This is a genomic window from Streptomyces erythrochromogenes (genome assembly GCF_036170895.1).
In the GTDB taxonomy this organism is placed as follows: Bacteria; Actinomycetota; Actinomycetes; order Streptomycetales; family Streptomycetaceae; genus Streptomyces; species Streptomyces erythrochromogenes.
In genome coordinates this window covers 6,918,376-7,033,718 of record NZ_CP108036.1, presented here as the reverse complement: position 1 = coordinate 7,033,718, position 115,343 = coordinate 6,918,376, and the positions used below count along the sequence as shown (strand labels likewise).

General features: G+C 73.3%; 87 protein-coding genes, 1 pseudogene and 1 riboswitch (2 of these 89 only partly in view). Of the genes and pseudogenes, 40 read left to right on the top strand and 48 right to left on the bottom strand.

What is annotated here, in order from left to right:
- From OHA91_RS32195 to OHA91_RS32175, 5 genes are all read left to right on the top strand, one after another.
- A protein-coding gene (locus OHA91_RS32195) for a cytochrome c biogenesis CcdA family protein (RefSeq protein ID WP_031156484.1) crosses the window boundary here: on the top strand, positions 1-271 show its 3' portion. The gene continues 512 nt to the left of window position 1, outside the view; the window shows 271 of its 783 coding nt (coding positions 513-783); the start codon falls outside the window, past its left edge; the stop codon is at positions 269-271.
- A gap of 72 nt (positions 272-343) precedes the next feature.
- Positions 344-922, top strand: coding sequence for a hypothetical protein (locus tag OHA91_RS32190; protein ID WP_031156482.1), 579 nt, complete (start codon positions 344-346; stop codon positions 920-922).
- A 150-nt stretch (positions 923-1,072) separates the two neighbouring features.
- Entirely contained in the window at positions 1,073-1,633 is a 561-nt protein-coding gene (locus OHA91_RS32185) for an HPP family protein (protein WP_051893645.1), read from the top strand.
- A 31-nt stretch (positions 1,634-1,664) separates the two neighbouring features.
- Positions 1,665-2,390, top strand: a complete 726-nt coding sequence (locus OHA91_RS32180; RefSeq protein ID WP_031156480.1) for a response regulator transcription factor — start codon at positions 1,665-1,667, stop codon at positions 2,388-2,390.
- Entirely contained in the window at positions 2,387-3,814 is a 1,428-nt protein-coding gene (locus OHA91_RS32175) for a HAMP domain-containing sensor histidine kinase (RefSeq protein ID WP_328740508.1), read from the top strand. Before OHA91_RS32180 ends, OHA91_RS32175 begins: the two co-directional genes overlap by 4 nt.
- 84 nt (positions 3,815-3,898) lie before the next feature.
- On the opposite strand, the gene OHA91_RS32170 is transcribed toward OHA91_RS32175, so the two are convergent.
- The 3 genes from OHA91_RS32170 to OHA91_RS32160 form a co-directional block, all read right to left on the bottom strand.
- The gene (locus tag OHA91_RS32170) at positions 3,899-6,016 is read right to left on the bottom strand and encodes a tetratricopeptide repeat protein (RefSeq protein WP_266503476.1); all 2,118 of its coding nucleotides are present in this window, start codon (positions 6,014-6,016) and stop codon (positions 3,899-3,901) included.
- A gap of 260 nt (positions 6,017-6,276) precedes the next feature.
- Positions 6,277-6,753, bottom strand: coding sequence for a hypothetical protein (locus OHA91_RS32165; RefSeq protein WP_266503475.1), 477 nt, complete (start codon positions 6,751-6,753; stop codon positions 6,277-6,279).
- A gap of 89 nt (positions 6,754-6,842) precedes the next feature.
- Entirely contained in the window at positions 6,843-7,307 is a 465-nt protein-coding gene (locus OHA91_RS32160) for a MarR family winged helix-turn-helix transcriptional regulator (RefSeq protein WP_328740507.1), read from the bottom strand.
- Between the two features lie 87 nt (positions 7,308-7,394).
- Here OHA91_RS32160 and OHA91_RS32155 point away from each other — a divergent pair, with 87 nt between their 5' ends.
- Both OHA91_RS32155 and OHA91_RS32150 read left to right on the top strand, forming a co-directional pair.
- Positions 7,395-8,279, top strand: a complete 885-nt coding sequence (locus OHA91_RS32155) for an SDR family NAD(P)-dependent oxidoreductase (RefSeq protein ID WP_051893641.1) — start codon at positions 7,395-7,397, stop codon at positions 8,277-8,279.
- A gap of 565 nt (positions 8,280-8,844) precedes the next feature.
- Positions 8,845-9,612, top strand: coding sequence for an NPP1 family protein (locus OHA91_RS32150; RefSeq protein WP_328740506.1), 768 nt, complete (start codon positions 8,845-8,847; stop codon positions 9,610-9,612).
- 45 nt (positions 9,613-9,657) lie between these two features.
- On the opposite strand, the gene OHA91_RS32145 is transcribed toward OHA91_RS32150, so the two are convergent.
- Both OHA91_RS32145 and OHA91_RS32140 read right to left on the bottom strand, forming a co-directional pair.
- Positions 9,658-11,802 carry a SpoIIE family protein phosphatase gene (locus OHA91_RS32145; protein ID WP_408059200.1) on the bottom strand — a complete coding sequence of 715 codons (2,145 nt, stop codon included), beginning with the start codon at positions 11,800-11,802 and terminating at the stop codon, positions 9,658-9,660.
- A gap of 58 nt (positions 11,803-11,860) precedes the next feature.
- The gene (locus OHA91_RS32140) at positions 11,861-12,409 is read right to left on the bottom strand and encodes a type 1 glutamine amidotransferase domain-containing protein (RefSeq protein ID WP_031156470.1); all 549 of its coding nucleotides are present in this window, start codon (positions 12,407-12,409) and stop codon (positions 11,861-11,863) included.
- 156 nt (positions 12,410-12,565) lie between these two features.
- On the opposite strand from OHA91_RS32140, the gene galT reads away from it, so the two are divergent.
- The 3 genes from galT (at position 12,566) to OHA91_RS32125 (ending at position 15,709) form a co-directional block, all read left to right on the top strand.
- Positions 12,566-13,594 carry a galactose-1-phosphate uridylyltransferase gene (gene galT / locus OHA91_RS32135; protein ID WP_031156468.1) on the top strand — a complete coding sequence of 343 codons (1,029 nt, stop codon included), beginning with the start codon at positions 12,566-12,568 and terminating at the stop codon, positions 13,592-13,594.
- Entirely contained in the window at positions 13,591-14,778 is a 1,188-nt protein-coding gene (galK, locus tag OHA91_RS32130; protein WP_408059199.1) for a galactokinase, read from the top strand. The genes galT and galK overlap by 4 nt, the downstream gene beginning before the upstream one ends.
- A 193-nt stretch (positions 14,779-14,971) precedes the next feature.
- Positions 14,972-15,709, top strand: coding sequence for a VOC family protein (locus OHA91_RS32125; RefSeq protein ID WP_031156466.1), 738 nt, complete (start codon positions 14,972-14,974; stop codon positions 15,707-15,709).
- On the opposite strand, the gene OHA91_RS32120 is transcribed toward OHA91_RS32125, so the two are convergent.
- On the bottom strand, positions 15,696-16,928 hold the full coding sequence (locus OHA91_RS32120; protein ID WP_328740505.1) for a molybdopterin molybdotransferase MoeA: 1,233 nt from the start codon (positions 16,926-16,928) through the stop codon (positions 15,696-15,698). The genes OHA91_RS32125 and OHA91_RS32120 overlap by 14 nt on opposite strands.
- A gap of 352 nt (positions 16,929-17,280) precedes the next feature.
- Entirely contained in the window at positions 17,281-18,696 is a 1,416-nt protein-coding gene (locus OHA91_RS32115) for an amidase (protein ID WP_328740504.1), read from the bottom strand.
- 131 nt (positions 18,697-18,827) lie between these two features.
- Between OHA91_RS32115 and OHA91_RS32110 the strand changes: the two genes are divergently transcribed.
- Positions 18,828-19,442 carry a TetR/AcrR family transcriptional regulator gene (locus tag OHA91_RS32110; RefSeq protein WP_328740503.1) on the top strand — a complete coding sequence of 205 codons (615 nt, stop codon included), beginning with the start codon at positions 18,828-18,830 and terminating at the stop codon, positions 19,440-19,442.
- Positions 19,443-19,574: 132 nt separating this feature from the next.
- Here OHA91_RS32110 and OHA91_RS32105 read toward each other — a convergent pair whose 3' ends face one another.
- Positions 19,575-20,804 (bottom strand): MFS transporter, encoded by a 1,230-nt coding sequence (locus OHA91_RS32105; RefSeq protein WP_031156460.1) that lies wholly within the window; start codon positions 20,802-20,804, stop codon positions 19,575-19,577.
- 99 nt (positions 20,805-20,903) lie between these two features.
- Between OHA91_RS32105 and OHA91_RS32100 the strand changes: the two genes are divergently transcribed.
- The 3 genes from OHA91_RS32100 to OHA91_RS32090 all read left to right on the top strand — a co-directional run bounded on the left by OHA91_RS32100 (position 20,904) and on the right by OHA91_RS32090 (position 24,154).
- Positions 20,904-21,989 carry a helix-turn-helix domain-containing protein gene (locus OHA91_RS32100; protein ID WP_328740502.1) on the top strand — a complete coding sequence of 362 codons (1,086 nt, stop codon included), beginning with the start codon at positions 20,904-20,906 and terminating at the stop codon, positions 21,987-21,989.
- 129 nt (positions 21,990-22,118) lie between these two features.
- Positions 22,119-23,336 (top strand): NAD(P)/FAD-dependent oxidoreductase, encoded by a 1,218-nt coding sequence (locus OHA91_RS32095; protein ID WP_328740501.1) that lies wholly within the window; start codon positions 22,119-22,121, stop codon positions 23,334-23,336.
- Positions 23,333-24,154: a hypothetical protein gene (locus OHA91_RS32090; protein WP_209441555.1), complete on the top strand. Its 822-nt coding sequence runs from the start codon at positions 23,333-23,335 to the stop codon at positions 24,152-24,154. Before OHA91_RS32095 ends, OHA91_RS32090 begins: the two co-directional genes overlap by 4 nt.
- A 37-nt stretch (positions 24,155-24,191) precedes the next feature.
- On the opposite strand, the gene OHA91_RS32085 is transcribed toward OHA91_RS32090, so the two are convergent.
- On the bottom strand, positions 24,192-24,437 hold the full coding sequence (locus OHA91_RS32085) for a hypothetical protein (protein ID WP_031156456.1): 246 nt from the start codon (positions 24,435-24,437) through the stop codon (positions 24,192-24,194).
- Between the two features lie 314 nt (positions 24,438-24,751).
- Here OHA91_RS32085 and OHA91_RS32080 point away from each other — a divergent pair, with 314 nt between their 5' ends.
- The 4 genes from OHA91_RS32080 (at position 24,752) to OHA91_RS32065 (ending at position 35,028) form a co-directional block, all read left to right on the top strand.
- Positions 24,752-27,109 (top strand): MMPL family transporter, encoded by a 2,358-nt coding sequence (locus OHA91_RS32080; protein ID WP_328740500.1) that lies wholly within the window; start codon positions 24,752-24,754, stop codon positions 27,107-27,109.
- Positions 27,106-31,755 carry a type I polyketide synthase gene (locus OHA91_RS32075; RefSeq protein ID WP_328740499.1) on the top strand — a complete coding sequence of 1,550 codons (4,650 nt, stop codon included), beginning with the start codon at positions 27,106-27,108 and terminating at the stop codon, positions 31,753-31,755. The genes OHA91_RS32080 and OHA91_RS32075 overlap by 4 nt, the downstream gene beginning before the upstream one ends.
- Positions 31,752-32,441, top strand: a complete 690-nt coding sequence (locus tag OHA91_RS32070) for a 4'-phosphopantetheinyl transferase family protein (protein WP_328740498.1) — start codon at positions 31,752-31,754, stop codon at positions 32,439-32,441. Before OHA91_RS32075 ends, OHA91_RS32070 begins: the two co-directional genes overlap by 4 nt.
- 145 nt (positions 32,442-32,586) lie before the next feature.
- Complete coding sequence (locus OHA91_RS32065; RefSeq protein WP_328740497.1) at positions 32,587-35,028, top strand: SpoIIE family protein phosphatase; 2,442 nt, start codon at positions 32,587-32,589, stop codon at positions 35,026-35,028.
- A 74-nt stretch (positions 35,029-35,102) separates the two neighbouring features.
- Here OHA91_RS32065 and OHA91_RS32060 read toward each other — a convergent pair whose 3' ends face one another.
- Positions 35,103-36,095, bottom strand: coding sequence for a serine/threonine-protein kinase (locus OHA91_RS32060; RefSeq protein ID WP_031156449.1), 993 nt, complete (start codon positions 36,093-36,095; stop codon positions 35,103-35,105).
- 477 nt (positions 36,096-36,572) lie between these two features.
- On the opposite strand from OHA91_RS32060, the gene OHA91_RS32055 reads away from it, so the two are divergent.
- Positions 36,573-39,107, top strand: coding sequence for a class III lanthionine synthetase LanKC N-terminal domain-containing protein (locus OHA91_RS32055; protein ID WP_031156448.1), 2,535 nt, complete (start codon positions 36,573-36,575; stop codon positions 39,105-39,107).
- Positions 39,108-39,130: 23 nt separating this feature from the next.
- Here OHA91_RS32055 and OHA91_RS32050 read toward each other — a convergent pair whose 3' ends face one another.
- From OHA91_RS32050 to OHA91_RS32035, 4 genes are all read right to left on the bottom strand, one after another.
- A complete protein-coding gene (locus OHA91_RS32050) occupies positions 39,131-41,983 on the bottom strand; it encodes a helix-turn-helix transcriptional regulator (RefSeq protein WP_328740496.1) in 2,853 nt (950 codons plus the stop codon).
- 215 nt (positions 41,984-42,198) lie between these two features.
- Complete coding sequence (locus OHA91_RS32045; protein ID WP_031156446.1) at positions 42,199-42,873, bottom strand: response regulator; 675 nt, start codon at positions 42,871-42,873, stop codon at positions 42,199-42,201.
- Positions 42,861-44,042: a sensor histidine kinase gene (locus OHA91_RS32040; protein WP_266503446.1), complete on the bottom strand. Its 1,182-nt coding sequence runs from the start codon at positions 44,040-44,042 to the stop codon at positions 42,861-42,863. The genes OHA91_RS32045 and OHA91_RS32040 overlap by 13 nt, the downstream gene beginning before the upstream one ends.
- Before the next feature lie 201 nt (positions 44,043-44,243).
- Complete coding sequence (locus tag OHA91_RS32035; RefSeq protein WP_031156444.1) at positions 44,244-45,191, bottom strand: helix-turn-helix domain-containing protein; 948 nt, start codon at positions 45,189-45,191, stop codon at positions 44,244-44,246.
- A gap of 98 nt (positions 45,192-45,289) precedes the next feature.
- Between OHA91_RS32035 and OHA91_RS32030 the strand changes: the two genes are divergently transcribed.
- From OHA91_RS32030 to OHA91_RS32015, 4 genes are all read left to right on the top strand, one after another.
- Positions 45,290-46,318, top strand: a complete 1,029-nt coding sequence (locus OHA91_RS32030; protein WP_031156443.1) for a saccharopine dehydrogenase NADP-binding domain-containing protein — start codon at positions 45,290-45,292, stop codon at positions 46,316-46,318.
- 95 nt (positions 46,319-46,413) lie between these two features.
- Positions 46,414-48,081 (top strand): alpha/beta fold hydrolase, encoded by a 1,668-nt coding sequence (locus OHA91_RS32025; RefSeq protein WP_328740495.1) that lies wholly within the window; start codon positions 46,414-46,416, stop codon positions 48,079-48,081.
- 77 nt (positions 48,082-48,158) lie between these two features.
- On the top strand, positions 48,159-50,408 hold the full coding sequence (locus OHA91_RS32020; RefSeq protein WP_328740494.1) for an MMPL family transporter: 2,250 nt from the start codon (positions 48,159-48,161) through the stop codon (positions 50,406-50,408).
- Positions 50,409-50,416: 8 nt separating this feature from the next.
- Positions 50,417-51,163 (top strand): LmeA family phospholipid-binding protein, encoded by a 747-nt coding sequence (locus tag OHA91_RS32015; protein WP_051893630.1) that lies wholly within the window; start codon positions 50,417-50,419, stop codon positions 51,161-51,163.
- Positions 51,164-51,186: 23 nt separating this feature from the next.
- On the opposite strand, the gene OHA91_RS32010 is transcribed toward OHA91_RS32015, so the two are convergent.
- Both OHA91_RS32010 and OHA91_RS32005 read right to left on the bottom strand, forming a co-directional pair.
- Positions 51,187-51,846 carry a TetR/AcrR family transcriptional regulator gene (locus tag OHA91_RS32010; protein WP_063835664.1) on the bottom strand — a complete coding sequence of 220 codons (660 nt, stop codon included), beginning with the start codon at positions 51,844-51,846 and terminating at the stop codon, positions 51,187-51,189.
- A 29-nt stretch (positions 51,847-51,875) separates the two neighbouring features.
- Positions 51,876-52,496, bottom strand: a complete 621-nt coding sequence (locus tag OHA91_RS32005; RefSeq protein ID WP_051893627.1) for a sigma-70 family RNA polymerase sigma factor — start codon at positions 52,494-52,496, stop codon at positions 51,876-51,878.
- A 149-nt stretch (positions 52,497-52,645) separates the two neighbouring features.
- Between OHA91_RS32005 and OHA91_RS32000 the strand changes: the two genes are divergently transcribed.
- Positions 52,646-53,692, top strand: a complete 1,047-nt coding sequence (locus tag OHA91_RS32000) for a MerR family transcriptional regulator (protein ID WP_037633733.1) — start codon at positions 52,646-52,648, stop codon at positions 53,690-53,692.
- Here OHA91_RS32000 and OHA91_RS31995 read toward each other — a convergent pair.
- From OHA91_RS31995 to OHA91_RS31985, 3 genes are all read right to left on the bottom strand, one after another.
- Positions 53,683-55,059, bottom strand: coding sequence for a cryptochrome/photolyase family protein (locus tag OHA91_RS31995; protein ID WP_031156433.1), 1,377 nt, complete (start codon positions 55,057-55,059; stop codon positions 53,683-53,685). The two genes, OHA91_RS32000 and OHA91_RS31995, sit on opposite strands and share 10 nt — an antisense overlap.
- Entirely contained in the window at positions 55,056-56,636 is a 1,581-nt protein-coding gene (locus OHA91_RS31990; protein WP_328740493.1) for an SDR family oxidoreductase, read from the bottom strand. Before OHA91_RS31990 ends, OHA91_RS31995 begins: the two co-directional genes overlap by 4 nt.
- Before the next feature lie 115 nt (positions 56,637-56,751).
- Positions 56,752-57,741: a GlxA family transcriptional regulator gene (locus OHA91_RS31985; protein WP_266503432.1), complete on the bottom strand. Its 990-nt coding sequence runs from the start codon at positions 57,739-57,741 to the stop codon at positions 56,752-56,754.
- A gap of 171 nt (positions 57,742-57,912) precedes the next feature.
- Between OHA91_RS31985 and OHA91_RS31980 the strand changes: the two genes are divergently transcribed.
- Positions 57,913-58,506 carry a cysteine hydrolase family protein gene (locus OHA91_RS31980; RefSeq protein ID WP_031156430.1) on the top strand — a complete coding sequence of 198 codons (594 nt, stop codon included), beginning with the start codon at positions 57,913-57,915 and terminating at the stop codon, positions 58,504-58,506.
- A 49-nt stretch (positions 58,507-58,555) separates the two neighbouring features.
- On the opposite strand, the gene OHA91_RS31975 is transcribed toward OHA91_RS31980, so the two are convergent.
- Complete coding sequence (locus OHA91_RS31975; protein WP_408059248.1) at positions 58,556-64,417, bottom strand: WD40 domain-containing protein; 5,862 nt, start codon at positions 64,415-64,417, stop codon at positions 58,556-58,558.
- 163 nt (positions 64,418-64,580) lie between these two features.
- On the opposite strand from OHA91_RS31975, the gene OHA91_RS31970 reads away from it, so the two are divergent.
- Entirely contained in the window at positions 64,581-65,771 is a 1,191-nt protein-coding gene (locus tag OHA91_RS31970) for an SLC13 family permease (RefSeq protein WP_266503429.1), read from the top strand.
- A gap of 15 nt (positions 65,772-65,786) precedes the next feature.
- Here OHA91_RS31970 and OHA91_RS31965 read toward each other — a convergent pair whose 3' ends face one another.
- The 8 genes from OHA91_RS31965 to OHA91_RS31930 form a co-directional block, all read right to left on the bottom strand.
- Complete coding sequence (locus OHA91_RS31965; protein WP_031156426.1) at positions 65,787-66,608, bottom strand: inositol monophosphatase family protein; 822 nt, start codon at positions 66,606-66,608, stop codon at positions 65,787-65,789.
- The gene (locus OHA91_RS31960) at positions 66,589-67,212 is read right to left on the bottom strand and encodes a hypothetical protein (RefSeq protein ID WP_037633730.1); all 624 of its coding nucleotides are present in this window, start codon (positions 67,210-67,212) and stop codon (positions 66,589-66,591) included. Before OHA91_RS31960 ends, OHA91_RS31965 begins: the two co-directional genes overlap by 20 nt.
- An 18-nt stretch (positions 67,213-67,230) precedes the next feature.
- Entirely contained in the window at positions 67,231-68,175 is a 945-nt protein-coding gene (locus tag OHA91_RS31955; RefSeq protein WP_031156424.1) for a hypothetical protein, read from the bottom strand.
- 126 nt (positions 68,176-68,301) lie between these two features.
- Complete coding sequence (locus OHA91_RS31950) at positions 68,302-69,039, bottom strand: tyrosine-protein phosphatase (RefSeq protein ID WP_266503423.1); 738 nt, start codon at positions 69,037-69,039, stop codon at positions 68,302-68,304.
- Between the two features lie 127 nt (positions 69,040-69,166).
- Positions 69,167-70,132, bottom strand: a complete 966-nt coding sequence (locus OHA91_RS31945; RefSeq protein WP_266503421.1) for an MsnO8 family LLM class oxidoreductase — start codon at positions 70,130-70,132, stop codon at positions 69,167-69,169.
- 13 nt (positions 70,133-70,145) lie between these two features.
- Positions 70,146-70,664, bottom strand: a complete 519-nt coding sequence (locus tag OHA91_RS31940) for a hypothetical protein (RefSeq protein ID WP_266503419.1) — start codon at positions 70,662-70,664, stop codon at positions 70,146-70,148.
- A 48-nt stretch (positions 70,665-70,712) separates the two neighbouring features.
- Entirely contained in the window at positions 70,713-71,594 is an 882-nt protein-coding gene (locus tag OHA91_RS31935) for an alpha/beta hydrolase (protein ID WP_051893621.1), read from the bottom strand.
- Positions 71,595-71,666: 72 nt separating this feature from the next.
- On the bottom strand, positions 71,667-73,082 hold the full coding sequence (locus tag OHA91_RS31930) for an MFS transporter (protein WP_328740491.1): 1,416 nt from the start codon (positions 73,080-73,082) through the stop codon (positions 71,667-71,669).
- Positions 73,083-73,248: 166 nt separating this feature from the next.
- On the opposite strand from OHA91_RS31930, the gene OHA91_RS31925 reads away from it, so the two are divergent.
- Positions 73,249-74,166 (top strand): helix-turn-helix domain-containing protein, encoded by a 918-nt coding sequence (locus OHA91_RS31925; protein ID WP_051893503.1) that lies wholly within the window; start codon positions 73,249-73,251, stop codon positions 74,164-74,166.
- Between the two features lie 17 nt (positions 74,167-74,183).
- Here OHA91_RS31925 and OHA91_RS31920 read toward each other — a convergent pair whose 3' ends face one another.
- The 11 genes from OHA91_RS31920 to OHA91_RS31870 all read right to left on the bottom strand — a co-directional run bounded on the left by OHA91_RS31920 (position 74,184) and on the right by OHA91_RS31870 (position 87,358).
- Entirely contained in the window at positions 74,184-75,407 is a 1,224-nt protein-coding gene (locus OHA91_RS31920; protein ID WP_266503411.1) for an acyltransferase family protein, read from the bottom strand.
- Between the two features lie 196 nt (positions 75,408-75,603).
- The gene (locus OHA91_RS31915; protein ID WP_031155386.1) at positions 75,604-76,851 is read right to left on the bottom strand and encodes an FG-GAP repeat domain-containing protein; all 1,248 of its coding nucleotides are present in this window, start codon (positions 76,849-76,851) and stop codon (positions 75,604-75,606) included.
- The gene (locus OHA91_RS31910; protein WP_051893506.1) at positions 76,848-77,630 is read right to left on the bottom strand and encodes a hypothetical protein; all 783 of its coding nucleotides are present in this window, start codon (positions 77,628-77,630) and stop codon (positions 76,848-76,850) included. The genes OHA91_RS31915 and OHA91_RS31910 overlap by 4 nt, the downstream gene beginning before the upstream one ends.
- A 75-nt stretch (positions 77,631-77,705) precedes the next feature.
- Positions 77,706-78,902 (bottom strand): non-hydrolyzing UDP-N-acetylglucosamine 2-epimerase, encoded by a 1,197-nt coding sequence (gene wecB / locus OHA91_RS31905; protein WP_031155390.1) that lies wholly within the window; start codon positions 78,900-78,902, stop codon positions 77,706-77,708.
- 370 nt (positions 78,903-79,272) lie between these two features.
- Positions 79,273-80,958 (bottom strand): FAD-dependent oxidoreductase, encoded by a 1,686-nt coding sequence (locus OHA91_RS31900; RefSeq protein ID WP_266503408.1) that lies wholly within the window; start codon positions 80,956-80,958, stop codon positions 79,273-79,275.
- A gap of 4 nt (positions 80,959-80,962) precedes the next feature.
- On the bottom strand, positions 80,963-82,225 hold the full coding sequence (locus OHA91_RS31895) for an MFS transporter (RefSeq protein WP_051893508.1): 1,263 nt from the start codon (positions 82,223-82,225) through the stop codon (positions 80,963-80,965).
- An 8-nt stretch (positions 82,226-82,233) separates the two neighbouring features.
- The gene (locus OHA91_RS31890; protein WP_031155396.1) at positions 82,234-83,019 is read right to left on the bottom strand and encodes an SDR family NAD(P)-dependent oxidoreductase; all 786 of its coding nucleotides are present in this window, start codon (positions 83,017-83,019) and stop codon (positions 82,234-82,236) included.
- 108 nt (positions 83,020-83,127) lie between these two features.
- On the bottom strand, positions 83,128-84,558 hold the full coding sequence (locus OHA91_RS31885) for an MFS transporter (protein WP_266503404.1): 1,431 nt from the start codon (positions 84,556-84,558) through the stop codon (positions 83,128-83,130).
- 78 nt (positions 84,559-84,636) lie between these two features.
- The gene (locus OHA91_RS31880; RefSeq protein WP_408059198.1) at positions 84,637-85,614 is read right to left on the bottom strand and encodes a ParB/RepB/Spo0J family partition protein; all 978 of its coding nucleotides are present in this window, start codon (positions 85,612-85,614) and stop codon (positions 84,637-84,639) included.
- 193 nt (positions 85,615-85,807) lie between these two features.
- Entirely contained in the window at positions 85,808-86,716 is a 909-nt protein-coding gene (galU, locus tag OHA91_RS31875; protein ID WP_328740490.1) for a UTP--glucose-1-phosphate uridylyltransferase GalU, read from the bottom strand.
- A 57-nt stretch (positions 86,717-86,773) separates the two neighbouring features.
- Entirely contained in the window at positions 86,774-87,358 is a 585-nt protein-coding gene (locus OHA91_RS31870; RefSeq protein ID WP_266503401.1) for a TetR/AcrR family transcriptional regulator, read from the bottom strand.
- Positions 87,359-87,667: 309 nt separating this feature from the next.
- Between OHA91_RS31870 and OHA91_RS31865 the strand changes: the two genes are divergently transcribed.
- Positions 87,668-88,966 (top strand): IS701 family transposase, encoded by a 1,299-nt coding sequence (locus OHA91_RS31865; RefSeq protein WP_063835626.1) that lies wholly within the window; start codon positions 87,668-87,670, stop codon positions 88,964-88,966.
- A gap of 178 nt (positions 88,967-89,144) precedes the next feature.
- Here the strand turns inward: OHA91_RS31865 and OHA91_RS31860 are convergent, their stop codons facing one another.
- From OHA91_RS31860 to OHA91_RS31850, 3 genes are all read right to left on the bottom strand, one after another.
- Entirely contained in the window at positions 89,145-90,515 is a 1,371-nt protein-coding gene (locus OHA91_RS31860; protein WP_266503397.1) for a phosphomannomutase/phosphoglucomutase, read from the bottom strand.
- A 120-nt stretch (positions 90,516-90,635) separates the two neighbouring features.
- On the bottom strand, positions 90,636-91,595 hold the full coding sequence (locus tag OHA91_RS31855; RefSeq protein WP_328740488.1) for an NAD-dependent epimerase/dehydratase family protein: 960 nt from the start codon (positions 91,593-91,595) through the stop codon (positions 90,636-90,638).
- Positions 91,592-92,239 (bottom strand): ScbR family autoregulator-binding transcription factor, encoded by a 648-nt coding sequence (locus tag OHA91_RS31850; protein WP_030855796.1) that lies wholly within the window; start codon positions 92,237-92,239, stop codon positions 91,592-91,594. The genes OHA91_RS31855 and OHA91_RS31850 overlap by 4 nt, the downstream gene beginning before the upstream one ends.
- Before the next feature lie 103 nt (positions 92,240-92,342).
- On the opposite strand from OHA91_RS31850, the gene OHA91_RS31845 reads away from it, so the two are divergent.
- Positions 92,343-93,323 (top strand): ScbA/BarX family gamma-butyrolactone biosynthesis protein, encoded by a 981-nt coding sequence (locus OHA91_RS31845; RefSeq protein ID WP_031150119.1) that lies wholly within the window; start codon positions 92,343-92,345, stop codon positions 93,321-93,323.
- A gap of 120 nt (positions 93,324-93,443) precedes the next feature.
- On the opposite strand, the gene OHA91_RS31840 is transcribed toward OHA91_RS31845, so the two are convergent.
- Positions 93,444-93,800, bottom strand: a complete 357-nt coding sequence (locus tag OHA91_RS31840; protein WP_031150117.1) for a zinc ribbon domain-containing protein YjdM — start codon at positions 93,798-93,800, stop codon at positions 93,444-93,446.
- A gap of 110 nt (positions 93,801-93,910) precedes the next feature.
- Between OHA91_RS31840 and OHA91_RS31835 the strand changes: the two genes are divergently transcribed.
- Entirely contained in the window at positions 93,911-95,539 is a 1,629-nt protein-coding gene (locus OHA91_RS31835; RefSeq protein ID WP_328740487.1) for an AMP-binding protein, read from the top strand.
- 155 nt (positions 95,540-95,694) lie between these two features.
- Positions 95,695-96,891: a serine hydrolase domain-containing protein gene (locus tag OHA91_RS31830; RefSeq protein WP_408059197.1), complete on the top strand. Its 1,197-nt coding sequence runs from the start codon at positions 95,695-95,697 to the stop codon at positions 96,889-96,891.
- A gap of 41 nt (positions 96,892-96,932) precedes the next feature.
- Here the strand turns inward: OHA91_RS31830 and OHA91_RS31825 are convergent, their stop codons facing one another.
- Positions 96,933-97,217 (bottom strand): hypothetical protein, encoded by a 285-nt coding sequence (locus OHA91_RS31825; RefSeq protein WP_031150110.1) that lies wholly within the window; start codon positions 97,215-97,217, stop codon positions 96,933-96,935.
- A 257-nt stretch (positions 97,218-97,474) separates the two neighbouring features.
- Here OHA91_RS31825 and OHA91_RS31820 point away from each other — a divergent pair, with 257 nt between their 5' ends.
- Together OHA91_RS31820 and OHA91_RS31815 are read left to right on the top strand one after the other, a co-directional pair.
- Complete coding sequence (locus tag OHA91_RS31820; protein ID WP_328740486.1) at positions 97,475-99,541, top strand: galactose-binding domain-containing protein; 2,067 nt, start codon at positions 97,475-97,477, stop codon at positions 99,539-99,541.
- Between the two features lie 114 nt (positions 99,542-99,655).
- A complete protein-coding gene (locus tag OHA91_RS31815) occupies positions 99,656-100,315 on the top strand; it encodes a TetR/AcrR family transcriptional regulator (protein WP_078959250.1) in 660 nt (219 codons plus the stop codon).
- Between the two features lie 13 nt (positions 100,316-100,328).
- On the opposite strand, the gene metE is transcribed toward OHA91_RS31815, so the two are convergent.
- Positions 100,329-102,671, bottom strand: a complete 2,343-nt coding sequence (gene metE / locus OHA91_RS31810) for a 5-methyltetrahydropteroyltriglutamate--homocysteine S-methyltransferase (protein ID WP_031150104.1) — start codon at positions 102,669-102,671, stop codon at positions 100,329-100,331.
- 183 nt (positions 102,672-102,854) lie between these two features.
- Positions 102,855-103,080, bottom strand: a riboswitch (cobalamin riboswitch).
- A 325-nt stretch (positions 103,081-103,405) separates the two neighbouring features.
- On the opposite strand from metE, the pseudogene OHA91_RS31805 reads away from it, so the two are divergent.
- The 3 genes and pseudogenes from OHA91_RS31805 to OHA91_RS31795 all read left to right on the top strand — a co-directional run.
- Positions 103,406-105,172, top strand: a pseudogene (locus OHA91_RS31805) (DNRLRE domain-containing protein); the annotation flags it as partial.
- A 321-nt stretch (positions 105,173-105,493) separates the two neighbouring features.
- Complete coding sequence (locus tag OHA91_RS31800; RefSeq protein WP_245240084.1) at positions 105,494-107,371, top strand: amidase domain-containing protein; 1,878 nt, start codon at positions 105,494-105,496, stop codon at positions 107,369-107,371.
- Positions 107,372-107,385: 14 nt separating this feature from the next.
- On the top strand, positions 107,386-107,901 hold the full coding sequence (locus tag OHA91_RS31795) for a hypothetical protein (protein ID WP_031150100.1): 516 nt from the start codon (positions 107,386-107,388) through the stop codon (positions 107,899-107,901).
- Positions 107,902-108,265: 364 nt separating this feature from the next.
- On the opposite strand, the gene OHA91_RS31790 is transcribed toward OHA91_RS31795, so the two are convergent.
- Complete coding sequence (locus OHA91_RS31790) at positions 108,266-109,981, bottom strand: FAD-dependent oxidoreductase (protein WP_456293589.1); 1,716 nt, start codon at positions 109,979-109,981, stop codon at positions 108,266-108,268.
- 102 nt (positions 109,982-110,083) lie between these two features.
- Here OHA91_RS31790 and OHA91_RS31785 point away from each other — a divergent pair, with 102 nt between their 5' ends.
- Both OHA91_RS31785 and OHA91_RS31780 read left to right on the top strand, forming a co-directional pair.
- Positions 110,084-111,268, top strand: a complete 1,185-nt coding sequence (locus OHA91_RS31785; protein WP_328740484.1) for a SchA/CurD-like domain-containing protein — start codon at positions 110,084-110,086, stop codon at positions 111,266-111,268.
- Between the two features lie 13 nt (positions 111,269-111,281).
- Entirely contained in the window at positions 111,282-111,539 is a 258-nt protein-coding gene (locus OHA91_RS31780) for an acyl carrier protein (protein ID WP_031150094.1), read from the top strand.
- A 99-nt stretch (positions 111,540-111,638) separates the two neighbouring features.
- On the opposite strand, the gene OHA91_RS31775 is transcribed toward OHA91_RS31780, so the two are convergent.
- Both OHA91_RS31775 and OHA91_RS31770 read right to left on the bottom strand, forming a co-directional pair.
- Positions 111,639-112,727, bottom strand: coding sequence for a methyltransferase (locus OHA91_RS31775; protein WP_266503379.1), 1,089 nt, complete (start codon positions 112,725-112,727; stop codon positions 111,639-111,641).
- A 35-nt stretch (positions 112,728-112,762) separates the two neighbouring features.
- Positions 112,763-113,806, bottom strand: coding sequence for a right-handed parallel beta-helix repeat-containing protein (locus tag OHA91_RS31770; protein WP_037632225.1), 1,044 nt, complete (start codon positions 113,804-113,806; stop codon positions 112,763-112,765).
- A gap of 323 nt (positions 113,807-114,129) precedes the next feature.
- On the opposite strand from OHA91_RS31770, the gene OHA91_RS31765 reads away from it, so the two are divergent.
- Together OHA91_RS31765 and OHA91_RS31760 are read left to right on the top strand one after the other, a co-directional pair.
- The gene (locus tag OHA91_RS31765; protein ID WP_328740483.1) at positions 114,130-114,492 is read left to right on the top strand and encodes a hypothetical protein; all 363 of its coding nucleotides are present in this window, start codon (positions 114,130-114,132) and stop codon (positions 114,490-114,492) included.
- Between the two features lie 147 nt (positions 114,493-114,639).
- Positions 114,640-115,343 carry the 5' portion of an nSTAND1 domain-containing NTPase gene (locus OHA91_RS31760; RefSeq protein ID WP_328740482.1) on the top strand. 3,109 nt of this gene lie beyond the right edge of the window, so 704 of the gene's 3,813 nt are visible here — the first part of the coding sequence; it begins with the start codon at positions 114,640-114,642; the stop codon falls past the right edge of the window.

The following is a 115,343-nucleotide window of genomic DNA, read 5'->3' as shown; positions in this document are numbered from 1 at the left end:
GGCGCTCGCCTGGACCGAGGCGAGCGCGGTCCGCGGGGCCCTGCTGATGGCCGCCTACTGTCTGGGGCTGGGGTTGCCGTTCGTCCTGGCCGCGCTGGCCTTCCGCCGGGCGCTGGGCGCCTTCGGACTGGTCAAGCGCCACTACCCGTGGGTCCTGCGGACCGGCGGGGGGATGCTCGTACTCGTCGGCGGGCTGCTGGCCACCGGCGTGTGGAACGACATCGTGTACAGCATGCAGTTGTGGAGCGCGAACTTCACCACGGCCCTCTGAGACCCGCCGAACCGATCCGACCCGATCCACGCAACGCCACGCAACGCCACGCAACCCAACACAGAGGCACAGATGAACGTTTCCACGCAGGTGAGGCACTCCCGCACGGTCCGCCTCGCGGCCGCCCTCCTCTCCTTGGCCGCGGTGTCGGCCTGCGGCGGGCAGCCCGCCGCGGACGCCGTGGGCGCAGCCGACGCCGCCGCCCCCACGACGCGCTTCTCCGAGAACGGGGTCACCGTCACGCTGTCCGTCTCCGACTGGAAGGCCTCGGAGGGCACCCTCACCGCGGTGTTCACGCCGGAGAAGAAGGGCTTCCACCTCTACAGCACCGAACTGCCGGCCACCGGCATCGAGGGGGTCGGCCGGCCGACCGCCGTGGCGGTCACCGGGGCCCTCAAGGCGCAGGGCGGCCTGAAGGCCGCCGCGGAGGTACGGTCGATCAGCGTGCCCGGCGTGGACGCCCAGGTCCCGGTCTACCCCGACGGCCCGGTCACCACGACGCTGCCCGTCCGCGCCGACGGGAACGGGGACGCGACGGTGCTGGTCGGCTATGCGAGCTGCAGCACGCGGGACGGGTGCACCATTCCGGTGTCCGACCGCCCCGTGCGGCTGCGCATCACCGGTGACGGCCCGACGTTCGAGGCTTCCTGACGGCAGTCCCCGGCGGGGAGCGGACCCGGCGGGCGCCCGGTTCGGGCGGCTTCGTATGATCCTGGGGGTTCGCGGCCGCCCCCGCCCGCACTGCCGTTCACCGCCGGACGGACGCATGCCCGCCGGCCCTGCCCCGAAGACGTCATCTCCTTGAGCACCGACCAGATCGCCCCCGAGCAGGCGCGTCCGCGCCCGTGCTCGGCCCCGCGCGGCCGAATACTGTCGCGCCTCGTGGGACGCGCCCCCGCTCCGGCGCCGGGTACCGTCCTGCACAGCGTCAGCGGTGCCACCGCCGTCATGCTGGTCCTGGTGGCCATCGGCGCCGCCATCCACGAACCGGTCCTCATACCCCCGCTGGCCGCGTCGGCGGCGATCGTGCACAGCGTGCCCGGTCTGCCGCTGGCCCAGCCCCGCAGCGTGATCGCGGGCCACCTGCTGTGCGCCGCCGTCGGATACGCGGGGCTCAGCGCCTTCGGCAGCTCGCCCTGGGTGGCGGCCGTAGCGGCGGGGCTCTCCCTCGCCGTGATGACCGTGGCCCGGACCCCGCACTCCCCTGCCTGCGCCACCGCCGTCGTCATCGTCCTGCGGACGCCGGACCCGCGTACCTTCGTCCCCCTGCTGGCCGGGGCGGCCCTGCTCGTCGTCCTCGCGGGCTGCGCCCTCTCGCGCGCCCGCCGTACCGGAACCCGCTACCCGCAGTACTGGTGGTGAGCCCCGGCGGCCCTGCCCCTAAGGTGTCCGCATGCCGAGCGTCCTGGTCGTGGAAGACGACCCCAGCATCCGCCAGTCACTGATCGAGGTCCTGTCGGAACACGGGTATGCCGTACGCAGCGCCGCCGACGGGTTCAGTGCCCTGCGCGAGGTCACCCAGACGCCGGTCGACGCCGTGGTCCTCGACCTGGGGCTGCCGGATCTGGACGGAGGGGACGCACTGCGCATGATCCGGGGCATATCCTCCGTGCCCGTACTGGTGGCCACCGCCCGTGACGACGAGTCGGAGATCATCAAGATCCTCAACGCCGGCGCGGACGACTACCTGGTCAAGCCCTTCTCCGGGGGGCAGCTCGTCGCGCGCCTGTCCGCCGTCCTGCGGCGCACCAGCCACGTCCCGCCCGCCGGCGCCGGCGCCGCGGGCGCACCCGTCGCGGCGGCGGCCGAACCGCTGCGGGCCACCGTCGTGGGCGAGCTGGCGGTGGACCCGGGTGCGCGCACCGCGTACCTGGCAGGGCGGGAGCTGCGCCTCACCCGCCGCGAGTTCGACCTGCTGGCCTTCCTCGCCCACCACTCGGGCCAGGTCGTCTCCAAACGCCGTCTGCTGACCGAGGTCTGGCGGGAGCCGTACGTGGACGACCAGACCGTCGACGTCCACCTGTCGTCCTTGCGGCGCAAGCTCGGCGAGCGCGCGGCGGCCCCGCGCTACCTGCTGACCGTCCGCGGCGTGGGCATCAAACTGGTGGCCCCGCGGTGAGGCGCTCACTGGCCGGAGTGGCCCTCGCCGTGACCTCCATGGTCGCCCTCTCCTTCCTCATACCGCTGGCCGCGCTGGTGATGTCGCTGGTCAAGGAGCAGGGCGTCAACGCCGCCGAGCAGCGCGCCGCCGCCCTGGCCCCCGTCCTCACCCTGACCACGGACCCGAACGCGCTGCGGGAGTCCGCGGCGAGCCTGGACGCGGCCGACTACCTGGTCGTGCACCTGCCGGGCTCCGGGCCCCTCGGCACCTCCAAGGCCCCGGCAGCCCTGCTCGAACGGGCCCAGCAGGGACGCGAGTCCATCTCCCAGGAGATCCCGGACGGCTGGATCTGCCTCCAGCCGGTGGTGCTCCCCGGCGACCAGGTCGCCGTCATCGAGAACTTCGTCCCCGAGGCGGAACTCACCCGCGGGGTAAAGGAATCGTGGGCGGTCATGCTCTTCCTCGCGGTGGGGCTGGTCGGCGGTTCCGTCCTGGTCGCCGACCGCCTCGGGGCGAAGGTCGTCCGGTCCTCGAAGCGGCTGGCGCAGGCGTCCCACGCGCTCGGCCAGGGCGACCTGGACACCCGTGTGGACCCGATGGGCCCCAAGGAGCTGCGCGACGCGGGCGTCGCCTTCAACGCCATGGCCCACCGGATGACCGAGCTGCTCGCCGTCGAACGCGAACTCGTCGCCGACCTGTCGCACCGGCTGCGGACCCCGCTGACCGCCCTGCACCTCGCGTCGGAGCGGATGGCCGGCACGCCGGAGTCGGCCAGGGTCGAGGCGGCGGTCGGCGAGCTGGAGACGGAGCTCCAGGCCATCATCGCCGCGGCGCGCACCCCTCTCGCCGTGGGCCCCATGGGCCAGGGCCTGCTCGGTACGGAACCGGCCGCGGGCCACGCCGCTGCCGGTGCGGGGGCGTCCGGTCCGCGCTGCGAGGCGGCCGAGGTCGTACGCCGCCGCACCGCCTTCTGGACGGTCCTGGCGGAACAGCAGAACCGGTCCTGCACCCTCGACCTGACCCAGGAGCCGACGGCCGTCAGCCTCTCCGACGACGACATCGCCGCCGTGGTGGACGCGCTGATCGGCAACATCTTCCGGCACACCGCGCCGGGGACCCCGTTCGGCGTCCAGGTCGTCCGCACCGCCCAGGCCGTGGAGCTGGTCGTGGAGGACGGCGGCCCCGGCATCCCCGAACCGGACCGGGCCCTGTCCCGCGGGAGCAGCACCGGATCCACCGGACTGGGTCTCGACATCGCGCAGCGGGCGGCGACCGCCACGGGCGGCTCCATGCGCATCACGCGCGGCCCGCTGGGCGGCGCGCACATCACCGTGTCGTTCGCGCTGGCCGCGGCGGCCCCGTCCGGCCGCAGGCTGCGCCGTCCCCGTACGTCCCGCCGCCGCCCGGCCTGGGCACGCGGCCGCCAGGCGCGGAGGCAGTGAAGAGACGCCCGGAGTGCGAGGGCGACCGTGCGGGGTTCTGAAGGCAGGGCAGCCGGCCGGATGACGACGGCGGCCGCGTGACCGTCAGTCGTCGCGGGCCACGGACCTGATCCTGTTGGTGATCAGCCGCCACGGTCGGCGCCCCCGCCAGTAGGCGAAGCCGTCCCGCGTGCCGAGAACGTCGGGATGATCGGGCCCCAGTACGCGTTCCAGATCCGCGAGCAGGTCTTCGAAGGCCTGAGAGGCCGCCGCCGGGTCGCCCGCCCTCCCCTGCCAGTACGCGAGGTTGCCCCGGGTGGAGAGCGCGGCGGGGTGGTCGGGCCCCAGTACGCGCTCCAGGTCCGTCAGCAGCTCCTCGAACGCGGTGGCCGCTCCCGCAGCGTCCCCTGCCTCCCCTCGCCACGAGGCGATGCTGCTCCGGGTGCAGAGGGTGTCGGCATGGTCGGGCCCCAGTACGCGCTCCAGGTCCGTCAGCAGCTCCTCGAACGCGGTGGCCGCTCCCGCAGCGTCCCCTGCCTCCCCTCGCCACGAGGCGAGGTTGCCACGGGTGCAGAGGGTGTCGGGGTGATCGGGCCCCAGCACCCGCATCCGGTCCGCGAGCAACTCCTCGAACGCCGTGGCCGCTCCCGCAGCGTCCCCCGCCTCCCCCCGCAAGAAGGCGAGGTTGCCCCTGGTGATCAGGGTGTCGGGGTCATCAGGTCCCAGCACCCGCATCCGGTCCGCGAGCAACTCCTCGAACGCCGCGGCGGCGCCCGCCGCGTCACCGGCCTCTCCCCGCCAGTAGGCGAGCTTGCCCCGAGCCACCAGGGTGTCGGGGTGGTCGGGCCCTACCGCGCGCTCCAGGTCTTCGTGCAGCTCCTCGAATGACGCAGCGGCCTCCGCCGCCTCCCCGGCCGCCCCCCGCCACGAGCCGAGGTGGCTCCGGGCGGCGAGGGCGTCGAGGTGGTCGGGGCCCAGCTTGTCCCGGGCGGCATCGGCCACACGGCGGATGTGGTGGAGCGCGGCCGCGACCTGGCCGGCCTCACCGAGGCTCAAACCGTTGCGGAGGAGGACGGGGTGGGCATCGGGCCGGTAGAGGGCGTCCTCGGCGTGGAGGGTGAGCGCCTCGGAGCCGGCGCGCAGGGCCTGGACGAGGGTGGTGTCGCGTTCGATGTCGGGCCAGGCGGCGATCAGGGCGTCGGCGGCCGTTCGTGCGAGCCGGTCGTGCTGCTCCGCGGGCAGGAGGTCGCGGATGGCACGTTGGAGGAGCTGGTGCACGCGGACCGTGTGGTGCGCGCTGTCGGGGGCGTGGTCGATCAGGCTGAGGCGGTGCAGCGCACGCAGTGCCCGGGTCGCGTCCCAGACCGTGACCTCTGGGGCGTCCGTCCGCCCCGGAACGGCACCCCGGCACCGGGCGAGGTGGTCCAGGGCCGGCGGGCTGGTCAGGACGGCGCCGGGGATGCCGTTGGGGTCGAGCATCGAGGCGAGCTGCAGCATGGGCCGGGCGAGCCGGGCCGGTGGGAGGCGGTCGGCGCACTCGATGGACAGGGACCAAGCGGCGGCGACTGTGGTGGCCTGGTCGTCGGGCAGCCCGGACGGGTCGGGCAGCGCGTCGGACAGGGTGCGCGCACGGTCGGACAGCCGGTGCCGATAGGTGGCACAGTCCACGTGGCCGTCGGTGAGGTAGGCGACTGCCTGAGAAAGCGCCAGGGGCAGGTGGCCGAGGTCCTCGGCGAGGCCGAGGAGTTCGTCGGCGGGCTCGTGGCGGTCGTGCGCGGCGAGGGCCGTGGTGAGGTAGGCGACGGCCTCTTCCTCTGTGAACAGCCCCATCGGTACCAGTCGTCGGCCGTGCCCGATCAGCGCGGCGTCGCGGCGGCGGGTGGTGATCAGGGTGCGCCCGTGGGGGCTGGCGGGGGGCCACAGGTTCCGCAGGTCGGCGGGATCTGCAAGGTCGTCCAACACGACCAGCCAACGGCGCACCGCGGTGGGTTTGGGCTCCAACCAGGCCAGGAACGAGCACGCGGCGGACTCCGGGCTGGCGGGGTCCGCGCCGAGGATCTCGGCCGCGGCCTGGGCGTAGCCGGTGACGACCGCGTCGCGGGTGGCTGCAGTGACCCATACCAGCAGGTCCAGCCGAGCCGTCTGCCACAGAGTGCGGGCATGGTGGGCAGCGAGCTGGGTCTTGCCGACTCCACCGAGGCCGACCAACACCTGGTAGGGCACCTCGGCTCCGTCGGTCCCGCTCCCGCCCGCCGTCCCTGCGCCCAGTTTTCCAGCGGTGGCACGGTCCTGGAAGCACTCGGCTTCCCTGGGCAGGACGCCGACCTGGTGCGGCCAGGTGACAGGGGGACGCGGTGCGGCGTGGAACTCGACCCTGCCGGCCCGGCCGACGGCCAGACTGTGGTCGCTGGCCGCGATGCCCCCTGGTGCGCAAAGGGAGTTCGGCGCCGGGTGGGAGAGCCGGCCGGAGCTCTCCGATCCGCCTACTCCGCGGGCGGATCCGGCGTCGGAGGGGGGCCGACGGACGCACCCCCGTCGATGACACCGGCCGCGATGGACCCGTGCTCGGCACGGATGTCCACGTTGCCGCCGGCGGCCAGCCCGCCCGACGCCGCCGTCACCCGGACGTCCGGAGTGTGATCGGCCAGCAGGGCGCGCAGCCGGTCGGCCGCCTCGCCGCGTTCTTCCTCGTCCAGGTTCTCCAGCACGGCCCCGATCCGGGCCTGCCAGGACGCTTCCTGGCTGATGCGCGCACGCTCGGCCTGGGCCGGATCCGCTGTTCGCAGCGCCGTTGCGGTCTGATCCAGCCGCTCCAGCTCTGCCCGCTCCCGGGCGGCGTCACCACGCCCGAACCAGCGCGCGACCGCCTGCCGGAACCCGGCCCACGCCTCGGTGCCCGCAGCCTGCACCACGGCCGTACCGCCCGCCATTGCCAGGGCAGCCAGCGTGTCCACCAGCATTTTCGGCCTCCTCACCTGGACGGCCTCCCTTGAAAACCGTAACGCCGTACCGGGTGCCTCGCAGGGGTGCACACCCCGAGGAAAGCGGTCTAGGGAGCGGCCTTGGCGGCGGCCTTGAGTTTGCGCCAGACCGTGCCGAGGGTCTCCAGGTCCTCCGCGTCGAGGAGGTCCGTGAAGACCGGCGCCAGGGCCTCGCGCCGGGTGGCGTCCGCCGCGGCGAAGACGGTGCGTCCGGCCGGTGTGAGCGAGACCTCCACGGAGCGGGCGTCGCGCGCCGACGGCGTACGGGTCACCAGGCCCCGGCTCTGCAGGGCGTCCACGACCCGGGAGACCTGGCTGCGGCTGAGCAGGGTGCTGTTCCCGAGGACGGAGGCGGGCACCGGCTCGGGGCTGGACGCCAGCCACAGCATGACCTCGAACCAGGACACGGGCAGGTCGTGCGCCTTGACCAGGGCCTTGTCCACGCGGTCCGTCATCGTCGTGCCGGCCCAGACCAGCCCGTAGAAGGCGTAGTCGGCCGCCGGCATCTCGGCTTCTGTGAGCTTCTTCGGCATGCCGCACAGTCTAGAGGTTGCGTGTGCACGCACATAACTTTAAAGTGTGTGTGCACGCACATAAATCCGATCTCTCCGAGGTACGCCATGTCCACGCTCCCCACCGCTCCCGCCGCGACCACCGCCGACACCTCCCTCCGTACCGTCCTGATCACCGGCACCTCCTCCGGCATCGGGCTGGCCGCGGCCGTCGCCGCGGCCCGCGCCGGATGGCGCACGGTGGCCACGCTGCGCGACACCGGCCGGGCCGCCGCCCTGCGCAAGGCCGCCGCCGAGGCCGGCGTCGAGATCGACATCCGCCGCCTCGACGTCGTCGACGAGGAGTCCGTCACCGCCGCCGTGGACGGCGTGATCGCCGACTACGGCCGACTGGACGCCGTCGTGAACAACGCAGGCGCCGGACACCTCGGCACCCTGGAGCTGGAATCCGTGGCCGACGTCCGCGAGGTCATGGAGGTCAACTTCTTCGGCGTGCTCAACGTCTCCAAGGCGGCACTCCCCCACCTCCGGGCCACCGGCGGCCGCCTGATCACCGTCACGAGCGTCGGCGGCGTCATCGGCCAGCCCTTCAACGAGGCCTACTGCGCCGCGAAGTTCGCGGTGGAGGGGTACATGGAGAGCCTGGCGCCCGTCGCGAGCACCCTGGGCGTGAGCGTGTCCGTCATCGAGCCGGGCGCGGTGGCGACCGAGTTCGTCAACAACATCGGGCTGGACCTCGGCGCCCGGATCGCCGCGGCCGGACCGTACGCCGACGCGCTGCGCACCTACATCGACCGCACGGTCAGCCAGTTCACGGAAGGTGCGGCCCAGACCCCGGCCGGCGCGGCCGAGGCCGTCATGGAGGCACTGACCGCCGACCGCCCCGCCTTCCGCATCCAGACCTCGCAGTGGGCCCGCGACTTCACCGCGACCAAGCTGACGGACCAGGACGGCTCGGCCGTGCTCGGCATGACGGGCACCTGGGTGGGCTGACCGCGCTTCGCCGGCCCCGGCAGGACCGGGGCGGGGGGCCGACCTGCGCTCCGCGCGCGGCGGGGTCAGCATGGGAGGAAGCCGGGCGGGGTGCCGTCCGGCCGCCGGACCGCCGCGCCGCGGCGCGTCCCCCGTCGGGAGGTGACCCGCGCCCATGGACGAATCACGCAAGGCCTGGATCGCGATCGGCATCGTCGTCACCGTCATCCTCCTGAACCTCGCGGCCATCATCCTCATGAACACGGTCGGCCTGTGACCGTGTGACGGCGCCCGGCCGAAGTCCCGGTCCGCCCCCGGCTCCCGGGGGCGGACCTTGTCTGCGCGCGGGAGCCGCCCGCCGCCCCGCCCGCCGCCCCACCCCCGCCCCGGCACCCGTGCCGCCATTTCTGACATCTCCTCAACTCTCCTGTTCTGACGTGTAGTTCGGCCTCCCTGCGGATGAAGCAGAGGCTGCCCGGACCCTTGCCGCGACGACCCGGTTCGCGAATGATGCTCCGGGCGTGTCGGTCGACGGTGGCCGTCATCGGCCCGCCACCCTCGAACCCGTCAGGCCAGGAGGCCAGTTGTGCGGACCAACCGTCGCATCCGCAGATCCCTCGTCGTCGTCGGCGCCGCCCTCGCGCTCGTCGTCGGCGTCCCCCAGGTGGCCTTCGCGGCTCCACCCCCGGCGCTGCCCGGCCAGGCCGAGGCGATCGAGCTGACCTTCCAGCCCGCCTACGACTACGACACCGACGGCTGCTACCCGACACCCGCCATAGGCCCGACCGGGGTCCTGAACGGCGGGCTCAAGCCCACCGGAGCGCTCGACGGCAACTGCCGGGACGCCTCGGACCTCGCCAACACCAACGGATACTCGCGCTGGAAGTGCAACAACGGCTGGTGCGCCGTGGTCTACGCGCTCTACTTCGAGAAGGACCAGGCGATCCCCGGCATCAGCCTCGGCGGCCACCGCCACGACTGGGAACACGTGGTGGTGTGGGTCCAGAACAACGAGGCCAAGTACGTCGCCACCTCCGCGCACGGCGACTTCGTGATCCACGCGCGCGACCGGATCCGCTGGGACGGCACCCATCCCAAGATCGTCTACCACAAGGACGGCGTCGGAACGCACTGCTTCCGCGCGGCGAACACCAACGACGAACCGCCGGAGAACCACCGCGGCACCTGGCAGTACCCCACGCTCGTCGGCTGGTCGGGATACCCGGCGACGCTCCGGGACAAGCTCAGCCAGGCCGACTTCGGCAGCGCGCACTTCGGTCTGAAGGACGGCTCCTTCACGTCCCACCTGGCGGAGGCCAAGCCGGCGGGCATCCCGTTCGACCCGTACCTGTAGCCGGCGGCCGCCGGGGCGCCGGGCGCCCCGCGCTGCTCCTCCCCGTCACACGCGCAGGAGGAGCAGCGCGATGTCGTCCGTGTGGCTCGAGGCCGCGCCGGTACCGCGCAGCAGGGCCTCGATGAGGTCGTCCAGGTCCGCCCCGTCGTGGTCGGCGAGGATCGCGGCGAGGTCGTCGGTGCCGCGCTCGGCGTCGATGCCGGCCGCGGTGGGCTTCTCGACCAGCCCGTCGGTGTAGAGGGTCAGGAGGGTCCCCGGCTCCAGCTCCAGGCGGGTGACGGGGCAGGGAGTGTCGAGGCCGACCCCGAGGAGCGGCCAGGGGTCGAGCTCCACTCGGTGCGGCGGGCACCCGGGGACGTGCACCAGCGGTGGCGGATGCCCGGCGCTGGCCAGCGTCGCACACCTGCTCGTCAGGTCGATGTGGACGTAGAGGCAGGACACGAGCAGATCGGTGTCCAGGCCCGCCAGGAGCCGCCCGGTGCGGGCCAGGACCGCGCCGGGCGGGGCGCCCGCGGCGGCGCGGATGGCGGTACGGACCTGGCCCATGAGAGCAGCGGCGGCGACGTTGTGCCCCTGGACGTCGCCGATGACGGCCGCGACGGTGGTGTCGTCCAGCACGACGACGTCGTAGAAGTCCCCTCCGATGTCCATCCCGTGGCTCGCGGGCAGGTAGCGGGCGGCGGTCTCCAGGCCCGGCACCGTGGGCAGGGTGTGCGGGAGGAGCGCCTGCTGGAGTCCGTGGGCGAGCTCGTGCGCCGCGTCGTGCAGGCGGGCCCGGTCGAGGGCCTGGGCGATGAGCCCGGCCAGGGAGGTGAGGACGGCGCGCTCGTCGGCGGTGAAGGCGTGCGGCCGCTCGTAGGAGAGGATGCAGCAGCCCACCGGGCGGCCGGAGACGGTCAACGGGAGGAACGCCCAAGCCTGTTTGCCGCTGATCTTCGGTGCGCCGGGATGCAGGTGGGCCATCGCTGCGGCGTCCTCGAAGAAGGCGGGAAGGCCGGTGGCCATGACCTGTCCCGCGGGAGTCAGCCCGGTGTCCAGGGGCAGACCGTCGAGCCGCTCGACGACCGCCGGGTCGTACCCGTGGTGGCCGGTGATCTTCAGGCGGCCCGCGTCGGCGGCGGACAGGACGAGGGCGTCGGCCCCGAACGCGGGCAGGACCTGGTGGGCGACCAGTTCGACGACGTCACGGACGGTGACCGGCTCCGTCATGGCGGCGGCGAGGTGCAGGAGCTGGTGGACCCGGCCGGTCTGCGGGACGGCGGCGCCCGCGGGCGCGCCGGACGGGGCCCTCTCCGCGTGCCGGGCGGGGCGGGTGATGCGGACGCTGATGCCGCTGGAGTCCGGATAGAGCTGGAAGCCCAGCGGGATGTCCGGCGGGCGCAGGGCGGTGAACTCCACCGGCTCGCGGCTGAGGACTGCCGCGCGGTAGCGGTCCTCGACCACGGGTGCGTCCAGCCAGGGCAGGGACTGCCAGGGCCAGGTGCCCAGCAACTGGCCGGACGCTCGGCCCAGCAGGGCCTCGGCGGTGCCGTCCACGAAGGTGATCCGGCCCTCCAGGTCCAGGGCCAGGGCTCCCTCGGGCAGGCGTTCCGCCCAGTCGGCGGCAGCCAGCGGGGGCCGGCCGCCGTACGTGCGGGGCGGTGTGGCCGGGATGACGCGGGGCAGTTCGGACACCGCCGGTACCCCGTCGGCCTGGTCCAGCATCCGGGCGATGCGGCGGGCGGCCGAGGTGATGTGGTGCTGTTCGCGCAGGCTCGCCGTACGGGCGTGGCCGGCGGGCCACAGCAGGAACAGGGCGCCGTGGGAGCCCCGGCGGCCCCTCAGGGGTGCCGCGGCCAGGCAGAACTCGTAGGGCAGGCTGACGGCGGCCTGCGGGTAGTCGTGGGCGAGCTCTTCCTGCGAGCCGATCCAGACCAGCCGGTCCTCGCGGACGGCGTCGCTCACGGGGGTGGAGGCGGCGGGGGAGATCCGGTGCCACGGCCGCGCGACCTCGGCCGGGACGCCGCACAGCACGACGAGCGCCAACAGACCGTGCGCCGGCCCGTCCCAGAGGTGGAACCCGCCGGCGGACGCCCCGGTCCGCCGGATCGTCTCGGTCAGCGCCTCGTCCAGCAGCCAGGAGCCGGCCCGGCCCGCGTCCGCGCCCGCACCCACGCCCGCATCCGCAAGGTCCTCACCGCCGCCGCTCACGACCCACCTCCCGTCACGCCCCGCCGGCCGTCGTACCGTTCCGCGCGCCGGCCGTCCGTCAGCGTCCGGCCGAGGCGGCACCGAACTCGTCGACGAGGGTGGTGCAGAAGGCGTCGAGGTCGTCGGGCCTGCGGCTGGTGATCAGCGTGCCGGGCGCCGCACGGCAGACCCGTACCTCCTCGTCGACCCAGGTGGCGCCCGCGTTGCGCAGGTCGGTCGCGAGGCTGGGCCAGGACGTCACGGTCCTGCCCCCGACCGTGCCGGCCTCGACGAGCGTCCAGGGGGCGTGGCAGATCGCCGCCACCGGCCGGCCGGCGCGGAAGAAGCCCTGGACGAAGGCGACCGCGCGCGCGTCCATGCGCAGGGCGTCGGGGTTGGCGACGCCACCCGGCAGCACCAGGGCGTCGTACGCGTCCGCTTCGGCGGCGCCGACCACGTCGTCGACGGGGAAGGTGTCCGCCTTGTCGAGGTGGTGGAACGCCTGGACCTCCCCGGTCTCGGTCGACACCAGGCGCGGCTGCCAGCCCTGGTCCTTCACGGCCTGCCACGGCTTCTCCAGCTCGACCTGCTCGACGCCCTCCGGCGCCACGAGAAACGCCACCCTCATCGTCGTCACGTCCCTTCCACGGTGGTACCGCCCGTCGGACGCCCGCTCCGCCCGCGTACGGCGCCTGCCCCTTCGGGAGCAGGGCAAACAGCCGTATGATCGAGGACGCGTCGGCCCCGGCCGTCACCCCCTGACGAGACAGGCGAGGACGTGCACGTGCACAGGACCGTCACCGAACTCGCGGACGGCCGCGAGCTCATCTACTACGACAGCGAGCCCGGCCGGGACCGCGGGGCCGAGGACCCGCGCCCGCTGGACCGGGTCGAGAGCACCCCGGAGCTCCGCCGGGACCCTGCCACCGGCGACTGGGTCACCATCGCCGCCCACCGGCAGTCCCGCACCTACCACCCGCCGGCGGACGCCTGCCCGCTCTGCCCCTCACGGGACGGCCGGCAGAGCGAGATCCCGGCCGCCGACTACGAGGTGGCCGTCTTCGAGAACCGCTTCCCGTCCCTCGCCGGCGGGGCCGGCCGCTGCGAGGTGGTGTGCTTCACCCCCGAGCACGACGCCGGCTTCGCCGATCTCACGCCCGAGCGGGCCCGGCTGGTCCTGGACGCCTGGACCGACCGCACCGCCGAACTGTCCGCCCGCCCCGGCGTGCGGCAGGTGTACTGCTTCGAGAACCGCGGCGCGGAGATCGGCGTGACGCTGGCCCACCCGCACGGCCAGATCTACGCCTTCTCCACCACCACCCCGCGCACCGCCAAGCACCTCGCCGCCGCGTCCGCGCACCGCGCCCGCACCGGGCGCAACCTCTTCGAGGACATCCTCGCCGAGGCCCGCGCGGCCACCGAACGCGTGGTCCTCGCCGGGGAGCACTGGACGGCCTTCGTCCCGTACGCCGCGCGCTGGCCGTACGAGGTCCACCTCCACCCGCACCGCAGGGTCCCCGATCTGACCCGGCTCAGCGAGGCGGAGCGCGCCGAGTTCCCCGGCCTGTACCTGGACCTGCTGCGCCGCTTCGACCGGCTCTTCGGGCTGGCCGCGCCCACCCCCTACATCGCGGCCTGGCACCAGGCCCCGCGCACCGGGGGCGAGGAACTCGCCCTGCACCTGGAGCTGTTCACCGTCCGGCGGACCGCCGACAAGCTCAAGTACACGGCGGGGACCGAAGCCGGCATGGACGCCTTCATGAACGACGTGACGCCCGAGGCGGCGGCGCGGCGGCTGCGGGAGGTCCTGTGACCGGGAACGGGACCGCGGCGGCGGCCGCGGCCGCGAGGCAAGCAGCCTCCGTGCGCCGGGAGTTCGAGCGGATCCACGGCCACGCCCCCGAAGGGGTGTGGGCCGCCCCGGGCCGGGTCAACCTCATCGGCGAGCACACCGACTACAACGACGGCTTCGCGCTCCCGATGGCGCTGCCGCAGGCCACCGTGCTGGCGGCCCGCCGCCGCGGCGACGGGCTGCTGCGGCTGCACAGCGCCCAGGGCGACGGCCGGATCACCGAGCTCGCGGTGGCGGACCTCTCCCCCGGCGCGGTCGGCGGCTGGGCCCGCTACCCCGCCGGGGTGGTCTGGGCGCTGCGGGAGCGGGGCCTGCCCGTGGGCGGCGCCGACGTGCACCTGGACAGCACCGTGCCCACGGGCGCGGGCCTGTCCTCCTCCGCGGCCCTGGAGTGCGCGGTGGCCGTCGCCTACGACGAGCTGTACGCGCTGGGGCTCTCGCGGCCCGAGCTGGCGCGCGTGGCCCAGTACGCCGAGAACGCCTTCGCCGGCGTGCCGTGCGGGGTCATGGACCAGATGGCCTCGGTCTGCTGCGCCGAGGGCAGCGCCCTGCACCTCGACAGCCGCAGCCTGGAGGTCCGCCAGGTCCCCTTCGACCTCACCGGGCACGGACTGCGCCTGCTGGTGCTCGACACCCGGGTGGCACACGACCTCGCCGACGGGGCGTACGCGGCGCTGCGCGCGGGGTGCGAGCGGGCGGCGGGGCTGCTGGGCCTGACCGCCCTGCGGGACCTCTCCGAGGCGGAGCTGCCGGGCGCCCTGGCGGGGCTGCCCGACGCCCTCGCGCCGCTGGTCCGGCACGTGGTCACCGAGAACGCCCGGGTCGGGCGGGCCGTCGACCGGCTGACGGCGGGCGAACCGGAGGCGCTGGGGCCGCTGCTGACGGCCGGGCACGCCTCCCTGCGGGACGACTACCGGGTCTCCTGCCCGGAGACCGACCTCGCGGTGGAGGCCGCGGTCGGAGCGGGCGCCCTGGGCGCCCGGATGACCGGCGGCGGTTTCGGCGGCTCCGTGATCGCGCTGGTCCCGGCCGCGGCGGCCGGGACCGTGGCCGGGACCGTGACGGCGGCCTTCGCCGCGGCGGGCTTCGGGGCCCCGGCCGTGCTGGAGGCCGTACCGTCGGCGGGAGCCCGCCGCATCGGCTGACCGGCGGGTCAGGCGCCGCCCGACGTCACGCACAGCGGCTGGGTGCCCTTGATGTAGCTGCCGCCGACGTCGGTCCAGAAGACCGCGCACCAGCGGTCGCCGTTCGCACCGTCCCTGGTACCCGGACCGGCGCAGGGGGCCGCGGGTGGTTGCCGCGGGGCGCGGGCTTCAATACCCCTCTAGGATCTGCGACATGGCGACAAGACTTGTGCAGGTCAACATGAAGGCCCAGGACGACTCCGCGCTCGGGCGGTTCTGGGCGGAGGCACTCGGGTGGGGTGTCGACAGCGAGGGACCCGGCGTGACGAACCTCGAGCCCGTGGGTTTCTCCTACCCCGATCCCTCGGCCGTCTGCATCGACCTCATCGCCCGCCCGGAGCCCAAGACGGTGAAGAACCGGGTGCACCTCGATCTGGCCACCACCTCGGCCGCCCATCAGGTGGAACTGGTGGCGCGTCTGCGGGACTTGGGTGCGACGCTCGCCGACGTCGGCCAGGGCGACGTCCCCTGGACGGTCATGGCCGACCCGGAGGGGAACGAGTTCTGCGTCCTGGAGCCCCGTCCGATCTACCGGGACACCGGGCCGATCGCCGCGGTGGTGGTCGATTGCACCGATCCGCGGGCGATGGCCCGGTTCTGGGACGAGGCGATGGACTGGAAGCTCCACGAGGTCGGCGACGACCAGGCGAGCATGCGGTCCGCCCAAGGCGTGGGCCCCTACCTGGAGTTCGTCCGCACCCCCGACACCAAGACCGTGTGGAACCGCGTCCACCTCGACATCAGCCCCTACCGCGGTGACGACCCGGCGGCGGAGGGGGCGCGACTGCGCGCCTTGGGCGCCACCGATCCCGGTATCGACCAGTCCGGGATCTCCTGGACGATCCTGGCCGACCCGGAGGGCAACGAGTTCTGCCTCCTCAGCCCGCGCTGAGCAGGGGGGCCGGGCCGCCCTCCGTCCAATCCGGGGGGAGGGCGGCGAGTGCGTCGCCGGCGGCGGCGCCCCGCAGGAAGGCGGAGCCGTGGCCCGCGGTGATGCGGACGCCTGTGCCGTACCAGGTGACGGGTACCAGCCGGGTCAGTCCGGGGGCGGGCCGCACGGAACCCGTCACGGGTACGCGCGGCAGCGGGTCGAGGGCCCGGCCGCAGAGGCCGGCGATGAGCGGGCCGAGCAGGGTGTGGGCGGCGACCAGGGCCGCGTACGGGTTCCCGGGCAGCCCCACCACCCAGCGGCCGGAGGGGAGTTCGGCGAGCAGCATCGGGTGGCCGGGGCGGCAGGCGACCGTGTCGACGACCATCCGGGCCCCGGCCTCGGCGAGCAGTCCGCGCAGCTGGTCGGTGGCGCCGGCCGAGGTGGAGCCGGTGACCGCCACGACCTCGGTGTCCCGCGCGCCGTGCACGGCCGCGGCCAGTGACCCCGCCGGACGGTCGCGGACGTGCCGTACCCCGCGGCTCTCGCCGCCCAGTGCGGCGACCAGGGCGGGCAGGGCCGGTCCGAGGGCGTCGCGCACCCGTCCCGGACCGGGCGGGCCCGCGTGGTCCAGTTCGTCACCGGTGACCAGGACCCGGACCCGGGGCGCGGGCCGCACCGGCAGGGTGTCGTGGCCGCAGGACGCGGCGAGCCCGAGCAGCGCCGGGCCGATCCGGGTGCCGGCGGGGACGAGACCGGTGCCGGCCGGGGCGTCCTCACCCGCCCGCCGGATGTGCCGGCCCGGCGGCGGCACGGGTCCGGCGACCATGCCGTCGGCGCCGGCCAGGGCCGCTTCCACCGGCAGTACGGCGCGCGTTCCCGCCGGAACCTGCGCTCCGGTGGAGATCTCCACGCACTCCCCCGCGCCGAGCGCGCCCTCCCATACCGTGCCCGCCCGGACGGCTCCGCGGATCCGCCAGGGGCCGGTGCCCGCCACCGCGTAGCCGTCCATGGCGGCCGTGTCGAAGGCCGGCAGCGGCTGCGGGGTGCGCAGGGCCTCTGCCAGCGTGAGCCCGACGGCGTCCGCGAGCGGCACCGTACGGGCGGCCGACGGCCGCGGCGCCCCCTGGGCGAGCGTCCGGGCCTGCTCCCAGGGCAGTTCCCGGTGCCGCGGCGGTGCGGCCGGTACGGGCAGGGGCACGGGCAGGGTGGGCGTGGCGGTGGCGGCGGTCGCGGGAGGCATGGGACGACTGTCGTCGCGCGGCGTTTCGGGGCGCCGCCGGGAGGGTTGCCACGGCGCACCGAACCGCTCACGGCACGGGTGGCGCCCGTGTGAGTCCAGGTAGCGGTGGAGGGCCTCGCCCCGGGAGAGGAATGCACACTCCTTGCAGCACGAGCAAGGATCTTGCGAACTTTCACTTGCATGCGCTAGCCATTATGGCAGTTTCACCTATCGGATGATTCACCATGGCCACGCAGGTCACTCCGGTCTGCTTCCGACCCCCGGTGGTCGAGCGGCTCTCACCGTTTCGGGGACCACCGGCAGGAGGCCCCCGCACGCCGATCACGGTGTTCGGCGCGCAGGGGCCCGCGCCTCACATGCGCGGGTCGATGGGTGTGAGGACTCCGAGCCGGTTTTCGACCGCCTGGGCCGCGTCCAGGCACAGGTCCTCCCGGAACGCCCGCCCGACGATCTGCACGCCGCAGGGGAGCCCGTCGACCAGGCCGGTCGGCACGGCCACACCGGGCACACCCACGAAGCTGGTCACACTGCACAGGCGCATGGCCGACGCGACCCGGTCCCGGCCCGCCCCGTCCCGCGACTCCAGCCCCGGCTCGACCGGCGGCTCGGTGAACGACGGGCCGAGCAACAGCGGGTACGCGTCGAGGAATTCGGCCCATGAGCGGCGGATGTTCATCCAGGTGCCCATCAGCCGGACGAGCTCGCCGGCGCTCGCCGGCGGGGTCCGCTCCATCGCCATCTCGATGTAGCGGTCCCCGCCCTTGCCGAGCAGTCCCCGCACCACCGGCCAGGACGGGGCGAACTCGGTCACGGTGATCCGGCCGTACGCTTCGAGCGCCTCGTCCATCCGCGGTACGTCCGGCACCTCGCGCACGTCGTATCCGGCGTCGCGGAGCGCGTCGGCCGCGGCCTCGACGGCCCCGCGAACCGTGGGGTGGACACCGTGCCCGCCGGGGTCGGCCACCACCGCGACCTTCACCGGCCCGGGAAGCGATGCACCGTACGCGGGCACCGGCACGGCCCGCGGATCCCGCGGATCCGTCCCGGCCAGCACCTCGTAGGCCAGCCGCAGGTCGCCCACGCTCCGGGCCAGCGGGCCGTCGGTGACCAGGATCTGGGACGCCGGGCCCGGGTCGTCCGGGCCGAGAAAGCGATGGTCCGCCGGGAACCGGCCCGTGGACGGTTTCAGCCCGGCCACGCCGCAGAACTGCGCCGGGACGCGCACCGATCCCCCGGAGTCGTTGCCGAGCCCGAGCGCCGCCATGCCCGTGGCCACGGCCACCGCGTCGCCCCCGCTGGAGCCGCCCGGGGTCCGGCTGCCGTCCCAAGGGTTGACCGTGTCGCCGAACAGTTCGCTGCGGGTGTGCATCCCCGCCAGGATCAGGGTGGGAACGTTGCTGTGCCCGATGGGAACCGCCCCCGCCGCGCGCAGCCGCGCCACCGGGGGCGCATCGGTCGCCGCCACCAGATCACGGAAGCGCTCCGCGCCGAACGTGGTCGGCACGCCTTCGACGGCGGTGCTCTCCTTGACCGTGAACGGCACGCCCGCCAGCGGCCCCAGCGCTTCACCGGCGGCCCGCCGGCGGTCCGTCCGCGCCGCGGCCTCGCGCGCCCGCTCCGCCAGGAGCTGCGTGACGGCGTTCACTCGCGGGTTGACCTCGGCGATCCGGTCGAGGTGGCTGTCGACCAGTTCGGCGGCCGAGACGGTTCCGCCGCGCACGGCCTCCGCCTGGGCGCGTGCCGACATCGTCCACAGGGCGTTCTGCATGGCCCTTCCTTCCTCCCCAATGTACCGATGCGCCTGCATCGGAACCGCAACCGTACACTCGTACCGATACGAGCGCAACGCAAGTGGTGCGCCGCACAGCGGAGCACCGCGGAACAGGGAGGCGGCCGGGCATGCCCAGGCAGGTGGATCACGTGGGCCGACGCCGTCTCATCGCCGAGGCCGTCTGCCGTCTCGCCGACGAACGCGGCTTGGAGGGCGTGACCCTTCGCGACGTCGCCGCCCGCGCGGAGGTGTCCATGGGCGCCGTGCAGCGGTGCTTCCGGACCAAGGAGGAGATGCTCGTCTTCGCCCTCGGGTACATCGGCGAGCGGATCGGCGAGCGCGTTCAGGCCCGCCTCGTCCGGAGCCCTGCCCAGTCGGCCGGCACCGCCCTGGGCCACGCGGCCACCGAGATCTCACTCCTCGCGGAAGAGCACCGCGCCGAGGCCAGGGTCTGGCTCGCCTTCGTCGCGCAGGCGGCCGTCAGCCCGGCGCTCGCCGGGACGCTGAAGGCGAACTACGCGGCCCTGCAGGATGCGTTCGCCCGCCTCATCGCGGAAGTCGGCGAGGAGGCCGAGCCCGTCGGGCCCCTCGATCCGCGGCGCGAGGCCCGCACCCTCCTCGCCCTTGCGGACGGCCTGACCACGCACGTACTCATCGGCCACCTCACCCCACAGGATGCGCACGACGTCCTCCACGCACACCTGGCCGGCCTCTGGGAGCGGCGGGTCCGGCCCCCTCACTGATCCCACAACGCGGAGACGGTCCGGCATATGCGGCCTTGACTACGTGGTCGTGTAACCGAACAACAGGTACGTGCATGGTGCGGCCATGAGACGGACTCTCCCTGCATGTGCCACCACGAATACCCGCTCAACCTAGCGGATGCGAGGCGAAGTTGCGGCTCCGTCCTTCTCGGTGGCGACGGCGGAGGCGGAGAGCAGGGTCGCACCGGCGAGGCTGCCCCAGAGGGCGGCCGGGCCGTGGGGTGCGAGAACGGTGATGACCGCCGGGGAGACCGCGAGGCCGAAGCCCGTGGAGAGCTCGAAGCGGGCGAGGACGCGGCCGAGGGCGTGGGCCGGGGCGAGGGCGGTGACCAGCGCCGTGGCACTGCCGGCATAGATGATCTCGCCGATGGTGCAGACCACGGACACCGCGGCGACGGCCGGGGCGCCCCAGCCGCCCCCCAGCGAGGCGGCCGCGAGGAACCCGAGGTAGGACGCGGCGAGCACCACGCCGCCGAGGGCCAGGACGGTCCGCCGGGGGAAGCGGGACATCCACACGGTGACCGGTACCTGAAGGGTGACCACGAGCACCGTGTTGGCCACGAAGACGGCCGCCGACCACACCGGGGAGGCGTGCAGTTGCGTCACCAGCACCAGGGGGAGCGCGATCTCCGGGACGTTGAGGCAGAAGACGTAGACCACGTTGGCGGCCAGCAGCGCGCGCATCCGGGGGGCGGGCGCCTCGGCCGCGCCCTCGTCCACGCCATCGGCCGGGGCGGCGGGACGCGCGTGCAGGTGGACCGACCACGCCAGGGCCGCCGCGGCGAGGTAGGCGATCCCGGTGACGGCCGCCATCGCCTGGAGCGCCGTGGCGCCGCCGGCCAGGCAGGCGGTGGCGAGGAGCGCTCCCGCGCCCAGTCCCGCGTTGCGCAGGGCGCGGCCCGCCGCGAGCGCGGTGTCGCGTTCCCGGCCGTGGGCGACCGTGGCGACCAGGGCCGCGTGGGCGGCCGGCCAGGCCTGGTTGCCGATGCCGAGGAACAGCGCCGCCGTCGCGAACGGCCAGACGTGCCCGGCCGGGGTGGCCAGCAGCAGCGCCACGCCCAGGGCCCGCACCAGCATCGACGCCGCCACGACCGTGCTGCGTGCGCCCCGGTCCAGCCACCGGCCCACCGCGGGCATGCACACCAGGCCGACGACGATGCCGGCCGTCATGGCGATGCCGGTCGCCGGAGCGGACAGCCGCAGCACCATCACCCCGTAGAGCAGCAGGAAGGGCCGCAGCAGGCCGGTGCCGAGCGCGTCCACGACCAGGGCGACGGCGTAGCGGGGGCCTCCGGAGGCCCGGACCAGGGCGCGGGGCCGGATCTTGGTGGTGGTTTCCATGGCGCCACCCTGCGTTCGGCCGCCGGGCCGGGCACGCGGGTTGACGGACATCGTCAACCCGGTGACGAGGGGGGCCGTCCGGTCGGAGATCCTGGGCGGGTGACGTTGAGGATCGACATCGGCGGCCTGCCGTCCGGACGGCTGCGGTTCGCCGCGTCCCCGCTCGCCGAACTGACCGCGATGCTGCACGTGCTGGCTGAGCCGGGGCACCATCCGCAGCTCGCCGGCTGGGCCGGTGAGGTGTGGGCCGGGATGCCGCCGGAGCTGGCGGAGCGCCTGCGGGAGGCGGATTTCCTCTGGCGTTCCTCACAGGCCGACTTCCTGCTCCCCGCCCGGCCCCGGCCGACCCTCGCCGAGGAGTTGGACGATGTGGACCGGATCGACGACGAGAGGTACGTGACGGCGGCGCTCGTCACCACGTGCGGCAGCAACCGGGTCCGCTTCGGCGCGCCTTCGCCGCTGACCGACCGGGCCGCACGGGAGCGCGCCCTGGACCTGGCGCAGGCCCGCGGGGTACGGCAGGAGGCCTTCGCGGCACGGCTGCTCGCGGATCCGGCCGCCGTACGGGCACGCGTGCGCGACACCCTCGAACAGTGCGCCGAGGTCTTCTTCGACGGCGCCTGGGCGGATGTCGCCGTACGCCTGGCCACCGACCTGCGCGTGAAGAACGACCTGCTCAGGCGGCACGGCATGGGGGCGGCCCTCGCGGCGGTCTCCGGCGCGGTCTCCCTGGCACCGGGCGGCGACCAGATCGTCGTGGACAAGCTCCCGGACAAGGCGACCGCCGCCCACGGCACCGGAGTCACCTTCATACCCAGCGCCTTCGGCGGCCCGCACCTGGCGGTGGTGCACGCCCCCGGCTGGCAGCCGGTGGTGCAGTACCCGGTGGCGGAGCCGGATCCGTCGGAGCCGGTATCGCTGGAGACGGTCACGCTCCGGCTGGAGGCACTCGCGCATCCGGTACGTCTTCGGCTGCTGCGCACCCTGGCCCGCGGCCCGCACACCACCCGGGAGCTGGCCCACGCCTGGGAGCTCTCACCGCCGGAGGTGTCCCGCCACCTCGCCGTCCTGCGCCGCGCCGGCCTGCTCACGGCCCGGCGGCGCGGTCGTTACGTCCGCTACACGCTCAACCTGCCCGATCTGACGGCGCTGGGCGCCGACCTGCTGGCGGCCGTACTGCGCTGAGCCGTACCGCGCCGTGCGCATGCGGACCCCGGCTGCGTGGCGCAGGTCACACGACTCCCCCTGTCACAACGGTGGCGGCACCGGTGTCTTGTGCCCGGAAGCCGACAACGAGAGAACGGGGAGCCCACCATGACCGAGAACACCGAAGTCATCGTGATCGGCGGCGGATACGCCGGCGTCATGGCCGCCAACCGCCTGACGCAGCGCGCCGACGTGAGCGTGACGCTGGTCAACCCGCGCCCGTCCTTCGTCGAGCGGATCCGCCTGCACCAGCTGGTCGGCGGCTCCTGCGACGCGGTCGTCGAGTACGCGGACGTCCTGGGCCGGGGCGTCCGCCTCCTGGTCGACACCGTGACGGGGATCGACGCCGCCGCGCGCCGCGTGACGCTGGCGTCGGGCGACACGGCCGCCTACGACTACCTGGTGTACGCCGTGGGCAGCGGCAGCGCCGACCCGGGGGTGCCGGGGGCCGCGGACTTCTCCTACCCGATCAACAGCCTGGAAGAGGCGCAGCGGCTGCGGCCCGTGCTCGTGGCCGCGCCCGCGACGGCGCCGGTGACGGTGGTCGGGGCCGGTCCGACCGGTATCGAGACGGCCGCCGAACTGGCGGAGCAGGGACGGGCGGTGACCCTGGTCTGCGGAGGGGTGCTCGGCCCGTACCTGCACGCCCGGGGCCGGCGCTCGGTCGCCCGGCGGCTGACCGGGCTCGGTGTGACCGTACTGGAAGGCCCGGGGGCGAAGGTGACGGCCGTGACCCGTCACGCCGTGCGTCTGGACGACGGCCGCGAACTGCCCAGCGAAGTGACCGTCTGGACGGCCCGCTTCGGTGTGCCGGACCTGGCCGTACGCAGCGGGCTGAGCACCGACGCCGTGGGTCGCCTGCTCACGGACGAGTCGCTGACCAGCGTGGACGACGACCGCATCGTCGCGGCCGGCGACTCGGCGGCCCCCTCGGGCCTGCCCCTGCGCATGAGCTGCCAGGCGGCGATCCCGCTGGGCGCGCGGGCTGCCGACACGGTGCTCAGCCGGATCGCTGGCGAGCGGCCCGCGCCCCTCAACGCGGTGTTCGCGGGCCAGTGCATCAGCCTCGGCCGCCGCGCGGGCATCTTCCAGTTCGCCCGCCGTCACGACGTGGCGGTCTGGTTCCACATCGCCGGCCGCCCCGGCGCGAAGCTCAAGGAGTTCATCTGCCAGGGCATCGCCAAGCACCTTGCCGGCGAGGCCCGCAAGCCCGGCTCGTACGGACTCCACCGCGTCTCGGGCGGCACCAAGCGGCGTGAACTCCTCGCCGCCGCCCCGGAAACCACTGGCACGGACGGCCTCCGGACGGCAAAACTGCTCCGGTGAACAGCGTGCCCCCGACGCCCGACCCGCTCCCCCTGCCCGCACCGGACCTGCAGGTGCCGGACCTGCCGACACCGGACCCCCGCAGCTGGGGCACCGCTGCGGACTTCGCGGCGATGCGGGCACTGGTCGCCGGGCTGGTCGTTCCCGGCAACGCCTCGATGTACGTCATGAGCGCACTGGAGACCTCCCGCGAGCTCATCCGGTACTCGTACTACCGCTACGAGTTCGCCACCGTCGCCGTCGCGCATTCCCTGTTCGCCCTGGAGCACGTCCTCGCCGAGCGGCTGGGGTCGGACGCACCGCTGGGGGAACTGATCAGGAAGGCCGCCGAGGAGGGCCTCGTCACGGCCGGGCTCGCCGCGGAACTCGACCACGGCCGACTGCTGCGCGACGGGCTCACACGGGGTGCGAGATCGAGCGCCGCCCTGACTGCGCCCATGGCCGTCGCCCGGGTGCGCGCCGTCTTCGACGCCGTCTCCCTGCTCCTCGGCCCGCCCCCCACCGAGGAAGCGGAGCGGGGAGACCGACTGGCCCGACTGTGGGAAGAACACAGGCGCGCGCTCTTCCCCGACGGCTTCCGCGGCGTGTCCATCGAGGGCGTGGAGCTGATCCTCCTGGACGCCGACACCGCCATCCTCGTGGAGATGGAACTCACGGAAGGGATGGACAGCAACCGCATAGCCGGCCTCTGGGCGTGCATCGCCGCCCTCGACAAGGCCGTGCCCCGGATCGACGAGGAGTACTGCGCCGCGTACTTCGCGAGGCTCCGGACACTGGCCGGACTCGCGGCGGCGCGCCACATCCCCGCGGCGACCTGAGGCCGGCGGGTCTCCGGTGCCGGCCCGCGCGCCCTCCTCATCTTCCGGGCTTCGCCTCCGGGTTTCCCTTCAGCCGCTCATCGAAATCCTGCTTCTTCACGGTCACGGTGGAATAGCCCGTGTGAATGGCGCCCGCGCCGTCCTGGGGAAGGAGCAGGACGGCCGGCCGCGGGGCGGTGGTGGGGGCGGCCATCGAGGTCGCCAGCAGGCCGATGCCGCTGCCCACCAGCACCACGGAGGCTCCGGCCAGAGCGACGCCGGGAATCCAGGAATGCTCGAACACGATGCTTCTCCGATTCTCCGTCCGATACAGGAGCCTCCGGGATTTCCCGGTGGAGGCGTACGTCAAATACACCCCGCACGCGCGCGGACGTCACGCCACTTGAACGCGTGACTTGACGCCCGCAACCGGTCTTGTCAAAGCCTCCGCCGCCGGACAGGAGCCCTCCTTTCCGGCTTCTGTCAAGTGACGAAAGGCCGGGACTACGACCCCTCCCCCGCCCCGGGCAGGGTGGCATTCGACCGTCCTGCGGAAAAGCAGGAGCGAAATGCCATCCGGACCGGAGGCCCCCGATGTTCCGTCGTGCAGGGAGTTTCGTGACCCGTCGTCCCCGACTGGTCCTCCTCGCCGCGCTGGTGTTCCTCCTGCTGTCGGCCGTGTTCGGCGCGGACGCGACCGGCCGGCTGAAGACGCAGGGATACGACGATCCGCGGTCCGAGTCCAGCCGCGCCGCGGTCCTCGCCGCCCGGCATTCGGGGGCCTCCCCCAACCTGGTCGTCGTCGCACAGGCCCGTGGCGGCTCCGTCGACAGCCCGGCCGCCCGCAGCGCGGGCGAGGCCCTGACCGGGCGCCTCGCCGCCGAGCCGCACGTGAACGCGGTCACCTCGTACTGGACGGGCGACGCGGCGGAGCTGCGCAGCCGGGACGGCCGCGCGGCCATGCTGGTCGCGCACGTGGACGGCGAGGGGGACCGGCTCGCCGCGCGGGTCGAGCGGCTGAGCGAGGAACTGGGCACCCCGGCCGGCCCCGGGACGGCGGCGACTCCCCTCACGGTGCACGTCGGAGGGCCCGCGCTCGTCGACGCCGAGCTCCAGAACCTCTCCGAGTCCGACCTGAAGCGGGCCGAGGCCGTCGTCCTGCCCGGGACCCTGGTCCTGCTGGTCCTGGTGTTCGGCAGCGTCGTGGCCGCCGCCCTGCCCCTGCTCATCGGCGTCCTCGCCGTCGCCGGGACGCTGCTGGCCCTCAGCATCCTCGGCAGCGTCACCGACGTGTCCGTCTTCGCTCTGAACCTCACCACGGCGCTCGGCCTGGGCCTGGGCATCGACTACGGCCTGCTGGTCGTCTCGCGCTTCCGCGAGGAGCTGGCCGACGGTTGCAGCCCGCGCACCGCCGCGGTGCGCACCGTGCGCACCGCCGGCCACACGATCGTCTTCAGCGCCGCGACGGTCTCCGCCGCGCTCGCCACCCTGCTGGTGTTCCCGCCGTACTTCCTGCGTTCCTTCGCCTACGCGGGCATCGCCGTCGTGGTGATCGCCGCGGTGAGCGCCGTGACGGTGCTGCCGGCGCTGCTGGCCCTGCTCGGGAAGCGGGTGAACGCCTGGGCCGTGCCCTGGCGCCGCCGGGTCCACTCCGGGTCGCGCTCGCGGCTCTGGGAGGGGCTGGCGCGGATCGTCGTACGCCGTCCGCTGCTGGCCGCGCTGCCGGTGATCGGCCTGCTGGCGCTGCTCGCCGGGCCGTTCGCCCACGCCGGTTTCGCCACTCCCGACGACCGGGCGCTGCCTAAGGGCTCGGCCGCCCGGCAGACCGGCGACCTGGTGCGCGGCGCGTTCGACATGAAGGGCGCCGGCGCGCTCGCCGTCGTCACGACCGGTACGTCGACCCCGTCGGCGCGGGAGGACCACGCCCGCAGGCTGTCCGCGCTGCCGCAGGTCGCCCGGGTCGTGACGCCCGAGGGCACCTTCCGCGACGGGGCGTCCGCCCCGCTCCCCGGCTCCGCCCGGTCCGCCGCGGCCCGGCCCGCCGGCGCCGTCGCAAGCCCCGCCCGGCTGTCCGTGGTACCGCTGGTGGACCCGCAGTCGCGCGCCGCCCAGCAGCTCGTGCGCGACATCCGGGCCACTCCCGGCCCGGCCGGCGCCGACGTCCTCGTCGGCGGACCGAGCGCGGTTCTGGTCGACGCCAAGGACACGGTGGGAGACCGGATCCCGCTGGCCCTCTCCCTGATCACCGCGACCACCTTCGTGCTGCTGCTCGGTTTCACGCGCAGTCTGCTGCTGCCGCTGAAGGCCATCGCGCTGAACGCCCTGAGCCTCGCGGCGGTCCTCGGCGCCATGACGTGGATCTTCCAGGCGGGCCATCTGCAGCACCTGCTCGGCTTCACCCCCGGTCCGCTCAGCACCACCATGCCGGTGCTGCTGTTCTGCATCGTCTTCGGACTCTCGGTGGACTACGAGGTGTTCGTCCTCGCGCGCATCAAGGAAGCGCACGACGCCGGACAGGACGACACCTCCTCCATCGTCTCGGGCATCGCCCGCACCGGCGGCATCGTCACCACGGCCGGCGCCCTGCTCGCCTTCACCCTGCTCAGCTTCGGCACCTCCCAGGTCTCGCTCCTGCAGTTCTTCGGGATCGGCGCGGGCCTGGGCGTCCTCCTCGACGCGACGCTCGTACGGGGCGTGCTCGTACCGGCGCTCATGCGCCTGGCGGGCGGCCTGAACTGGTGGGCGCCGTGGCCGATTCGGCGGCGCAGGGTGCCGCGCCCGGCGTCCCGTCCGCCCCCGGACAGCGCCGTGGGGCCGCCGCGGCCCGCGCCGCCGCCCTCCCCGGGCACGGCCCCCGTCCCCCCGCCCGCACGCGCCGCCGACCGCGAGTGCGCGTGCGCCGCCACCGCCCACACCGTCCGCACCACCCCGGCAGCCGTCCGGCCCGGGCCCCACGACAAGGAAGACCCGTCATGACTGACATCGCCATCGTCGGCCTCGGCTGCCGCTTTCCCGGAGCCCGCGACATCCGCGAATACTGGAAGCTCCTGATGAGCGGGGAACGGCAGTTCTCCGCGGTCCCGGCGGAACGCTGGAACCACGAGGTCTTCCACGAGCCCGACAACCCGTCGGCCCCGCACGCCTCGTACACCGACCAGGTCGCCTTCCTCGACGACGTGGACCGCTTCGACGCCCTGCACTACGGGGTGCCGCCCGCCCGCGCCCGGGCCATGGACCCGCAGCACCGGCTGATGCTCGACGTCACCCGCGAGGCCCTCGACGACGCGGGGCTGGGCCGGGGCGACTTCGACCGGGAGAACACCGGGGTCTTCTGCGCGATGTCGGTGTCCGACTACAAGGACGTCATGGCGGCCCCGATCCGGGCCATCGCCCTGGCCGACCAGGCACGGCGGTCCGCGACGGACGACGACGGCGTCCTCGAGGCGGTCAAGGAGCACGCCGGACGACTCGGCACCGTGCATCCCTTCAGCCTGCCCGGGAGCCTGCTCAACATGGCGGCCGGAACCGTCAGCCGGCAGTTCGACCTCGGCGGTCCCAGCTTCGCCGTCGACGCCGCCTGCTCCGGCTCCCTGGTCGCCCTGGACCAGGCCGTCGCCCAGCTGCGCCAGGGCGGCTGCCGGATCGCCGTCGTGGGCGGTGTCTACGTCAACCTGACCCCCGACAGCCTGATCGGCTTCTCCACGCTGCGCGCGCTGTCCGCCACCGGGGTGTGCCGCCCCTTCGACGAGGAGGCCGACGGCTTCGTGCTCGGCGAGGGCGCGGGCGCCGTCGTCGTACGGCCGCTCGCGGACGCGCTCGCCGCCGGCGACCGCGTCTACGCGGTGATCAAGGGCGTCGGCTCGGCCAACGACGGCGCGTCCCCGGGTCCGCTGGCCCCTGCCCCGGAGGGCCAGCTGCGCGCGCTGCGCCGGGCGTACGACGACGCGGGCGTCGCCCCGTCGTCCGTGGGCTTCCTGGAGGCCCACGGCACCGCCACCCGGTCCGGCGACCGCGCCGAGGTCGAGGCGCTGCGCCGGCTGCGCACCGAGTACCCCGACGACGACCCCTCGATGTGCTACCTGGGCGCCGGCAAGGCCCTCATCGGGCATTCCCTGGCCGCGGCGGGCATGGCGGGGCTGATCAAGACGGCCCTGGTCGTCCACCACCGCACGATCGTGCCGCAGCCCGGCACCACCCCCCATCCCGACCTGGGCGTCGGGGCCGCGGGCCTGCGGTTCGCCGAGACCGCGCGGCCCTGGCCGCGTACGCGGGCCCCGCGGCGGGCCGCGGTCAGCTCGTTCGGTTTCGGCGGTACGAACGTCCACGTGGTGCTGGAGGAGGCACCCGCACCCGCCCCTGCCCGGCCGGTGGCGGTGGGAGGCGCGGAGGGCGCACCACAGCTCGTCCTGCTCTCGGCCGGCGACACCGAGCTGCTCGACCTGCACATCGGCGACGTACTGGAGGCGGTGGAACGCGCCCCCCGCACACCCGTCGCGGCGATCGCGCACACCTTGGGCGGACGTGAGCCGCTGAAGGCCCGCCTCGCGATCGTGGCCGCCGACACGGACGAGTTCGCCCGGCGGCTGCTGCGGGCCCGCGGACGGCTGGCCGAAGGCGCCCGCGGCGACCTGGGCGAGGGAGCCTTCGCGGCGGACGCCCCCCGGCCGGCCGCGCAGCGCCGCATCGCCTTCGTCTTCCCCGGTCAGGGCAGCCAGCGGCCGGGCATGATGCGGGACCTGTACGAGAGGTTCGCCGGATTCCGGACCGTGGTCGACGCGCTCGGTTCTGTTGCCCGGGGCGACGCGGACCTCGACCTCGCCGCGCTGCTGTACGGCGGGGAGGCGGCCGGCTCAGGGGACGGCGACACCGAGGAGTTCAGGCGGCGGCTCGCCGGCACCGAGGTGTGCCAGCCGCTGCTCGGCACCGTGCAGATCGCCGCCACCCGTCTGCTCGCCGACTGCGGTGTCACCCCGGACCTGGCGCTCGGCCACAGCGTCGGGGAGTTCGCCGCCGCGGCGGCGGCCGGGGCGCTCACCGGCGAGGAGGCCGTCCGGCTGCTGGTGCGCCGGGGCGCGGCCCTCCGCCGGGCCGCGAGCGGTCTGCGGGGCGGGATGGTCGCCGTACAGACCGACAAGGAGACCTGCCGCAGGCTCGTCGTCGGGATCGACGACGTGTGGCTGGCCTGCTTCAACCAGCCGCGGCAGGTCGTGGTCAGCGGCACGCCGCAGGGTCTCGCCACCCTCCGGCGGGCCTGCGCCGACGCGGGCATCGCCACCGCGGTGCTGGAGGTGTCCGACGCCTTCCACTCGCCGCGGCTGGCCTGCGCCGAGGAGGCCGTGCGCGCCGACCTCGCCGGACGCCGTGTGAGCCCTCCCCGCCTGCCGTTCGTCTCGTCCGTCAGCGCGGCGCTGTGCAGCGATCCCGAGGAGTTGCGCGAGCTGTGGGCCCGGCACGCCTCCGCGCCGGTGCAGTTCGGCGACGCGGTGCTCGCCTCGTACGACGCGGGGGCGCGCCTGTTCCTCCAGGTGAGCGGTGGCGGCTCGCTCCTCGACCCGGTCCGCCGCAACCTCGCCGACCGGGAGGACGTGCACGTCGTCGCCGCGAGCGGCGCGACACCGGACGGCGGACGGGAGTTCGTGCGGGCTCTGGCCCGGCTCGCGGTCCTGGGCGTGCCAGTCGACCCGCGCGTCCTGGTCCCGGCGCAAGAGCGCCGGCCGGTCGATCTGCCGGTGGCGAGGCTCGCCGCGCAGTCGTACTGGGCCGGGCGGACGGCTCCGTCCACGGCGGCCCCGTCGGAGCAGGCCCCTTCGAAGGCGACCCCGTCGGAGGCAGCCCCGCCGACGGCGGACCCGGCCGGCGTACGCCCGGCCCGGCCCGCGCCGCCGGAGGAGACGGAGACCCCCGCGGACGCCCCGTCGCTCCACCCCATGGACGACCTGCGGCAGCTGGTCCGGGAACAGGCGGATCTCATGTCCCGCCTCTCCGGGGCGGCCCACGCACCGGCCCGCGGGGAGTCAGCACCGGCCGGGGACGTCGGCGAGGTCACCGAGGCCGTGTTCGCGCACATAGCCCGGATCTCCGCGTTCCCCGTGGGCCACCTGCGCCACGAGCAGTTGCTGATCGACGACCTCGGCTTCGACTCGCTGATGCTGACCGACCTGTTCACGGCCCTCAAACGACAGTGGCCGCTGTGGACCTTCGACGAACGGGACGCCGACCGGCCGACGGTCGGGGGCCTCGCGGCGGCCGTCGCGGGCGTCTCCGTGGAGCCCGCACCGGGAGCCGTTCCGGAGCAGCGTGCGGGCGGCGGCGTACCTGCGCCTGCGCCGTCCGAGTGCCCGTCCGAGGACCCGTCCGACGACCTGCCGGCGCCGGCCGCCCCGGACCCCGCGCCGCTGCCCGAGGAGCACACCCGCATCGACCGCTTCCCGGAGGTCACCGCCCACGTCGAACGCATCGGCGCCCTCTCCGGCACCGGCCTGTCCAACCCGTACTTCCTCGTGCACGAGGGCGGTATGACGGACACGACCGTCATCGGCGGCCGCGAGCTCCTCTCCTTCTCCGGCTACAACTACCTGGGCCTGGCGACGCACCCCCGGGTGAACGAGGCTGCCAAGGAGGCGATCGAGACCTACGGCACCTCGGTGTCCGCGAGCCGCCTGCTGTCCGGCAGCCGCCCCCTCCACCTGGAACTCGAGGCCGAGCTCGCCGACCTCCTCGGGTGCGAGGCCGCGGTCACCCTGGCCAACGGGCACGCCACCAACGTCACCGTGATCGGCCACCTCGTCGGGCCCGGCGACCTCGTCGTCCACGACGCCCTGGCCCACGACAGCATCCTCCAGGGCTGCAGGCTCTCGGGGGCGACCCGGCGGCCGTTCCCCCACAACGACGCGGCCGCCCTCGACGCCCTGCTCGCACAGGTCCGCCACCAGTACCGGCGGGTGCTCGTCGTCATCGAGGGCGTGTACAGCATGGACGGCGACATCGCCGACCTGCCCGCCCTCGTCGCGGTCAAGCAGCGGCACGGCGCGCTGCTGATGGTCGACGAGGCGCACAGCATCGGAACGACCGGCGCGACGGGCCGCGGCGTCGGCGAGCACTTCGGCATCGACCGCCCGGCCGTCGACCTGTGGTCGGGCACGCTGTCCAAGGCCCTCGCCGGCTGCGGCGGCTACGTCGCCGCGAGCCGCCCGGTCGTCGAGTACCTGCGCTACACCGCTCCGGGGTTCATCTACAGCGCGGGCATGACCCCGGCCGACACCGCCGCGTGCCTGGCCTCGCTGCGGCTGCTGCGCGACGAGCCGGAGCGCGTGGCCCGGCTGGCGGAGAACGCCGCGCTGTTCGTCCGCCTGGCGCGCGAGGCGGACGTCGACACCGGGGACAGCCACGGCACGCCGGTCGTCCCGTGCATCGTCGGGGACTCGCTGAAGACCCTGCGCCTGGCGGAGGCCCTGTTCCGGCGGGGCGTCAGCGTCAACCCGATCCTCCACCCGGCCGTCCCGGAGGAGATGGCGCGGCTGCGCTTCTTCGTCACGCGGGACCACACGCCCGGGCAGATCCGGCACACCGTGACCGCTCTGGCGCAGGAACTGCGGCAGCCGGACGCGGTGCGTGCGGCATGATCCGCGATGCCGGGCACCTCGGTTTCGGGGCGATCGCGCCGGGCCCGGTCCACCGGTGGGGCGGAGCGGCCCTCGTCGTGGCCCGGCGCCCCGGTCCGCGCCCGCCACCGCCCCTCTCGTTGGCGGAGCGGCGGGTGCTGGACGCGCTGCCGGCCCGGCGGCGGGCCGAGTGGGCGCAGGGCCGGCTGCTCGTCAAGCGCCTGGCGGGGGACGCGCTCGGCGTGCCGCCCGGCGAGGTGGAGGTCCTCCCGCGCGACGACGGCAGCCCCGGCGTCCTGGTCGGCGGCGTGCCGGCGCCAGCGGTGCACGTGTCGATCAGCCACACCGCCGGCCATGTCGCGGCCGCCCTCGCACCGGAACCGGTGGGGGTGGACCTGTGCGAGACGGCCTCGGCCGCCGCGGTACGCCGCGTCGCGGACCACGTCCTGTCCCCCGGGGAGCTCTCCCTGATCGGCACGGACCGGCCCGAGGCCGCGGCCGCCGCCTGGGCGCTGAAGGAGGCCGCCGTCAAGGCGGACCGGAGCTCCGTCTTCGGCGAGGCCCCGCGCCGCGTCGTGATCCTCGGTCTGCTGCCGCCCGTCCTGGGCGGGCGGCGCCGCGCGATGGTGTGGCGGGCGGACCACGCGGTCCTCGCCCTCGTACTGGCGCATCCGGCCCTGCCACCGGGCTCCGCGGCGGGGCCGTGAGCGGGCCGGCCGACCGAGCGCCCCTGCTGGCAGCACTGCGTTGGTGCTCCTTGCCCCGCCGGACGATGCTTGTCAGTGGGGCCCCTGGCCGTGCAGGTCCCGTGGGACGGCAGCGACGGATCTAGCGAGGGCGAGATGAGCGGCGATGGAGCAACTTCCCACCTCTCCCGGTGAGCGGCCGCAGCAGACCGATGCCGCGCAGGAGCCCGCGTACACGGCGACGGCCGCCGTCGACGAGCAGGGCGTCGTCATCGAGTGGGGCGAGGGTGCCGCTCGGCTGCTCGGCTACGCGTCCGCCGAGGTGGTGGGGCGGTCCGCCGAGTTCCTGCTGGCCGATCCCGTCGGCGACGCGGCGCGCCGGATCCCGCCCGAGCAGGAGCGGTGGAGCGGGACCGTGGCACTGCGGCACCGGGACGGCAGCCGTCTGGAGCAGGGGCTGCTCGCGCACCGCCGGACCTCCACCGGCGGCGCCACCAAGTGGTACGTGGTGTCCGCGGTGGCGGCCGGGCGGGGCGGTGACGGCTCCTCGTGGGGTGATCCGCTGCACGAGTGGTCGTTCTCCCAGTCCCCCTGCTTTCTGGCGGTCTTCGACGCGGACCTGCGGCTGGTACGGGCGAACGCGGGCATGGAGCGCACGCTGTCCCTCACGGAATCCGAGATGGCCGGGCTGCGCCTGCCGGAGATCGCCCCGGACCCGGTGAGCGAGGAGACCGAGCACAGGATGCGCCTGGCGCTGGAGACCGGCGAGCCCCAGCACATGGAGGCCTTCGTCCGTGCCACGGGCGTCAGTGCGGAGCACGGCTGGGCGACCTCGGTGGCCCCGCTGCGGGATGCGGACGGCCGGGTGCGTGCCGTGTGCCTCGCCGCGCACGACCGGACCGGGGCCGAGGTCGAGAAGCAGCAGATGTTCGTGCCGGACGCCGCCGCTGCGCGGATCGGCACCACCGAGGACAGCACGCGCACCGCGCAGGAGCTGGCCGACGTGGCCGTCCCCCGGATCGCCGACTTCGCGGTCGTCGACCTGATCGAACCGCTTCCGCGGGGCAACGGCCACGCCTCCGGCCCGCCGTCGGGGCCGGTCACCGTCTGCCGTACTGCCGTGCGCTCGGCCGTCGAGGGGAGTTCCGAGGGGCGGGTCGCGGTCGGCGAGACGGCCGTCTATCCGCCGCTGTCGCCGCCCGCGGAATGTCTGGCCTCGGGTCGTGGCGCCGTGTACGCGACGACCGCCCCGGCGGTCGCCCAGTGGATGGCGCAGGACCCGGCGGCCGCCTGGCTGGGTGCGCACGGGACCCATTCGATGCTGGTGGTGCCGATGCACGCCGACGGCGTGAGCCTCGGCGTGGCCGTCTTCGGCCGCCGCCAGAGCCGGGAGCCGTTCCTTCCGCAGGACCTGAGCCTGGCCGAGGAGCTCACGGGCCGGGCGGCGGCGAGCATCCACGGCGCGCACCGGTCCGCCCGGGAGCACACCAGCACCATGACGCTGCAGCGCAGCCTGCTCCCGCAGACGCTGCCCGACCACCCGGCGCTGGAGACGGCCTCCCGCTACCTGCCGGCCGGAACCGAGGCGGGTGTCGGCGGCGACTGGTTCGACGTGATCCCGCTGTCGGGCGCCCGCGTGGCCCTGGTCGTGGGCGATGTCGTCGGCCACGGCATCCGTGCCTCCGCGACCATGGGCCGGCTGCGCACCGCGGTGCGCACGCTGGCCGACGTCGACCTGCCGCCCGACGAACTGCTCACCCATCTCGACGACCTGATCATCCACCTGTCCGCGGACGAGGGCGGCCGGGAGTCGGTCGACGAGAGCGCCGGGGGCATCGGTACGACCTGCCTGTACGTGGTCTACGACCCGGTCACCCGGCACTGCACGCTCGCCCGGGCCGGGCACCCGCCGCCGGCGGTGGTCTCCCCCGAGGGTTCGGTGTACCTCCTCGACGTCCCGGCCGGCCCGCCGCTGGGCCTGGGCGGCCTGCCCTTCGAGACGCTGGACGTGGACCTTCCCGAGGGCAGCGTGCTGACCCTCTACACCGACGGGCTGCTGCAGCCCCGCGAGCGGGACATCGACGAGGCGCTGGACACGATGTTCGCCGCGCTCGCCCAGCCCGCGTCCACCCTGGACACGGTCTGCGACCGGGTCCTGACGGCCCTGCTGACGCACCGTCCGGATGACGACGTGGCCCTGCTCGTCGCGCGGACGCGGGCCCTGCACGCCGACAAGGTCGTCGTGTGGGACCTGACCTCCGATCCCTCCGACGTCTCCCAGGCCCGCCGGCAGACCACCGACCAGCTGGCGGAGTGGGGGCTGGAGGAGGCCTCGTTCGTCACCGAGCTGCTGGTCAGCGAGCTGGTCACCAATGCCATCCGGTACGGCGAGCCGCCCATCCAGCTGCGACTTATCCACGAGAAGGACACCCTGATCTGCGAGGTCTCCGACGCGAGCAGCACCGCCCCGCACATGCGGCGGGCCCGGACCTTCGACGAGGGCGGGCGGGGCCTGCTGCTGGTGGCGCAGCTCGCCCAGCGCTGGGGCACCCGGCACGCTCCGGTCGGCAAGACGATCTGGGCCGAGCAGTCGCTCCTCGGCTTCTGAGGGCGGCCGGGCCCTGCGGCTTCTGAGGGCGGCCGGGCCCTGCGTGGCGCCCGGCGGGGCCGACGGGAGGCGGATCAGGCCTCGGGCCGGTCCGCCGGCGCGCGGAAGACCGGCAGGGCCCACTGCGGGGGCTCCGGAGGCGGTGCGGCCTCCTCCTGGCTGCGCCGGGGCCTCTGCTCCGTCCGGGGGCCGTCCTGGGTGGCGACCCGCAGGGCCGCCACGAACTCCAGGCAGGAGCCGTACCGGTCCTCGGGAACCTTCGCCAGGGCCTTCGCGAAGACCTCGTCGGCGGCGGGGGCGATGTCCGGCCGCCGCTCGGTCAGGGGCGCCGGCGGGTCGTACTGGTGCGCCCACAGCAGTGCCGCGTCCTCCTCGCGCACGAAGGGCGGCCCGCCGGCGAGGGTCTCGTAGACGACGCAGGCCAGGCTGTACAGGTCGCACCTGCCGTCCACCGGCCGGCCGGAGATCTGCTCGGGAGCCATGTAGTCGAGCGTGCCGACGAACTCCCCCGCCGTGGTGAACCCGCTCAGGGACAGGGACTTCTTCGTCAGGCCGAAGTCCGTGAGGTAGATGTGCTCCGGGTGGTCCCGGTCGGGCCCCGCCGCGACCAGGATGTTTCCGGGTTTGACGTCCCGGTGCACCAGCTCGTGGTCGTGGGCGGCGTCCAGGGCGGACGCCACCTGGGCGGCGATCCGCAGGGCGGTCGTCACGGGCAGCGGGCCCTCCCGGTCCAGCAGCCCCCGCAGGTCCAGCCCGGGTACGTACCGCATGGCGATGTAGAGGACGCCGTCGGTCTCGCCGGCCTCGAAGATCGGCACGATGTGCGGGTGCTCGATCGAGGCGGCCACCCTCGACTCGTGGGTGAAGCGGCGCCGGAAGGTGTCGTCGCGGGCCCGTTCGGGGGCGATCAGCTTGATCGCGACCGTGCGGTCCAGGCGCAGGTCCTTGGCGCAGTAGACGACGGCCATGCCACCCCGGCCGATCATGCGCTCGATCTTGTATCCGGCGATCTGCTGCCCGACCAGCCCGGAGGGCCGGCCCGTGTACTGGCTCAGGTCCGCGCCCATCAGGCGCCCCCTTCCTCAGCAGGAATTCTATCCAGTGGTCCCCCCGGACGCCCTGCGGAAAACCCTCGCACGCCTCCGCTACCACAGCGCGGGCAGCGGCGGCAGGGGGTGGACCACCCCCATTTGGACGGTGGTGGGGCGGTGGAGCCATGGGTGGCGCGGACGGGGAATGTGGGCGGTCGGCGCCCATGCGCGGGGGGCGCGGATGGCGTTGAGTCGGAGGTGCCGATCGGCCGGCGCCAGTCCGACTCCAGCCGCGCATCCCGCGCATTCGACCCTTCTAGGAGGTGAACCGGGTGAGCGTACTCAAGCCCCAGAACACGGAGGCCCGCAGGACGCAGCGCGGCCCGGGATACCCGAACTGACCCGACGGATCCGGTCGGGGGCGCTCCCCCGTGCCCCCGCCCGGATCCCGTCGTTCCCGCCGGCCGCTGCCGGCGGCGGCCCCGCGGACGATCACAGAGGCTGACAGCTCAGATGCGCAACGGACGATGGGTCCACCGCTCCCTCTTCACGTGGAACGACACGCTGTTCTTTGACCCTCTCGACGCCTTCCACGAGCCGGACGCCGACCACTTCCTCGCCGGGTTGGACGCGGTCACGCGCGCCCGGTTCGTCCGCCGCGGCCTCCGGTGGAGCCACCGGCACGACCCGGCCCCGCCGGAGCAGGGCTGGAAGATCCACATCTCGGCGGGGCACCGGCAGGTGCGCGAGATCGCCGCCTCGGTGGTCGGGCACCTGACGGCCCGCGGCACCGACTTCGAGATCGCCCTCGATCCCACCGTCTTCGCGATGCGGGGCGGCGGCCGGCTCGCCACCGTCTACCCGCACGACGTGGAGGAGTTCCGGAGCTGCCTGGCCGGCCTGGCCCGCCTCCTGGACGGGGTGGAGGGCCCGTACGTCCCGTCGGACGTGCGCTACCGGGACAGCAAGGCGCTGTACCTGCGCTACGGCCCGTTCCGCGACGCCCGCACCGTCGACGTCCTCGGGCGCCGGCTGCCGCCCGCACCCGACTGGGCGCCCTGGCCGTTCGACGACTGGAAGCCCGCCGACGAGGACGCGGGGGACGGTCTGCTCGGGGGCCGGTTCCGGGTGACCGACACGATCCGGTCCTCCCACGACGGCGGCGTCCACACCGCCGAGGACACCGCGCACGACGACCGGAAGGTGCTGCTGAAGGAGGCCCGCCACGACGCCGTGGACCGCCTCGGCCGCGAGTGGATGTTCCTGAACCTGCTGGCCGCCGCGGGCTCCTACCCGGCTCCCGTCGCGAGGTTCCAGCACGGCGAACACCACTACATCGCCATGGAGTTCGTCGAAGGCACCGGCCTCGGCCCGCTGCTGCTCGCGGGCAGCCCGCTCGCGCGGCCGGGCTTCGACGCCGCGCGGTCGCGGGAGTACCTGCGGACCTTCCTGAGCGTCTTCCGGGGGCTCGCGCGCGCGGTCCGGGCGGCGCACGACCGCGGCGTGGTCCTCGGCGGCTTCACCGCCTCGGACGTCCTCGTCGACCCGGACACCCACGAGGTGACCATCGTCGGCCTGGAGTCCTGCCGGCTGACCGGGGCCGGGGCCGAGAACGCTTCCGGAAGCGGCTCCGCGGGCGGCGGCGCGACCGAGGCCGGGGACCGGTACGCCCTGGCCTGCGTGATGGCGGACCTCGTCCTGCCGGTCACGGCGATGGCGTACCTGCGCGAGGACTTCCTGGACCTGTACCGGATCTTCGTCGTGGAGGGTCTGGGCTGGCCGGAGCGGGTGCACCGGCTGCTCGTGGACCTGGCCCGGGGCCGGATCGGCCTCGTCGGCCTGCTCGACGTGCTGGAGGACGGGGCGGAGCCGCTCGGCCCGGTCGGGACGACGACGCCGCGCCCGTCCCCGGCCGTCGAGGAGCGGCCGGGGACGGGCGGGGCGGAGGCCGCGGCATCCGCGGTGGCCGCGTTCATCGACGCCGCCGCCGACACCGGCCGGGACACCCTCTTCCCCGTGGACCCCTTCGCGCACGTCACGAACCCGCTCGGGCTGGGATCCGGTGCGAGCGGCGTCCTGTGGGCGCTCCACTCCTCCGGCGCACCCGTCCGACCCGCATGGCGCGAATGGCTGCGCGCCGAGCTGGCGGGGATCGACCCGGCGCGGTACCCGGACGGCCTCATGAACGGCCTGGCCGGCATCGCCTGGGCGGCCGACTCGCTCGGGCTCGGGACAGCGGCCGGGGAACTGCTCGACCGGGCCAACCGGCACGTGGTGGAGAGGGGCGACCACACCTTCCACCACGGCCTGGCCGGGGTGGGCATGACGAACCTGCACTTCTTCCTGCGCAGCCGCGACCCGCGCGACCTCGCCGCGGCCCAGCACTGCGCCCGTGCGCTGCACGACACCGCGCAGCGCGACGGGGGCCAGGCGTACTGGCTGACCGGGTCCGGCGCGCGGGGGCCGCTGACCGGGCTGGGCTCCGGGCAGGCGGGCGTCGCGATGTTCCTGCTGCGGATGCACCAGATCTCGGGTGAGGAGCACCACCTCGCGCTCGGGCGGGAGGCGCTCGCCTGGGAGACGGCCCGCGCCGCGGCGAGCGGCGAGGAGGGGATCACGGGCCCGTCCGTCGAGTCGGGCTCGGCGGGTGTGGCGAAGGTGCTGCTGCGCTACGGCGACCTCGCCGCTGCCCGCGGCGTCCTGCGGGGCCTGGACCTGCGGTACTCGGCGGGGCCGGGGTACGCGACCGGGATGTGCGGGATCGCCGACGCGCTGCTGGACGCGGCGCAGTTCACCGGAGACCCCGCTTACCGCGACACGGCGCTGCGGCAGCTCGACTTCGTCAGGCGGGTCTTCCTCTTCGAGCCCGCCGAACGCTTCGGTCTGCGCGACACGGACGGGCGGCCCCTGCTGGGGGTGCCCGGTGAGGGCCTGCTGCGCTGTTCCACCGACTACCTGACCGGCTCGGCGGGTGTGCTGCGGGTGCTCCACCGCGCCGGCTCCGGCGGCACGGCCGACTTCCTGCTGGACGAGGTGGGGCCGCCCTGACCGGCAGGACGGCCGCACCGTGTCTAGACGAGGTTGCGGGAGGCGGTGGCGAAGGCGCGGCGGTTGGGGTGGCCGGTCTTGTGGAGGACGTTCGCCACGTGCTTCTCGACGGTGCGCAGGGAGATGTGCAGCCGGCCGGCGATGTCCTTGTTGCTGATCCGTTCCGCGACCAGCCGGGCCACCTCGAACTCGCGGACGGTGATGCCGGACCTGCGCAGGTCCGGCGGGACCTGCTCGGTGCCCGTGCGCCGCTGCCGGACGGACGCGCCCATCCCGCGCAGCAGGGCCCGGCCGGCGGCGGCGACCGGGTGGAGGCCGGCGCCGTGGAAGTACTCCTCGGCCTCCCGCAGCCACTCGACCGACGCGCCCCAGCCGTCCTCGTACGCCGGCCGGGCCACCAGCCGCATGCCCAGGCGGCGGGCCATGGGGTACGGGCCGGCCGCTGCCAGCGCCCCGGCCGCGACGGCCGTCGCCTGCTCGGGGTGCCCCTCGCGGCCGAGCAGCACGGCGTGGGCGAGGCCCGCGAACTGGCGGTTCCAACGGGTGCCGCCGGCGCCGGCCTCCGCGGTGCCGGGGCAGTGCCGGCGGCCGATGCGGCCGGCAAGTACGCCGAGCAGCACGACGATGCCGTGTCGGCCGAAGTCCGCGGTGGACGGGTTCTCGGTGTCGTGGGCGAGTGCCTGCGCGAACTCCGCTTCCGCGTCGTCGTGGCGCTCCTCCAGCAGCGAGCAGAAGGCCCGGGCCGACCCGTACGCCATGGCGCGCAGGCCGGGCGCGGCGTCGAGGAGCGGCTCCAGCCGTTCCAGCGCCCCGCTCATCTCGGCACGGCGTCCCTGGTGGGCGTACCGTACGGCGTCGGCGAGCCGGAACATGGCGAGGGACCGGCCCAGTCCGAGCGCGGAGGCCTCGGCCGCCTCCTCGATGATCCCGTCACGGGCCTCGTCGAAGGCGCACCGGCGGATCCGCTCCATGGCGAGGGCGAAGCCGGCCTCGTGCGCCGGTGGCAGCAGGCCTCTGCGGTGGGCGTCCTGCCGGGCCTGTTCCAGGCGGGTCGGCTGCTCCTCGTGGCCCGCCGCGGTGACGGCCAGCTGCACCTCGGCGGCCGTGCGCGGTACGGGGAGCCGGTGGGCGAGGGCGATCGCGCGGGCCCGCTCGAAGTGGGCCGTCGCCGCGGGCTCGTCCTCGGGCCGGGCGAGTTGTCCGAGCAGCAGCAGGGCTCCGCACGCCACCTCCGGCCGGTCGTCGGCGACGGCGGCGTCCGCCGCCCGGCGGGCGAGCCGGGCGGCGGTGTGCAGCCGGTCGGGGGCGAGCCTGCCCAGCTCGGCGTGGGCGGCGGCGAGGTCCACGAGGGCGGTGTGGCCGTCCGCGGGATGGCCGGGGAGCAGCGAGCGGGCGGTGTCGAGGTGGCGCAGGGCTTCGGCGGGGCGGCCGGCGAGGGTGGCGACGGCGCCGAGCCGGGCGTGGATCCCGGCCCGCCGGGCGGCGGGGAGGCCGTGGTCGGGGGCGGGCGGGTCGGGCAACCGGTCGAGGCGGGCCGAGCGGGCGGCGGTGTCCAGCAGCAGTTCCAGCACCGTGGCGTGCAGTTCGGGCGCGGCGCCGGGTTCGAGGAGGGCGTGGGCCCGGGTGAGCAGTTCCAGGGCCCGGTCCAGGGGCCGTTCCCCGGTGGCCTCGTCCATCGCCCGCTGCGCCGCTTCGCAGTACAGGCGGACGGCTTCGTGTGCTTCGCCGGCGTGCTCGTGCAGCCGGGCGGCGTGCGCGCGCCAGGTCCCGGGCAGTCCGGGGTGGAGGTGGGCGAGTGCGCGCGCGGCGCGCCGGGCGCGCCGGGCGCGTTCGCCCGGCCCGAGGTCGTCCAGGAGCGCCTCGCCCACCAGTGGGTGGCGGAAGGCGTACCACTGGGTGCCCGGCCCGTCTGGCGTGATCAGGCACGAGGCGAGGGCGGCGCGCAGGACCTCGGACAGGGCCGGGTGGTCGGCGCCGATCGCGTGCTCCAGTACGGGCAGGGGGAAGCGTCGCCCGAACAGGGCGGCCGTGCCCAGGAACCGCGCGCCCAGGGGCCCGAGCGCTTCGGTGCGGCGCCTGACGTCGTCGGCGACGGTGGAGGGTACGGACGGGGTCCGCTCGCCGCGGTGGGCGGGGCGGGCGGCGTGGTGGTGGACGAGTTCCTTGACGACGAAGGGGATTCCGGCGCTGCCGGTCACCGCGCGGTGGAGGAGGTCCGGGCAGACTTCCACCGGTGCGACGCCCAGCTCGGCCGCGACGAGGAGGCGCACGTCGGGGCGGGTCAGGGGGTTCAGGTCGAGGATCTCCGCGGCTTCCCGCTGGCGGGCGCGCAGGGCCAGCTCGGTGGCGGCGCGGGGGGTGCGGCCCGCGACGAGCAGGAGCACGGCGGGCTGTTGCCCGATGTTGTCGAGGAGGTACTCGACGACGGCCAGGGTGCCGGCGTCTGCGTCGTGCAGGTCGTCGAGGACGAGCAGGCAGCCCCGCTGCCGGCCGACGGCGGCGAGCAGGCGCAGCATGGTCTCGGCGACCGCGATGTGCGAGGCGGCGTGCCCGCCGGGATCCGGGGCGTCGCTCAGCAGGCGGGCCATGACGGGGCCGTAGACGCCCAGTTCCTCCGGGTCGGGCAGCAGGCCGGCGCGGGCGAGCAGGAGCAGCGCCTCGACGAGGGGCCGGTAGGGGACGGGCGGGCCGACGGTGCTGGCCCGCCCGCGTACGGCGACCATGTCCGCCGAGGCGGCCGCGTCGAGGGCCGCGGCGGCGAGCCGGGTCTTGCCGATGCCGGGCTCGCCGGTGACGAAGAGGGCTCCGCCGCGCCCGGAGCGGGCGGCGGCCAGTGCGGCCGTGATCCGCTCCGTCTCGGCCGTCCGCCCGATCATTCGTGCCCGCCCCCGGTGCGGGCCCCAGACGTGGCCCGTGGCAGTGGCGGTGGCAGTGGCGGTGCGGTCTTCGGTCGGCCGTGCAGGCCGTGCCGGCCAGAGTGCGGTCACCGGCTCGTCCCCTTCCCGGCGGGCCGTCCGGGACACCGCCGGGTCGACGGTACGGGGGTTCGGGTGCCCCCCGTAGCCGTCCGTTTGGGGGGCTTGCGCCGGGCTCAGCCCCCGTCGAGGCTGTCCTCCCGCACCCGCAGGGCGAGGTCGAGTTTGGTGTAGGTGGGGCGGCCGGCCTGCTGGTACTTGGCCTTGACGCGGTCCAGGTAGTCCTTGGCCGTGTGGACGGTGATGCCCGCGCGCCGGGCGGCGGACTTGAGGGTCATGCCGGACGCGTAGTCGAGCAGGATCTGCCGTTCCCGGGGGGAGAGCCGGGGGCGGGCGGGGCTGTCGTCGTAGGCGCAGGCGAAGGCGAGTTCCGTGGAGAGTGCGCTCCGGCCCTCCGCGAGGTCCTTGACGGCGGCGACCAGTGTCGGCAGGTCGTGGTCCTTGGTCAGGTATCCGTCGGCGCCGGCCCGGATCGCCTCGATGATCCGGGAGCGGTCCGGCACGGTGCTGATCATGAGGACTCGGCTCCCGGTGCGCAGCACCCGGCGGATGTTGTCGGCGGGGTCCGAGCCGTCCCGCAGGACGAGGTCGAGGAGGACGACGTCGGCCGGGGGCGGGGCCGTGCCGTCGAGGCCGTGGGAGCTGAACGGGCCGGGGTCCGCGAGGAGTTCGCCGACGGTGGCGGCGGTGGCGACGAGCCGCAGGTCCGGTACGTCGCCGAGCCAGGCCCGCAGTCCGTCGCGGAGCATCCGGTCGTCGTCGACCACCGCGACCGTGATCACCCGGGCCATCTGAGCTCCACGCGTACTCCCTCGCCGGGGGCGGTGTCCACGGTGGCGCGGCCGCCCGCCTCGGTCATCCGGCCCTGGACCGAGCCGCGCAGGCCGAGGCCGGGCTCGCACCGGGCCGGGTCGAATCCGGGGCCCCGGTCGACGACGGTGACGACGGCTCCGCCGCTTCCGTCCGGGTCGCCGGTGGCGGTGAGGTACGCGTGGCCGGTGCCGGCGTGCCTGCGTACGTTGTTGAGGGCTTCCCGTACGGCGTGGCCCAGTGCGGCGGCGACCTCGGGCGGCACCTGCGGCAGGGCGTGGTACTGGGCGGTGACCCGCAGTCCGAGGCTCTCCACGGATCCGACGGCCTCCTCCAGGGCCTCGCCGATCTCCCGGTGGGGGACCTCGTCGGCGGTCTGCTGGATCAGGCGGCGCAGGTAGGCGGCCTCGCGGGCGCACCGTTGCCGCACCTCGGGGGCGTTGGCGTCGAGGGTGCCGGCCGCCAGGGTGGTCAGGGTGGCGAGGACGGTGTCGTGCAGGGCGCGGTGGTGTTCGAGGCGTTCGGCGTAGCGCGCCTTGTGTGCCTCGGCGGCCAGCGCTCGGGCGTTGGCCTCGTCGAGGAGGCGGCCCTGGCGGAGCAGGTACCAGCGGAAGGCGTAGGTCATCAGGGCGGACGAGACCAGCGAGTTGAGGTGGCCGACGATGACGGCGGGGGTCGCGCCGACGGCCTGGTAGCCGATGAAGTGGGTCACTACGAGGAGCGCCACGACGGCGAGGGCGTGGAGGCGGTCGAGGGCGATGGCCGCGGCGGCGCTCGCCGAGCCGCCGAGCAGCATCGCCCAGGCGATGGTGGGGGGTTCGCGCACGCCTCCCCAGGCGCACAGGGCCAGGGGCAGGACGCATCCGGTGACGATGACGTCGGCCCAGATGTGCCGCCGGTCGAACCGGCCGCGGCGCAGGGCCGTGCCGTAGGTCAACACGCTGAGGCCCAGGGCCGCGGCGAGGCCCAGGTGCTGCAGGGGCAGGTGCCACGGGCGGTGGGCGACGGCCATGACGGCGACCGTGAGGTGGCTGCCCCGGTAGAGCAGGGTGGCCACGACGAGGAAGGACTGGGCCCGGTGCGTCCCCGACCCCACGGAGGTCGTTCCGCGCAGTGCCCGTATGCGGCGTAACGGTAAGGACTGCAACACCAGGACCACTCCTCCCCAAGCCGCGGGCCGCGCGGGGCCCCAGGGGGTGTGCCGTAGGGGACGGATGTGCCGCGAAGCCCGCAATTGCCAGTGACACCAGGCATTTTGCCCCAGCAGGTGCACGCCAGAAAGGCACGTCCCGGACGGCCGGTAGCCGGCCGAGGCCGATTTCACCGCCCTGCGGCCGATCGCCGGGCGGGGTCAGGCGGGCCCGGCGCTGCGGAACGAGTTCCGGTAGGCGGCGGGCGGGATCCCGACGATCCGTTTGAACTGGCGGCGCAGGGTGGTCGCGGTGCCCATGCCGGTGGCGAGGGCGACCGTCTCGATGCTCTCGTCGGTGGCCTCCAGCAGTTCCTGGGCCCGGCGCACGCGCTGGGTGAGGAGCCACTGCATCGGGGTCTGTCCGACCACCGCCCGGAACTGCCGGCCGAGGTGTCGGGGGCTCGTGTGCGCCTCGCGCGCCATGTCGGTCACGGTCAGCGGCCGGTCGAGCCGCTGCTGGGCCCAGGCGAGCAGGTCGGCGAGCCGGTGGTCGCCGCGGGCCTGGACCGGGGTGCCGACGAACTGGGCCTGGCCGCCGGAGCGGTGCGGCGACATGACGAGGCGGCGGGCTACGGAGTTGGCGACGGCGGCGCCGTGGTCGAGGTGGATCAGGTGCAGGCAGAGGTCCACGGCGGCGGCCTTGCCAGCGGCCGTGAGCACGCTGCCGTTGTCCGTGTAGAGCACGTCCGGGTCGACGACGGCCAGCGGGTGGCGTGCCGCGAGCTCCGCGGCGTGGGCCCAGTGGGTGGTGGCCCGGCGGCCGTCGAGCAGGCCCGCGGCGCCGAGCACGAACGCTCCGGTGCACAGGGAGGCGACGCGGGCTCCCGCCTCGTGGGCGGCGCGGACGGCTTCGACGAGCTCGGGCGGCGGCGGGACGTCCACGTCGGCGCAGGCGGGCACGATCACGGTGTCGGCGGTGGCCACCCGGTCGAGCCCGTGGTCGGGTTCGACCGTGAACGGGCCGATCCGCACCGGGCCGGGTCCGCAGAGCAGCACGTCGTACCAGCCCTCCGTCGCCTCGCGCGGCGGGTTGCCGAAGATCTCGTAGGCCACCCCCAGTTCGAAGTGCAGGAGGTCGCCGGCGGTCGGCAGTACGACGGTTGGCATGTCCGAAAGTGTACGGGCAGCGTCGTTCCGGACCATCACGGCCGGGCTCCGGCGGCGGCGAGACTGGGCTCATCGGCACGGCGAGAGCAGGGGGAACCATGGGTACAGCGGCAGTGGTGGTCTACGGGGCGACGGGGCACACCGGCCGGTTCGTCGTCGCCGAACTGCGGCGGCGCGGCTTCGCCGCGATCGTCTCGGGCCGGGACGCGTCCCGGCTGGAGGCGCTGGCCGCTCGGGGCGGGGACGTGGAGGTGCGCCCGGCCTCCGTCGACGACGCGGGCGCGCTGGACCGGGCCCTGGCCGGCGCGGCGGCCGTGATCAACTGCGCCGGACCGTTCGCGGTGACGGCGGGTCCGGTCGTCGAGGCGGCCCTGCGGGCGGGCATCCCGTACCTGGACGTCGCCGCGGAACTGGAGGCGAACGTCGCGACGTTCGCCGACCACACGCGGGCCGCCGCGGCGGCGGGTACGCATGTGGTGCCCGCGATGGCGTTCTTCGGCGGTCTGGGCGACCTGCTGGTGACGGCGGCGTTGGGCGACTGGACTTCCGCTGAAGTGGTGCACATCGCCTACGGGTTGAACAGCTGGCACCCCACGTCGGGCACGCGGGCGGCGGGCCGGGTGTCCCACGAGCGCCGGGCGGGCCGCCGCGTGCGGTTCGCGGAGGGTGCGCTCCAGTACCACGACGACGCGGTGGCGGAACAGGACTGGCTCTTCCCGGAGCCGTTGGGCCGGCGGTCGGTGATCGCGGAGTTCACCATGGCCGATGCCGTCACCGTGCCCACCCACGTGGCCGTGCCGGAGGTGCGGACCTACATGACCGTCGAGGCCGCGAAGGACCTGGCCGCCGAGGACACCCCGGCGCCGGAACCGGCCGACGCCCTGGGGAGGTCGGACCAGACGTTCGTCGTCGACGCCGTGGTGAGTTCGGGTGGGGTCGAACGCCGGGCCACTGCCAGTGGCCGGGACATCTACGCGGTCACCGCACCCCTGGTGGTGGAGGCACTGCAGCGCGTACTGTCCGGGCGCACGCACGCCTCGGGGGTCGCCTCGGCCGGTGCGGTGTTCGACGCGCCGGACTTCCTGCGGGCGCTGGCACCGTACGTGTCGGTGCAGCTCCCGCACTGACGGGCGGGCGGTGGGGACAGCCGTACTCCGGTTCGGGGGACAGCCGTAGTGAGGGGACGCCTCCCCCGCCCCTAACGTCCACGTGTATGACTCACATGGCACATGGACAACACGGCGGGAAGAGCGGGCCCTTAGGAGCGGGGCGGCGGCGCGGGCGGGGCCGGTGGTACGCGGTCGCGCCGGCCCTGGCCGCGACCGTGGTGGCCGCCTGCGTCCCGGCGGCGTACGCGGCGGCGCCGCCCGCTCCGGCAGCGGCGGCCGCCCCCGCGCAGGGCGCCGGGGACGGACTCGACCGCTACCACCGCCAGCGCCTCGCCTGGGGGAGCTGCGTGAAGGGCCCGGACGACACGGCGGGCCGCGACCTGGACCGGGCCGGCGTGAGCTGCGCCGACGTGACCGTCCCGCTGGACTACGCCGACCCCCGCGGCCGCACGATCACCGTCGCGGTCTCCCGGCTCAAGGCCACCGACACCCGCCGGCGCATAGGCGCCGTCCTCCTCAACAACGGCGGGCCCGGCGGCACCGCCGTCGAGTCCCCGCCGCACATCCGCAAGGCGATGAAGCAGGTCGGCACGCGCTACGACATCGTCGGCTTCGACCCGCGTTTCGTCGGCCGCAGCACCCCGCTGGACTGCGGCTGGCCGGTCGGCACGGCGTGGCTCTCGGCAGGCTCCGGCCGGGCCGGCTTCGACCGGCAGGTCGCCCTCCAAAAGGACCTGGCCGACAAGTGCCGCGCCGCGGGCGCCTCGGTGCTGGCGCACATCAGCACCCGCAACACCGCCCGCGACATGGACGTCATCCGCGGCGCGCTCGGCGAACGGAAGATCTCCTACCTGGGCTACTCCTACGGCACCTACCTGGGCACGGTCTACACCCAGATGTTCCCCGGCCGCTACGACCGGGTCGTCCTCGACGGGGCCGTCGCCCCGGGCGACTACAAGGCCCGGCTGATGCAGGGCGCCGAGCCCGAGAACGAACGGGCGCTCTCGGACTGGGCCGCCTGGGCCGCGGGCCGCCACGACGCCCACGGACTGGGCCGCACCCGCGCCGAGGTCCTCGCCACCGTCGAGGGGATCGTCGCGGCGTCGGCACGGGGAACGCTGACCGTCGGCGCCGCCCCCGAGGTCTTCCGGCTCGACGACACCCAGGTCCCGCTGATCCTCTTCATGGGGATCGCGGACGACACCGACAAGGCGCGGACCGCCCTCGCCGAGCAGGTGTCGGCGCTGGCGAAGGCGGCGCAGGGCCGGCCCGCGCCGCTGTCGCCGGACTTCGCCCAACTGCTGCGGTACGCCCTGACCGGCGAGCAGGCGGCGACGGGCGGCGTCCAGGCGGCGATCATCTGCGGGGACGTCGGCGCCCCGCGCGATCCCGAGGTCTACTGGCGCGACATCGAGCGCAGCCGGGCCGCGCACCCGCTGTTCGGGCCGCTCACCAACAACATCAACCCGTGTGCCTTCTGGGACCGGCCGCGCGAGGAGCTCACCCGGGTCCGCCGGGACGCAGCCGTGCTGATCGTCGCGGCCACCGGGGATCCCCGCACCACGTACCGCAGCAGCGCCGGGCTCCACGAGCTGCTGCCCAGCTCGAAGCTGATCACCGTGGAGAACGCCAACCGGCACGGGCTGTACGGCGAGTACGGCAACGGCTGCGTCGACGGCGAGGTCAACGCCTACCTGGCTACCGGGAAGCTGCCGAAGGAGGACCGGACCTGCAGCACCGCTTCTCCTTCTTCTTCCTCCTCCTTCTCCTCCTCCGATTGACATTCTTGCACTCGGAGTGCAAGCGTAAAGCTGCACGATGAGTGCAATATATTGTCATCGGATCATGGAGGGCCCGGATGTTCCTGACGATGGGGCGCTGGTGCGCCCGTCGGCCGAGACGGGTGATCGGGGCCTGGCTGTTGCTGCTCCTCGTGCTCGGCGGCGCCGTCATGGCGTACGGCCGCGTGACCAGCGAGGCGGTGACCATCCCGGGCAGTGACAGCCAGGCCGCCCTCGACACGGCGGCGACGGCCTTCCCCGGCCCCGCGTCCGGCAACCAGCCGCTCGTCCTGCACACCGGACCCGACGGCCCGGCCCTGACCGGCGAGAGCGCCCGGGACGCCGTCGAGCGCAGCGCCCGGGCCATCGCCGAGGTGCCGCACGTCGTGAGCGTCACCTCGCCCTACGAACGGGCCGGCGCCGCCGCGATGAGCAGGGACGGGCACACGGCCTACCTCTCCGTCGGCCTCGACGTCACCGGCCGCGACATCACCCCCGGACTGTCGGAGCAGATCACCGACGCTGCCGGGTCGGCCGCGGCGGCCGGCATCGAGGTCACCCCGGGCGGCGACCTGGCGGCCGCCGTGGACCGGCCGGACACCGGGCACAGCGAGCTCATCGGGCTCGCAGCCGCCGCAGTGATCCTCTTCATCGGCTTCCGGAAGGCGGCCGCGGCCGGGCTCCCCCTGGTCATCGGCGTGACCGGCCTGATCGCGTCGCTGGCCGCCATCGGCCTGGCCGGACACCTCATGGACATGCCGTCCTCCGGCACCACCATCGCCGCGATGATCGGCCTCGGCGTGGGAATCGACTACACGCTGTTCTGCCTCACCCGGTTCCGGGAGTTCCGCGGCCGGGGCGTGCCGGCCGCCGAGGCCGCCGCCCTGGCCACGGCCACCGCCGGGAAGGCCTCCGCCTTCGCCGGATGCGCCGTGATCGCCGCGCTGGCCGGGCTCGCGCTGGGCGGGCTGCCGCTGCTGCGCGCCCTGGCGCTGGCGCCCGCGGTCGCGGTGCTCGTCGCCGTGGCCGCGACCCTGACCCTGCTGCCCGCCCTGCTGAGCCTGCTGGCCCGGTTCCTCGGTGCCGCCCGGGAGGAGGGCGCCACCGCGCAGGACGGGACGGACACGCCCGCCCCCGCGGGCCGCGGCTGGCAGCGGATCGCCGAGCGCGTCACCACCCGCCCCCGGCGCCACCTGCTCGCCGGCCTCGCCCTGCTCCTGCTGCTCGCCGCCCCCGCCACCCAGCTGTCGTTCGGGCAGCTCGACGCCGGCGACAAGCCCGTCGGCTCGGCCAGCCGCACCGCCTACGAGCAGCTCTCGGACGCGTTCGGGCCCGGCGTCAACGGCCCCCTCCAGGTGACCGACGCCCTGGCGACGCCCGCCGAAGGCCCGCAGGACGCCCGCGTCGCCAAGGTCTCCACCGCCCTGGCCGCCACCCCCGGCGTGGCCTCGGTGAGCCCGGCCCAGCTCACCGCGGACGGCCGCACCGTCCGCTGGCAGGTCACGCCCGCGACCGCCCCCGGCGACCCCGCGACCGCCCGGCTGGTCGACACCCTGCGCGCGGACACCCTGCCGGCGGCCACCGCCGACGGCGCGGGAAGCGCCCACGTCGGCGGGGCCGCGGCCGCGGTCACCGACCTCAACGACCGCCTCGCGGACCGGCTGCCCGCCGTGATCGGGACCGTGGTGCTCGTGGCCGGACTGCTGCTCCTGGCGGCCTTCCGCTCACCACTCCTCGCGCTGAAGGCCGCCGTGCTGAACCTGCTGTCGGTGGCCGCCGCGTACGGGGTGCTCACCGCGGTGTTCCAGTGGGGCTGGGGCGCGCACCTGATCGGGCTGGAAGGGCCGGTGCCCGTGCCCGGCTACGTACCGCTGCTGATGTTCGCCGTCCTGTTCGGGCTCTCCATGGACTACGAGGTGTTCCTCCTGACCTCGGTGCGCGAGAAGTGGCTGGCGAGCGGGGACAGCCGGCAGGCGGTGGTCGCGGGCCTCGCCTCGACCGGCGGCATCATCACCTCCGCCGCACTGATCATGGTGAGCGTCTTCCTCGCGTACCTGCTCTCGGACGACCCCGTGGTGAAGATGTTCGGCACCGGGCTCGCCGCGGCCGTCGCCCTCGACGTCACCGTCGTGCGCGGCCTGCTCGTCCCCACCACCATGGCTCTGCTCGGGGACCGCGGCTGGTGGCTGCCCCGCCGCCTCGACCGGATCCTGCCCGAACTCGACATCGAGGGCAGCTCCCTCACCCTGCCGGCCGAGGGCCCCGAGGGCCTCCCCGCGCCCGAAGCAGGCGAGACCACCGCCACCAGTCCCCTTCCCACCCGGTGAGGTTCCCCATGCTGCCCCGCACCACCCCCCGCCCCGGCAGCGCCGCGGGCCGCCGTCCGGCCGGGCCCGCCGCCCGTCCGGCCGGCCCCCGGCGCCGCCGCGCCCTGATCGCGGCCGGCGCGGCCGCCGTACTGCTGCTCGCGGTGCCCGTCACCGACTCGGTCGCCCGCGACCTGGCCGAGGAACGGCTCGCGGACCGGATCAGCCTGCGGCAGACGAACCTCGCGGGGCGTCCGGACGTCTCCATCGAGGGGCTGCCGTTCCTCCTCCAGGCCGCCCGCGAGACCTACCCCGAGGTACGGGTCCGGGCCGACGCGAAGACCGACCGCGGCAGCCCGGTCAAGGCCGACGTCACCTTCGACAACGTCTCCCGCGACGGCGACGGCTACCGGGCGGACTCGGCGTCGGCCCGCTTCACCGCCCCGTACTCCTCACTGGGCGACGGACCGGACGGCGGTACCCTGGTCTCCGACGCCGGCAACGGCCAACTGCTCATCCGGCGCAGCGTGCTGGGCGCGCCCGTGGTGCTGACGGCGGGGGTCGAACTCCACGACGGCGTCGTCTCGCTGCGCCCGACGGCCGCCTCGGTCGCCGGCCGGGCCATGGATCCGGCCAGCCCCCTGATCGCGCAGGCGCTCGCCCGGCAGACCCGGACCCTGCCCGAACTGCCCCTCGGACTGCGGCCCTCGGGTGTGTCGGTGGGCGCGGACGGCGTGACGCTGACCGCGCGGGCCGAGGACGTCACCCCGGCCTGATCCGGAGCCGTCCGGCCCGGCGGTCAGCCGCGCGGGTGGTCGCCCGCCGCCAGCAGGTTCAGCACGGTGGCCTCCATCGCGGCGCGCGCCTCCTGCGGGCTCTTGCCGCCGGAGCGCCAGTGGTTCCAGGCACCCCACGTGGTGACGGCGTCCAGACCGTCGAGGAGTTCGGCCGCCCGGCTCCCGTCCAGGCGGCCGAGCTCCTCCGCGAAGATCTCGGCGACACGGCGCCGGGCGTGCGCGAACGCCTCGTCCGTGACCTGCTGGATGCGCGGCGAGGGATGGTCGATCCGCATCAGCGTCAGCCGCGCCGGAGTGATCCACTCCAGGATCCGCGCCCGCTGTTCGGCGAGCGCCGCCACCCGGACCCGGCGGGGCCCGGTCTCGGGCAACGGCCTGATCTGCTCGGCCAGTTGCTCCAGCCTCCGGGTGATGGCCAGGTCCACCAGCTCGGACATGTCGGCGAAGTGGTGGAAGACCAACCGGCGGGAGACGCCCGCGCGTTCGGCTACGCGCTCGGCCGGGAAATCCACGACGCCCTCGTCGAGCAGGTCGAGCAGGGCATCCACGATCTTGTCCCGGGTGCGGCGTCCGCGCTCGGTCCGTCCGTCCACCCGTACCGGCGCCGGGCCGGGCACCCGGTCGTCCGCCTCCGCCACCGCTGCTCCCTCCGCCGTACGCATCGCCGCCATTTTCGCACCCCCGGCACGGCTCACGCGTACCCCGCCCCGGCCGGGTCGGTGGCGGGGGCCGCGGCGGCGAAGCGGTGGCGCATCCGGTGCAGACCGCGCCGGGTGTGGCTTTTGACCGTGCCGAGCGGCATGCCGGTGCGCTCGGCGATCTGGGTCTGGGTCAGGTCCCCGTAGAAGGCCATGGCCAGCACCTCCCGCTGCGGGCGGGGCAGTCGCGCCAGCTCGCCGGTGACGATCAGCCGGTCCAGGACGGCTTCGGTCCCCTCCGCGGGCTCGTCCGGCGGGGGCAGGGCGGCGCCGGCCGCGGTGACCAGGTCGAGGCGGCGGGTGCGCTCCGTGAGCGCGTCGGCGATCTTCCGCCGGGTGATGCCGACGAGCCATCCGGGGAAGGCCCCGCGCTCCGGGCGGTAGCCGGCCCGGCCGCGCCACGCGGCCAGGAAGACCTGCTGGCTGACGTCCTCGGCCTCCCGCGGATCCCCGAGGGTGCGGGCCGCCAGGGCGTGGACGAGGCCGCCCCAGCGACGGTACGCGGCGGTCAGGCACTGCTCGTCGCCGCGCACGAACCCCTCGGCGACCTCGTGGTCGAGGAGGCGGTCCCCGGTCCCGGGGGACGGCTGGGCGGTGACGCTCACGGCGGTCATGGCGGCTGCTCCTCGGGCCGGGACCCGAACCGGCCGGTCGGCGGACGGGTGCCCCGCCCCGTGGTGTGCCGGGGCGGGAGCCCCTCCAGATTCCGGCCCGTGCGCGCTTCGGCACCACTCGCATCGTTTGTGCGTCGCATCATGGATCCATGACGCAGTCCTCACACGGCCTGACCACGGGGGCGGTGGCCCGCCGGCTGGGGGTCGCCCCCACGACCCTGCGCACCTGGGACCGGCGCTACGGCATCGGGCCGGCCGCCCGCGAGGACGGCCGGCACCGGCGGTGGACCCCCGGGGACATCGCCGTCCTGCACGAGATGTGCCGGCTGACCTCGTCGGGGATCCCGCCCGCGGAGGCCGCGCGGGCCGCCCTGGCCGGCCCGGCGCCCGCTCCGGCCACTCGACCTGCTCCGGCGGTTGCGGCCCTTGCGCCCGTCGGCCCCGAGCCCCTCCCCCGGCCGACCCGCCGGCCCGGTTCGGGCAACGGCCTGCCGCTGGGCGCCGTACGACAGGAGTGCCGCGGGCTGGGGCGGGCCGCGGTGCGCCTCGACGCCTGGGCCGTGGACGAGATGCTGGGTTCGGTGATCGACCAGTACGGCCTGGTCACCGCCTGGGAGGAGGTGATGGCGCCGACCCTGCACGCCGTGGGCCGCAAGTGGGAGACCTCGGGCGACCGGTACGTCGAGGTCGAACACCTGCTGTCCTGGCACGTGTCGAGCGCCCTGCGCCGCGCCGCCGGGCCCCCGGCCTCCGGGGCGAGGACGGGCGTCCCCCCGGTCCTGCTCGCCTGTGTGCCGGGCGAGCAGCACACCCTCGCGCTGGAGGCGCTGGCCGCAGGCCTGGCCGGGCTCGGCCTGCCCACGCTCATGTTCGGTGCGGCCGTGCCGCCCGAGGCCCTCGACCAGGCCGTACGCCGGACCGGACCGGCCGCGGTCGTCCTGTGGTCCCAGGCCCGGTCCACCGCGAACCACCCGCTGGCCCGGCACCTCGCCGAGGTCGCGTGGGGCGTCAAGGGCGCCCGCGCCCGGCCGGCCGTGCTGACGGCGGGACCGGGCTGGGCGGGTCAGCCCCTCTCCCCGGGCACGCTGCGGCCCCACGGGCTGCGAGAGGCCCTGGCCCTGCTGCGCGGGCTCTGCGACGCGGCGGCGGGTGTGGGTGCGGATACGGGACGGCCCGCCGGCGCGGATCAGTCCTGACCGCGGGCCCTGCGGAAGCGGGCCAGCCCCTCGGGGAGTGCGATCAGCGGATCGGGATAGCCGTCGAACCGGCTGCGTTCGGAGCCGGCCAGCTTCCACGGCTCGTGGATCGCCGGGCCCCGCAGTGCGGCGAGTTCGGGCACCCACCGGCGTACGTAGGCGCCCTCCGGGTCGTACCGCTTGGCCTGGATCACGGGGTTGAGGACCCGGTTGGGGCGGCTGTCGGTGCCGGTGCCGGCCATCCACTGCCAGTTGAGCTGGTTGTTGGCGACGTCCCCGTCGACCAGCAGGTCGAGGAAGTGGCGGGCTCCGGCGCGCCAGTCGATGTACAGCGTCTTGGTCAGGAACGAGGCGGTGAGCAGCCGGCCGCGGCCGGGCATCCAGCCCTCGTGGGCGAGTTGGCGCATGGCCGCGTCGACGACGGGATAGCCGGTGCGGCCCTCGCGCCATGCCCGCAGGTCGGCCTCGGCCTGCGCACCGCGGCGCCAGTGGTCGGACCGGGTGCGGTAGTCGGCGTCGGCGACCGCGGGGCGGGCGGCGAGGAGCTGGTGGTGGAAGTCCCGCCAGCAGAGCTGCCGTACGAAGGCCTCGGCGCCGGCTCCGCCCCGGGCGCGGGCGCGGTGCACGGCCTCGGCCGCCGAGAGCGCGCCGAAGTGGAAGTACGGGGAGAGCCGGGAGGTCGCGTCGGCGGCGAGGTCGTCGTGTCCCTCCTCGTAGGCGTCGGCGTGCCGGTCGAGCCAGTACGCGAGCCTCTTGCGCCCTTCCTCCTCGCCGCCGGTGGCCAGGCCCGCCGAGACGGTTCCGGCGGCCGGCCGTGCGGGGAGGCCCTCGGACCGGATGCCGAGCGGGACCCGGACCACGCGCGGTGCGGCGAGGGGCGTGCGCAGCCGCTCGCCGGACCAGCGTCTGAAGTACGGGGTGAACACGGCGAAGTGGTCGGAGCCGTTCGGTGTCACGGCGCCGGCCGGCAGGGCGGTGACGACCCCGTCGTGGACGTACAGGCGGCGGCCGTCGGCCTCCAGGGCCCGGCGCAGCCGCTGTTCGCGCCGCAGGGCGAAGGCGCTGCACCCGGCGGCCATGTGCACCTCGTCGGCGTCGGTCTCCCGTACGACGGCGCACACTTCGGCGACGGGGTCGCCCGAGCGGACGACGAGCCGGCCGCCCCGCCGGCGCAGCCCCTGGTCGAGGTCGGCCAGGCAGTCCGCGAGGAAGGCGAGGCGGTTCGGCGCCGCGAAACCGGCGTGGTCCACCGCCGGGTCGCGCACGAAGAGCGGGACGGTCTCGTTGCGCGGTCCCTGCGCCGCGCGCAGCGGCGGATGGTCGTGGACCCGCAGGTCCGAGGTGAAGAGGACGACCGAGACGTTCATGCCTGCGCTCCTGGGGTGGGGCCGCCGGCCGCAGTGGCGGACCCGGCCGGCTGCGCGAGCGGGGGCGGTCCGTCGGCCGCCTCGGCCGTGCGTGCGATGTTGCGTGCCATGCCGCCGAAGACGAGGGCGTGGAAGGGCGAGACGCTCCACCAGTAGGCGTGGCCGGCCAGGCCGCGCGGGTGGAAGAGGGCCCGCTGCCGGTACCGCGTGCGCCCTTCGTCGTCCTGTTCGGCGTACATCTCCAGCCAGGCGAGGCCGGGGAGCCGCATCTCGGCGCGGAGCCTGAGCAGCCGCCCCCGTTCGATCTCCTCGACCCGCCAGAAGTCGAGGGAGTCGCCGACCCGCAGGCGCGTGGCGTCGCGCCGGCCGCGGCGCAGTCCGACGCCGCCGACGAGGCGGTCGAGCCAGCCGCGGACGGCCCAGGCGAGCGGGAAGGAGTACCAGCCGTTCTCCCCGCCGATGCCCTCCAGGACCCGCCACAGCGCCTGGGGCGGGGCGTCGACGGTGCGCTCGCGGACGTCGCTGTAGAGGCTGCCGCCGGCCCAGTCGGGGTCGGTGGGCAGCGGGTCGCTGGGCGCGCCGGGTACGGAGGCCGAGGACCAGCGGGTGACGACCTGGGCGTCGCGGACCTTCTGGAGGGCGAGCGAGAGCGCCGTGTCGAAGGAGATGGGGGTGCCGGGCGGATCGGGCACCCAGTCGGCGATGTCGTGCTCGTCGCAGACGACCTCGTACTTGAGGGATTCCGCGAGCGGCCGGGCGATGGACCGGGGCACGGGGGTGACCAGGCCGACCCAGTGGCTGGACAGGCGCGGGGTGAGGACCGGGACGGGGAAGATCAGGCGTTTGGGCAGTCCGTCGACGACGGCGTAGCGGCGCATCATGTCGAGGTAGGTGAGGACTTCGGGGCCGCCGATGTCGAAGGCCCGGCTGACGTGGTCGGGCATCCCGGCGCTGCCGACCAGGTAGCGCAGCACGTCGCGGACGGCGATGGGCTGGATGCGGGTGCGCACCCAGCTCGGGGTGACCATGACGGGCAGCCGCTCGGTGAGGTAGCGGAGCATTTCGAAGGACGCCGAGCCGGAGCCGATGATGACGGCGGCGCGGAGCACGGTGGTGGGGACCCCGGAGTCGAGGAGGATGCGCCCGACCTCGGCGCGGGAGCGCAGGTGGGGCGAGAGGGCGTGGCCGGGGACCCCGCTCGGGGTGAGTCCGCCCAGGTAGACGATGCGGCGCACACCGGCGGCGCGGGCCTGCTCGGCGAAGGTGCGCGCGGCCCGGCGGTCGGTCTCCTCGAAGTCGCGCCCGGTGCCCAGGGCGTGCACGAGGTAGTAGGCGACGTCGACGCCCTCCATGGCGGGGGCGAGCGACGCGGCGTCGGTGACGTCGCCGCGGACGATCTCGGCCTGGCCCGCCCAGGGGTGGTCGCGCAGTTTCGCGGGGGTGCGGGCGAGGCACCGGACGCGGTGTCCGGCCTTGATCAGCTCGGGGACGAGCCGGCCGCCGATGTAGCCGGTGGCGCCGGTGACCAGGCACAGCGAGCCGGGAGGGTGGGCCGGGTGCCCTGGGGTGTCGGTCATGGAGGTGCTCCGTTCCGCCGTCGACCGGTGTGGTTCCCTGATCTCTTCCTCGGTCGCGGGCGGTACGGATGCAGCATGTACGCCGGATGGCCCCCTCGCCGCACGCGAGGCACCCCTAGACCGGGGAGCGGAAGCGGTTGCGGTACTCCGTGGGGGTGGTGTCGAGGGTGCGGCGGAAGGCCCGGATGAGGGTGTCCGTCGTGTTGAAGCCGCAGGCGGAGGCGATCCGGTCGAGGGTGGCGTCGGTGGATTCGAGCTGGTTGCGGGCCACCTCGACGCGCGCCGATTCGATGTAGGAGGCCGGGGTCGTGCCCAGTTCCGTCTTGAAGATCCGGGTGAGCTGCCGTTCGCTGACGTGGGCGTGCGCGGCGAGGTCCGCGACGGAGAGCCGGCCGGCGAGGTTGCGGGTGACGTAGTGGCGGAGGTCCTCGGTGCGCCGGGTCGCGGACAGGGGTGCGAGGGGGACGCTGAACTGGCTCTGTCCGCTCGGCCGCTTCAGGTACATCACGAGCTGCCGGGCGACGCGCAGGGCGACGGCCTCGCCGAAGTCGTCGGCGACGAGGGCGAGGGAGAGGTCGAGGCAGGCGCTGATGCCCGCGCCGGTCCACACGTCGCGGTCGCGGATGAAGATCGGGTCGGCGTCGACCTCGACGGCCGGGTGGTCGGCGGCGAGCTGCTGCGCGGTGGACCAGTGGGTGGTGGCGCGCCGGCCGTCGAGCAGCCCGGCCTCGGCGAGGATGTGGGCCCCGACGCAGACGGACGCGACGCGCCGGGTCCGGCCGGCGAGGTCCTTGACCCGGCCGACGACGGCGGGCTCGGCGACGGCGCGGGCACGGCCGGCGTCGTCGATCTCGACCGAGCCGGGGACCAGCAGGGTGTCGACGCTCCTGCCGGCCAGCTCGGCGAAGGTGGTGTCGGGCAGGATGCGGACCCCGGCGGAGGTGGTGACCGGGTCCGCGGTCTCGGCGGCCAGGAGGACCTCGTAGCCGGTGGCGTCGCCGACCTCGCGGCGCAGGAGGGCGAAGACCTCCGGCGGGCCGGTGACGTCCAGCAGGTCCACGCCCTCGAAGAGGACGACCACGACGAGCCGGCCGGCGCTGTTCACGGGGGTCTCCGTTCGATGGGCCGGGGCGCCGGTACCGCCCCGCGGCATGTCTGTTTCTGCAAGTTGGATGACATTGCAGACATTACCGGGGGCTCATAGCGTTCTGGGTACGGCCACCTCCGCGAAGGGGCCGCCCCACCTTTCGAATCGACGCCCTAGGAGGGTTCTTCCATGCCCACGACCACCCTGCGCGAGCTCAACGGCCTTGACCGGACGCCGGCCTCACTGGCCGACGCGACGCTGATCCTGGTCGACTACCAGAACACCTACACCCGTGGCGTGCTGGAGCTGACGGGCTGGGAGCCGGCGCTCGATGCCGCCGCCGACCTGCTGGCGCGGGCCCGCGCAGCCGGTACGAAGGTCGTCCACGTGATCCACGACGACGGCGAGGGAACCCTGTACGACGTGCGGCAGGACATCGGGCGGATCCACCCCCGGGTCGCCCCCGTCGCGGGCGAGGCCGTCGTCGTCAAGACGGCCGCGCCGGACGCCTTCGTCGGAACGGACCTCGGCGAGCACCTCGACGCCGCCGGCCACGAGAACGTGGTCGTCGCCGGGTTCATGACCCACATGTGCGTGACGTTCACGGCGCAGGGCGCGTTCCTGCGCGGCAACCGGCCCACCGTGGTCGCCGACGCCTGCGCCACCAGGCCGCTGAGCTCGGTGGGCGGCGAGCTGTCCGCCGAGCAGGTCCACCGTGCCGCGCTCGCGACCGTCGCCGACCTCTACGGGGTCGTCGTGCCCACCGCCGCGGCCCTGCGCTGAGGGGAACGGCCGGGGTCCGGGCGCGGTCGCCCGCGGCCGGACCGGCGCGTCAGAGTTCCTCGCCGAGCGGCAGCCGGTGGATGCCCGGCAGGTACTCGTCGAGCTCCCCCGGTGTGAACCGGGACATGCCCACCACGTGCCAGAACTCTCCGGCCACGTCGCCCTCGTACTTGTAGCCGCCGGCCGGTGTCAGCGCCGCCCAGCCGCCCGCCATGCCCATCAGCGTCGCGCGCAGCGACGGCGGCTCCCCGTCCGCCGGGGTGCCCCAGAGCCGTACGGTGCCGTCCTCGGCGCCGCTCGCCAGGAGGCTGCCGTCCGGGGAGAAGGCCAGGGAGAGCACCCGTCCGGTGTGGCCCGCGAGGTCGGTGATCCGCTCGCCCGTGTCGGCGTTCCAGAGGGCGATCGCGCGGTCGTCGCCGGCGGCGGCCAGCAGCGGCCGGCGCGGATGGGCGGCCACGGCCCACAGCCGTCCGCCGCGACCGCGCAGGCGCAGGCGCGCCCGCCCGTCCCGCCAGACGATGGCGCTGCCGTCCCAGCTCGCGCTCGCCAGCCACGCGCTGCCCTGGCCGTACGCGACGCCGTACACCCGGTCCGCGTGGCCGGCGCCGCTGCCGAGCTCCTCCACCAGGCGGCCGCTGCGTGCCTCCCACACCCGTACGACGCTGTCGTCGCAGCCGGTGGCCAGCACGTCGCCGTCCGAGCGGAAGGCGATGGAGCGGACCCGGCCGCGGTGCCCGGCCAGGTTCGAGACGGGTGAACCGGTCGGGCGGAACCAGACGCGGACCGAGTCGTCGTCGTTCGCGGTGGCGAGCAGGGTGCCGTCGGCGTTGAAGGCCTCCGCCCACACGTGCTCGGTCTCGGCGTCGAGCTCGCGCAGGTAGTGGCCGCCCACCGGGTCCCACAGGTACATGTCGCCGTCGTTGCTGGCCGTGGCCAGGACGGGGCCGACGGGGCTGAACGCCGCGGAGACCAGCCGGTCGCCGCGGCCGCGGAGCTCCTCCGTACGCCGCCCGGTGCGCGTGTCCCAGAGCCGTACGACGCCGTCGTTGCCGGCGGTCGCCAACTGGGAGCCGTCCGCGCTGAAGGCGACGCCGCTGATCCTGCGGCCGTGCCCGCGCAGGATGCGCTTGCCCTGGCCGGTGGCGGAGTCCCAGATCTGTGCGCCTCCGTCGTTGCCGACGGTGAGCAGCTGGCTGTCGCCGGGGCGGAAGGCGCACGCCCAGGCGGTGCCGCGGTGGTCGGCGGGCTGCTGGGGGTGGAGGGCGATCGTGTAGCCGTGGGGGCGGCCGGCGACCGTCCAGAGCCGGACGGCGCCGTTGCTGTCGCAGGCGGCGAGGAGGTCGCCGTCGTCGCCGAACAGCACCTGGTAGACGGCGCCCGTGCCCCGTTCGAGGACTCCGGCGGGGGTGCCGACGACCGGGTCCCAGAGCCGGACCTGGCCGTCGGTGCAGCCGCTGGCGAGGAGGTTGCCGCCCGGGTGGAAGTCGAGGACGTACACGCGGCCGGTGTGTCCGGTGAACTCGTGCAGCAGCCGGGCGTCGGACGCCCGCCAGATCCGCACGGTGCCGCCGCCTGTGCCCGTGCCCCGGTCCGCGGTGGCGAAGAGGGTGCCGTCGGGGCTGAACCGCGCGCGGTAGACGGCTCCTTGGTGCCCGTCGATCTCCCGGACGCACGTACCGGTGTTCAGGTCCCACAGCCGTGCCGTCGCGGCCGCGTCGCCGGTGAGCAGATGGCCGTCGCGGCTGTGGACGGCGGTGTAGACGGGCGCGGTGTGGCCGGGCAGCCGGTGCACGGGCCGGCCGGTGGCCACGTCCCAGACCGTGACCAGGCCTTCGCTGTCGCCGGTGGCGAGGAGCGTGCCGGCCTCGTCGAAGGAGACCGGCCACACGCCGTCGGGGTGGATCTCCAGGATGTGGCGGCAGGCACCGGTCACCGGGTCCCAGAGGCGTACGGTGCCGTCGGACCCGCCGGTGGCGATCACGTCCGGCCGGAACTTCACCGCGTAGACGCGTCCTTCGTGTCCCTGGAGGGTGCGCACCGCCCGGCCGTCGTCGGCGCCGCAGACGAGGATGGAGCCGTCCTCGCTGCCGACCGCGAGGAGTTCGCCGTCGCTGCTGTAGGCGATGGGTTCGGGCAGCCTGCTGGTGCGCATGCCGAAGCCGTACGGGACACCGACCGCCGAGGGCCGGAATCCGGCGTCCACCGGCATCCCGGGGGCGATCGCGGCGGTTCCCAGTTCGGGGGCGGCCCGCACGGCGTCGTCCATGGTGACGTCGATGAGCGCGGCCCGGTGCCAGCGGCTGCCGGTCAGCACGGCACCCCGCAGGTCGGCCCGGGTCAGGCGGGCCCGGCTGAGGTTCGCGCCGGTCAGGTCGGCCCCGCTCAGGTCGGCCCGGTCGAGGCGGGCGCCGGTCAGCCGGGTGCCCCGCAGCAGGGCTCCCGAGAGGTTGGCTCCGATCAGCCGGGTATCGGTGAGATCGGCGTCGGAGAGGTCGACGCCGCAGAAGTCCCGGTGCGAGAGGTCCTCGCCGGCCAGCCTGGCGCCCCTCAGGTCGGCGTCGGCCGGAACCCGCAGCCGGTCGCTGATCCGGACGGCGTTGGCGCGGGCGGCGTCGCTGGTCCCGCGGCCGGGCGCGTCGAGGACCTCGCGCACCCACCGGGCGCACCGTTCGTGGTCGGCGAGGTCGCAGAAGAACTCGACGGCGAGCTGGCTGAGCGGGCGTGCGACGAGCAGGGTGTGGCGGCCGCGGTCGAGCTGGCGGGCGGCTTCGCGCGCCACGAGCCATTCGACGACGGAGCCGTGGATGAACTGGAAGACGCCGTCGGAGCTGCGGACCAGCAGGCTGCCCGCGCCGACCGCCTGGGCGCGTTCGGACGGGGTGAGCGGGGACTCGGTGAGCTCGCTGAGGGTGGCGGCGACGGTCTCGGTGAGCTCGTCCAGGCGCAGGGCGCTGCGGCCGCTCTCCCACAGCCGCCAGGCCAGCGCGGTCACGGCCGCCCACAGCTCGTCGACGGTGAGTCCGGGCGGGGCGCCGGGCCCGCCCTGGCCGCGCGCCTCCTCGTAGGCGAGCCAGGAGCTGAACACGTCCTCGTACAGCCGGGCCGCGCTGAGCGCGCGGCCGGCGCCGGCGACCGCGCGCAGCTGGTCCTGGCTCAGGTCCGCGACGAAGGAGAGCAGCCGCGGGTTGCGGCAGAGCATCAGGAGGTCGGGGATGTTGCGCAGGAGCTGGTAGCGCTGGTCGGCGGCGCGTTCGTCGCCGTAGCTGCGCACGAGGTAGGAGCGGATCTGCGCCGGGGTGAAGCCCTCGACGGACAGGACGCGGCGCTGCGGCAGCAGTCCGACCCGCTCGCCGAGCGCGGTGAGGACCTGGGCGTGCGACTTGAAGTGCTGGGTGCGGCTGCTGACGACGATCTTGGCGTTGTCGACGGCGGCGTCGAGGAGCACCTGGAGGTGGTCGGCGGCCCGGTCGTAGCTGACCCGGTGGACCAGTTCGTCGAAGCCGTCGAAGAGCAGGACGACGCGGCCCTGGGCCAGCATGTAGCGCAGCGCCCGCAGGTCGATGGTGTCGACCTCGTGGCTCGCGAGGTGGGCGGCGACGAGGCCTTCGAGGCTGTGCGCCCGGTCGAGGGTGTTGAGCGGGATCAGCAGCGGCGTCAGGTGCGGGAGCTGTTCGGGGATGCGGCGGGCCAGCTCGCGCAGGGCGAAGGTCTTGCCGTGTCCGAAGTCGCCGAGGAGCAGGACGAAGCGGCCGTGGTCGGATTCGAGTAGCTCCAGGAGCTCCTCGACGAGGCCGTCGCGCTCCTGCCCGTCGGGGCGGTCGGCGTCGCGGTAGCGCTGGGGCAGGTACAGGCCGGGGGCGTACTGCTCGCTGCTGCCGAGCCGGGCCGTCTGCGCGGCGACGTAGCCGCGCAGGTCGAGCAGGCCCTGGAACTCGATGAAGCTGCGCACCCTGACCCGTACGCCGTGGCCGGCGGCCCGGTGCCGCAGCCCGCCGGCCGGCGCGTCGCCGCCGTGGACGAGGACGGCCTCGGAGCCGGAGTCGGTCGCGTGCACCTGGCCGACGAACCGGTCGATCTCCTCCTCGCTGGGCGTCCCGGGGTGGACGGCGATGCGCTGCTGCTGGACGACGTCGTCCTCCTGCTCCTGCCAGGTGGCCATGATCTGGACCATGTCGCCCGGTTCGCGGCGCGGGACGTCGCGCAGCCGTACGCCCGCCCTGCGCACGCGGCAGATCTCCTTGACCCGCTCGGCGAGCGCGGCGGCGGGGTCGTCGAGGGGTGCCCTGCCCTGGGCGTGCCCGACGTTGATCACGGGGGGAAGTTCGGGGACGGGGAAGACGCGGCGGGTGTGCCGCCACTCGCCGGGGAACCGCTCGGCCTCGGACGTGATCCGGTCGTCCCACCGGGTGACGGCGTCCGCGGTGACCTGGAGCAGCTGGAAGCGGGCGGGGGCCGCGGAGCCGAAGAGCGGCAGCCCGCCGGCGGGTCCCGTGAGCCGGCTGTGTCCGGGGGTGGCGGACAGAGTGCGCGGTCCGCCGGTCGGGCCGTGCAGCAGCAGGTGGAGCCGCGGCGCGGCGAGCCGGGCCAGGGTGTCGACGTCGCGGAGTCCGCCGGGGCCGCCGACGGCGTCGCCGGGGCGGCGGCCGTCGGTGAGCGGGTGGCGCAGCGCGCCGATGCGCAGCCAGCCCTCGTCCTCGTAGCGGCGCATGGCCTCGGCGAACCAGGCGGCCTGGTCGCGGCCGATGAAGCCGTACTGCTCCTCCTGGCGGTGGCTGTAGGCGATGGAGGAGTTGAATCCGGCGACGACCGTGCTCAGTTCGGGCACCGGGAAGAGGGTCCAGGGCTGGTCGCTGTCGAAGACGGTGTCCAGACCCTGGTAGAGGCCGCGGAACAGGCGTGTGTAGTGGCGCCACTTGGGCCAGTACGGCGGCTGCGGTGCCACCTCGTCGGCCTCGCAGGTGTGGAAGTAGGCCTGGGAGGCGGCCTGGTTCACGTCCTGTGCGCCCGGTACGACCATCACGCGCGGGGGCGACAGGTCGAGCTGGGCGCGCAGGGTGGTGAGGAAGCTGAGGGCCTGGTCGCACTCGCGGGGGCTGCCGGAGGCGGTGAGGTCGCCGGTGACCACCATCAGGTCGGGGGACGGGGCTCCCGCGTCCCTGAGCATGATCAGGTCGCCGCGGATCTGGCGGCTGAGCGAGTCGGGTTCGCGGCCCCGCCCGAAGTCGGGACCGGCCAGGTGCAGGACGGTCACGGCGTCCTGGCCGTTGCCGGCGGCGCCGGCCGGCGAGGCCTGCGGGTAGAGGGGCGCCCGGGCCGGACGGCGGCGGCCCGCCCAGCCGGGGCCGGCGAGCGCGCTCGGCCGGAGCCGGCCCCGGTGGGCCTGCTCGGGGAGGCGGACACCGCCCGGGCCGCCGCCCGACGCGGTGCCCGATCCGCTGCCGGGGTAGCCGGGCCGCCGGCCGGGGCGGGCGTGCCCGTCGACGGCCTGCTCGACCCGGGTGAGCAGCAGGGAGCGGGCGGTGTCGGTGTCGGCGACGCCCACCAGGTCGACGTAGGTGATCGTGGCGAGGAGTCCCTCGATCGGCATCTCGTCCACCCGGACGGTCAGGAGGCGTCGTTCGGGTGACTCGGGGGAGGCCCGGAGCGCGGCCTGCCATTCCATGCGCCCGTAGGTGGAGCGTTCGTAGTGGCGCGACAGGACAGCGATCACGGCGACGGACTCGCTGACTCCGCGGTCCATGAAGTCTATGAAGTTGGTCCCCGGTACGAAGTCCCAGGCCTGCACCACCGTGCGGTAGCCGGCTTCCTCCAGGGTCCAGGCGATCCACGCGGCCCATTGCTCGTCCGCCGGCGAGTAGCTGATGAAGAAGTCGAACTCCCGTGCCGGCGCCCCGACTTGCCCGTCCGTCATCATGGATCCCATGGTAGGGCGGGGGCTCCGGCCGCGACCCCTTCCCGCCGAGGACGGGTCGCGGAGCGTGAGGGTCCGCTCACCCGGGCCCGGCGTGGGGGGTGTCCGGTTCCGGCCGGGCCCGTCTGCCGTCCGGGCGCGTGCGTGTGCGACTCTGTTCGCCGTGTCTTTCCTCAGGCGTCTGCATCCACTGGACTGGCTGGCCGGCGGGCTGCTCGCACTCGGTGTGCTCTGCGTCGCCACCGGTCTGCTGCCGCACGGGCCCGCCGGGGACGTCCTGCAACGCATCGGGCCGCTGGTGGTCTTCCTGGCGACGGTCATCGTCCTCGCCGAGCTGACCGGCAAGGCGGAGGTCTTCGACGTGGTCGCCACCTGGGTGGCGCGGGTGGGCCGCGGCAACTACGCCCTGCTCTTCCTCCTCTGCGTCGTGTTCGCGTCCGTCACGACGATCACCCTGAACCTGGACACGACGGCGGTCCTGCTGACCCCGGTGATGCTGGCGCTGGCGACCCGGGTGGGCATCGCGGCCGTCCCGCTGGCGATGACCACGGTGTGGCTGGCCAACACGGCGAGCCTGCTGCTCCCCGTGTCGAACCTGACGAACCTGCTCGCCGCGGACCGGGTGGCGCTGGCCCCGTCGGAGATGGCCGCCACCATGTGGGCGCCGCAGCTGGCCGCCATCGCCGTGACGATGGCCTGCCTGTGGGGCTTCTACTGGCGCCCGGGGCGGCGCGGCGCGGTCAGTTACGCGCCCCCGGCTCCGCCGCGCCCCAAGGACCGCGTCCTGTTCCGGGTGTGCGCGATCGCGTGCGGCGGGTTCCTCGTGGCGCTGCTCCTCGCGGACGTGCCGCTGTGGTCGGCGTCGATGGCGGCCGCGCTGGTCGTGGTGGCGGCCTTCGCGGTCCGCGACCGCGGGGCGCTGCGCCCGTCCCTGGTCCCGTGGCGGCTGCTCGTCCTGGTGCCGGGCATGTTCCTGGTCGTGGAGACCGTCAACGCGCACGGGCTGCACGACGTCCTGGCCGCGGCGATGGGTTCGGACAACGACCTCGTCGGGATGCTGAGGTCGGCCGCGGTCGGTGCGGGCTTCTCCAACGTGCTCAACAACCTGCCGGCCTACCTGGCGGGCGAGGCGGCCATCCCCGAGGCCAACCACCACCAGCTGCTCGCACAGCTCGTCGGCGTCAACGTCGGCCCGGTCATCACGCCGTGGGCTTCGCTGGCCACCCTGCTGTGGTTCGAGCGGTGCCGCTGGCACGGCACCCGCATCGAGATGCGCCGCTTCCTCGGTACGGGGCTGGTCCTCTCGGTGGCCGGCACCCTGGCGGCGACGCTGGCCCTGGCCGCCACCACCTGAGGCGGCGACGACCCCTCAGGCGACGGCGCCCACCTCCCGCAGCAGGTGCGCCAGGGTCTCGCCGCGCGCCGCGACGAAGCTGCGCCCGGAGTCGTCCCCGGCGAATCCGGGGGTGAAGGGCGCGCCGGACAGCGTGCGCAGCTCCACCCCCGCCTCGGCGGCGAGCAGCGCCCCCGTCGGCAGGTCCACGCCCTCGGCCCGGTAGCCGACGAAGGCGTCGATGGTGCCGCGTGCCAGCAGGCTCCAGCCGAGCAGCGGCGCCCACAGCTGGAGGACCCGCCGGCAGTGGAGCTCCAGCGCACCGCGCAGGGCCACCGCCGTCGCGTCACCGCGCCGCACGGCGTACCCCTGGGTCCAGGCGACGACGGGTCCGGGGCCCGGCGGCCCGGGCGCGGGCCCCGTCAGCACCCCGGCGCCGCCGTGCGCCCCGTGCCCTCTGACCGCGTGCCAGGTCTGTCCGGTGACCGGCTCGTGCACCACGCCCAGCACCGGGACGCCGGCCAGGCACAGCCCGATGCCGACCGCGTAGGCGGGCAGGCCGATCGCGACGTTGTTGCTGCCGTCCAGCGGGTCGACCAGCCAGGTGCGCTCGCCCGCCGCGTCCAGCAGGCCGGCCTCCTCGGACAGGATCCGGTCGTCCGGGAAGTGCCGCTGGATCCGTCCCAGTACGAGTTCCTCGGCGGCGAGGTCGAGGTCGACCTGGACGTCCCCCGACTCGTCCTTGGTCCGCAGGCAGTACGCGGCCCCGAAGCGCCTGCGCAGCAGACCGCCCGCCTCCTCCGCCGCGGCGACGGCGATCCGCCGCTCGCGGTCGAAATCAGGCCCGTTGCTGGGCATCGATCCTCCTGAGGACGGTGTGGACGCTGCGCACGGTCTGCGCCTTGTCGCACAGCCGGCGGGTCGTGCGGCGCGGCCGGCCGTCGAGCGGTCCGAGCGAGAGGTCGCGCCGGCCGGGGACCGACAGCCCGTGGACCAGGGTGGCCGCCGGTTCCGGGCCTTCCAGGGCGGTGGCGTGGAACTCCCCCGCGGGCAGCGTGTACGTCTCCCCGCCGGAGCTGATGTGGGCGGGACCGGGCTCGCTGCGTACCAGCAGGGGCGTGGGGCGGATCTCGTCCACGCCGTCGCTGCGGCTGTGCACCTCGAACACCCGGTGGGTCGCGCCCTCCTCGCCGTCCCGCACCACCCGGGTGCGTACGGGGAGGTTGGCGATCCGCCCGTACAGCACCCGGCTGCGCAGTTCCCAGCTGTGGGCGTGCAGGGGGGAGGCGTCCGGCTCGGCTCGGTTGCCGGCCTCGAAGAGGTGCACGCAGATTCCGCGCAGGCCGTCTCTCAGCAGCGGCAGGCACAGGAACCCGAGCGGATGGCGCACCGCGCGCAGCTCACGGTCCCCGGAGGCGATCTCCTCCAGGGAGACAAGGGTCCTTTCGAGCTCGTAGTCCATGGCACGCGCCGCAGCGCCTCACCTCCTGTAGGGGTCCTCCGCGTGCAGGGCCTTCTCGATGATCTTGCCGATGTCGCTGTCGGTGAAGACGCGCGGCAGCGGGAGCCCCAGGTCGTCGAAGAGCGTCCGCACTTCGTCGACGGTGGGCTCCTGGCCGAGGGGCGACGCGACCCGCAGATCGAGCACGGTGGCCTGCTCGCGGCTCTGGTGCAACTCGGTGACGTAGTAGTCGTAGAGCGGTTGCCCCCGCTCCACCAGCAGGTTCACCCGGGACTGGTCGTCCTGGGTGATGACGAGGCAGGTCTCGGAGAGGTCGAAGCGCAGGGTGGGCACGGCGGACGAGAGGTGCACGCTGATCTCGAGGGTGGTCAGCTGCCGCTGGTACCAGCAGGCGGCGAGGACGGTAGCGTACGACTCCCGGCGGACCCGATCGGTGGTCCACACCTCGTCGCCCCGGCGCTGCCCGCCGAACATCTGCCGGAACCGGGCGTAGGCGGCGCAGGCGCGCTCGTCGGCCGGGTTGACGATGTCGATCTTCACGTTGAGCTGGGAGCGCTGTTCCTTGGCCGCGGCCACGCACAGCGGCAGGGTGACCGCCCTGAGGTAGGTGCCCGTTCCGCCTTTGAAGTACCAGAGGTTGGTGTGCTGCCTGGCCTTGCGCAGGGCTTCGCCGACCTCGTTGCCGGAGAGCGAGCGGACCATGGCGAGGTCCTCCAGGGCCTGGCGGGTCCCGCTCAGCGCCTCGTGGATGCTGGCCGGCCGGCGCACCCGCTCCACGATCGAGCCGGTCGCGAGGAGGCCGAGGACGACGAGGGTGGCGCCGGAGGAGACGTCGTCGCTGACGACGTCGCCGAAGATGTCCAGGAAGCCGACCGCCATCGCGACGCAGAGGGCGACCACCACGTCGGCGTTGCGCAGCAGCCAGGCCACGAAGCGCTCCAGCCGCCCGACCTGCGCTGCCATGAACGCACCCCCTCCCCCGCCCCTGCTCCGATGGTAGGGATCATCCGGCGGCGCCACCAGAGCGACTTCGCGTCGCGCAACAGCGCCCGCGCGCACGCCGGTTCACGCCGCGCGGCCCGGAAGGTGTCAGGCGTCGGCGGGCGTCAGCAGCCGGGCGCGCAGCCGCTCGGCGGTCCGGTCCGAGAGCCCCGCGCGGTTCTTGAGATAGCCGTGCACCGAGCCGTGGCGGGCCTGGAGGTCCGCCAGCACCAGCTCCATGATCACCGCCGGGGCACGGCCGTAGCTCGGCCACTTCATGACCCGGTCCGGGTTGGCGGCCCGCCAGTCGGCGGTGAGGCGTTCGGTGGCCAGCTCGGTGAGCGCGAAGTCGGCGAGGACCTGCTCCTCGGGGACACCGAGCAGGGTGAGGACGAACGCGGCGATCAGCCCGGTCCGGTCCTTGCCCGAAGTGCAGTGGAAGACCAGCGGCCCGGGCGCTTCGGCGATCGTCTCCAGGACCTGCCGGATCTCCTCGGCGCCGTCCTCGGTGACCTCCGCGAACCGGTCGGCGAGGTAGCGCCAGGGGTCGGTGCCGGGGTCGATCTCGGCCTGGTCGTAGGGCCGGTGCTCGATGCTCAGGTTGACGTACTTCAACCGCTCCGCCTCGGGCACCCGGCCCTTGGCCGCTATCTCCCACGGGTAGCGCAGGTCGATCACGGTGCCGACGCCCAGCTCCAGGAACGTGTCCCAGTCGGCGCCGCGCAGCTTGCCCAGTGAGTCGGCGCGGTACAGGGTCCGCCACCGGACGGTTCTGCCGTCGGCGCCCCCGTAGCCGCCCAGGTCACGGAAGTTGTGCAGGTTCTCGAATGCGACGTGCCGGTCCATCGACGCTCCCCCTCGTCCGCGGCGCCGCTCCCGGACACCGCCCTGGGCCCACCGTAGATCACCCGGCCCGGCCCGCGGCGCCCGGTGACGGGCGTCGCGGGCACGGCGGGATCCGCGGGACACTGGTCTAGCGCGCGGCCGGCACTGCTGCTTCCCGGCGGTCCGCCGGCAGGTCGAAGGCCTCGGCCAGCAGCTCGTAGGAGCGCCGCCGGTCGGACGGGTCGGCCGTGAGGGTGTTGACGATCAGCTCGTCCACCCCGTGGGTGGCGGCGAGCCCCGTCAGTACGGCGTGCACCTGCTCGGGCGCCCCGGAGACCAGGGCCGTGCGGTGCACCTTGGCCCGCTCCAGCTCCGCGCCGGTCCAGCGGTGGCGGCGCGTGGTCTCGTACGACGGCAGCGGCGCGTCCTGGCCGAGGTCCTTGCGGGCGCGCCACAGCAGCAGGCTCTGGGCCAGCTCCTCGGCGCGGCCGGCGCTGTCGGCCGTGACCACGCGTACCGCGAGGGCGCCGCCCGCGGGCCGGCCGGTGGCCCGGCGGAACTGGGAGCGGTAGTCGTCGAACGCCTCCGCCCCGCCGGCCGGGGAGAAGAAGTGCCCGAACGCGAACCCGGTGCCCAGCAGGCCGGCCAGCCGCGCCGACTCGCGGCCCGCGCCCAGGAGCCACATCTGCGGCGGGACGGGCGGGTGCGGTACGACGCCGCCCGCGCCGAGCAGCGTCCGCAAGTCCGCCAGCCGCTGCGGGAAGTCCCGTGCGGGGCCGCCGGCCCGGCCGATGCCGAGGTCGACGCGGCCCGGGTGGAGGGAGGCGAGGACCCCGAAGACCTCGGCGACCTTCGCCGGGTCGTAGCGGGGCAGCAGTACCCCGCCGGTGCCGATCCGCATGCGCGAGGTGTGGGCGAGCAGGGCTCCCGCGAGGATCTCGGGGGCGCTGCTCGCGAAGCCCGGGGAACCGTGGTGCTCGGCGGCCCAGTAGCGGGTGTACCCGAGGTCCTCGGCGGCCCGGGCGAGGTCCACGGAGGCGCGCAGCGCCTGGTCCGCGGTGTGGTCCTCGCCGACGGGGGTCTGGTCCAGTACGGACAGTCGCGGCTTCGTCATGACGGACGGCCTTTCAGTGCTGGTGGGCGGGGAGGCCGGTGGCGCCCGCCACGGTCGCCGGGACGATCCTGAAGTCCCGTTCGAAGACGAGGTTGTGCAGGTCGGCGGCGGCGATGGCGCGCATCGTGGGGAGTTCGGCGGCGGCCTGCTCCTCGTCGAAGACGTTGAGCGGCCATTCGGAGACCGTGGCGCCGCGCAGGTGGGGGTGGTGGAAGCCCGCGCCGTAGTGGGCGTAGAGCGTCACCGGCGGGATGTCGGCGGTCGACTGCTCGTCCCACCAGAGGGTCCAGGCGTGGAAGAGGCTCCCGTCGTCGGCGCGTTGCACGCCGCTGGCGTCGACCACGCCCTGCCCGAGGAGGAGTTCGTCGTTGAGTTCGGCGAGTGCCTGTCGGGCGTACGGGTCGAGGAGCCGGGCGGCGGTGCGGAAGTGCTCCTCCTTGTCGGGACGGGTGACGGCGCCGCCGTGGTGGCCGTCGCGGAGGTCGGCGAAGTGCCGGAGCAGGGCGTCGAGGTTGGGTGTGTCGGGGCTCATGTCGGCTCCATGTGGGATGGGTTGAACGGAGGGGGTGGAAGGGGCGCCTCAGGCGCCGGGGGCGGCCGGTGAGGTGAGCAGGCGCAGGGCCACACCCAGCCAGCCGCGCAGGGAAGTCGTCTCGGGGCCGCTGCCCGTGGCGCGGCCGGGCTGGAGGAACGCCCCGTGGCCGGTCTGCCCGAACTCCCGCAGGGTGACCTCCACTCCGGCCGTGTGCAGCAGGCGCGCGTAGCGGTGTACGTCGTCGCCGACGGGGTCGAGGTCGCCGGTGGCCAGGACGGCCCGAGCCACGCCGCGCAGGTCGGCCGCCTCGAAGGGGGTGCTGTAGAGCGGGGTGCCGTCGGCGGCGGCGGGCCGGCCCGGGTCCCGGTAGTCCTGCCAGGCCGCCATCAGGTAGGAGGCGGTGGGGAACATGTCGGGGTAGCGGTGGTACGAGGCCGCCGTACAACCGGGGTCCAGCGGCGGGTAGGCGAGGAGCTGGGCGGCCAGCGGAAGGGCCCGGTCGCGGCAGGCGAGGGCGGCGCAGGCGGCGAGGGTGGCTCCCGCGCTGTCTCCGCCGACCGCGACGGGTAGGGATTCCCCGGCCCGCTCCCCTGCCCGTTCCACGGCCTGTTCCCGGGCCCAGGCGAGCGCCGCCAGTACGTCCTCGACCATGGCCGGGTGGCGTACCTCGGGGACCAGCCGGTAGTCGACGCTGGCGACGGCGAAGCCGGAGATCAGGGAGAGTTCGGCGGTGGGGCCGTGCCAGTCCTGGGCGGATCCGGCTCGCCAGCTGCCTCCGTGGGCCCAGACCAGCCAGCCCTGCGGTGCGGATGCCGCCGGCCGGTACACCCGGGCGGGGACGGGGCCGGACGGGGAGGGGATGCTCGCGTGCTCCCAGCGGACCCGGGCACGGCTCTGTCCGGCGGCCGAGTGGGTGGGTGTTGCCATCGGGGTTCCTTCCCTCCGTGCCTGGGGCCAACGTTCGCCGCCTCGGCAGGTCTGTCACAAGGCGGAGTTGCCTTAGTTGCCGGGCTGCTTGGTGCGGAGGAAGAGGACGGTGGTGAGGATGCCGACCACGACGATGGCGGTGTTGACGATGACCGCGGTGGTGATGCCGGCATGGATGTCGGTGTTGGCCGCGGCGACCGCGGACATGATGGGCGTGCCCATCGTGATGCCGATCTGCTGCGTCATCGTCGCCAGACCCGTCGCCATACCCTGCTCATGGTCCGGCAGACCCGTCGTCGCGGTCACCATGAACCCGACGATCACCAGCATGTTGCCCACACCACCCGCGAACGTCGCAACCAACAGCAGCCACATCGACGCCGACGTCTCACCCAACGCCACCAGGCTCAACGTCGCCACCGCCTGCAGCACACCACCGACGATCAACGTCGACCGCGTACCCACCGCACCGATCACCCGCGGCGCGATCGAACCACCGATCACCGTGCCCACACCCAGCACACCGAACGACAGACCCGCCGTCAGCGGCGAGAAGTCCAACACCTCCTGCAGATACAGCGTCATCAGGAACACCAGACTGGTCTCCGTCAGAAACGCGACCAGACCCGCGATGTTCCCCCACGCGACCGTCTTCTTCTTCAGCACAGAAACCGGAACCAGCGGAGCCGAACTCTTCGACTCGATCGCATAGAAGACGATCAGCAGCACCACACCCGCAGCCAGCCAACCCAGCGCAGACGGCGCACCCCAACCGTGCTCACCCGCCTGCGTCAACCCGTAAATCAGAGCCAGCAAACCCAGGGTGACGGCCGTCGCCCCCGGCACGTCCAGCTTCGGACGCGTCGCCGGACGCGACTCCTTGATCACCGTCGGAGCGATGAACAACACCGCGAGCGCCACCGGGACGTTGATGAAGAACGCCCACCGCCACGACAACAGATCCGTGAGCACTCCACCCAGAATCGCGCCCGTCGTGAACCCCGCCGACATCAGAGCACCGTTCAGACCCAACGCCTTCTGACGCAAGGGCCCTTCGGGAAACGACGTAGTGAGCAGGGACAGACCCGCCGGCGTCACCGCGGCGGTCGCCAGACCCTGGAACACCCGCGCCGCGATCAGCATCTCCGGCGACGTCGCCAGACCACCCACGAGCGAGGACAGGCCCAGCACCGCAAGGCCCACCAGGAACAGCCGCCGACGCCCGAACAGGTCCGCAACCCGCCCGAACAACAACGTGAAACCCGCAGCACACAACGCGAACGACGTCGCGATCCACTGCAGATTCGACAACGAGAAACCAAGCCCGTCACCGATCACCGGCAACGCCACATTCAAAATCGAGAAATCCACCGCCAGCATGAACTGCGCCACCAGCAGCACCACGAGCACCAACCTCAGGCGCCCGTCCAAACGGGCCGGCACCTCCCCCGCACCCGCATCAACCCGCGCACCCTCGACAACCGACATCGCCAGACTTCCTCTCGATCACGCAACGGTGTGTTGCCTCATCGACTCTGGACCGGTCGGAAAGGGTTACCCAGCCCTCTGGTTGTGCTGGCGCCGCGCAAGCTAGCACTCCCAGGGCCACCTTCCGGGGCGGCGCCCGGCGCCCTCCCCCGGCACACTGGAAGGCATGGACACACCGACCGCTCTGGGAGAGTTCCTCCGCACCCGTCGCGCCCAGCTCCAGCCCGAGGACGTCGGGCTCCCGTCCCACGGCACCCGCCGGCGCGTGCCCGGGCTGCGGCGCGAGGAGCTCGCCCTGCTGGCCGGCGTGAGCATCACGTACTACACGCACCTGGAGCAGGGCCAGAGCACGAACGCCTCGGACAGCGTCCTCGACGCCCTGGCCCGCGCGCTGCGCCTGACCCCGGACGAGCACGCGCACCTGCACAACCTGGCCCGTCCGCCGCGTGCCAAGCGGGCCCCGTCGCCCCGCCCCGAGTACGCCCGCGACACCACGCGCCGGCTGATCGGCGCGATGCCGCAGGTCCCCGCCGTGGTGCTGGACGGCCGCAACAACGTACTCGCCTGGAACCCGCTGGGGCACGCCCTGCTCGCCGGGCACCTGGACTTCGCGAGTCCCGAGGATCCCGCGGTACGCCCGAACCTCACGCGGATGCTGTTCCTCGACCCGCACACCCGGGAGCTGTACACGGACTGGAAGAGCGAGGCCCGGGTGGCGCTGGCGGCGCTGCGTCTGGTCGCGGGACGCAATCCCGAGGACCGCGCGCTGGCCGAGCTCATCGGCTCGCTCATGCTGCAGAGCCCCGATTTCGCCTCCCTCTGGTCGAAGCACCCGGTACGGGACTGCACGGTCGGTACGAAGACCCTGCACCATCCGGTGGTGGGCCCGCTGACCCTCGACTTCGAGAACCTGCACCTCACCGACGGCACCAACCACCGGATGCTGCTCTACAGCGCCCCCGAGTCCTCCCCCTCCGACGCGGCGCTGCGCATGCTGTCGAGCCTGACCGCCGGACCGGCGGGTAGGGGCCGGGGTACGCCGGAGCCCGCGCCGGCTGATGCCGACGCGGGCGGTGAGCGGTAGGGCGGTGGGCGAGCGGGTCAGTCGCGGGCGGCCGCGCTGACCGGGGTCCGGTCCCCGGACGGCTCGTGGGCCGGAGTCGGGACCGGGGCGGACGGCGTACGGGTCCTGGCGCGGCCGAAGCGGCGCATGGCGGGCATCTCGACGAAGCGGAAGAGGAGCCAGCCGCCGAGCAGCGAGGCGGCGAAGAAGCCTGCGATCACCATCAGGGCGACGGGAACGCTGTAGGTGTGCTCGCCCAGGAGCGAGCGCAGGTAGAAGATCGTGACGCCCTGGACGAGGTAGAAGCCGAAGGAGACCTCGCCGAGCCAGACCATGGTCCGGCTGCGCAGGAAGGTGGCGCGGCCCTGGACGTCGGCGTGGGCGGTGGCCCCGATGAGCGCGGCGACCGGGATGATCGTGGCGACGACGAACCCGTACTGGAACGGGGCGACGAGCGCGGCGGCGTAGCCGAGAACGGTCAGGGCCAGGGAGACGCCGAGGCCGACGCGGCGCGGCCACAGTCCCGCGAGGACGATCCGGGCGAGCAGGATGCCGAGGACGAACTCGAAGAGGCGGCCGGCGGGCAGCAGGTAGCCGAACCAGAACTGCATTCCGGAGATGGGCGTGATGGTGGACTTCGGGGTGTCGGGGACAAAGTAGGTGGCGATGAGCTGGACGGCGACCATGCCGGCGACCATCGCGGCGCTCCAGCCCCACAGGGCGGCCCGGCCGCGGAGCCCCCGGATCGGGACGATGAGCGCGGGGAAGAGCATGTAGAAGAGCAGCTCGCTGCCGAGGGACCAGCTGGGCGGGTTGACGCTGAGGTTGACGGTGGGCTGCGGCCACCAGGTGTGGATGAGCAGGAGGTTCGGGAGCCAGTCGGCGACGCCGGTGACGGCCGATCCGGCGAAGAGGACCATCGCGGCTGCGAAGACGACGATGTGGTTGGGGAAGATCTTCAGCAGTCGGCGGCGCAGGAACGCGGTGACGGGCTCGCCGGGCTTGGCGGCCCAGGCGAGGACGAAGCCGGAGAGGACGAAGAAGAAGGAGACGCCCAGGTAGCCGGCCTTGCCGAAGGCGGTGGAGAACCAGTCCGCGATGCCGGCGTCGGCGAAGGGGTTGATGGGGGCGTTGGGCGGGATCGGGGAGTCGGTCAGGGACGAGTGGAAGAAGAAGACGGAGAGGGCGGCGAAGAACCGCAGGCCGGTCAGTGAGGGCAGCTTCGCCCGCTTCGCGGCGTCGGAGGACGTCGTGGAGGCCACAGGGAATCGCTCTTTCGGAAGAGGTGCGGAAGAGGTTTCGTGAGGGACGGCCCCCGGGGCCGTGGTCCGCCGTGCGGCGGGGACACGGTCCCGGGCGGCGCGCGCAGGGGCGTCGCGGAAGGCGGGACTGCCCGTCGGGGGCTCGGAGTTCGCGCGGGGCCGGGGGCCGGCCGCGGGGGGCCGGCGCGCTGGTCCCCTACTGTTCGATCTGGTTGCGGTGGACCACGAGCTTGGCGTCCTTGGCCACGTAGTAGTTCTGCACGGAGTAAGCGATGGTGGCGAAGTCCAGGCGGCCGTCGCCGTTGAAGTCGGCGGTGGCGATGCGGGCGACGGACTCGTCGGAGACCCGCCACTTGGCCCAGATGCCGTTGGCGGCGTCGATCGCCTTGTAGTACATGACCCCCTGCCACGGCCACGGGCCGCGCAGCGCCACGAGGAACTCGTCGTCGCCGTCGCCGTCGAAGTCGGCGCAGACGATCTGGTGGCCGGGGCCCTCGCCGTTCTCGTTGGGGTCGCCGTACACGTCGAGCAGGACGCGGTTCCAGCCGTGGCCGCCGCCGGCCTTGGTGTAGACGGCCACCGTGTTGCCGTGGAAGGGCTCGACGGCGGCGACGTAGGCCATCGGGTCGTCGCCGAGGCGGCCTGCGTTGAGGTCGCCGCTGCCGCGGAATCCGGTCTGCTCGAACTGCGTGAGCTCGCCCGTGCCGATCAGCTCCCGGATCCACTCCTGGCGGGCCTCGTCGTAGTGGAGCCAGGTGACGCCCTCGTCGGAGGCGAGCAGCAGGGACTCCAGGTCGGAACCGGGGATCAGGCCCTTCTTCTTCTCGGCGCCGTGGATCATCCGGAAGTGGCTGTCGTCGATGACGGTCATCTCCCATTCCTCCGCCGTGTGCACGTCGTCGGGCTGGGTGAAGAGCACGACGGGCAGGACGGCGTGGACGTCCTCCTTGGCGACGATCGGGAGGCCGATGATCTGGAGCCGGTCGGTGCGGGTGAAGTGGCCTGCGCGCAGGCGGTGCATGCCGGTGGCGCGGCCGACGTAGTGGCGCTTCCAGCGGGACTCGTCCTTGTCTGGGGTGCCCGGGTTCTCCAGCCAGTCGATCTTGCCGCCTTCGGTGTTGGCGTCGTGGATCGTGCCGATCGGGCCGTACAGGTCGTAGCAGACGATGACGTCGGGGTGGCCGTTTCCGGTGACGTCGGCGTAGTCGGCGCCGACGGGCATCTTGATCCGGTCGGCTATCAGGCGGCGGGTCCAGTCCCCGTCGTTGGCGTACCAGTAGATCTCGCCGAGGCGGAGCCCGTAGCCGAAGAGGTCGGGCCTGCCGTCGCCGTCGATGTCCGGGGCCTCCAGCCAGTAGCCGTCGCGGAGCTGGTCGGCGACGACCTCGGCGGTGAACTTCGGGGCGCGCAGGGCGGTTTCGTTGGTGCTGCCGGTGGTGGTCACGAGTGGTTCTCCAGAGGGTTCGGGGTGGTCACGGGGTGGAGGGTGCGCAGCGCGCGGGGTACGGGGTGGTACTCGATGGCGAGCCAGATGCAGTCGGTGTCGGCCCGGTACTGGTGCCAGGGGTAGTGGTAGGTGCACTGGGGGCCGGTGGCGCAGAACGGGTCCGGGGTGGTGTAGCCGGGGCTCATCAGGACGTCCTGGTAGAGCGAGGCGTGGTCGCGGTCCCGAAAGCGCTGCATCCGGCCGAGGCCGTGGACCTGGGTGTGGACCTCGATGAAGTCGTGGCTGTTGTGGACGGCGCAGTCGGTGCCGGCGGGTGAGAACCAGAGGTTGGCGCGGACGTTGAACTCGCGCAGGTCCGTGGCGTTCTCGCGCTCGCCGAGCACGTGGGCCGGGTCGAACAGGACGGTGTTGATGTCGTCCTGGGGACTGCGGTGGAGGGCGGTCTCGCGGGGGAACTCGCCGGGGCCGAGGAGGTCGGCGAGGTGGGACCAGCCGGGTTCCGCGGTGATGCCGGTGATGTCGGTGCCATCGGGGGCGGAGCGCAGGAGGAGGAGCGCGTCGGCCTTCTCGATGCGGGTGTCGGCGAGGACGGTGGAGGAGAGCGGGGGGATGGTCTTGCGGGGTTCCTCCGCGATGGTCACGGGCGTCACTCCGGGGTTGACGACGATGGTGCGGCCTTCGACGGTGTAGTCCACGGCGTCGCGCACGAGGTGGGCCCTCAGGTACGGGGAGCTGAAGTTCAGCGGGCGTTCGACGGCGGACGGGGTGGCGCTCATGCGCGCTCCTCTCGATCGGGTGCGGGCCCGGGCACGGACTCGGCTGCGGGCTCGGCTGCGGGCTTCGCTACGGGCTCAGGTGCGGGCGAAGTCGGCCGTACGGGCGAGCTCGACGCTGAGCTCGTCGACGGCGTCGTCGGGGACGAAGGGTTCGGGGGCGGGGCCCATGCCGAAGAAGTGGGCGAGGGCGGCGACGGTGCGCTCGGTGGCCTGTCCGTCGCCGTACGGGTTGGCGGCGTTGGCCATCCGGTCGTAGGCGACCCGGTCGCGCAGCAGCTCCAGGGTGTGGGCGACGATCCCCTCGGTGGCCGTGCCGACGAGGCAGGCGGTACCGGCGACAATGGCCTCGGAGCGCTCGGTGACGTTGCCGAGGACGAGCGTGGGCTTGCCGAGGGCGGGGCCCTCCTCCTGGCTGCCGCTGCTGTCCGAGACGATGATGTCGGCGCGGCCCATGAGCTTGCAGAAGCTGAGGTAGGGCAGCGGGTCGGTGACGGTGATGCCCGGGTGGTTGCCGATGTGCGGCAGGAGCGCCTCGCGGACGACGGGGTTGCGGTGGAGCGGTACGACGACGCGCACGCCGGGCTCGTCGGCGATGCGGGCGAGGGCCCGGCCGATCTCGGGCAGGTGCGGCCAGGCCTCGCGGCGGTGCGCGGAGGCCAGGACGACCCGCCGCGGGTCGCTGTCGAGGTCGGCCAGGGCCGGGTCGCCGTAGCTCTCCGCACGGCCGCTGGCCCAGCGCAGGGCGTCGATGACGGTGTTGCCGGTGACGGTGACGGTGTCGGCGGCGATGCCCTCGCGCAGCAGGTTCGCCAGGTTGCCGGGGGTGGGGGCCAGGTGGAGTGCGGCGACCTGCGCGACGAGCCGTCTGTTGCCCTCCTCGGGGAAGGGCGAGCCGAGCCGGCCGCTGCGCAGTCCGGCCTCGACGTGGACGACGGGGATCCGCAGGTGGAAACCGGCCAGGGCGCCGGTGAGGGTGGTGGCGGTGTCCCCGTGGACCAGGACCGCGTCGGCGGGCGAGGCGGCGAAGTAGTCCTCCAGGCCGCGCAGCGAGCGGTAGGTGACCTGGGAGAGGGTCTGCTTGGGCGCCATCACCTTCAGGTCGACGTCGGCGGTGAGGCCGAAGGCGTCGAGGGTCTCGTCCAGCATCTGGCGGTGCTGGCCGGTGGAGATCACGACGGGCTCGAAGCGCGGGTCGTCCTGGAGGGCGCGGATGACCGGCGCGAACTTGATGGCTTCCGGCCGGGTGCCGAGGACTACGGCGACGGAACGCATGGCTTCCTCTTTCTCTCTGGCGCGGTGGGAATCGCGCCGTGGCATGGCGGGGGAAGGGGCGCGGCACGGCGGTGCCGCGGGCGTGTCTGAGGGGTGTGCGAGGGTGCGGCCAGGGGATCGGATCGCTCTGCGAGGGGCCCTTTTCGGCTGCCCTCTTCCGGCCTGCAATCAGCTTTCCCGGAGCCGCCCGGACAGTCAACGAACCGCCTCGGCCACTCGAACACCTGGCCGGGAACGCCAGAAGCCCCGCACTCCGGGGAAGGGAGTGCGGGGCTTCTGAGCAGGGATGACGGTCGCGGGACCGCGGGCAGGGTCGCGTGGGGGACGCCGGACCGCCGGCGGTCACCCGCCGGCCGTCATCCGTCCGGGATCAGCCTCGGGCAGGCTTGATCGACATGGAGTGGCGGAAGAAGTCGGACGGGTCGTAGCGCTTCTTGACCTGCTGCAGGCGCGGGTAGTTGTCCTTGTAGTAGAGGGTCTGCCACGGCACGCCGGACCGGTTGCGGCGTGGGTCGGTGATGTCCCGGTCGGGATAGTTGATGTAGCAGCCGTCGGTGCTGTCGTCGATCAGGGGCACGCCGCCGGTCGCCGAGAAGAAGTCCTCGTACAGGTCGCGCAGCCATCCCAGGTAGAAGGCGTCCTCGCTCTCCTCCTGCCAGAAGGTCTGGAAGCACATCTTGAAGATGGACGACCGCTGCGCGTTGGCCGTCGCGTCGGGTGCGACGGCGTTGACCTGGCCGCCGAAGGAGAACAGCACCAGCATGGTGTCGGGGTTCTTGAAGTCCGGCCGGCTCATGTACCGGTAGAGCGCGGAGATCTGGTGGTCGGTGAAGTTCTTGCGCATGTACGCGGACTTGTGCGCGCCGCGCGAGGTGGGGTTGGTGATGGTCGGGTTGTTGGTGCCGACGAGCCGGGTCGCCTGGAGCCAGGGCAGTGTTCTGGGCTCGGCGAACTGCGGCATGGCGGGCAGTTCGCCGGTGGCGCGGGTCAGTGCCTTGGGGGTGATCCCCGTACCGGCGGTGATGGCCGCCACGTAGTCGTCGAGCAGCTTGCGCGCGTTCGGCACGGTCGCGTCGACCTGGGTGAACATGCCCACGCTGCCGTGGGCCTTGGAGCTGACGTTGAACAGGCTGGAGAGGTTGCGGTAGGGGCTGTCGGGTGCGCTGTGGGCGGCGTGCCAGGCGCCGAAGTTCTTCAGGAGGCGGGTGAACTTCGCCTCCGTCAGCTGTTCCCAGGGGAAGTCGAGGGCGCTGACGAGGACCTTCGACGGCGGCGATATCAGCTGCTCGGAGGGCTCGGAGCCCTTCGCGCCCGGGGAGCGGAACCAGTAGCGGGTCACCAGGCCGAAGTTGCCGCCGCCCCCGCCGGTGTGCGCCCACCACAGGTCGCGGTGGGGGTCGTTCTTCTCGCGGGTGGCGACGACGGTGCGGACGCCGCCCCGGCCGTCCGTGACGACGACCTCCACGGCGTAGAGGTGGTCGACGACCAGGCCGTGGGCCCGGGAGAGGAGCCCGTAGCCGCCGCCGACGATGTGCCCGCCGGCTCCGACGCTGTAGCAGATGCCGCCGGGTATGGTGACGCCCCAGCCCTTGTAGAGGGCCTCGTACACGTTGATCAGGCGGGCGCCCGCCTCGACGACGAAGGCGCGGCGCGCGGGGTCGTAGCCGACGTGGGTCATCTCCGAGAAGTCGATGATGACCTCGGTCTCGGGGTGGGCGGCGAAGTCGGCGAAGCAGTGGCCGCCGCTGCGCACGGAGACCCGCTTGCCGGCCCGGACGGCGTCTCTCAGGGCCCGTTCGGCGTCCGCGGTCGAGCGGACCATCTTGACGTAGTCGGGGCGGGCGACGAAGCGCTGGTTGTTGCCGGTGGTGAGCATCTCGTAGCGCGGGTCGCCCGGGCGTACGACGGCTCCGGTCCCGGCGGCCGAGCCGGGCGCCGCGGAGGCGGCGGGATCCGTGGCCGCTGCCGCGGGGCCGGCGAGCGCGCCGGCCACCGCCGCGCCTCCGACGACGGCCGCGCTGCGGGTGAGCATGGTCCGGCGATCGACACCGTTCATGGGACTACCTCGACTTCTGTTCGACGATGGGATGGGTGCCGTGCCCGGCACCGGCGGAGGGGTGCTGCGCGGGGAGTGGTGCAGGGAGGGGCCGTTCGGCGGGAAGCGGGCGCGGTCCTCGGCCGCTCCTGCGGTCCAGGTGGCCGGAGAGGGCCGCGGTGCCGAGGCCGGCGGCGGCGAGTCCGGCGCCGATCCAGGTCGGCGAGGTCCAGCCCAGGCCGTGGGCGACAGCGAGGCCGCCGAGCCAGGCGCCGAGGGCGTTGCCGAGGTTGAAGGCCGCGATGTTCGCCGCGGAGGCGAGGGCCGGGGCCCCGGCCGCCTGCTGCATCACGCGTGCCTGGAGCGGCGGCACGGTGGCGAAGCCGATCGCCCCGAAGGCGGCCAGGGTGACCGCGGCGGGCAGGGCGGCCCTCGACGTGAAGGTGAAGACCACCAGCACCAGGCAGAGGCCGCCGAGGATGAGGTACAGGCTGGGCATGAGGGAGCGGTCGGCGGCCCGGCCGCCGAGTACGTTGCCCACGCACAGCCCGACGCCGAAGAGGACGAGGAGCCAGGCGACCGCACCGTCGGAGAAGCCGGCCAGTTCCGTCATCATCGGGGCGAGGTAGGTGAAGGAGGCGAAGACGCCGCCGAAGCCGAGGACCGTCGTGGTCAGGGCCAGCCACACCTGAGGCCTGCGGAAGACGGCGAGTTCGCCGCGCAGGGCCCCGCTCTGCGGCGCGGGCTGCGCCGGGACCAGTGTGATGAGGGCGAGCAGTCCGACGATCCCGATGGCGGTGACCGCCCAGAAGGTCGAACGCCAGCCGAACTCCTGGCCCAGGAAGGTCCCCAGGGGCACGCCGAGCACATTGGCCAGGGTGAGGCCGGTGAACATCAGGGCGATGGCGCTGGCCCGCCGGTCGGGGGCCACGAGGTCGGCGGCGACGACGGAGCCGATCCCGAAGAACGCGCCGTGCGTGAGGGCCGCGATCAGCCGCCCGCCCATGAGGGCCGCGTAGTCCCCGGCGAGGGCGCAGAGCAGGTTGCCGGCGATGAAGATAGCCATGAGCACGACAAGCATGGTCTTGCGGGGAAGCCGGGCACCGGCCGCGGTCATCAGCGGTGCGCCGACGACCACGCCCAGGGCGTATCCGGTGACCAGCATGCCGGCGGAGGGGATGGACACGGACAGGTCGTCGGCCACCTCGGGGAGCAGGCCGACGATGACGAACTCGGTCGTCCCGATCCCGAAGGCGCCGACCGCGAGGGCGAGGAGGGAAGCACGCATCGGCCTGGTCAGATCTGCCGCAGGGCGCCGCCGTCGACGCTCCATTCGGCGCCGGTGACCTGGCCCGCCAGGGGCGAGAGCAGGTACGCGATCACGCCCGCGACGTCTTCGGGTGTGCCGATGCGGCCGCTGGGCAGTCGGCGCACCTCGCGGATGAAGTGGTCGACGGCCTCGTCCGCGGGGAGCCCGAACCGCTGGCCGAGCTGGTCGGCGAAGCCGCCGGGCGCGTCGAAGAGCGCGGTCCGGGTGGGCCCCGGGGAGACGACGTTCGAACGTACCGCCCGTGCGCCGAACTCCGCGGCGAGGGACTTGGACAGGGACAGCAGCGCCGTCTTCGAGGCGGCGTAGTCGACGATGCCGGGGTCGGGGTAGCGGGCGGCCTCGCTCGCCACGTGCACGACGGAGCCGGCTCCCGACTCCAGGAGCGCGGGCAGTGCGGCGCGGGTCATGCGGACGGCCGAGTGGAAGTTGACCTCGAAGGTGTTCTTCCACTGCTCGTCGGTCACGTCGAGGAAGCCGGTACGGGATTCCAGCGCGCCGACGTTGTTGACGAGGCCGTCGAGCCGGCCGTGGCGCGCGGCCACGGCGTCCGCGACCTGCCGGGCCGCGGCGGGATCGGTGAGGTCGGCGGCGAGGGTGCTGACCCGGTCGCCGAGGGCTTCGGTGCTCCACGGCTTGCGGGCGACGCCGACGACGGTGGCGCCTTCGGCCGCGAGGAGGCGGACGGTCGCCTCGCCGATGCCGGACGACGCGCCGGTGACGAGGTACACGCGGTCTTCGATATGGAGGTCCATCGGGTTCCTTGAGAAGGAGGGAGGCGACCCCGGCACGGTCGACGGGAGCGGTCTGACGACCGTGCCGGGGCGCTTCCCGGAGGGAGGGGAATCTCTTCGGCCGGGAAATCAGCCGGCGGCGGCGACGTCCTTCGCGGCCTTGGTGCGGAGGAAGAGGACGGTGGTGAGGATGCCGACCACGACGATGGCGGTGTTGACGATGACCGCGGTGGTGATGCCGGCATGGATGTCGGTGTTGGCCGCGGCGACCGCGGACATGATGGGCGTGCCCATCGTGATGCCGATCTGCTGCGTCATCGTCGCCAGACCCGTCGCCATACCCTGCTCATGGTCCGGCAGACCCGTCGTCGCGGTCACCATGAACCCGACGATCACCAGCATGTTGCCCACACCACCCGCGAACGTCGCAACCAACAGCAGCCACATCGACGCCGACGTCTCACCCAACGCCACCAGGCTCAACGTCGCCACCGCCTGCAGCACACCACCGACGATCAACGTCGACCGCGTACCCACCGCACCGATCACCCGCGGCGCGATCGAACCACCGATCACCGTGCCCACACCCAGCACACCGAACGACAGACCCGCCGTCAGCGGCGAGAAGTCCAACACCTCCTGCAGATACAGCGTCATCAGGAACACCAGACTGGTCTCCGTCAGAAACGCGACCAGACCCGCGATGTTCCCCCACGCGACCGTCTTCTTCTTCAGCACAGAAACCGGAACCAGCGGAGCCGAACTCTTCGACTCGATCGCATAGAAGACGATCAGCAGCACCACACCCGCAGCCAGCCAACCCAGCGCAGACGGCGCACCCCAACCGTGCTCACCCGCCTGCGTCAACCCGTAAATCAGAGCCAGCAAACCCAGGGTGACGGCCGTCGCCCCCGGCACGTCCAGCTTCGGACGCGTCGCCGGACGCGACTCCTTGATCACCGTCGGAGCGATGAACAACACCGCGAGCGCCACCGGGACGTTGATGAAGAACGCCCACCGCCACGACAACAGATCCGTGAGCACTCCACCCAGAATCGCGCCCGTCGTGAACCCCGCCGACATCAGAGCACCGTTCAGACCCAACGCCTTCTGACGCAAGGGCCCTTCGGGAAACGACGTAGTGAGCAGGGACAGACCCGCCGGCGTCACCGCGGCGGTCGCCAGACCCTGGAACACCCGCGCCGCGATCAGCATCTCCGGCGACGTCGCCAGACCACCCACGAGCGAGGACAGGCCCAGCACCGCAAGGCCCACCAGGAACAGCCGCCGACGCCCGAACAGGTCCGCAACCCGCCCGAACAACAACGTGAAACCCGCAGCACACAACGCGAACGACGTCGCGATCCACTGCAGATTCGACAACGAGAAACCAAGCCCGTCACCGATCACCGGCAACGCCACATTCAAAATCGAGAAATCCACCGCCAGCATGAACTGCGCCACCAGCAGCACCACGAGCACCAACCTCAGGCGCCCGTCCAAACGGGCCGGCACCTCCCCCGCACCCGCATCAACCCGCGCACCCTCGACAACCGACATCGCCAGACTTCCTTTCCGACACACACATGAACGGGGCCTTCCAGCAGGGAAGGCCGGTATTGGGGGGTGGAGGACCGCTCAGGTACGGGCCTCCGCCGAGGCGCGGCGGCCCAGTTCCTCCGACAGTTCCTGCCAGTCGCGGGCGCACTGCGCGGCAGCGGCGGCAGCGGTCTCGGCGCGGTACGGGGGCACCGCGGCGACGATCCGCTCCCGCTGGCGCAGACCGCTCACCTGGAGGTCGAGCATGCGCAGCAGCAGCCTGCCCGCCTCGCTGAGTCTGAGCAGGGGGTCCTTGCAGAGGCCGGTGACCAGCGCGGGCAGCGGTTGCCCGCGGGCCCGTCCCCGGTCCGCCGGCCGGGCCGGCGGGGACGGTGCGCTGCCGGAGCGCCGCTGCCCCGCCGGTACGGGGTCCTCGCCCTCGCCGATCCGGCGGCGTACGTCCCGTACGGTCGAGGGCGCGATGCCCGCCTCCCGTGCGATCTGCCGCAGGGAGGCGGTGGGCCGGCCCGCGAGCAGCCGGGCCGCGGCCTCCCGGCCGCGGGCCGGATCGGCCGGCCTGATGCGCCCGTCCCGGCCGACGCGGCCCGGCGGTTCGTGCTCCGGCGCCTCCCGGCGGCGCAGCGCGGCGACGGTCTTGGCCGCGAGGCCGGTCCGCCCGGCGATCCCGCGATCGGACCAGTCCGGGTGGGACCGCAGGATGCGCAACGCCGCGCCCGTCCGTTCCGCCTGGGTCAGCGGGAGTCCGTGGCTGATGTTGGCCTCGACCGAGAGGACGAACGCGTCCTCGGCGCTGCCGTCGAAGTACGTCACGCCGACGGTGTCGCGGCCCCTCAGCACGGCCGCCCGCAAGCGGTGCGTCCCGTCGATGATCCGCATCGTGGGGCGGTGCACGAGCAGCGGCGGCAGTGTCCGGCCCGAGTTCGCGAGAGCCTGTGCGTGGCTCTCGTCCACGGGGACGGTGCGGGGGGAATCCGCGGCGAGCAGTGCGCCGACCGGCACCTCTGCGGCGGAGCGGGGGGTCCGCTTCGCCGGGTGTCCTGCGTTCGAGTCGTCCATGGTTCACCTCCCTTCGTGCACTCGCTGCCTGGGGCGCCGCACCTTTCGCCGGGCCCGAAGAAGAAATTACGTAATTACCGTTCGGTAACCTACGGAGCGGCCGAACCCTGTTGAGATTTGGGCAAGTTGGCGGAGTCGGGGCCGGTCAGGTGGGCGACCGCGGAACTTCCCCGGTCGCCCACCGGTCGGCTGATCAGACCGGCGCGAGCTCCTCCGCACGCACGAACTCCCTTAGCCAGGACAGGAATTCGGGGCCCAGGTCCTCGCGCTCGCAGGCGAGCCGGACCGTCGCGCGCAGGTACTCGGCACGGTCCCCCGTGTCGTAGCGGCGGCCGGAGAAGACCACGCCGTGCACGGGGCGTCCGGCGCGCACCAGGGTGCGCAGGGCGTCCGTGAGCTGGATCTCGCCGCCGCGCCCGGGGCTGGTGCTCCGCAGCACCTCGAAGATCTCGGGATCGAGGAGGTAGCGGCCGATGATCGCGAGGTTGCTGGGGGCGGTGCCGGGCTCCGGCTTCTCCACCAGCTCGGTGATGCGCACGCCATCGCCGCCGGCCGCCGACTGCTCGACCGCGGCGCATCCGTACAGGTGGATGGCGTCCGAGTCCACCTCCATGAGGGCCACGACGCTGCCGCCGAGCCGGGCGCGGACCTCGGCCATCCGGGACAGCAGGGGATCCCTGGGGTCGATCAGGTCGTCGGCCAGGAGGACGGCGAAGGGCTCCCGGCCGACGTGCGGCGCGGCGCACAGGACGGCGTGCCCGAGGCCCTTGGGGTCCCGCTGGCGCACGTAGTGGATGTCGGCGAGTTCGGTGGATGCGCAGACGCTGTTGAGTTTGTCCTGATCACCACGGCGCTGGAGGGCCTCCTCCAGCTCGTAGTTGCGGTCGAAGTGGTCCTCGAGCGGCCGCTTGTTGCGCCCGGTGACCATGAGGATGTCCGACATCCCCGCCGCGACCGCCTCTTCCACCACGTACTGGATGGCGGGCTTGTCGACCACCGGGAGCATTTCCTTCGGGGTGGCCTTCGTCAGCGGGAGGAATCGTGTTCCGAGTCCCGCGGCGGGGATCACTGCCTTGGTTATCTGCGGAGGCGTGGAATTCATGCCGCTGACGCTAGACGGCGCCTCACGCCGGCGGCCGTAATCCCCGCGCATTTCCGCCTACTTGGGCATTTCCGCTTCCGGGCGGGCCGCGACGCGCCGCCGGATGAGGCACCACAGTTCGCCGAGCTCGCCGACGACCGCGCCGGGGCGGTCCTCCCGGTCCCGGCGGGCCCGCGCGACGACGCCGCCGACCAGATGTCCCGTCAGCTGAGTGAGCGGGCGCGGGTCGACCTCCGGATGGAGCTGACCCTCTTCCGCGGCCTGTTCCAGCAGTTCCTCGACCTCCGGGAGCCAGCAGCCGCACCACTCGGGGCCGGCGCCGACGCGTTCCTGGGTGAGCCGGGCCGCGGCGCGCACGGCCGCGTCGGTCTCGATCAGCCGGCCGAGGGCCAGGACGAGCGAGGAGACGGTGTCCAGCGCCGGCCCTCCGCGGGCCGTCACGCACTCGACCACCCTCCGGGTGGCGGCCCGACCGGAATCCTCGACGGCGGAGGCCAGTTCCCCCTTCGCCGAGAAGTGGAAGGTGACGGCCCCGATCGAAATACCGGCCGATCTGCTCAGCCGGGAAAGCGACGTCCCCTCGTATCCGTTGCGGTCGAATTCGGCGGCGGCCACCGAGATCAGATGATTACGGGTGCGCACGCCGCGCTCTTGCTTCACCACTGCACTACCACTGCCATCCGGTTCGTTCCTCACTCACCCCCGCGCCCGGCACGGGGACGACCTCCAGCGTCGCCCCGGTGCCGACCGCGCACAACGGCTACTTGACGAAGAAGCGACCATGCCCCGCCGTCCCGCGCCGCCCGCGTCGGGGGCGGGCGGCGTCGTACCTCCAACGTGCCCAAGTCGCCGCGGGGAAGCCATACTTTAGCTGGAAAACAAAACGAACGTTCTGTATTCTCTTGGCTGTCATGGCGCACACCGATGTCCGCACTGGAGGGGAGACGACAGATGACGGCGCACATGAGGACCAGAGCCCTGGCTGCCGGCGGCACCGCCCTGGACGAGTTCACGGAACGCCTCTTCGGCCACTTACCGAGGGCCGACCAGCGCAGATGGGCCCGGGTCTACTTACAGGGCCTGCTCACCACCCCGGGCAAGAAGTCCGTCCGCAGGCTCGCGGCTTCCGTGACCGCGTCACCCACCGCGTCCCAGTCCCTGCAGCAGTTCATCAACGCGAGCCCGTGGGAGTGGGATCCGGCCCGCGCCGAGCTGCTCCGCTGGGTGGAGGAACGCCACCCGGTGCACGCCTGGACGGTCGGGCAGGTCTGCTTCCCCAAGCGCGGTGAGCACTCCGTCGGCGTGCACCGCCGCTTCGACCCCGCCGCCGGACGCATCGTCAACTGCCAGTTCGGCTTCGGACTCTTCCTCTCCCTGGACGGCCTGAGCGTGCCCGTCGACTGGCGGCTGGTGCTTCCCGACTCCTGGTCGGTGGACCCCGCCCTGCGCCGCCGGGCGCGGATCTCCCCCGCCGTGGCGCACCAGACCCCGGAGTCACTGGTCCTGGAGCTCGTCGATTCGATCGCCGCCCGTACCTCGTCGGTGCGCGCCCCCGTGGTCGCCGACCTCAGCCGCCTCGGCGCGGCCGCCGCGCTGATCGGCATGCTGGGCCGGCGCGGCCACGACTTCCTGGTGTCCGTCCCGCCCGCCCTCGCCGTCTGCGCGGCCGGACCGGGCCACAGGTCCGAGCCGGCCCGGCCGGCCGCGTACGCCACCGCGGCGTACGCCACCGCCGGGCACGCCACCTCGGCGGGCGACCTCGCGCGGCGGGGCAACACCAGCCATCCGTACGCGGCGCCGCTCACGGGCCGTGTCGCGCGCCCGCAGCCACTGCGCATCCAATCGGCCCTGGTCCGGGTGCCGGGCGCCGACCTGGCGGTCCCGGGCGCGCAGCAGACGTACCGCCTGTTCGGCGAACGGCGCCCGGGGCCCGGGGCGCCGGGCGCGAGCGGTGCGGTCTGGCTCACCAACATGAGCCGCCACCGGATGGACGACCTGCTGCGGCTGGTCCGGCAGTCGGGCCGGGCCGCCGCCACGCTGGGCGCTCTGGCCGACGACTTCGGGCTCCTCGACTTCGAGGGGCGCTCCTTCCCCGGCTGGCACCACCACATGACCTTGATGTCCGCCGCGTACGCCTACCGGGGCCTGTTCTCGTCCGGCTACCGCCAGGTGGCGTGCAACAACGGCCTACCCCGCCGAGGGCGGCGGGGTGCCGAGGTCCGGGGTCGGAGCGGGGACGATCTTGAATGAGAGGAGGGGAACGCCGATGATCACCTTCCCGGGTTCCATCGGTGTCCGGTCCCGCGGAGCACCCGCGCACGCGTCGGCCTCGTAGATGAACACCGACGTGTTGGTGTGGTTGGCCACTCCGGGGCGCCACAGTATGTGCGGGCCCGCGCCGGAAAAGCGCGGGCCCCGCTTCGGTGCGTCAGCCGCGGATGAGGGCCAGGGCCTCGTCACGGACACGCGAGAGGGTCTGCGCGTCACGGGCCTCGACGTTCAGACGCAGCAACGGCTCCGTGTTCGACGCACGGACGTTGAACCACCAGTCCGCACCCGTCACCGTCAAACCGTCCAACTCGTCCAACACCACACCCTCACGGCCGGCGAACGCCTCCTTCACCGCCGCCAGACGGCCCGCCTGGTCCGCCACCGTGGAGTTGATCTCCCCCGAACCCGCGTAACGGTCGTACGAGGCCACCAGCCCCGACAGCGGACCCTCCTGGCCACCCAGAGCCGCCAGCACGTGCAACGCCGCCAACATCCCCGTGTCCGCGTTCCAGAAGTCCTTGAAGTAGTAGTGCGCCGAGTGCTCACCACCGAAGATCGCACCCGTCCTCGCCATCTCCTCCTTGATGAAGGAATGACCCACCCGCGTACGAACCGGCGTACCGCCGTTCTCCCGCACCACCTCCGGCACCGACCAGGAAGTGATCAGATTGTGGATCACCGTGCCCGACCCGCCGTGACGCGCCAGCTCACGCGACGCCACCAGAGCCGTGATCGCCGACGGCGACACACCCACACCACGCTCGTCCACGATGAAACAGCGATCCGCATCACCGTCGAACGCGATCCCCAGATCCGCGCCCTCCGCCAACACCCGCGCCTGCAGATCCACGATGTTCTTCGGATCGAGAGGATTCGCCTCGTGGTTCGGGAACGTCCCGTCCAGCTCGAAGTACATCTGCGTCACATCCAGCGGCAGACCCTCGAACACCGTCGGCACCGTGTGACCGCCCATGCCGTTGCCCGCGTCCACGACCACCTTCAACGGACGGATCGACGCCAGATCCACCAAAGACCGCAGGTGCTCCGCATACCCCTTCAGAGAGTCCTGCTCCGTCACCCTCCCCGGCACCGTCCCCGCCGCAACCTCCGGGGCACCCTCCTCCAGCCACCCCTCCACCAGCGACCGGATCTGCGACAGACCCGTGTCCTGACCCACCGGAGCCGCACCCGCACGACACATCTTGATCCCGTTGTACTGCGCAGGATTGTGCGACGCCGTGAACATCGCACCCGGCAGACCCGACGAACCCGACGCGTAATACAGCTGGTCCGTCGAACACAGACCGATCAACGTCACATCCACACCACGCGCCGCCGCACCCCGCGCGAACGCCGCCGACAAACCAGGCGACGAAGGACGCATGTCATGCCCCACCACGATCGCCGAACCACCCACGACCTCGACGAAAGCACCACCGAACAGCTCCGCCAGCGACTCGTCCCACTCGTCCGGCACAACGCCACGCACGTCATACGCCTTGACGATGTTCGAAAGATCTGCGGGCATTTCCACTCCTCCACAAGGTTCTCGGGATGACCAGGACCGGCTCTGTCCGGGACGCTACCCGCCCCCTTCCCCGCCACGGCCCGTCCGCCCCCATCCCGTTGAGGCTTTGGCAGATCTCCGTCACCCCGGGGTGACGGCGCCCCTCTCCCGGTACCAGGGCGCCGCCCGGCCGAGCCGGTCCAGCGGACCGGGTCCCGGATCGATGCCGGCGAGCCGCCACGCCGCGTCCGCGCGGTACCAGTGGTCCCGCGCCAGCAGGGTGAACTGCCGCTCGCTCACCCAGCCCGGGGTGGCGGCCAGGGCCTCCAGGCACCTGCTCCAGGGCCAGTCGGCGGCGGGCCGCTCCGGCAGCACCCCGTGTCCGGCCAGGGCGTGCATGAGGTCCCGGTTGCGCACCGGCTCCGGGTGGTGGGCGTGCAGGACGCCCGTCGCCCCGGCCGCGGCGCCGTTCCCGAGGGCGAACGCCGCGAGGAGCCTCGCCAGGTCGTCGACGTCGACGAAGGAGGCCAGCCCGGCTCCCCCGTCCCACTGCGCCGGCACCCGCCGGAAGGCATCGGCGAGGGCCGGTACGACCCATCGGTCGCCCCTGCCCAGCACCAGCCCGGCGCGCAGCACCAGGCCCCCCGCGGCGAGCACGGACGCCTCCCCCGCCAGCCGGCTCACGCTGGCCGGCGAGACCGGGGCGGGCGTCAACTCCCCCGCTTCCGCTCCGCGGTGCGGTCCCGGACCGTAGACGGCGCACGTCGACAGGTGGACGATGCGCCGCACGCCCGCGCGCCGCGCCTCCGCCATCAGGGCTTCGGTTCCGGCGGAGTTGACCGCCTCGCAGCGGCCGGCGTCCGGTCCGACGTAGGAGGCCAGCGAGAGCAGGACGTCGGCGCCTTCGCACACCCCGCGCAGGGAGGCCGGGTCCGCCAGGTCCGCGCCCACCCGGTGTGCGGCGCCCGCCCCGGCGGCGGGGGCCGGCGTACGGGACACCAGGCGCGGCACGACCTGCGGGTACCGCTCGGCCAGGTGGCGCAGTACCGCGGATCCGACGAATCCCGTAGCCCCGGTCACGACGACCTGACGGCCGGTCACCCCTGCTGCTCCGGCCCGGCCGCCTCCAGCGTCAGGCGCAGGCCCTTGCGGGTGTCCTCGGTGGCGACGGCGGGCAGCAGGTAGCGCCAGAGCGAGGCGATGCGCTGCGGCAGGTCGGCCCGGCCGGTGGAGACCTGGGAGAAGAGCTGTGCGCCGGTGAAGGAGCTGACCAGAACCCAGGCCAGTTCGTGGTCGTCGACGTCCGGCTGGAGCTCGCCCTTGGCCCGGGCGAAGCGCAGCTGCTGGCGGAACTCGAGGACCCAGGCCTGGTAGGCGACGTCGTCGCGCAGGCCGAACTCGCCCTGTTCCACGGCCAGTCGTACGCCGGCGCGGAGCACCGGATTGTGCCGTAGCTGCTCCGCGAGGTAGAGCGTGATGTCCACCAGGCGCTGGAGGCCGTCCTCGCCCGCGGGGAACTCCAGGCCCTCGCCCTGACCGACCATCACGGCGTAGGCGAGCTCCTCCTTCGAGCTGAAGTGGAAGTACATCCCGCCCTGCGTGACGTCCGCCCGCTTCATGATCTTGCTGATGCTGGCTCCGCTGAAGCCGAACTCGTCGAAAACCTCCGCGGCGGCGCGCAGGATGGCCGCCTTGGTCTGAACTGCCCTTAGTTGCGGGGCTCGTTGCTGCTTCCGTTCTGACATGTGCACCTAACCTTCTCGACAAAAAAAACGAACATCCTTTATTTTAGGACCCAGCGCCGAACAAGCACCAGCTCATGTCCGACGTTCCAGGGGGGCTCAACCAATGACCGTCTCAGCCACTCACTCCACTTCGCCCGCAACCGCCTCGCTCAGCAGCGCCTTACCGCGGGAGTACGTGCACAAGAGCGCGCACTCCGAGGTCCTGCTCACCGGATGGCGTTCCGTCGCTCCCGACGAGTACGTCGTCACCGCCCAGTGGCCCCGCGCCCACAGCTTCTACTCGCCCGACGCGGGCCACCACGACCCGCTCCTCCTGGCCGAATCCGTCCGCCAGGCCATCCCGCTGCTCAGCCACGTGGCGTACGAGGTGCCCTTCGGCCACCGCCAGATCTGGGACACGTTCAGCTACTCGGTCAACCCCGCCGCGCTCGCGGTCGGTTCGAGACCCGCCGACATCATGCTCCACATCCGCTGCTCGGGCATCGCCCGCCGGGGACGCCGGCTCGCACGCCTGACCATGCACGTCACCGCCACCCGCGACGGGGAGTTCCTGAGCACCGCCGAGGCCGGTTTCACCAACCAGCCCGAAGCCGTCTACCAGCGCCTGCGCGGCGGGAACGGCGACCTCGACCAGGTGACCTCCCGCGTCATCCCGCTCCCGCCGCCGATGACGCCCCGGCGGGTGTGCCGCGACCGCTTCCACGACGTGGTCCTCTCCCCGACCAGCTCCACGCACCGCGCGCAGCTGCGGGCCGACATCAACCACCCGATCCTCTTCGACCACCCCGTCGACCACGCCCCGGGCATGCTGTTGCTGGAGGCCGTGCGCCAGGCCGCGTACGCCTCCGCCTTCCCCCGCCGCGGTGTCCTGACCGACATGGAGATGCGGTTCTTCCGCTACGCGGAGCTGAACGCGCCCTGCTGGATCGAGACGACCGCGCTCCCCGACCGTACGGCGGCACCGGACGGCCGGCGGCTTCCCGTGCGGGTCGTGGCCCGGCAGAACGGCGAGGAGGTCTTCACGGCCACGGCGGCGATCACCACCATGGCGCCCGCGCCCCAGCGGCTCTTCTCCGCGCCCTGACCTTCCCCCAGGAGGGCCGCACCACACCCCCCACGCGCACGACGAAGGCGCCTGCCCGGGCTCTCCCCGGGCAGGCGCCTTCCGTTTCCCCTCGGACCCTTCGGGTCCCCCTCGGGTCCCTCAGACCTTGCGGACCACGCTGGACTTGAGCTGCATCTGCCCGAACCCCTCGATCCTGCAGTCGATGTCGTGGCCGTCCACGCCCTCGACGAGGCGGATGTTGCGCACCTTGGTGCCCGCCTTGATGCCGGTCGGACTGCCCTTGACCTTCAGCCCCTTGACGACCGTCACGGTGTCGCCGTCGGCCAGCACGTTGCCGACGGCGTCCTTGATCACCCGCTCCTCGGGGGTCTCCCCCGGTCCGGCGGAGGTCGGCGGCCACTCGTGCCCGCACTCGGGGCAGATCAGCAGCGAGCCCATTTCGTAGGCGTAGGCACCCGCGCACTCGGGGCAGGCTGGCAAGGGGTTCTCAGTCACCCCGTCAGTATATTTCAGGCTCCATCGCCCCAGATCGCCCGCGTGTCCGGCGGTTCTGCCGGCCCCTGCCGGCCCGCCGGTCCGTCGGTCCGCCCCTCCAGGAGGTCCTTGTGTCTGCCGCATCGAGTTACGCGTCCGGGGTCGGCGAAGTGCCGCTGCTCGGTGACACCATCGGCGAGAACCTGGACCGGACGGTGCGCAGGTTCCCCGACCGCGACGCCCTCATCGACGTGGCCGCCGGCCGCCGCTGGACGTACGCGGAGCTGGCATCCGATGTCGACGCCCTCGCGCTCGGGCTCCTGGACCTGGGCATCGTGAAGGGCGACCGCGTCGGGATCTGGGCCCCCAACCGCGCGGAGTGGACGCTGGTGCAGTACGCCACGGCCAGGATCGGGGCGGTCCTCGTCACGGTGAACCCCGCCTACCGCTCCCACGAACTGGAGTACGTGCTGCGGCAGTCCGGCATCCGGCTGCTGGCCGCCGCGGACCGCTTCAAGACCTCCGACTACGCCGCCATGATCGATGAGGTGCGCCCGCGATGTCCGGCCCTGGAGTTCGTGGCCCTGCTCGGCGGCCCCGTGTGGAACTCCCTGCTGGAGCGAGGCCGCCAGGGCGACCCGGCCGACCTGGCCCGGGCACAGGCCGCGCTCAGCCCCGACGACGCCGTCAACATCCAGTACACCTCCGGGACCACCGGGTTCCCCAAGGGCGCGACCCTCTCGCACCACAACATCCTCAACAACGGCTTCTTCGTGGGCGAGCTGTGCCACTACACCGAGCAGGACCGGGTATGCATCCCGGTCGCCTTCTACCACTGCTTCGGCATGGTCATGGGCAACCTCGCCTGCACCAGCCACGGTGCGGCCATGGTGATCCCCGCGCCGTCCTTCGATCCGGTGGCCACCCTGGCGGCGGTGGAGTCGGAGAGGTGCACCTCCCTCTACGGCGTCCCCACGATGTTCATCGCCGAGCTGGCGGAGCCCGGCTTCGACGCGTACGACCTGTCCAGCCTGCGCACCGGGATCATGGCGGGCTCGCCCTGCCCGGTCGAGGTCATGCGGGAGGTCATCGAGCGGATGGGCATGACCGAGGTGTCCATCTGCTACGGGATGACGGAGACCTCGCCCGTGTCGACGCAGACCCGCGCCGACGACTCGGTCGAGCGCCGGGTGTCCACCGTCGGCCGCGTCGGGCCGCACCTGGAGGTGAAGGTGGTCGATCCGCGGACCGGGCGGACCGTGCCCCGCGGCGAGCCGGGAGAACTGTGCACCCGCGGCTACTCGGTGATGCTCGGCTACTGGGAGGAACCGGAACGCACCGCGGAGGCCGTCGACGCGGCCCGCTGGATGCACACGGGCGACCTGGCCGTCATGGACGACGACGGGTACCTGAGCATCACCGGCCGGATCAAGGACATGGTGATCCGCGGCGGGGAGAACCTCTACCCGCGGGAGATCGAGGAGTTCCTCCACACCCACCCGGACGTCCTCGACGTCCAGGTCATCGGGGTGCCCGACCCCAAGTACGGGGAGGAGCTGATGGCGTGGGTGCGGATGCGCGAGGGGGCCGAACCGCTGACCGCGGACGCCGTCCGCGCGTACTGCGCGGGCCGGCTGGCCCACTTCAAGATCCCGCGCTACGTGCACGTCGTGGAGGAGTTCCCCATGACCGTCACCGGGAAGGTCCGCAAGGTGGACATGCGCCAGGAGGCCCTCCGGCTGCTGGAACTACCCTCTTAGAACGGCGCGTTGCGGCTCACGCCACCGCCGTCCTTGCCCGATGATCTTTCATGGGCGCGTCGCGGCCGCACCGTCCGGCCGACCGCGACGCCCCGCCCCTGCCTTCCCTTCCCTGCCGACTGACCACCGACCAGAGGAACACCGTGCCGCTGCCCGTGAACCGACGTCTCGCCCTGACCGCCGCCCTGCTCGCCGTGACCGCCGCCGTCGCGCCCGCGACCACCGCCCGGGCCGCCGGGACCGCCCCCGATCTCGAAGCGCTGACCCAGGCGCTGCGCAACACGACGGCCGCCGGAGCGCCCGGCGCCATGGCCCGCTTCAGCGGCCCCGACGGGGTCCGCACGCGGGCCGTCGGCGTACGCGACAAGGCCACGGGCGCGGCCATGGACCCGCAGGCCCGCTTCCGGATCGGCAGCGTCAGCAAGACCTTCTCCTCCGTGGTCCTGCTCCAGCTGGTCGGGGAGAAGAAGATCGACCTGGACGCCCCGGTCAACCGCTACCTGCCCGGTCTGCTGCCCGACGACCGGATCACCGTGCGCCATCTGCTGACCCACCGCAGCGGTCTCGCGGACTACACCGACGCCATGTTCGAGCACACCGTCCCCGGCTTCGAGGCCGTGCGCAACCGGGTGTTCAGCTACCAGGAGCTGCTGGACCTCTCGCTGCGGGAGCCCAGGACGACCGAGCCCGGGGTGGCGTACAAGTACTCGAACACCAACTTCGTCGTCGTCGGGATGCTCATCGAGAAGGCCACCGGCAACCGGGTGGGCAAGGAGTACGAGCGGCGCATCTTCAAGCCGCTGGGCCTGCGCAACACCACGTACGTGCACCCCGACACGAAGATCAAGGGGCTGCACGCCCGCGGCTACCTCCACCCCGACGAGGCCGACGCGCCGCTGGTCGACTCCACCGAGCAGACCGTCTCGTGGGCCCAGTCCGCCGGAGCGGTGATCTCCAGCCCGGCGGACCTGAACACCTTCACGTCCGCACTGCTCGGCGGCCGGCTGCTGGCCCCGCGGCTGCTGGACGCCATGGTCGCCGCGACCCCGACGGACACCACCAACACCCGGTTCTACGGGCTGGGCCTGCGCCGCTACGACCTCTCCTGCGGCACGTCGGTCTACGGGCACACGGGCACGGTGCAGGGCTTCTACACGTACGCCTTCTCCACGCGCGACGGCCGGCGCAGCCTGTCCGCCATGGCGAACACCTCCAACAAGGGCGTGGCCAACACGGCGCTCGGCGGCACCCTCGAGGCGGCGTTCTGCGGCAAGCAGACCGAGAAGAAGGGCGCCCGCGGCTTCGGCTTCGCCCCGGCCGAGATGGACCTGCCCGAGCACAACGCGCGCTGACGCCCGCTGACACCCGGCCGGACGGCCGCCGCCGGGGCGCCTCAGCCGGTGCCCACCACGTCGTCGCAGGCGGGGCAGACCCGGTCCGCGTACCCGGCCTCGTACCACGTCGGGCCGGGCTGCCCCGCGGGCCGCTGCGGGGCGGCCCGCATCGCGAAGGTGTCCCTGCCGCAGAAGGTCCGCGGACCGGGGACACCGGGCATCCCGGGGGCCGTGGGCGCCGCGTGCACGCGTACGACGACCACCTCGCCGCCGGCGTCCGCGGGCCCGCCGGCGTGCGCCGCCACCGGGTCCTCCACCTCGTACACCACGGCCATCGCGCTCATACCCCCGACGGTAGGCCGTCCCCGCACCTCCCGCCTCCCGGCCACGCCGGACCCGCCGTCCGTGCCGGATCTCGCGATCGGAGCGCCTGACGAATCATCAGGTCATCTGTCCCGGACTCTTGACTCCGTCGGCGCCAGTGGCGATTCTCGACCCACCGTTTGCGGGTTCATGACAAATCAGTGTCTCCCTGTGGCCGTCGCGTCCCCGAACGGATCCGGCTCCTCCACCGCGCATCCGCTGACCGAAGACGTGAGTGATGACCATTTCCCGACACGAACACCCCAGGCGCAGTCCGATCGCGGTCCTGTCATTGCTCCTCGCCGTGGTGGCGATGGTGCTCGGCCCCGTGCCCAGCTCCGCCGCCGACAACCCCGGCTGGTGGAATCCGGTGGCGCGGCCCGCACCCGACTCCGAGATCAACGTCACCGGCGAGCCCTTCAAGGGCACCGACGCCCAGGGACGGGTCCGCGGATTCGTCGACGCGCATGACCACCTGATGTCCAACGAGGGCTTCGGCGGGCGCCTCATCTGCGGCAAGCCCTTCTCCGACATGGGCGTGGCCGACGCCCTCAAGGACTGTCCCGAGCACTACCCCGACGGCACCCTGGCGATCTTCGACTTCATCACCAAGGGCGGCGACGGCAAGCACGACCCCAACGGCTGGCCGACCTTCAAGGACTGGCCCGCCCACGACTCGCTCACCCACCAGCAGAACTACTACGCGTGGGTCGAACGGGCCTGGCGCGGCGGCCAGCGCGTGCTCGTCAACGACCTCGTCACCAACGGCGTGATCTGCTCGGTCTACTTCTTCAAGGACCGCAGCTGTGACGAGATGACGGCCATCCGGCTCGAAGCGCAGAAGACCTACGACATGCAGGCCTACATCGACAAGATGTACGGCGGCCCCGGAAAGGGCTGGTTCCGGATCGTCACCGACTCCGCCCAGGCCCGCGAGGTCGTCAAACAGGGCAAGCTGGCGGTCGTCCTCGGGGTCGAGACCTCCGAGCCCTTCGGCTGCAAGCAGATCCTGGACTTCGCGCAGTGCAGCAAGGAGGACATCGACCGGGGCCTCGACGAGCTGCACAAGCTCGGCGTGCGGAGCATGTTCCTCTGCCACAAGTTCGACAACGCCCTGTGCGGGGTCCGCTTCGACCAGGGCGCGCTCGGCACCGCGATCAACGTGGGCCAGTTCCTGTCGACCGGCACCTTCTGGAAGACCGAGAAGTGCACCGGCCCGCAGCACGACAACCCCATCGGGCTCGCGGCCGCACCCGCGGCCCAGAAGGAGCTCCCGGCAGGGGTGTCCGTGCCCTCGTACGCGGCGGACGCGCAGTGCAACACCCGAGGTCTGACCGATCTCGGCGAGTACGCGGTGCGCGGGATGATGAAACGCAAGATGATGCTGGAGATCGACCACATGAGCGTCAAGGCCGCCGGCCGGGCCTTCGACATCCTGGAGTCCGAGTCCTACCCGGGCATCATCTCCTCGCACAGCTGGATGGACGACAACTGGACCGAGCGGCTCTACAAGCTCGGCGGGTTCGTCGCCCAGTACATGGGCGGGGCCGAGGGCTTCAGCGCCGAGGCCAAGGCCAAGAACGCCCTGCGCGACAAGTACAACGTCGGCTACGGCTACGGCACCGACATGAACGGCGTCGGCGGTTGGCCCGGCCCCCGCGGGGCCGACACCCCGAATCCGGTCCGCTACCCGTTCCGCAGCACCGACGGCGGCTCCGTCATCGACAAGCAGACCACCGGGCAGCGCACCTGGGACCTCAACACCGACGGCGCCTCGCACTACGGCCTGGTCCCGGACTGGATCGAGGACCTGAGGATCGTCGGCGGCCAGGACGTGGTCGACGACCTCTTCCGCGGCGCCGAGTCCTACCTCACCACCTGGGGCTCGTCCGAGAAGCACAAGGCCGGGGTGAACCTCGCCGCGGGCGCGTCCGCCACGGCCAGCTCCTCCGAGTGGAACCCGTTCACCAGCTACGCCCCGTCCCGGGCCGTGGACGGGAACACGGGCACCCGCTGGGCGAGCGACTGGAGCGACGACCAGTGGATCCAGGTCGACCTCGGCGCGGCCAACCTGGTCAAGCGCGTCACCCTCGACTGGGAGCGGGCGCACGGGCAGGCCTACCGCATCGAGCTGTCGGGCGACGGCGCCAACTGGCAGTCCGCGTGGTCCACCACCGCCGGTGACGGCGGTCTGGACACGGCCCTGTTCACCGGCACCACGGCCCGCTACGTTCGCGTCCACGGGGTGCAGCGCGGCACCAAGTGGGGCTACTCGCTCCACGAGGTCGGCGTCTACAGCAGCTGACGCCCTTCACGTCCCCGCGTCCGGGGCCGGCCGGATCCGCCGATCCGGCCGGCCCCGGATGCCTTTGCCCGACAGCACCGCACCGCACCGCACGGAACGAAGGGAACGACGCCCATGGCACGGATGCCGTCGGCCGAGCGACGCCGCCAGCTGACCGAGGCGGCGATCCGCGTGATGGCCCGCGACGGCGTCGCCAGGGCGACGACGCGCTCGATCTGCGCCGAGGCCGGCGTCTCGCTGAGCGTCTTCCACTACTGCTTCGAGTCCAAGCAGGCCCTGCTGGAATCCGTCATCGCGGCGATCACCGAGCACGGCATCACCGTGGCGCGGGAGGCCATCCGGCCGCGGGCCACCCTCCGGGAGACCATCCGGGCCGGCTTCCAGGCGTACTGGGACCACGTCGCCGCCAACCCGGGCGAGCACATGCTCACCTACGAGCTCACGCAGTACGCCCTGCGCCGACCCGGGTTCGAGCACCTGGCGCGGCGCCAGTACGAGCTGTACTCCGACACCTACACCGAGCTCATCGAACAGCTCCGCCGGCTCATGCCCTTCGAGCTGCGCGTACCGGTGCACGTACTGGCGCGCTACCTGGCCGCCATGACGGACGGTCTGACCCTGGGCCACCTCGTGCTCGGCGACGCCACGGTCTCGGCGGCCCTCCTCGACATGATCACCGACCACGTCGCGGGGCTCACCGAGACCGCGGGCGGGGCCGCGGACGGGGACCGGGCGCACTCGCCGGAGTACGCCGGCCCCCCGCTCTCCATATGACGGGCTCCGCCGGTCAGACGGCGCCGGACTCCTCGGCGCCCACCTCGGCGCGGACCAGGCGGGCCGCCTCGACCAGGTTCTCCAGGGAGGCCCGGGTCTCGGGCCAGGCCCGGGTCTTCAGGCCGCAGTCGGGGTTGACCCACAGCCGTTCGGCCGGGATGGCCCCCAGGCCCTTGCGCAGCAGCGCCGAGGCCTCGTCGACGGACGGGATCCGCGGCGAGTGGATGTCCCAGACGCCCGGGCCGACGTCGCGCGGATAGCCGGCGCCGGACAGCTCGTCGGCGACCTGCATGTGCGACCGGGCCGCCTCCAGGCTGATGACGTCGGCGTCGAGGTCGCCGATCGCCTCGACGATGTCGCCGAACTCCGCGTAGCACATGTGCGTGTGGATCTGGGTGTCCGGCCGGACGCCCGCGGTGGTGAGCCGGAAGGACTCGGTGGCCCAGGCGAGGTAGGCCGCGTGGTCGGCGCCGCGCAACGGGAGGGTCTCCCGCAGTGCGGGCTCGTCCACCTGGATGACGGAGGTCCCGGCCGCCTCCAGGTCGTTCACCTCGTCGCGCAGGGCCAGTGCGACCTGCCGGGCGGTGTCCGCGAGCGGCTGGTCGTCGCGGACGAAGGACCAGGCGAGCATGGTGACCGGCCCGGTGAGCATGCCCTTGACCGGCTTCGTCGTCTGCGCCTGCGCGTACGTGGTCCAGCGCACGGTCATCGGGTCGGGGCGGGAGATGTCGCCGGCCAGGACGGGCGGGCGGACGTAGCGGGTGCCGTAGGACTGGACCCAGCCGTGCTGCGTGGCGAGGTAGCCGGTGAGCTGCTCGGCGAAGTACTGGACCATGTCGCCCCGTTCGGGCTCGCCGTGCACCAGTACGTCGACGCCGGCCTTCTCCTGGAAGGCCAGCACCTCCCGGATCTCCGCCCTGATGCGGTCCTCGTAGCCGGCGGTGTCGGTGCGCCCGGCCCGCAGGTCGGCGCGGGCCGTGCGCAGTTCGGCGGTCTGCGGGAACGATCCGATGGTCGTCGTGGGCAGCAGCGGCAGGCCGAGGCGGGTGCGCTGGGCGGTCGCCCGCTCCCCGTAGGGCTGGGAGCGGCGGCCGTCGGCGTCGGTGACGGCCGCGGTCCGGGCGCGGACGGCGGGGTCGCGGGTGACGGAGGAGGTGGCACGGGAGGCCAGGTCGGCGCGGTTGGCGGCGAGTTCGGCCGCGATGGCGTCCGTGCCGCGGGCGAGGCCGCGGGCGAGCGTGGCGATCTCGGCGGTCTTCTGGCGGGCGAAGGCGAGCCAGCGCCTGACCTGCGGGTCGATGTCCCGCTCGACGGAGGCGTCCAGCGGCACGTGGAGCAGCGAGCAGGAGGCGGCCACGTCGACGCTGCCGGCCAGGCCGAGGAGGGTGCCGAGCGTGGCGAGGGACTTCTCGAAGTCGTTGATCCAGATGTTGCGGCCGTTGACGACGCCGGCGACCAGGCGCTTGCCGGGCAGGCCGCCGACGGCGGCGAGGTCGTCGAGGTTCGCGGCGGCCGCGCCGGTGAAGTCCAGGGCGAGCCCGTCCACGGGGGCCTTGGCCAGCACGGCCAGGGCCTCGCCGAGCCGGTCGAAGTAGGAGGCCACGAGCAGCTTCGGCCGGTCGGCCGCGGCGCCGAGCTCGCGGTACGCGCGGGCGACGGCGTTCAGCTCGGCCGGGGTGCGGTCCTGCACCAGGGCGGGCTCGTCCAGCTGCACCCACTCCGCCCCGGCCGCGCGCAGGTCGGCGAGGACCCGTGCGTACACGGGGAGCAGGCGGTCGAGGAGGGCGAGGGGGTCGAAGCCGGCCGCCACTCCGGGGGCGGGCTTGGCCAGCAGCAGGTACGTCACCGGCCCGACCAGCACCGGGCGGGCGGTGTGGCCGAGCGCGCGGGCCTCCTCGAACTGCGCGACCTGCCGGGAGGAGTCGGCGGTGAAGACGGTGTCCGGGCCGAGTTCCGGCACCAGGTAGTGGTAGTTGGTGTCGAACCACTTGGTCATTTCGAGCGGTGCCACCTCCTGGGTGCCGCGCGCCATGGCGAAGTAGCCGTCCAGGGCGTCCGCTTCGACGGCGGCGCGGTGGCGTGCGGGGACGGCGCCGACCATGACGCTGGTGTCCAGCACGTGGTCGTAGTACGAGAAGTCGCCGGTGGGTACCTCGGTGATGCCGGCGTCGGCCAGCTGCCCCCAGTTGGCCCGGCGCAGGTCGCGGGCCGTCTCCCGGAGGGCGTCGGCGCCGACCCGGCCCTTCCAGTAGCCCTCGACGGCCTTCTTCAGTTCCCGGTTCTGCCCCTGCCGGGGGTAGCCGTACACGGTGGCCGCACCGGCCCGTACGGCGGTGGCGGGAGTCTTGCTGGTCACGGAACTCTCCTTCGCGAGCTGTCTCCTGTGGACCCGGTGAGGGTCGGGAGCGCGAAGGGATGACGTATCGGACGGACCTCGACCGGTTACGGGAGTGCGTACCTGTGCGTACGCGCCCGCGGTCGCCCGCCTGATGTGTCGCCGACCCGCCCACGAGGTCACCGGGGTTTCCGCGCACGACGGGTCGCACACGGGCAACGGGCAGGTCTTCGGACTCGCGGGCACGCCTGCCGGTCTCCCGGCGGGCACCTACTGGCCGTCGCTTCCCAGGACCGTTGTCCGGTCCCAGTGCGTATGACGGCGGTCGTTCCCGCTCACCGCTGCGGGGCAGTCCCGGATTCCCACCGGGTTCCCTCTTACGACGCATCCCGCCTGGCGGACGGGGCGAACCAGCTGCCCGGCCAGAGTAGATGCCCTTCTCCGGCAACGGGTGGAGTTGTCCAACATCCGGATGGTGGCGTGAGACGCACGGGGCCGAGGGGGGACCGCCGAGGCAGGAGCCAGAACCAGCCGTGGCGTGATTTGGATCACTGGGTCGTGATTTGTGTCCCCCATGTCCGTTTCCGGGAACGAACTGCCTGGTCAGAGCGCTACGTTGCTCCCCTCGTACCTTGATCATCAGGTACTCGCAGAAAGACCGAGGAAGTATGGCTACTCGTTTCTCCGCGGCAAGACGCCGTGGGAGAGGGCCCTGGGGGACCACCCACTGGATAGCGGGCGGAGCGGCACTCATCGTGACCGCCACCCTGCTCCAGAGCTCGCACCCGGCCGACGCGGCCCCGGCAGCCGGGGCCAAGCCCGGCACGGTGACCGAAGAACTCAACCTCGCGCGGGCCCGCGTGGCCGCGCGCACGTCCGGCCACCGCGTGGAAGCCGTCTCGGAGCGGTCCGAGACGTCCACCACGTGGGTGAACCCGAACGGCACCCTGACGACCGAAGTGGCCGCCGGGCCGGTCCGGTTCTACGACCAGCAGGCACGCGGCTGGCGCGCCGTCGACGTGACCCTGGGCCACGGCCCCGGCGGGACCGTGGTGTCGAAGGCCCACCCGCAAGGCCTGAAGCTGGCACCGGGCAGCATCCCGCGCATGGCCAAGGCCGCGCCCAAGGCCGCCCCGGCCATCGACTACATCAGCACCGACCTCGTCACCCTGGGCGAGGGCGAGCAGCAGATCACCCTCAAGTGGAAGGGCGCCCTGCCGTCCCCGAAGCTGGAGGGGGCCCGCGCCGAGTACACCAACGCCGTCCCCGGCGGTGACGTCGTCATCGAGGCCACCCGAGGCGGCTTCGAGCAGTTCGTCGAGCTGAAGCAGCGTCCGGCCGGCGAGAACTACTCGTACACCCTGCCCCTGGTGGCCAAGGGCCTGAAGGTGGAACAGCAGGCCGACGGCAGCGTGCAGTTCACCGACCGCAAGAGCCGGCGCACCGCGGTCATGCCGGCGCCGGTCATGTGGGACTCCACGGTCGACCCGGTCTCGGGCGAGCACACCCGCAGGGTGCCCGTGGCAATGAAGGTCGTCCAGGGCAGGGGCACGGTCGACCTCGTCGTCACGCCGGACGCGAAGTTCCTCGCGGACCCGGCCACCAGGTACCCCGTGACCGTGGACCCCTCCACCTCCTCGCTGGGCAACGTCTTCGACACCTACGTCCAGCAGGGCGAGACCGTCGACTGGTCGAACGACACCGAGCTCGACCTCGGCAACCCCGGGACGAAGAACGCCAACGGCACCTTCCGCACCGCGCGTTCGTTCATCACGTGGAACACCGCGCCGATCGCGGACGCGCTGGTCTCCGACGCCAAGCTGTCGCTGTGGAACTTCCACTCGGGCAACACCGACTGCGTCGCGCAGCCGTGGGAGGTCTGGGACTCGGGCACCCCGAGCACCGCATCGCGCTGGACGAACCAGCCCGCCATGGGCACCAAGTACGCCACCTCCACCGAGACCCGCGGCAACCCCTCCTGCGGCTCGGCACCGGACGGCTGGATCAACGCCGACGTGACCACCCTCGTGCAGACGTGGGCGTCCGCGAAGGCCCCGCTGTCCAGCATGGGCCTGCGGGCCGGCTCGGAGTCGGTCGTCGGGCAGTGGAAGCGCGTCAACTCCGCGAACGCCACATCCAACCCGCCCAAGCTGACGGTGACCTACAACTACCGTCCGCAGACCGGCACCAAGCAGGAGGCCGGCCCTCCGTTCGTCCAGGACAAGACCCCCGCCTGGCGCGTGGAGACGACGACGCCGACCCTGCGCGACACCTTCGCGGACAAGAACGGCGACACGGTCAACGGCACCTTCCAGATCTTCGACGCCGCCACCAACACCCAGGTCGGCAACACGCTGGTCTCGCCGTTCGTCCCGCAGGGCACCCCGGCCTCGGTGGTCGTACCGGCGGGCGTGCTCCAGCACGGCCGCATGTACCGCTTCCGCACCTCGCCCTACGACGGCACCCACTACAGCAACAGCTGGTCGCCGTGGTCCAACTGGACCACGTTCACCGTCAGCCCCCTGCCGGACGCCCCGCAGGACATCCAGGCGGGCGCGCAGCAGACCCTGACGCCCATCCTGTCCGCGGTCGTCTCCGAGGCCTCCCAAGGCCGGGTGAACGCCGAATTCGCGGTGAAGGACGCAGCCGGCAACCCGGTACCCGGCCTGACCCTGCCTCCCGTCTCACAGGTGAGCGGTGGCCGCGCCGCAATCCAGATCCCGGAGGGAAAGCTGGCTGACGGTGCAACCTACCGCTGGTCCGTACGCGCCTGTACCCCTGTGGGCTGCTCCCCCTGGTCGGCCGAGCAGAGCCTGACGGTCCGCCTCCAGCCGCTGCCCCCCATGCCCGCTACGCAGACCCTGGCCCTCACCGACACGGCGGTCACGAGCGTGTCGACCGCCACCGACTGCGACACACCGGGCTGTGCCACACCGCCGGCCGGCGAACTGCGGATCGGTACGGTCGACGGCCACCTGTGGGCCACCCACTTGAAGGCAGATCTCTCGGCTCTGCCGAAGGGGGCGCGGGTCACCTCTGCCAAGCTGTCGCTGACCAGGTCCGACTGCACCACGCAGTGCGTGGCACAGAAGCCGGCCGTGTACGAACTGTCCACGCCGTGGACCCCGGCGCAGAGTGGCAAGGACCTCCTCACCGCCGCGGGCGAGGACACATACATAGCCGATACCGCTCTGGCCGAAATCGACTTCGGCCCGCTGGTGCAGTCCTGGACCGATCGCGGCGGCAACGAGGGTGCGGCCCTCACCGTTTCCGGCACGGCCGCCGCGGCGGCCTACCGCTCGGGTGCCGCGGCGGACCCCGCCCAACGTCCCAAGCTGACCGTCGAGTACCTGCCGCCGACCGCCCCGGGCGCCGTCAGCGACATGGTGTCCACCCCGGGTGACACCAGCCTGGTCGCCACCTGGAACGCTCCCCTCGACGGGGGTGCGACCCATGACATCACTTACGTGGCCAAGGCCGAGAAGAGCGACGGCACCGTGGTCGGCACGTGGGAGGGCTCGGCACCGCGTGCCGTCTTCTCCGGGCTGGACAACGCCACCTCCTACCGGGTCGCGGTGACGGCGAAGAACGCCGTCGGCAGCGGCCCCGTCTCACGATCCGCACTGGTTCACGGTGCGTCGGTGGCCGGCGGAGCCACGCGCTTCCAGGACTACGTCCAGGCGTACCTCAACGCACGCAACAAGATCACCATCGGCGCGAGCCTGACCGCCGCCGATGCAGCCGCCGAATCCCCGCACGGAGCGGTCTTCGGTGATCTGCTGGGCACGCAGGAGGCCAGCCTGGTCAGCGCACGTGAGGCCTTGGCCACCAGGAACATGGCCTACGCGGGGATCTCCACGGCTCTCACCGAGACGGTGACGGGTACCGACGCGGCGTCCGGACGCCTGCTGCTGCGCACCACCGTCTCGGAAACGACGACGGTCCGGATCGATGGCGTCGACCAGGTGTCCGAGAGTCAGAACAGCAAGCGGTACCTGTTCTCCGTGTCCGGTGACACCGTCAAGCTCCAGAGCGAGTCCGACGACGCTCAGGCGGGCCAGACCCTGTCGGCGACGGCGACCGCGGCCACCCAGGTGCTCGCCACATCCGCGGACGCCGCAGAGCCGCCGGCCGACGGCACCGGGGCGCTCACGCTCGGCGAGGACGGTTTCCCCGTCGGCGAAGCACCCGCCGGCGGCGTCCGCACGGCCTCCTTCGCCCCGGCGTCGTGGGTCAACGGCCTGGGAACCGGCAGCTGGGCCTACAACAACGTCGGCATCAAGAGGGACTACTACTACGACTGCACCAACTTCGTCTCCAAGGCCCTCTACTACGGTGGCGGGCTGAAGATGCGGTCCGGGTGGTACAGGAGCAACAGCGCCTGGTTCAAGAACTCTGGCTGGTCCAGCTGGCCGGTGAAGGCCAGCTGGACATGGGCGGGGGCCAACAACCTGGAGCGTCATCTGGTTGGATACCGTGGCGGCTACTACATCAACAACGTCTACGACATCCGCAAGGGCGACATACTCTTCTTCCAGTACCGGGGCGACCCCGTCTACGACCACGCCGCCGTCGTCACCGCCAACTATGGGGGGCGCATCCACATGGCACAGCACGGTGGACCCGACCGGACCACCCTGGACGACGCCATCGCCCGCCACAAGGGCGCTGCCAAGCCGATCGCCTCAATCGTCGCGATCCGCCCGAGAGGGACCAGGTGAGGTCTGCTCCGGCGGTGCGCGCAGCCCTGGTGGCCGTTCTGGCGTGGGGCGGTCTCACGGGGTGTGCCTCCCCCGACGAGGACCGGCTGCAGTACGCGACCGACTACGGCAACCACGAACCGCTGGGCGTGGTCGGCTATCCCACCTCCGATTCCCTGCAGATCACCCAGAAGCTGATCTGGCGGATCGCCGACGGGAAGGCCGGCGAGCTGGAAGCGCTCGCCGCCTACGGCGATGAGGCGAAGGACGAGACCCGCAAGACCGCACAGAACTGGGTCCAGTCCTTCGGCAAGGGGGCCGGCGGCAAGGTGACCGCCGAGTTCTACGACGAGGGGTCGGTGCGCCAGACCGTCGTGGTGTACTTCCACGACACGGCCCAGACCAAGGCGTTCCTGGTCCAGCTCACGGGCAGGACCGGCGAGGACGGCTGGCGCGTGCACATGCGCGAACCGGATCCGAAGGAGGCAGCGGGCTCCCTCGACTGGCTCCCGAAGACACCCGGAGCCCTTGGCTCGAAGACGCCGCGCTGACCTGACCGAAGTCGCTTCGCAAGGGGCGCCGTCCCGTGGGTCACCCCCAGGACGGCGCCCTTCGCACTGCATCGACCACTCGCACCACACTCACCTGGAGGCATCCTGTTCCTGTAGAGATCGCCGCCCTGGCCACGGTCCCCGTGAGGCCGACGTCGCTCGTTCTCCGGCAGCTCAGGACCGAGCCCCAGGTGCAGCCACGACCGAGAGGACCGCCGAGAACTGGATTGCCGCCTTCCGTAAGGGCGCCGGCGGGAAGGTCACCGCGGAGTCCTACGACGAGGGCTCCTACCGCCGGACCGTCGTGCTCTACCCGCACGACACCGGTCAGCAAAGGGCGCCGTCCCGCGGATTTCCGCGGGCGTCAGTAGCGGTCCAGCACCGTGGTGAGGACCTTGTAGAGGACCGATTCAGGGTCCGCCACCGCCTCCACCGAGCGCCAGGCCACGAAGCCGTCCGGGCGGACCAGGACCGCCCCGGCCGGGGTGGTGCCGTGCGTCTCGGCCCAGTCGCCGCCGTCCTCCGGGATCAGGTCCGCCTCCGCGCCGGTGCCGATCGCGTAGGCGTCCAGGCGGACGTTCATCCGCTTGGCGACCGATCCCGCCGCTCCGCTCCACGGCGTGCCCTCGGAGCTGAGCAGGACGAAGGACCGCTCGTAGAGGTCGACCGTGGACTTGCGCCGCCCCTCCACCGGGTCGCGCAGCCACAGGTGCGGGGCGCGCGAGCCCGGGTCCCCGCACAGCCGCATCCGCTCGGGCACGACCGGCAGGTCCGGGTCGGCTCCCACCACCGCACCCTGGGCGTACCGGTACCCCATGGCCACGGAGAGGACCCCGTTCTGCCGGCCGCCGCCGCGCGCGGGCGCCTCGGGGACGGACTCGGGGACGGACTCGGGCTCCGGCTCGTACCCCGGGTGGCTGTGCTCGGCCGAACGGGCCGAGGCCCGCTCGCTCGTCGCCCGCGCCACCGGGAGCCGCTCGGCCTCGTACGTCTCCAGCAGCCCGGGGCCCGCGGCGCCGTCCAGCACCGCGGCAAGCTTCCAGGCGAGGTTGTGCGCGTCCTGGATGCCCGTGTTGGAGCCGAACGCCCCGGTGGGCGACATCTCGTGGGCGGAGTCGCCGGCGAGGAAGACCCGGCCGGCCACGTACCGCTGGGCGACGCGTTCGGCCGCGTGCCACGGCGCCTTCCCGGTGATCTCGACGTCCAGGTCGGGCGCGCCGACGGCCCGCCGGATGTGCTCGACGCAGCGTTCGTCGGTGAAGTCCTCCAGGGTTTCGCCCCGGTCGGGGTGCCACGGGGCGTGGAAGACCCACCGCTCGCGGTTGTCGACGGGCAGCAGGGCCCCGTCGGCGTCGGGCTTGGTCAGGTAGCACACGATGAACCGCCGGTCGCCGATCACGTCCGCGAGCATGCGGGACCGGAAGGTGATGCTCACGTTGTGGAACAGGTCGCCGGGACCGCTCTGGCCGATGCGGAGCTGTTCGCGCACGGGGCTGCGCGGCCCGTCGGCGGCGACCAGGTAGTCGGCGCGCACCGTGCTGTGCTCGCCGGTCTCGCGGTTCTTGACGATCGCGGTGACCCCGCTCTCGTCCTGTTCGAAGGAGAGCAGTTCGGTGGAGAACCGCAGGTCCGCCCCGAGCGTGGGGGTCACGGACATGAGGACCGGCTCGATGTCGTTCTGGCTGCACAGGCACCAGGTCGAGGGGCTGAACCGCGCCAGTGCGCCACCCGGGTCGATCTGTTCGAAGAGCCACTCCTGGTCGTCACCGGTCAGCGAGCCGCCCTGGAGGATGCCGTGGTTGTCCGCCAGGACCGAGGCGGCCTCGCGGATCCGGTCCTCGACCTCGGCGACCCGGAACAGCTCCATCGTGCGTACGTTGATACCGCGTCCACGCGGGTGCAGCGAGGTTCCCGCGTGCTTCTCGACCAGCATGTGCGTGATGCCATGACGGCCGAGGAACAGCGAGGTGCACAGGCCCACCAGCGAGCCGCCCACGATGAGGACCGGGACGCGGTGGTCGACGTTTTCCTTCATGGCTCTTCCATGCCCTGTACGAGGGCGGTTCCCTCGGTCGTTCACCCGCTTGGTTCTCTCCTCTCGCGCCGACGGGGCTATCGGACCACGATCGGTTCGGGTGGCGCCGCCCCGTGGCGACCGTGTGGTCTCGAAGGAGTGTGAACGATGACAACCTTGTCGGAACGGATATCCCAGTCCGCCTTCGACGACTCGCGACTTCGGGTCGTGCTGCTGCTGGATCTGTACGACGGTGCACAGAACCAGTTCCTGGAGGTCTACGAGGACCTCCACAAGCAGGTCTCCTCGGTTCCCGGGCACATCCGGGACGAGCTGTGCCAGTCGATCGAGAATCCGTCGCAGTGGCTGATCACCAGTGAGTGGGAGAGCGCACCGCGGTTCTTGGCCTGGGTCAACAGCGAGGAGCACGTCGCGTCGGTCCAGCCGTTGCACGGCTGCGTACGGGACACCCGCTCGCTGAGGTTCAGCGTGCTGCGGGAGACCGGCCAGGACCACGGTCCTGCCGCCGCGGCCTTCTCCCCCGACGTGTCCGCCGGCCCCGCCTTCGGCTCCGCTTCCGCGGACGGCCCGGAGCGGTCCAGGGGCCGCCTCCAGGTCGCCCCGCGGCGCGGCGACGGCGTCGTCCGCCACGCCCTGACCTTCACCGTCAAGCCGGGCAGCGAGGCGGTCGTGGCGGAACTGCTGAGCGGGTACGCGTCCCCGCAGGCGCAGGTCGACGAGCACACCCGGCTGCGCCGGACCTCGCTCTTCATGCACGGCAACCGGGTCGTGCGGGCCGTCGAGGTCGAGGGCGACCTGCTCGCGGCGCTGCGCCACGTGGCGCTGCAGCCCGAGGTCAGGGCACTGGAGGAGGCCATCAACCCGTACCTGGAGCAGGACCGCGATCTCAGCGACCCCGGTTCGGCCAGGACGTTCTTCACCCGTGCGGCCCTCCCGGCGGTGCACCACGTGGCGGCCGGCGGCGGCGCGGGCCCGGAGCTCGCACGGCACGCGCTGTTCTACCCCGCCAAGAAGGGGTGCGGCATGGAACTGGCCCGGCTGCTCGCCGCACAGGACGAGGCGGCCGTGGACGACGCGGCGAGCCCCATCGAGGCGAGCACCGTCTTCCAGCGCGACGACGTCGTGGTCCGTCTCCTCGACCTGCGCGGGCCGCACGACGCCCGGCCGGCTCTGACGCTCGGCGTCGAGGGCGGCCACAAGGCGGCGGTGCTCGCGCGGCTGCTCGACAGCGCCAAGGACGGCGTCCCCACCACCCACCAGGAGATCTCACGCTTCCTCGAGCGCTCTGAGATGCGCCTGATCACCGACCGGCGTTCGCCGGACCGAGCCTGAGGAGAAGCCCGCCATGACCGACCGACTGACCGTGGAAGAGCTGGCCGCGCTGATGAAGAAGGGTGCGGGCATCACCGTGGACCCCGCCGTGATGGCGAGCCGGCCCGACTCGCAGTTCGACGAGTGGGGGCTCGACTCCCTGGGGCTGCTCGGCATCGTCGGCGAGCTGGAGAACCGGCACGGCCGGTCCCTCCCCGCCGGTGCGGACCAGTGCAAGTCGCCGCGCGAGTTCCTCGACCTCGTCAACAACGCCCTGACGGCCGGAACCTGACGCGTACGGGCGGACAGGTGCCGCCGCCCGGCACGCATGACGACGCCCCGGGACCGGCCGACCGCCGGCCCGGGGCGTCGTGGCGCGTGCCGGCCGGGATCACCCGGGCACGGTGCACTCGAAGGCGTGCAGGTACGCGTTGACGGGTCGGATGTCGCCGAGCACCAGTCCGGCGTCCGCCAGCCGGGTGCAGAGGCTCTCCTTGGTGTGCTTCGCACCGCCGACGTTGAGCAGCAGCATCAGGTCCATCGCCGTGGTGAACCGCATCGACGGCGTGTCGTCGACCAGGTTCTCGATGACGACGACCCTGGCTCCGGGGCGGGCCGCGGCGAGGACGTTGCGCAGGCACCTGCGGGTGCTCTCGTCGTCCCATTCGAGGATGTTCTTGATGACGTAGAGATCGGCCTCGACCGGGACGGCCTCGCGGCAGTCGCCGGGGACGATGCCGGTCCGGTCGGCGAGGGGGCCGCCGTCGCGCAGCCGGGGATCGGCCTTGGCGACCACGCCGGGCAGGTCGAGCAGGTGCCCCCGTACGGTCGGGTGCTTCTCCAGCAGGCTGGCCAGCACGTGGCCCTGGCCGCCGCCGATGTCCGCGACCACCGAGACGCCGGTGAGGTCGAGGAGGTCCGCGACCTCCAGCGCCGACTGCACGCTGGAGGTGGTCATGGCGCGGTTGAAGACGTGCGCCGACTCGTGGGCGTCCTCGTGCAGGTAGTCGAAGAACCCCTTGCCGAACAGGTCGTGGAAGATGCTCGCGCCGTCGCCGGTGCTGACGGCGTCGTCGAGGCGCGGCCACGCCTGCCAGGTCCAGGGTTCCGTGCACCACAGGGAGATGTAGCGCAGGCTGTGCGGGTCGTCCTCGCGCAGCAGCCGCGACATCTCGGTGTGGACGAAGCTCCCGTCCTCGGTCTCGGCGAAGATCCCGTAGCAGGACAGGGCGCGGAGCAGCCGTTGCAGGGGCTTCGGCTCGGCGTGCACCGCGGCCGCGAGCTCGGCGGGGGTGGCGGGCGACTCCCCGAGGGCGTCGGCGACCTTGAGGCGTGCCGCGGCCCGTACGGCGGCGGCGACGGCCGCACCGAAGGCGAGCTCCCGCAGGCGCATGGCGGGCGGGGGCGTGTGCGGGGGGCCAGCGTTCGGGGCGGGAACGGGCGCGGGGGTGGGGGCGGGGGTGGAACTCACCGTGGTCATACGGCCTCGATTCTCCTGATGAGGGGGAACACGGGTCAGCACATGCCGGTCGGCACGGAGGTGTCGCACCGGTTGTTGAGGAACCGGTTGCCCGACCCGGCTCCCTGGTTGGCCAGGTCGGCCGGCAGGTTGTCCCTCACCACGTTGTCCTCGATGACGTTGTCGGTGTTCGTCGCGCCCACGAAGCTCTTGAACAGCAGGATGCCGCCCGACAGCGGGGAGGATCCGACGTTGCCGCGGATGGAGTTCGAACGCACGATCGTCTCTTCGGCGCCGGTGAGGACGACGCCGACGCCCTGGATGTCGGGGAGGCGGCTGTTGCCCTTGCAGAACTTGTTGTTCGCGTGGATGCGGTTGCCGCGGATGCTCAGGTCCCCGGCGCCGGGCTCGCCCTCGTCGCCGACGACGAAGACGCCGCCGCAGTTTCCGGTGAGGGTGTTGCCGCTGACGGTGAGGTTGCGCACGCGCCTGACGGTGACGCCGATCCGGTTGCCGGTCAGCCTGTTGCCCCGGATCACGGCGCCCCGGGTGTCGGTGGCGCCGCCCTCGCGCGCGACCGTGTTGGCGATGAAGATGCCCGACTCGGCGTTGTCGCGGGCGATGTTGTCGCGGAAGAACCCGCGGGTGGAGCGTTCCTGGGCGATGCCCCAGGTGCTGTTGTTCTCGGAGATCACGCGCTCGACGCTCAGCCGGTCGGTCCACGAGGCCCAGATGCCGTTCCGCTTGAAGCCCGAGACGGTGAGTCCGCGGATCTCGACACCGGTGACGGGCCGCTCCTCGGTCCCCATGACGCAGATGCCGGTGTCGGCCTGGGAGCAGGCGAGGTCGGCGCGTGCGGACGTCTTCGGCGTGGCGGGCAGCGTCTTCGCGGCCGGCGGCTTGATCACCGTCCGCTCGCCCCAGCCGCGCAGGGTCAGCCTCTTCGTGATCAGCACGTTCTCGTAGTAGGTGCCGGGCATCACGGTGATGATGTCGCCCGGCCGCGCGGAATCCACCGCGTCCTGGATCGAGTCGCCCGGGTGCACTCGGTGTCCGGCCGCGGATGCGGGTGGCGCGAACACGCCGAAACCGGCGGCCATGACGACGGCGATGCACGTGAGGGACTTGAGTTGTCGGTTCGTCACAATGCAGAAGTTATGGGCGATTGCGACATATCGCCACACCGGGTGAGCGTATCGACGCATGCCGTGGGCAAACGGCCGCATTTTGACGCCCGGAGAGTGGATCGTCATACCGGTGGCGCGGTCCGCCGGGCGCCGTTGCCCTCCGGTCGGCGACGGCGCAGGTCATGACCTGTTTCCCGGTCGCCCTCGGAAGGGGCAACGGGCAACCCGTCGACCGGCCGCCCCGGCGGAGCAAGTCTGGAGCCGTCAACACGAGGCACGAACCGCAAGGGGAAACCATGCGCAAGCTGTTCCGCGGCGCCGCCGCTCTCGCCACCTCCGTCGTCGCCGTGGTCGCGCTCAGCGCTTCGGTGGAGGCCAAGCCGGTCGACGCCTGGGCGGGATGCCCCGACGGCGCGGTCTGCATCTACCCTCAGAACCAGAACCCGGCCGTCAAGCCGTCCCACGTCTTCTACAGGTACGGGGCCCACAACCTCACCAACCAGTTCGGCAACCACTGGGTGCTCAACAATCAGTACGGCGGTGCGACCGCAAACCTGTGCACCGGCTCCAACGGCACGGGCTGCGGCCGCGCCATCGCCTCCAAGACCGGTGTGTACGCCGACCTCACGCCGATCAACTCGATCCGCCTCAACCCGTAGCACCCCGGCGAGGAGGGCTTCCGGAGCCGCCGCGCGCAACGGCTCCGGACATTCCTGTTCTCGTCATACCGGCCGGAGGATCCAGTTCTCCGGCCGCCCCTGGCGGTAGCCTGGGCAGCACCACCTCGCTGCCTGGGCGCGCACGCCATGGGGGATGTTTTGGGGGATCCGGACCGCCGGCGGAAGACCGACCACTTGCGGGAGTCCGACGACACCGCACGGCCCTTCCCTGCCCAGCTGAGACGTCTGCGGTTGCAACGCGGGCTGTCCCTCGCGGACCTCGCGCGCGAGACGCACTACAGCAAGGGCTATCTCAGCAAGATCGAGACCGGCTCGAAGCGCGTCACCGTCGACGTCGCGCGGCGCTGCGACGACGTACTGCGGGCAGGGGGTGAACTGCTGCGGATGGCCAGGGAGACGGAGGCCCCCGAGGGCGATGCCGCGCTCGGCGACACCGTCGGCGTGGTCGGGCCGCGGGCCGAGGGCGAATGCCCCTACCGCGGCCTGCCCGCCTTCACCGCGCGGGACGCCCGGTGGTTCTTCGGTCGGGAGCGGGCCACCGCCGAGCTGGCCGAACGGGTCTTCGAGCGGATCGGCACCGGGCCGCTGGTGCTCGTCGCCCCGTCGGGCGCCGGCAAGTCCTCCCTGCTGAACGCCGGCCTCGTACCGGCCCTGCGCGGCGGCGGCTTCCCGATGCCGGGCGCCGACAGCTGGCCGGTGGTCAGGTTCACCCCGACCGCGCACCCGCTGGACGAACTGCTCGGCCGGGCCGCGAAGGTGCTGGGCGGCGATCTCGGCGTCACCGCACGGGAGTTGCGGGAGCACCCGTACGCCCTGCTCGAAGCGGTCCA

What these genes read in the sequence shown, in the direction of transcription:
- OHA91_RS32035 (WP_031156444.1), bottom strand. Translation starts at nt 45,191, where the DNA reads ATGCCAACCGTCGTACTGCCGACCGCCGGCGACCTCCTGCACTTCGAA.
- OHA91_RS32045 (WP_031156446.1), bottom strand. Translation starts at nt 42,873, where the DNA reads ATGGCCCGGGTGATCACGGTCGCGGTGGTCGACGACGACCGGATGCTC.
- OHA91_RS31815 (WP_078959250.1), top strand. Translation starts at nt 99,656, where the DNA reads ATGGCACGGATGCCGTCGGCCGAGCGACGCCGCCAGCTGACCGAGGCG.
- OHA91_RS32015 (WP_051893630.1), top strand. Translation starts at nt 50,417, where the DNA reads ATGCTGCCCCGCACCACCCCCCGCCCCGGCAGCGCCGCGGGCCGCCGT.
- OHA91_RS31770 (WP_037632225.1), bottom strand. Translation starts at nt 113,806, where the DNA reads ATGGCCGCCGGTTTCGGCGTGTTCGCGCCACCCGCATCCGCGGCCGGA.
- OHA91_RS32055 (WP_031156448.1), top strand. Translation starts at nt 36,573, where the DNA reads ATGCGCAACGGACGATGGGTCCACCGCTCCCTCTTCACGTGGAACGAC.
- OHA91_RS32065 (WP_328740497.1), top strand. Translation starts at nt 32,587, where the DNA reads ATGGAGCAACTTCCCACCTCTCCCGGTGAGCGGCCGCAGCAGACCGAT.
- OHA91_RS31775 (WP_266503379.1), bottom strand. Translation starts at nt 112,727, where the DNA reads ATGACCACGGTGAGTTCCACCCCCGCCCCCACCCCCGCGCCCGTTCCC.
- OHA91_RS31950 (WP_266503423.1), bottom strand. Translation starts at nt 69,039, where the DNA reads ATGGACCGGCACGTCGCATTCGAGAACCTGCACAACTTCCGTGACCTG.
- OHA91_RS31860 (WP_266503397.1), bottom strand. Translation starts at nt 90,515, where the DNA reads ATGCCCGCAGATCTTTCGAACATCGTCAAGGCGTATGACGTGCGTGGC.
- OHA91_RS31940 (WP_266503419.1), bottom strand. Translation starts at nt 70,664, where the DNA reads ATGAGCCCCGACACACCCAACCTCGACGCCCTGCTCCGGCACTTCGCC.
- OHA91_RS31825 (WP_031150110.1), bottom strand. Translation starts at nt 97,217, where the DNA reads ATGAGCGCGATGGCCGTGGTGTACGAGGTGGAGGACCCGGTGGCGGCG.
- OHA91_RS32140 (WP_031156470.1), bottom strand. Translation starts at nt 12,409, where the DNA reads ATGAGGGTGGCGTTTCTCGTGGCGCCGGAGGGCGTCGAGCAGGTCGAG.
- OHA91_RS32060 (WP_031156449.1), bottom strand. Translation starts at nt 36,095, where the DNA reads ATGGGCGCGGACCTGAGCCAGTACACGGGCCGGCCCTCCGGGCTGGTC.
- OHA91_RS32120 (WP_328740505.1), bottom strand. Translation starts at nt 16,928, where the DNA reads ATGCCTCCCGCGACCGCCGCCACCGCCACGCCCACCCTGCCCGTGCCC.
- OHA91_RS32025 (WP_328740495.1), top strand. Translation starts at nt 46,414, where the DNA reads ATGGCACATGGACAACACGGCGGGAAGAGCGGGCCCTTAGGAGCGGGG.
- OHA91_RS31965 (WP_031156426.1), bottom strand. Translation starts at nt 66,608, where the DNA reads ATGCCCAGCAACGGGCCTGATTTCGACCGCGAGCGGCGGATCGCCGTC.
- OHA91_RS31945 (WP_266503421.1), bottom strand. Translation starts at nt 70,132, where the DNA reads ATGACGAAGCCGCGACTGTCCGTACTGGACCAGACCCCCGTCGGCGAG.
- OHA91_RS31845 (WP_031150119.1), top strand. Translation starts at nt 92,343, where the DNA reads ATGACCGTCTCAGCCACTCACTCCACTTCGCCCGCAACCGCCTCGCTC.
- OHA91_RS32095 (WP_328740501.1), top strand. Translation starts at nt 22,119, where the DNA reads ATGACCGAGAACACCGAAGTCATCGTGATCGGCGGCGGATACGCCGGC.
- OHA91_RS31960 (WP_037633730.1), bottom strand. Translation starts at nt 67,212, where the DNA reads ATGGACTACGAGCTCGAAAGGACCCTTGTCTCCCTGGAGGAGATCGCC.
- OHA91_RS32005 (WP_051893627.1), bottom strand. Translation starts at nt 52,496, where the DNA reads ATGACCGCCGTGAGCGTCACCGCCCAGCCGTCCCCCGGGACCGGGGAC.
- OHA91_RS32115 (WP_328740504.1), bottom strand. Translation starts at nt 18,696, where the DNA reads ATGCAGAACGCCCTGTGGACGATGTCGGCACGCGCCCAGGCGGAGGCC.
- OHA91_RS31995 (WP_031156433.1), bottom strand. Translation starts at nt 55,059, where the DNA reads ATGAACGTCTCGGTCGTCCTCTTCACCTCGGACCTGCGGGTCCACGAC.
- OHA91_RS32020 (WP_328740494.1), top strand. Translation starts at nt 48,159, where the DNA reads ATGTTCCTGACGATGGGGCGCTGGTGCGCCCGTCGGCCGAGACGGGTG.
- OHA91_RS31850 (WP_030855796.1), bottom strand. Translation starts at nt 92,239, where the DNA reads ATGTCAGAACGGAAGCAGCAACGAGCCCCGCAACTAAGGGCAGTTCAG.
- OHA91_RS32070 (WP_328740498.1), top strand. Translation starts at nt 31,752, where the DNA reads ATGATCCGCGATGCCGGGCACCTCGGTTTCGGGGCGATCGCGCCGGGC.
- OHA91_RS31935 (WP_051893621.1), bottom strand. Translation starts at nt 71,594, where the DNA reads ATGGCAACACCCACCCACTCGGCCGCCGGACAGAGCCGTGCCCGGGTC.
- OHA91_RS31975 (WP_408059248.1), bottom strand. Translation starts at nt 64,417, where the DNA reads ATGACGGACGGGCAAGTCGGGGCGCCGGCACGGGAGTTCGACTTCTTC.
- OHA91_RS32180 (WP_031156480.1), top strand. Translation starts at nt 1,665, where the DNA reads ATGCCGAGCGTCCTGGTCGTGGAAGACGACCCCAGCATCCGCCAGTCA.
- OHA91_RS31980 (WP_031156430.1), top strand. Translation starts at nt 57,913, where the DNA reads ATGCCCACGACCACCCTGCGCGAGCTCAACGGCCTTGACCGGACGCCG.
- wecB (WP_031155390.1), bottom strand. Translation starts at nt 78,902, where the DNA reads ATGCGTTCCGTCGCCGTAGTCCTCGGCACCCGGCCGGAAGCCATCAAG.
- OHA91_RS31925 (WP_051893503.1), top strand. Translation starts at nt 73,249, where the DNA reads ATGGACACACCGACCGCTCTGGGAGAGTTCCTCCGCACCCGTCGCGCC.
- OHA91_RS31765 (WP_328740483.1), top strand. Translation starts at nt 114,130, where the DNA reads ATGCGCAAGCTGTTCCGCGGCGCCGCCGCTCTCGCCACCTCCGTCGTC.
- OHA91_RS32125 (WP_031156466.1), top strand. Translation starts at nt 14,972, where the DNA reads ATGGCGACAAGACTTGTGCAGGTCAACATGAAGGCCCAGGACGACTCC.
- galU (WP_328740490.1), bottom strand. Translation starts at nt 86,716, where the DNA reads ATGAATTCCACGCCTCCGCAGATAACCAAGGCAGTGATCCCCGCCGCG.
- OHA91_RS31785 (WP_328740484.1), top strand. Translation starts at nt 110,084, where the DNA reads ATGACAACCTTGTCGGAACGGATATCCCAGTCCGCCTTCGACGACTCG.
- OHA91_RS31955 (WP_031156424.1), bottom strand. Translation starts at nt 68,175, where the DNA reads ATGGCAGCGCAGGTCGGGCGGCTGGAGCGCTTCGTGGCCTGGCTGCTG.
- OHA91_RS32190 (WP_031156482.1), top strand. Translation starts at nt 344, where the DNA reads ATGAACGTTTCCACGCAGGTGAGGCACTCCCGCACGGTCCGCCTCGCG.
- OHA91_RS32075 (WP_328740499.1), top strand. Translation starts at nt 27,106, where the DNA reads ATGACTGACATCGCCATCGTCGGCCTCGGCTGCCGCTTTCCCGGAGCC.
- OHA91_RS31930 (WP_328740491.1), bottom strand. Translation starts at nt 73,082, where the DNA reads ATGTCGGTTGTCGAGGGTGCGCGGGTTGATGCGGGTGCGGGGGAGGTG.
- OHA91_RS31885 (WP_266503404.1), bottom strand. Translation starts at nt 84,558, where the DNA reads ATGTCGGTTGTCGAGGGTGCGCGGGTTGATGCGGGTGCGGGGGAGGTG.
- OHA91_RS32160 (WP_328740507.1), bottom strand. Translation starts at nt 7,307, where the DNA reads ATGCCGAAGAAGCTCACAGAAGCCGAGATGCCGGCGGCCGACTACGCC.
- OHA91_RS31900 (WP_266503408.1), bottom strand. Translation starts at nt 80,958, where the DNA reads ATGAACGGTGTCGATCGCCGGACCATGCTCACCCGCAGCGCGGCCGTC.
- OHA91_RS31780 (WP_031150094.1), top strand. Translation starts at nt 111,282, where the DNA reads ATGACCGACCGACTGACCGTGGAAGAGCTGGCCGCGCTGATGAAGAAG.
- OHA91_RS31910 (WP_051893506.1), bottom strand. Translation starts at nt 77,630, where the DNA reads ATGAGCGCCACCCCGTCCGCCGTCGAACGCCCGCTGAACTTCAGCTCC.
- OHA91_RS32165 (WP_266503475.1), bottom strand. Translation starts at nt 6,753, where the DNA reads ATGCTGGTGGACACGCTGGCTGCCCTGGCAATGGCGGGCGGTACGGCC.
- OHA91_RS32000 (WP_037633733.1), top strand. Translation starts at nt 52,646, where the DNA reads ATGACGCAGTCCTCACACGGCCTGACCACGGGGGCGGTGGCCCGCCGG.
- OHA91_RS31880 (WP_408059198.1), bottom strand. Translation starts at nt 85,614, where the DNA reads ATGGACGACTCGAACGCAGGACACCCGGCGAAGCGGACCCCCCGCTCC.
- OHA91_RS32010 (WP_063835664.1), bottom strand. Translation starts at nt 51,846, where the DNA reads ATGCGTACGGCGGAGGGAGCAGCGGTGGCGGAGGCGGACGACCGGGTG.
- OHA91_RS31820 (WP_328740486.1), top strand. Translation starts at nt 97,475, where the DNA reads ATGACCATTTCCCGACACGAACACCCCAGGCGCAGTCCGATCGCGGTC.
- OHA91_RS32030 (WP_031156443.1), top strand. Translation starts at nt 45,290, where the DNA reads ATGGGTACAGCGGCAGTGGTGGTCTACGGGGCGACGGGGCACACCGGC.
- OHA91_RS32110 (WP_328740503.1), top strand. Translation starts at nt 18,828, where the DNA reads ATGCCCAGGCAGGTGGATCACGTGGGCCGACGCCGTCTCATCGCCGAG.
- OHA91_RS31865 (WP_063835626.1), top strand. Translation starts at nt 87,668, where the DNA reads ATGACGGCGCACATGAGGACCAGAGCCCTGGCTGCCGGCGGCACCGCC.
- OHA91_RS31990 (WP_328740493.1), bottom strand. Translation starts at nt 56,636, where the DNA reads ATGACCGACACCCCAGGGCACCCGGCCCACCCTCCCGGCTCGCTGTGC.
- OHA91_RS31890 (WP_031155396.1), bottom strand. Translation starts at nt 83,019, where the DNA reads ATGGACCTCCATATCGAAGACCGCGTGTACCTCGTCACCGGCGCGTCG.
- OHA91_RS32155 (WP_051893641.1), top strand. Translation starts at nt 7,395, where the DNA reads ATGTCCACGCTCCCCACCGCTCCCGCCGCGACCACCGCCGACACCTCC.
- OHA91_RS31800 (WP_245240084.1), top strand. Translation starts at nt 105,494, where the DNA reads ATGCCCGCTACGCAGACCCTGGCCCTCACCGACACGGCGGTCACGAGC.
- OHA91_RS32105 (WP_031156460.1), bottom strand. Translation starts at nt 20,804, where the DNA reads ATGGAAACCACCACCAAGATCCGGCCCCGCGCCCTGGTCCGGGCCTCC.
- OHA91_RS31895 (WP_051893508.1), bottom strand. Translation starts at nt 82,225, where the DNA reads ATGCGTGCTTCCCTCCTCGCCCTCGCGGTCGGCGCCTTCGGGATCGGG.
- OHA91_RS32050 (WP_328740496.1), bottom strand. Translation starts at nt 41,983, where the DNA reads ATGATCGGGCGGACGGCCGAGACGGAGCGGATCACGGCCGCACTGGCC.